Origin of the sequence: Streptacidiphilus jeojiensis, assembly GCF_042510965.1 — a bacterium.
GTDB classification, from domain to species: domain Bacteria; phylum Actinomycetota; class Actinomycetes; order Streptomycetales; family Streptomycetaceae; genus Streptacidiphilus; species Streptacidiphilus jeojiensis.
Window position 1 is genome coordinate 1 of the sequence record NZ_JBEUKS010000018.1, and the last position, 112584, is coordinate 112584.

The following is a 112584-nucleotide window of genomic DNA, read 5'->3' on the forward strand; positions in this document are numbered from 1 at the left end:
CGGGGCCGGGGCCGTCGGCGGGGTCAGCGGCGGCCAGGACGGGGCCGGCACCGTCCCCTCGGCGGGCGCCGGCGCGGCCGGCTCCGGCTCCGGGAGGAGGGCGGGCGCGGGCGCCGCGGCGGCCGGCTGGGCGACGGCCTGCGGCTGGAAGGCGGGCTGCGGCTCGCGCGGGGTCGCCGGCTCGCTCCAGGAGCCCTGCGGACCCGGCATCAGCAGCTCGTCCTCGTCGTCCTCGTCCGGCAGGTCCAGGAAGGTGTACGGGGGCGGCGCGACCTCGGAGCCGAGCGGCTGCGGCAACGCCTGGTTGCGTCCCAGGGAGGCGTCGCTGCCGAAGGGGTCGCGGGCGGACGGCTCGCCGATCGGGGCGGACGCCCCGTTCGGGGACTGCTCCGCGCCGTTCGTCGCGAGCGGTTGCTCGGTCGTCCCCCCGGTCGGGACGTGGCCGGTATCGCTCATGTCACTGGCTCCTTCCAGGGCCGCGTGGCGTCCTTGGCGGCGCGATCACGGACCGCAGCACCCATGTTTCCGGTCCTCGCTCCGCTGCGACGGACCGGCTGACACCGGTCTGCTCCCCAACAACAACGACTGAACCGGGGCAACCGGCACGATCGCCCCGGACGTACCGGCATTCTCCCCGTCCGTCCGCCCCGGGGACGAACGAGCGCGCACAGACGCCATGTGGCCTGCGCCACGTTCGAAACGTCCGGCACGTACGGTCCGTGAGAACCATGCGTCAGCCTACCGGCCACCGGTGACAGCGCGGTCGGCAGTATCGAACAGTGGGCATCCGACGCCTGCTCAGAAGGGTCGCGAAGACCGTCCGGCGGGCACTCAGGAACCTTTCAGCGACTGCCCCAGAGCACGAATCGGGGTTCGGCGGCGCCGAAGCCGTCGCCCTCCGCCAGCGGGGCGGCGTGCAGCAGTTCGCCCTCGACCGCGTAGTGGACCTCGGCGAAGGCCCGGCGGACCTCCTCGACCTGCTGGAGGGTCCTGGGCAGGGCGACCACGCGTTCGGGACGGCGGCCCAGGCAGGCGCGCAGCACCTCCGCCCCGCCGCGCACCAGCACGACGTCGGGCTCGGGCAGATCGGCCAGCACCGCCGGGGCGGTGCCGTGCACGGTCTGCAGTTCCACACCGTAGCGGCGGGCACTGACATCCAGTCGGGCGCAGGCGTCGCCGTCCTGGTCGACGGCGATGACGGCGGCTCCGGCCCGCCCGGCGTCCAGCGCGACCACGCCGGTGCCGGCGCCCACGTCCCAGAGCAGGTCGCCCGGGCGCGGGCCGAGCCGGGCCAGCACCAGCGCGCGGACTGCGGCCGGGAGCGCCCCCGGCGCCGCGGCCTCCTCCGGCGGGGTCTGCAGCGCCCAGCCCCGGACCGGGCCGGGGAAGTCCAGCGGGCGTCCGGCCATCCAGCCGGAGGGCGGCACCGGGCCCTGCGCGCTCCCGCCGACCACCAGCACCACGTTGGGGTCCCGCCACAGGTGGTCCGGGACCCGGTCGGAGGTGAGCACGGTGACGTTCTCGTCCGGGGTGCCCAGCGCCTCGCAGACCACGAAGGTCCGGTGCACGTCACGCAGCATCAGCGCCAGCTCGGAGGGGCCGGCGCCGGGCGAGGTCAGCACCGCCACCTTGGCGTGCGCCCGGCAGACGTTGGCGGCCCGGCGCAGGCCCCGGCCATGGGTGCTGACGACCTGTGCGTCGTCCCAGGGCATCCCGGCGCGGGCGAAGGCGGCGGCGACCGAGGAGACCGCGGGCAGGACCTCCAGCTCCAGTCCGTGCTCGGGACGGCGCAGGGTCCGCACCACGCCGAAGAACCCCGGGTCGCCCTCGGCCACCACCACGGCGGCGCCGCGGTGGTCGGCCACCCTGCGGGCGACCAGTTCGACGCTGCCCAGCGCCATCCGGTCCGCCGAGGCCGGGATTCTGAGGTTCTGCAGCTGGTAGGTGCCGCCGGCGACGAGTGTCGCGGCGTCCAGTGCGGCCTGCGCGGCCTGGGAGAGCGGTGAGCCGTCCCAGCCGATCACTGTGACCCGGTCAGCCATTGCGGCCGGTCCCCCTCGGATGCTTGCGTGCCCATGGTGTGCCGCGTGCAGCGTAGTCGGTCCGATCAGCGGTGCGGAGTCACCAGTTCGGATCGTCGTCCTGGCCGAGACCGTCCAGGTCCTCGGGCAGCAGGCTCCAGACGATCAGATCGCTGCGGGCCCGTCCGGCGCTCTCGCCGTCGCGCACGATCCAGGCGTTGCGGAGCACGCCCTCGCTGATGCAGCCGATCTTCTGGGCGACCTGCTGGGCGGCGGTGTTGCCGGCCGCGGTGCGCAGCTCCAGGCGCTCGAACTTCTGGTCCTCGAACAACCAGTGGGCGACACCGAGCAGCGCCTCCCCGGCGTAGCCCTCGCCGCGGGCCCAGGGGCCGGTGGCCACCGTCGCCTCGGTCGCCCGCAGCCGCCAGTCGGTGCGCCGCAGCCGGACCGAGCCGACCAGCCGCTGGGTGAGGAACTCGTGGACGCCCAGCACGATTCCGCGTCCCTGGGCGCGTTCGGCCGGGGCGCCGAGCGCGATCCAGTTCCTGGCGTCCTGCTCGGAGTAGGAGAGAGGAACGGTGGTCCAGGTGCGCACCAGTTCGTCGCTCATCAGGTCCGTCAGCGCGACCACGTCCTCCGGCTCGAAGGCTCGCAGCACCAGCCGATCGGTACTGATCGAGATCTCGGGAAAGGTGGACGTCATCTGCCGGGCTCCTGCCTGTTGCCCCTTCCTCTGCGGGGCTGATGGAACGATCATGCTCCAGAAAGGGGGCCGCCGTCACCCCTTCGGCCCCGGACAGCCGTATCGCCCCGACCCGGTGGAGGATTCACACCGGGTGGGGCGATGCGGGGGCGGTGCCGGATCAGGCGGTGGCGGCCAGCTGCGTGACCGGCTCGGCGACCGGCTTCTCCAGGCCTATGAAGCTCAGACTGCGGGTCACCTCCTCCACCTGCGTCTGGCGGTAGCCCAGCCGCTGGTAGAGCCGCAGATTGCCGAGGCTGCGGTGCCCGGTGAACAGCCGGTAGCCGCGCACCGGCTGGTCGCCGGCGGCGAGCAGCCGCTCCATGCCACCGATCAGCCGGGTGCCCAGACCGTGCCGCTGCATCCGGGGGTGCACGCAGAGCCGGCCTATCCGGCCCAGCCCGTCGCCGTCCACCCAGCCGCGGACGCTGCCGACGACCTCGTCACCCAGACGGGCGACCAGCACATGACGCTCCTTCAGCTCGGTCCGCAGGCTGTCCAGGGTCTGGGTCAGGGGCTCGATGGCCCAGTCCCCGTAGAGTTCGGCCTCGCTCTGGTAGCAGAGGTACTGGAGCTTGAGGATCCGCTCCGCGTCTTCCTCGGTGGCGATCGAGGTGGTCACGCTCATGCCCATGCGCGCATTCCTCCCTTTCTTGTGTACCCCGGTCGCGAGGATGAGGGGGGTGCGACCGGGTTGCCCTGACCGGAGGTGGGTCGGTCCCGACGGGAGCCGTCGGGACCGGGCGTACGTTTAGAGCCCACTACCCATACCGCCACCCCTCCCAATCATCGATTTCCCGGCGGGATCCGGCCGCCCCTCGGGATCCGGACGTCCGGCAGGATCCGGATGCCCGGCGGTGGACTGCCGGGTCAGCAGCCGGCGCAGGCAGGCCAGGCAGCGCGAGCGGGTCGGGCCGATGCTGCCGCGCGGCATCGCCAGCTCGTCGGCCAGCTCCCGGTAGCTCATCGGCGGCAGCTCCAGCAACGCTGCCAGCAGGTCGGGGCAGCGCGCCGGCAGCCGGGCGATCGCCGCCCGCAGTTCGCGGCCCTGCTCCGCGCCCAGGGCCAGCGCCTCGGGCGAGGCGGCGTCGGCCGCCGTGCGGGCCGCTGCGAGCAGCCCCGCCGCCTCCAGGTCCCTGGCCCGCCCGCGCGCCTCCTCCCGGGCCCGGCGGAACTCCTGGACCGTCAGCGCCCGCAGCCGCGAGCCCGGGTCGGAGCGGCGACGCTCGGCCGCGGCGCGCAGCCACACCTGCTGTTCCAGTTCCTCGGCGTCCAGCGCGTGCGCGGTGGCGAGGCTGCGCAGCAGGGCCAGGAAGGTGCCGCGCAGGGCGGGGTCGGCGGCGGTGGGCTGCATCGGCGCTCCCGGGGTCGGGCGGTGCGGGTTCCGGGCGATCGGCTTCCGGCGGATCGGGTCCCGGCGGATCGTCAGCGTCGACGCCGGAGCGCCGTCCTCCGGATCCGCGTCCCGGCGCGATCCACCCGCACGGGTGATCCGCCATTCGGCCGCACCGGCCTCACGGCCGCACTCCTCCGTAGTCAACCGATCGACAGAATGTAACCAAGCCCACGTCCCGGCGCGTTTCCCCCGGTAACCCGGAGCCGATAGCGTCATCACCATTCCGCGACGCCCGCCCTGGAGGACTGTGGTGTTCTACTGGCTGCTCAAATGGGTCCTGGTCGGTCCCCTGGTGCGGGTGCTCTACCGGCCGCGCATCAGCGGACTCGAGCACATCCCGACCCGGGGCCCGGCGATCATCGCGCCGAACCACCTGTCGTTCTGCGACTCGGTGTTCGTGCCGCTGCTCGCTCCGCAGCAGGTCCACTACGTGGCCAAGGCCGAGTACTTCACCGGGAGTGGGCTCAAGGGACGGCTGTCGGCCTGGTTCTTCACCGGGGTCGGGGCGGTGCCGGTGGACCGCAGCGGCGGGCGGGCCTCGATGGCGGCGATCGACACCGGGCTGCGCACCCTGCGCGAGGGCAAGCTGTTCGGGATCTACCCGGAGGGCACCCGCTCCCCCGACGGCCGGCTGCACCGCGGCCGCACCGGTATCGCCCGACTGGCGCTGGCCAGCGGGGTCCCGGTGATCCCGGTCGGCCTGGTCGGCACGGACCGGGTCCAGCCCAACGGCCGGACCGGCTGGCGCCTGGGCCCGCGCCCCGAGGTCCGCTTCGGGCCGCCGCTGGACTTCTCCCGCTACGAGGGCCTGGCCGACGACCGCTATGTGCTGCGCGCGGTGACGGACGAGATCGTGTCGGCGATCCTGGAACTGTCCGGCCAGGAGTACGTCGACATGTACGCCACCAAGGCCAAGGCGCTGGCGAGCCGGGCGGCGGCAGCTGCCGCCGAGCAACTCCCCGAAGCGGCCTGACGGAGCGGAGGGCGGCTGCCGTCCGCAGCCGCCCTCCGCTCCCCGGCCGGGATCAGTGCTCGACGCCGGCCCACTCCTGCTGGACCGCCAGGTCCGCCTTCACCTCGGCGAGCTGCACCGCCACCGCCGTCGGCGCGGTGCCGCCGCGTCCGTCGCGGGAGGCGATCGCGCCGTGGACCGTCAGCACCTCGCGCACCTCGGGCGTCAACGTCGGTGAGATCTCCGCGAACTGCTCGTCCGTCAGGTCCGAGAGCTCCAGGCCGCGCGGCTCGCAGAACTTCACGCAGGCGCCGGCCACCTCGTGCGCGACCCGGAACGGCGTGCCCTGCTTGACCAGCCACTCGGCGATGTCGGTGGCGAGCGAGAAGCCGGCCGGGGCCAGCTCCTCCAGCCGCTCGTCGTGGACGGTGAGGGTCGCCATCATCCCGGTGAAGGCCGGCAGCAGCACCTCCAGGGTGTCGCAGGAGTCGAAGACCGGCTCCTTGTCCTCCTGCAGGTCCCGGTTGTAGGCCAGCGGCAGCGCCTTGAGGGTCGCCAGCAGACCGGTCAGATTGCCGATCAGCCGGCCCGACTTGCCGCGCGCCAGCTCGGCGATGTCCGGGTTCTTCTTCTGCGGCATGATCGAGGAGCCGGTGGAGAAGGCGTCGTGCAGCGTGATGAAGCCGAACTCGCGGGTGTTCCAGATGATCACCTCCTCCGCGATCCGGGAGAGGTTGATGCCGATCATCGCGGTCACGAAGGCGAACTCGGCGACGTAGTCGCGCGAGGCCGTGCCGTCGATGGAGTTGGCGGCGCTGCCGCCCTCGAAGCCCAGCTCGGCCGCGACGAACTGCGGGTCCAGGCCCAGCGAGGACCCGGCCAGCGCCCCGGAGCCGTACGCGGACACGGCGGTGCGGGTGTCCCACTGCCGCAGCCGCTCCGCGTCCCGTCCCAACGCCTGGACGTGGGCCAGGACATGATGGGCGAACAGCACCGGCTGGGCGTGCTGCAGGTGGGTCCGGCCCGGCATGGCCGTGTCCGGGTGCGCCTCGGCCAGTCCGACCAGGGCCTGCTGCAGGTCCAGCAGCAGGCCGCCGATGATCCGGGCGTGGTCGCGCAGGTACATCCGGCCGAGGGTGGCGATCTGGTCGTTGCGGGAGCGTCCGGCACGCAGCTTCCCGCCCAGGTCCGGGCCGAGCCGCTCCAGCAGGCCCCGCTCCAGTGCGGTGTGCACGTCCTCGTCGGCGACCGTCCCGGTGAAGGCGCCCGACTCGACGTCGGCGAGCAGCGACTCCAACCCGTCCAGCATCCGCTGGAGTTCGTCCGCGCTGAGGTGTCCGGCCCGGTGCAGCACCTTGGCGTGGGCCCGGGACCCGGCGATGTCGTAGGGCGCGAGTCGCCAGTCGAAGTGCACCGAGGCGCTCAGCGCCGCCAGCGCCTCCGACGGGCCGTCGGCGAAGCGGGCTCCCCAGAGCCGTACGTTGTCGTTGTTGCTCACGGTCGTAGTCCCCTCAGCGCCATGCATTGCTTGGAATAATTATGCATACCGCCGTATGGAAATCAAACACACCGGGGACGGCCGGGGCGGCCTGTTCAGCCGATGTGCCAGACGGCACGGCAGGCCGCGGCGGAGAAACCGGGCCCGAGGCCGATCAGCACCCCGGAGGCGCCCTGGTCGGGCGGAGTCGCATAGAGCCGGTCGAGGACATCGAGGACGGCCACTCCACCGAGGTTGCCGCGTTCGTGCAGGCTGTCCCAGGAGTGGGCCAGCTGTTTCCGGTCGCAGCCCACGCCGTCCTCCAGATCGCTGAGGATGCGCGGCCCTCCCGTGTGCGCCACCCAGAAGTCGGGGGCGTCCCGCCCCGCCGAGCGCCGGTACCAGTCGAGCAGCGGAGGAACCAGCTCGCCCATGGACTTCAAGGCACCGGACGTGGAGTCGAAGTGCTGGCCGAGACCGTCGAGCCTGAGGCGTTGGCGTTCGGTCGTGTCGGGGAGGGTGAACTCCCAGGTGTCCTGCACCACCAGACCGGTGCCCAGCGGAGTGTCGCTGACCATGACGGCTCCGCCGGAGTCACCGAACAGCACCTTGTAGATCATGGCCTCGACGCTGTCGTCGGAGTGCTGGTAGACCGTGTTGAGCGCTTCGGCGATGACCACCAGCACCCTGCTCCCCGGATGGGCGTGCACCTGTTCCACCGCGCGGACCAGAGCCAGGGCGCCACCGGTGCAGCCGAGTTGGGTCATGGGTAGGCGCCGGACATCCGGGCGCAGCCCGAGGGCGTTCAACAGGTGCACGTCCAGGCCGGGGATGGCGATCCCGGTGCTGTGGCTGGTCACGACACAGTCCACCTGGCCCGGTTCGACACCCTGCTCGGCCAGCAGCGCGCGGGCGGCCTGCTCACCCAGCGCGCAGACGTCCGCGAAGGTGCGCCGGTTGCGCTCCTCGATCGGCTCGCTCTTCGCGACCTGTTCCAGCGGTCGGGCGAAGCGTCGGCTCCGAACGCCGGTACGGCCGACGATGCGCAGGATCCGCCGCAGGTCCGGATGGTCGGCGTGGTGGGTCCGGATGTCGGCCAGGATCTCGTCGAGCTCCACCTCGTACGGCGGGAAGACGACGACGGGTCTGCTCACATGGACAGGCATTTGCGGCCTCCGGTCGGGGCGTCGGCAGATCACAGGTAGTGCCCTGGCCCTCTGGCTCCTGATCGTACAAACCTTCCATTGGTAACAAGGCGGTGAGTCTCGGCCTTTCTGGCAGTCTCCGGCAGATCGCACTGTCCCGCATGGCTTGAACCGGGCCGGTGGGGGCCGCCGCCGCGGCCCCCACCCGCCGTTACGACGACTTGACGGTGCAGGGGGTGCCGTTCAGGGTGGCCGCGGCGGGCGGGTCGTCGGCCGTGCTCCAGCTCCCGTTGAAGCCGAAGGAGACCGATCCGCCCGCTGCGATCGTGGCGTTGTAGGACAGGTTGCTCACCGTGACGGCCGACCCGGACTGGGTGTAGCTGCCGTTCCAGAGCTGGGTGATCTTCTGCCCGTCGGGGAAGGTCCAGCCGACGGTCCAGCCGTTGACGGCGGCGGTGCCGTGGTTGACCAGGGTGACATTGGCGCCGAAGCCGCCGCTCCACTGGCTGCTGAGGCTGTAGTCCACCTCGCAGGCGCCCGCCACGGTGGTGGACGTGGGGGTGGGGGTCGGCGTCGGGGTGGGGGTCGGCGTGGGAGTAGGAGTCGGCGTGGGCGTGGGCGTCGGGGTGGGTGTGGGAGTAGGAGTCGGCGTGGAGGTGGAGGTCCCGCCGGCGATGTCGCCGTAGAGGATCCCCCGTCCGTTGCTGCTCAGGTACACCCGGCCGTAGGTCCGCATGTCACCGGTGATCGCCGCTCCGATCCAGCCCCACTGGTGCTGGTCGTCGTTGATCCGCACCCAGGTCGCTCCCGCGTCGTCGGACCGGAAGATCCCGCGGACGCCGCCGACCTGCGCGCTGCTGTAGAGCGCCGGGTAGCTCTGGCCCGGGGCCGCCTTGCCGAAGCCGATGCTGTCGGCCTGGTCCACGGCGGCGACCCGGGTGAAGCTCGCGCCGCCGTTGGTCGAGTGCCAGAGGCCGTAGGTCCCGCCGCTCTGGCCGCCGGCGAACCAGACGTCGCCCTTGACCCCCGGCAGGGCCTTGAAGCGGACGTTGCCCGCGCTCGGCAGCCCGGTCGCCGCCGTGGCGGTGAAGCTGGCCCCGGCGTCGGTGCTGACGTAGAAGGTCCCGCCCGAGTAGCCGTAGAAGGTCTTGGGGTCGGACCGGTCGGAGGCGACCGTGGCGCCGGCCGGAATGCCCGTCGAAGCGCTCCACGTGTTGCCGTACCCGGTCGAGTGGTAGACCCCGGTCCCGGCCGGGCTCCACACCGTGGCGCTGCCGTCCGCCGCCAGCGCCACGGTGCCGCCGCCGGTCACCCCGCTCGGCTCGGACGAGGCCGCGAACCAGTCCGCGCCGTCGTCGGTGGAGTAGCCGATGTGCTTCTCGGTGGAACCCGACGCGGTGTCACCGACCCGCACGATGATGCTCGGGCTGGTCTCGGCGTAGTCGATCCCGGTGGAACTGGTGAAGTTCGGCGAGGAGAAGGTCTTGGCGGGGACGGCGGTGACGTCCGTGTGCCGGAAGCCGCTGAGGTCGCCGAGGGCGCTGAGCAGCGGGGCCCCGGTCGGCGGGCTGATCAGCCCGTTGACGGCGGTCTCCTCCAGTCCCTGCACCACCGGCGCGATGGTGATCTTCTTCCCGGCGTCGAAGTCGGTCAGGTCGGAACTGCCGAACAGGGTGGCCCCGGTTCCGTAGAGCATCCGGTTGGAGTTGAACGGGTCGATCTCCAGGGACTCGGTCATCCAGCCGAGCTTGGGGGTCTCCTCCGGCGGCGAGGGATTGGCGTCCATGGTCAGCCAGGGCACCTTGGTCAGGTCGATGGTGTACTGGTCGACCCGGGTGGGATAGCCGTTGTAGGACCAGAACGGCTTCCAGGTCGCCCCGCTGTCGGTGCTGCGCCAGATCTGGGTGTCCGGCCACCAGGAGCTGTAGGCGGTCACCATCAGCGTGCCCGGGTGCTCCCGGTCCACGGTCAGACCGCTGTAGCCGAAGTAGTCGTTGCTGGTGTCGGTGGACGGCACCGGGCTGACGTTGGACCAGGTCCCGGTTCCGGTGGCGTACTTCCAGACGTCGCCGTGCGCGCCGTCGTAGGGGCCGCCGGTGTCGCTGTAGGTGATGAAGAGGTTTCCGCCGGACGCGTCGAGCACCGCCTTGTGCGGGATCATGCCGGTCGGCTGCCCGGTGACGGCCGTCCAGGTGGAGCCGCCGTCGTCGGAGCGGTAGATGCTGTGCGCCTTGTCGGCGACGCCCACGTACACCGTCTTGGTCACCCCGTTCACCGTGCCGCTGCCCTTGTCGAAGACCTCCCAGAGCACGCCCTCGGGGTCGTTCTGGTACCCGGTGGTGTCGGTGGGGTCGGGCGCGTAGGGGCCGGTGTCGGGGAAGGAGCTGACCTTGGCCCAGGTCACACCGTAGTCGGTGCTGCGCCACAGGCCGTTGCCGCTCTCGGCGCCGAAGTACAGCACCTTGTCGTTGTTGGGGTCGATGCTCAGCCGCTCGCCCATCCCCCGTCCCGGCATGTTGCCGCCGACCTTGAACGGCAGCACGGTGCGCTGCCAGGTGGCGCCCTGGTCGTCGGAGCGCAGGATGGCGCCGTCGTTGGGGTCCCAGCTGTTGGTGTAGCTGCCGGCGGCCAGGTAGACCCGGTTGGGGTCGGCCGCGTCGGTGGCCAGGCTGGCCACGCCGCTGAGGTTCCAGTCGCTCCAGCCGATCGAGTCCAGCAGCGGGATCCACGTGCCGGTCGCCGGGTCCTGCCGGTAGGCGCCGCCGACGTCGGTGCGGGCGTACACCAGCCCGGCGCGGCCCTCGTTGAAGATGATGCCGGGGACGAAGCCGCCCCCGCCGATCTGCACGTTGTTCCAGCTGTACGCCTGGCTGGTGGCCGCGGCGGTGACGGCTCCCGGCTGGACCGTGCGGTCCGGGGCCGAGCCCTGGGCCGGGAGCGCTCCCGGCAGCAGGCCGACCACGGCCAGGGCGGCTGCGGTGGTCAGCACGGTGAGCATGGATCTGGCCTTGGTGCGTGGGTGGCGCATCGGGCGGCTCCTCTGGGTGTGCCGGGGTGGCCCGCCCATGAAGGCAGCCGGCTGACGGTACGTCAATCCGACCTATGGGACATGCAAGCGCTTCGCCACACACCAGGGGCTGAGCCGATCCGCGGGCATGAAAGCTACATCCGGTCGGTGAGCCGGTCGCTGAGTCGGCCGGCGGGTCAGGCCGAGTCGCGCAGCACCAGCGTGGTCTCCATCACGACCTGCCCCTGGTCCTGCCCCGATCCCCGGGCCTGCCCGAGCAGTTCGGCCACCGCCCGGGCGCCCATCTCCTCCACCGGCTGCCGCACCGTGGTCAGCAGCGGCCGGATCCGGCAGGCCACCGCGTCGTCGTCGAACCCCACCAGGGCGACCTGCTCCGGCACCCGGATCCGCAGCCGCTGCAACGTCCGGAGCGCACCGGCGGCCATCAGGTCGGAGGCGGCGAAGACCGCGTCGAGCCCGGGGCGCAGCTCCAGCAGGCGGATCATGGCGTGCTCCCCCGAGGCGACGGTGAAGTCCCCGTAGGCCACGGTCTCCCGCACCGGCCCCTCGGCCTCGCGCACCGCGCGGAGGTAGCCGCGCAGCCGGTCCGCGCCGACCGACATGTCCGGCGGCCCGGCGATGGTGCCGACGGTGCGCCGCCCGGAGCGGAGCAGATGGTCCACCGCGCCGGCCGCGCCGCCGAGGTTGTCCGCGTCCACGTAGGGCAGGTCCCCCGGGGCCATCGGCCGGCCCAGCGACACCACCGGCACGCCGGCGGCCCTGATCAGCCGCGGCAGCGAGTCGTCACCGCGCGGCCCGACCAGCAGCACCCCGTCCACATGGCCGCCGCAGAGGTAGCGCAGCAGCGAGGGGCGCCGGGCCCGCCGGGACGCGGTCAGCACCACCAGTTCCTGCTCGCCGTGGAGCAGCGCGCGCTCGACCCCGACCAGCAGCCGTGAGTAGAAGACGTCCGACCAGTAGTGGATCATGTCCTCGAACACCACCACGGCGACCGCCCCGGTCGCCCGCGCCCCGACGCTCTGGGCCCGCTGGCGCACGTACCCCAGGTCCCGCACGGCCGTCTCCACCCGCGCCAGCGCGTCCTCGCTGACCGGCGCGGAGCGGTTGAGCACCCGGGAGGCCGTGGCCGTGGAAACCCCCGCCCTCCGTGCCACCTCGGCGAGGGTGGGTCGCGAGGCAGGTGGGGCGGTGGGAGGAGCAACCATCTCCGGTCCCTTCGACTGTCGGCCGCCTGTCAGGCACCCGTCACCGCGCAATACGGAGCGTCGGGCACCACCGACCCACTGTCAAGACTCCTGCACGGCAAGACCGTTGGCCGCACAACCGGTACGCGCGCGATTCTTGGTCAAGCGTCATTCATTGCGACAATGAAATTCCGCCGGCACAGGGGAGCAGGAATGTCTTTTCGCCGCCGTGAACTGACTGTCCGTGAATTCATCAGCGGGTGGCGAGCACCGGGTCGACCGAGAGCGCCCGTGACGGTCCGAGAAGGCGCCCATGGTTCTTCGGCGGCTCGACGACCCCGGGCTCGAACGGGATGATCATGAGGACGGCCCGCGACCCGAGGTGCGCCGGACACATGCTCACCATCCCCTCCCCCAGGACCTCGTGGCGCAGCGGACGCCGGTCCCCGTCGTTGGTCGTGTACTCCCGGTCCCGGTTCCGGTAGATGGGGCCGGTGTCCGGGTCCGCGAGGATCTCGGCCTCCAGGCGCTTCAGCTCCTGGGACTGCGGATGCTGCCGCACGGTCGCCCTGAGCTGTGCCAGCGCGTACGGGGCCCATGCCTTCTCCCAGTCCATGAGGATCCGCCGGGCCTGGGGGCTGAGCATCATCCAGCGCAGGATGTTCTCCGGCGGGCGCGGCGGATCGGGCTCGGCCGAGAACAGGCTCGGGAAATGCCTGTTCCACCTGAGCAGCCGCCAGGACGGGTCAGTGATGTAGGCCATGTGTTCGATGCCGTCCAAGGCCGCCTGCCAGTGCTGCCCCACCCGCACCGGAGCCTGCGGATCGAACGGCTGAAGGCCCCTCTCGACTCCGGCATACAGGTAGAGGCAGGTCCATTCGTGCTGGTCCAGGCCCAGGAGCGTAGCGACGTCGTCCAGCAGCACCGGTGACGGGCTGTCCATCTGACCCCGTTCCAGCCGACCGAACGTCCCGCTCGGCCAGGACCGACTGCTGGGCCACGTCCGTTGAATGAGCAGGTGGTCGACCTGGCTCTGGGACAGACCGGTCACCCGACGTCCCCGCCGCTCCTCCCGGGGCGGGAAGCCCCAGTCGGCCGGGTCGATCCTGCTGCGCGCGCCCTTCAAGAGCCGTCCGAGCTCACCGGCGTCCATATGTCGACAAACCCCCTCATAGCTCCGGGGTCCCTGGTAGTCCGGTCCAGTACCCAGCTTTTATATGCAGGTAATTACATGCAAAAACCAGCACTGGAAAGATACCCGAGAACCGGACAGACTCTCCGCCGGAACTGAACCAGCACCGACCAATTCCGGCTCGACCGAAGGGCAGGGCAGCCGATGAACCAGCGACACATCCGCCGCGGACCCCGTCGGCGGGCCGGAGGGTCGTGGCGCGGCGGTCCGGCGCCCGTACGGAGCGGGGCTGCTACCGCGCCGATCCCGTCAGGACTGGGCCAGGTCCAGTAGGCGGTCGGCGAGGGCGTTGCCGCCGGCCGGGTCGCGGGCGATGAGGAGGACGGTGTCGTCGCCGGCGATGGTGCCGACGATCTCGTGGATGCCGGACTGGTCGATGGCGGAGGCCAGGAACTGGGCGGCGCCGGGCGGGGTGCGGAGCACCACCAGGTTGCCGGAGGCGGTGGCGGAGACCATCAGCTCGGAGGCGAGCCGGGCCAGCCGGCCCTCGTTGCCGAACTCGCCGCCGGCCGCCTGCGGGGTGCGGTCGCCGCCCTCGGCCGGGACGGCGTAGACCAGGTTGCCGTACTGGTTGCGGATCTTGACGGCGCCCAGCTCGTCCAGGTCGCGGGAGAGCGTGGCCTGGGTGACCGCGAGGCCGTCGTCCGCGAGCAGCTTCGCCAACTGGCTCTGCGAGCGGATGGGCTGACGGGTCAGCAGGTCCACGATGCGCCGGTGCCGTGCGGTCCGCGTCTGCGGGAGCTGGGGCACCGGCCCCGGGCCGGCCTGGTCGGGCTGGACGTCTTCGGCCATGGGTCAGTCAGCCTCTCGTACGGAGCGCAGGATGCCGGGCAGCACCGCGAGGAAGGTGTCCGCGTCGCGCTCGGTGAGGATCAGCGGCGGGGCCAGCCGGACGGTGTCCGGGACCGCGGCGTTGACCAGGAACCCGGCCCGCTGGGCGGCGGCCTGGATCTGCGCCGCGACCGGCTGGGTGAGGACGATGCCGAGCAGCAGGCCCGCCCCCCGCACGTGGTCCACCAGCGGGTCGCCGATGGCCTCGATGCCGTTCCGCAGCCGCTCCCCCACCTTGGCGACCTGGTCCAGCAGGCCCTCGGCCTCGATGGTGTCCAGCACCGCGTTGGCCGCGGCACAGACCACCGGGTTGCCGGAGAAGGTGGAGCCGTGGTGGCCCGGGTGCAGCAGTTCCGCCGCGTCGCCGAAGGCCAGGGTGGCGCCGAGCGGCAGGCCGCCGCCGATGCCCTTGGCCAGGGTGACGACGTCGGGGTCGACGCCCTCGACGGCCTGGTGGGCGAGCCAGTGCCCGGTGCGTCCGATGCCGGTCTGGATCTCGTCCAGCACCAGCAGGGTGCCGGTGGCGCGGGTGATCTCGCGGGCGGCGAGCAGGTAGTCGGCGGGCGGGACGACGACCCCGTTCTCGCCCTGGATCGGCTCCAGCAGCACCAGGGCGGTGTCGGTGGTGACGGCCGCACGCAGCGCCTCGACGTCGCCGTAGGGGACGTGGCTGACGTCGCCCGGCAGCGGGCGGAACGGGTCCTGCTTGGCGGGCTGGGCGGTCAGCGACAGGGCACCCATGGTCCGGCCGTGGAAGCCGCCGTGGGCGGAGACCATGTGGGTGCGGCCGGTCAGCCGGCCGATCTTGAAGGCCGCCTCGTTGGCCTCGGCGCCGGAGTTGGAGAAGTAGACCCGTCCGGGCAGCGGGTGGTCGGCCAGCGCGACCAGCCGCTCGGCGAGCCGGACGGTGGGCTCGGCCAGGAAGAAGTTGGAGATGTGGCCGAGGGTGCCGATCTGCTCGGTGACCGCCGCGACGATCGCCGGATGGGCGGTGCCGAGCGCGTTGACGGCGATGCCGCCGAGGAAGTCGGTGTAGCGCTTGCCGTCGGCGTCCCACAGGTGCACGCCCTCGCCGCGGACCAGCGGGATGCGGGGGGTGCCGAAGTTGTTCATCAGCGTGTGCTGCCACCGCTGGGTGAGTTCCTGATTGGCGGTCATGCGAGCCCCCCGGTGATGACGGTGTCGGTCTCTGATGGGTCGTCGGGCACGACCATGGTGCCGATGCCCTCGTCGGTGAAGATCTCCAGCAGCAGGCTGTGCTGCACCCTGCCGTCCAGCACGCGGGCCGTGCCGACGCCCTCGCGGACGGCGCGCAGGCAGCCCTCCATCTTCGGCAGCATCCCGCTGGCCAGCGTCGGCAGCAGCTTCTCCAGCTCGCCGGCGCTGAGCTGGCTGATCACGTCGTCGCTGGCGGGCCAGTCGGCGTAGAGGCCCTCGACGTCGGTGAGCACCACCAGCATCTCGGCGTCCAGCGCGACCGCCATCGCGGCGGCGGCGGTGTCGGCGTTGATGTTGTAGACATGGCCGTCGGAACCGCGGGCGATCGAGGAGATCACCGGGATCCGGCCGTTGTCCAGCAGCGCGTTGACCGCGCCGGGCTCGACATGGGCGATGTCGCCGACCAGGCCGATGTCCACCTGGGCGCCGTCCACCTCGGCGTAGCGCTTGACCGCCGTCATGGTGTGGGCGTCCTCGCCGGTCATGCCGACGGCGAACGGGCCGTGGTCGTTGAGCAGTCCGACCAGGTCCCGCTGGACCTGTCCGGCCAGCACCATCCGGACCACGTCCATGGTCTCCGGGGTGGTCACCCGCAGGCCGGCGGTGAAGTGCGAGTCGATGCCCAACCGCTCCAGCTGGGCGCTGATCTGCGGGCCGCCGCCGTGGACGATGACCGGGCGCAGCCCGGCGTAGCGCAGGAAGACCACGTCCTGGGCGAAGGCCGCCTTGAGCGACTCGTCGACCATGGCGTTGCCGCCGAACTTGATGACCACGGTCTTGCCGTGGAAACGCTCCAGCCAGGGCAGCGCCTCGATCAGGGTGAGCGCCTTGGGCAGCGCGGTGTTGTTGCGGGCCTGTTCGCCCTTGGGTGCGATGTGCACGGCCGTCGGGCCCCTTCAGCTGGAGTAGGCGCTGTTCTCGTGGACGTAGTCGGCGGTGAGGTCGTTGGTCCACACGGTGGCCTCGGCCGGTCCCGCGTGCAGGTCGGCGGTGATCACGACCTGACGGTCCTTCATGCTGACCAGGTCGCGGTCCTCGCCGACGCCGCCCGACCTGCACACCCAGACGCCGTTGATGGCCACGTCCAGGGCGTCCGGGTCGAAGGCCGCGCTGGTGGTGCCGATCGCGGACAGCACCCGGCCCCAGTTGGGGTCCTCGCCGTGGACGGCGCACTTGAGCAGGTTGTTGCGGGCGATGGTGCGGGCCACGTCGACGGCCTCGGCCTCGGTGGCGGCGCCCACGACGTCGATCCGGATGTCCTTGCTGGCGCCCTCGGCGTCGCCGACCAGCTGCAGCGCCAGGTCGGCGCAGACGGTGCGGACCGCCTCCGCGAACGCGGCCTGATCCGGCGTCACCCCGCTTGCGCCGGAGGCCAGCAGCAGCACGGTGTCGTTGGTGGACATGCAGCCGTCGGAGTCGACCCGGTCGAAGGTGGTGCGGGTGGCCGAGCGCAGCGCGGTGTCCAGCCGCTGGGCGTCCACCACGGCGTCGGTGGTGAGCACCACCAGCATGGTGGCCAGGCCGGGGGCGAGCATGCCGGCGCCCTTGGCCATGCCGCCGACGGTCCAGCCGTCGGCGTGGGTGACCGCGGCGGTCTTGTGGACGGTGTCGGTGGTCTTGATGGCGACGGCGGCGGCCTCGCCACCGTCCGCGCTGAGCGCGGCGGCTGCGGTGTCCACGCCGGGGAGCAGCTTGTCCATCGGCAGCCGGACCCCGATCAGTCCGGTGGACGCGACGGCCACCTCGGCGGCGTTCAGGCCGAGCACTTCGGCGGTGCGCTCCGCGGTGGCGTGGGTGTCCTGGAAGCCGAGCGGACCGGTGCAGGCGTTGGCGCCACCGGAGTTGAGGATGACGGCGGAGACGGTGCCGCCCTTGACGACCTGCTCGGACCAGTGCACCGGGGCGGCCTTGACCCGGTTGGAGGTGAAGACCCCGGCGGCGGCGAGGGTGGGTCCGTCGTTGACGACCAGGGCCAGGTCCGGGGTGCCGGAGGCCTTGATCCCGGCGGTGATCCCGGCCGCGCGGAAGCCCTGCGCCGCGGTGACTCCGATGCCGGACGCCGCGGTGCCGGACGCTCCGGTGCTGCTGGTGGTGGGGCTGGTCACGGTGCGACTCCAGTCTGCGGAAGGCCGAGTTCCTCGGGCAGCCCGAGGGCGATGTTCATGCTCTGGACGGCGCCGCCGGCCGTCCCCTTGGCGAGGTTGTCGATGGCGCTGACCACGGTGATCCGTCCGACGCTCTCATCCAGGGCGACCTGCACCAGCGCGTGGTTGGAGCCGAGGACGGCGGAGGTGGCGGGCCACTGCCCCTCGGGCAGCAGGTGGACGAAGGGCTCGGCGGCGTACGCCGCGCTGTAGGCCTGGCGCAGCCGCTGCGGGGTGGTGCCGGGTCGGGCCTTGACGCTGCAGGTGGCGAGAATGCCGCGGGACATCGGCGCCAGGGTGGGGGTGAACGAGACGGCCACCCGCTCCCCGGCCACCGCCGAGAGGTTCTGCGTCATCTCCGGGGTGTGCCGGTGCACGCCGCCGACGCCGTACGGGCTCATGCTGCCCATCACCTCGCTGCCGAGCAGATGGGTCTTGGCTGCCTTGCCGGCGCCGGAGGTGCCGGAGGCGGCGACCACCACCGCCTCGGGCTCGGCCAGCCCGGCGGCGTAGGCCGGGATCAGGGCGAGGGTGACCGCGGTGGGGTAGCAGCCGGGGACGGCGATCCGCCGGCTGCCCTTCAACGCCTCCCGGGCGCCGGGCAGTTCGGGCAGACCGTAGGGCCAGGTGCCGGCGTGCGGGGAGCCGTAGAACTTCTCCCACTCGGCGGGGTCGTGCAGCCTGAAGTCGGCGCCGCAGTCGACGATCAGCACGTCCTCGCCCAACTGCGCGGCGACGGCCGCGGACTGACCGTGCGGCAGGCCGAGGAAGACCACGTCGTGGCCGGCCAGCGTCTCGGCGTCGGTGGGCTCCAGGACCCGGTCGGCCAGCGGCAGCAGGTGCGGCTGGAGCTCGCCGAGCCGGGTGCCGGCGTTGGAGCCGCCGGTGAGGGCGCCGATCTCGATCCGCGGGTGGTTCAGCAGCATGCGCAGCACCTCGCCCCCGGCGTAGCCGCTGGCGCCGGCCACCGCCGCCCGGAACATGCCGGGCCGGGACGTGGTGGGCGCACTGGTGGGCGTGACTGCCATGACTCCTCCTCCGCTTCGGGATAACTATACGAAGGAAGGCACATTCATGCAATCAGCTATGCAGTCAGCCCTGCGCCCGGCAGGCGCTCACCCCTGCGCTCAGCCGCCGGTCCGCGCGAGCGGGTCCTCCTCGCTGTACGGGCGCAGCCGCAGCGTCCTGGCGTCGTGCTCGCTGATCCGGCCCGCCTGTTCCAGCAGCTCCGGGATGCTGTCCTGGCCCAGATGCAGGAAGCGCCCGTGCAGCAGGTCCAGACGGCCCCGGGCCGCGTCGGCGACGGTCGAGACCAGCAGCGGGATGCTGCCCCAGTGCAGCATGTCCGCGAACATCGGCATGCCCGCCGTCATCTCGGTGGCCACCGCGCCCGGGCTGATGTCCAGCACGGTCACCCCGTGCGGGCGCAGCGGTCCGGCGACGTTGTCGCTCAGCCGCAGCAGCGCCGCCTTGGAGGTCGCGTACGCCGAGTAGCGCCACTCCGGGCGCAGCGCGAAGCCGGAGTTGAGGTTGACCACCCGGCCGCGCTGACGCTCCACCATGCCCGGCAGCACGGCCCGCATCATGTTGAAGGGCCCGCGCAGATTGGTCTCCACGACCGACCACCACTGCAGCGGGTCCGCCTCCCACAGCGGCACCTCGGCGCGGTCGATCTGTCCGGCGTTGTTGACCAGCAACCCGACCGGTCCCAGGTCACGCTCCACGCTGCGCACCGCCTCCCGGACCGCCCCGGGATGGGTGACGTCGGCGGCGACTGCGACGCATTTCACACCCTGCTTCACGCAGGCGCGCAGGGTCTCCGTGAGCGTCTCCCGATGGCGTCCGATCACGCCCAGGTGCATGCCTTCCTCGGCCAGGCCGAGTGCGATCTCCCGTCCGATCCCCCGGCCCGCGCCGGTGATCAGGGCGACCTCTCCTTCGAGCGTCCGCAGGGGCACCCTGGACTCCTCTCGTGGCGCCGGACTGCCATTGTTGATCACCGGGCGGCACCGGCGGCCTCGGACACGCGGGCCGTGACGGAGTAACGTCGGCTCGGTTGATCTGCAGGCTGACCACTCAGCGGGCACGAACGAATGGACTTGATGTGAGCGACATCGCGCGGGTAGGGGTCGTCGGCTGCGGGCTGATGGGGTCGGGGATCGCCGAGGTCTTCGCCCGGGCCGGACTGGACGTCAAGGTCTCCGAGGCGAGCGGCGAGGCGCTGGAGCTCGGCCGCACCCGGCTCACCGGCTCGTTCGACACCGCGGTCAAGCGCGGCAAGCTCACCGAGGAGGAGCGCGACGCGGCGCTGGCCCGGATCTCCTTCACCACCGAACTGGCCGACTTCGCCGACCGCGACCTGGTCATCGAGGCGGTGGCCGAGCGCGAGGACGTCAAGAGCGCGATCTTCCAGACCCTGGACCAGGTGGTGGAGCGGCGCGACGCCATCCTGGCGTCCAACACCTCCTCCATCCCGATCGTGAAGCTGGCCTCGGCCACCTCCCGCCCGGAGCAGGTGCTCGGCATACACTTCTTCAACCCCGCGCCGGTGCAGAAGCTGGTGGAGATCATCCCCACGCTCACCACCTCGGCCGAGACGGTGACCCGCGCCGAGGCCTTCACCCGCGAGGTGCTGGCCAAGGACCCGATCCGGGCCCGCGACCGGGCCGGCTTCGTGGTCAACGCCCTGCTGGTGCCCTACCTGCTCTCCGCCGTCCGGATGTTCGAGTCAGGAGTGGCCACCGCCGAGGACATCGACAAGGGCATGGAGGCCGGCTGCGCCCACCCGATGGGCCCGCTCCGGCTGTGCGACCTGATCGGCCTGGACACCATCGTCTCCATCGCCGAGTCGATGTACCACGAGTACAAGGAGCCCCTGTACGCCGCGCCGCCGCTGCTGCAGCGGATGGTCGACGCCGGCCTCCTCGGCCGCAAGTCCGGCCGGGGCTTCTACCAGTACTGACGTCGACCGACGGGGCTCGGCCGGGCTCGGCCGACCGGGCTCAGCCGACGGCGCCGGACCACTCGCCGGGGTGGTCCACCCAGCAGACCCGCTCCGGATCGTCCAGGTCGATGCCGGGGCGGTGCACCTCGACCAGGGCCTCGAACCGCTCCTGGCTGTCGCAGGGCCGGGTGACCACGGTGCCGTCGGCCCGGACGATGCGGACCTGCCGGTCCGGCTCGTCCGGGCTGTAGCCCAGTACGTAGACGGCGCAGGTCCCGGGGTCGGCGTCCTGGTCATCGCGGTCCTGGTCGTCGAGGCGGTCCAGGGCGAGGTCAAGATCGAGGTCGTCGCTCATGGGCTGAGCCTCCCCCGGGATCAACCAATCCGCATGTCGGGCTGCGGCCGTTCAGTCCTCCGGCCACTCGCCCGGGTGGCCGCCGGCCCAGTGCACCTGGGTCGGGTCGTTGAGGTCCACGTCGGGCCGGAACAGCTTCAACGCGGCCCTGAGGTCGTTCTGGGTGGAGCATGCCTCCCAGAGCGGATCGCCGCCGCCGATGCGCTGCATGCGTACGTGGCGGTGGCGGTCCCACGGGACCAACGGGCTTATCTCGACGGGGTGAACGCTGAGTATCGCCATGACTACACCCTGACTCCCCCCGGCCCCCGCCGCACCTCGGACGGACTCGAACGGATCCGGCTCAGCCCTGCGGCCACTGTCCCGGACTGCCCACCCAGTGCACCTGCGACTCGTCGCCGAGGTCGAGGTCGGGCCGGAACACGGTCAGCGCGGAGACGAGGTCGGCCCCGGTGGCGCAGGCCTCCCAGACCGGCGCCGAGCCCGGACGCTCGATGCGGACGTGGCGGTGCCGGTCGCCGGTCACCAGAGGACCGATCTCTACCGGATACGTGGCGTTTCTGGCCATACCGTCAGCCTCACCCCAAGCGGCGCGGGCCGCACGTCGGGGCGGCCGGGCGGATCAGACGCCCGACCACTCGCCGGGGTGGTCGGCCCAGTAGACCTGTGCCGGGTCGTCCAGGTCGGTGCCCGGACGCTCCAGCGCCACGAAGGCCGCGAACTGGTCCTGGTCCGCGCACAGGGAACGGACGGTGTCGCCGTCCGGGCGCACCACGTGGACGTAGCGGTCGCGGTCCTCGGGGACCAGGGCGCCCACGTAGACGGGCTTGTCGGACTCCGGGTGCTCGCTCATGGCCCCAGCGTCACCCGCGCTGCCGCCGGTCGCACGTCGGACGGGCTCCGCGAACGGGCTCAGGAGGCGGCCCGCGGGGCCCCGGCTACGACCCGACCGGCCAGACGCCCCGGTCGCCGTCCCACTGGACCCGCTCCTCGTCGTCCAGGTCCACGGACAGGCCGAGCTGGCCGAGGAACTCCTCGGCCTCGCGCCGGCTGCCGCAGGCCCGTACCGCGGGGATGCCGCCCGGGGTCGAGGCGCTGACCTGTCGGCTGCTCTGGCTGGCGTCGAGCATGCCGATGAATACCGTCGTCTCGCTCATGGCTCCACCCTCGCCCGACGGCGGGAACCGCGCACGGCGGACGGACTTGCCGGAGCGCCGTCCCAGGTCGGCACGGGTCTGGTAGAAGTAGACGCCATCGCCAGAAGGAGCCCGCACGATGACCCGGCCCGCCCCCGCCGTCGAAGCCATCCGCTCCCGGTACGCCGCCGGTGCCACCGACCGGTGGGAGTCGGCGGACATCGCCACGCTGCTGGCCGAGGTCGACCGGCTGCGGACGCAACTGTCCGGCGGCATCGTCGAGTACGCCGTGCAGGCCGTCATCGACGGGCAGCCCCGGGAGATGGTCGAGTACGGCACCGAGCGCGACGCGCTGGAGATCCGGCTCGAACAGCACCGCGACGAGCAACTCTCCGACTACCGGCTGGTGGTGCTGACCCGTCACATCGTCCGCACCGAGTGGATCGAGCAGCCGGACGCCGCGGACCTCTGACGGCCCCCTACCGACAGCCCCCTTCCGAGGGCCCGGAAAACCGTTCGCGGCCCGCGGCCGGACCTCCGTAGGCTGCTGTACGGCGGGAACGCCTGGTGGTCGTAGCTCAGTCAGCAGAGCACCGCGTTGTGGACGCGGGTGTCACGGGTTCGAGCCCCGTCGACCACCCTCGATGGTTCGTAGCTCAGCTCGGCCAGAGCAGCCGGCTCCAACCCGGTGTGTCGCAGGTTCGAATCCTGCCGAACCAGCCCAACTGACGTAGCACGAAAAAATCTGCGTTGTCTTCGCGCGTGGAACGTGTCTTACGCTGTCGCGGCGGCCTCCGGCCTGACAACATACGGCTCCAGGAGACCACTGTGGGAGGGAACTGACATGCCGTCCGTGACCATGCGCCGGAAGCGTCCGGTGACCGTCCGCACCCTCCTGTGGACCGGCCTCAACCAGGAGGAGATGACGGAGTTCTGCGGCGGCGCGTTCCGCGTCATCGCCGCGACGGGCCCCGGCAACCCCGGCCAGGACTCGAAGATCACCGCCGAGGTCTTCGACGAGCTCCACTCCACCTGGGTCGGCGTCTACACCGGGCACCATGTGGTCCGCGGCGTCCGCGGCGAGTTCTACCCGATCGACGAGACGGTCCTCAACGAGACTTACGAACCGGCCGACGCGGACCTCTGACCCGGGCCACTGGACCCGGGGCCGCCGCCGCCCCGCACCGGAACGCGTCAGCATACCCCTCCGGGTCCGCCGACAGGCCGCCCACCTCCCTGATGCCGGTTCCGCCGCCGGGACGCCCTAGGCTGAGGTCATGTCAGATCCTCAACTGATCCGCATCGGCGCGCGTTCCTCCCCGATGTCGCTGGCCCAGGTGGAGCGGGTCCGGGCCGAACTGGCCGCCGCGCACCCCGGGATCGCCACCGAGGTCGTCCCGTTCACGACCTCGGGAGACCGCTGGTCGGGCGCGCTGGTGGAGCTCGGCGGCAAGGGCGCCTTCACCCGGGAACTGGACCAGGCGCTGCTCGCCGGGACCATCGACCTGGCCGTGCACTGCGTCAAGGACGTGCCCGGGGACCGGCCGGTGCCGGCCGGGACGGTGTTCGCCGCATACCTGAAGCGTGACGACCTGCGGGACGCCCTGGTCCACCCGGGCGGGCTGTCCCTGGACCGGCTTCCGGCCGGCAGCCGGATCGGCACCTCCTCGGTCCGCCGGGTGGCCCAACTCGCGCAGCGCTGGCCCGAACTGGAGCCGGTGCCGATCCGCGGCAACGCCAACAGCCGACTGGCGAAGCTGGACGCCGGCGTCGTGGACGCGCTGCTGCTGGCCGTCTCCGGCCTGGAGCGGATCGGGGCGCAGGACCGGATCACCGAGATCCTCACGGTGGAGCAGATGATGCCGGCCGTGGGCTCGGGCACCCTCGCCCTGCAGTGCCGCAGCGAGGACGAGGCGGTGGTCGAGGCCGTCGGCGCGCTCAACGACGCCGAGACCTTCCGGCAGACCACCGCCGAGCGGATGCTGCTGCATGTGCTGCAGGGCCACTGCAACTCCCCCATCGCCGCGTTCGCGACCACCGAGCACGACGGCAGGCTGTCGCTGCGGGCCCGGGTCTTCAGCGCGGACGGGAAGACCACGCTGGACGCGCACGAGTGGGACCGCAACGCACTGGCGTTGGGGACGTCGGTGGCGGCGACGCTGCTGCGCCAGGGTGCGCACGAGGTCATCAACGCCATTCCGCACTGATCCGCGCCATTCCGCGCTGATGACCCCCGCTCGACTGCCGACAGAGCCGTCGAGCACGCCGTCAGGCCGGGTGGGACTGCCCGCCCTCGACGGTGAGCAGTTCCCCGCCGTCCGGTCCGTGCAGGTCCATCCGGGTCGGCGGGGTGCGGCCGTTGACGGCGTAGTGGTCCCGGATCCGGGCCAGCACGCCGGGCAGCGCCGTCTCGGTGTCCGAGGAGACCGGCCCGTGCTGCAGCCAGTGCAGGCACAGGGTCCAGTCGTCCGGGTCGTCGGGGGCGACGGTCCGCACCGGCTTGGCGGAGACGTCGATGGCGTCGAGGGCGGTGAGGATGGCGGCCATGTCGTCCGGGTGGATCCGGCCGGGGTCGTCCTCCACCAGTGCGTCGGTCATGACTCCCCCTTACCCCGCCCCTGCCGTCACATGCGTAACGAAGCAGCGTCGGCGGGGGCGTGGCTCAGTGGCCGAACAGGTGCACCCCACGGCTGCGGCGCTTGGTCAGCACCGGCATGGTCGCGGTGTCGTCCTCGCCCGGGTCGGTGGCGGTGCCGGCGTCGACGGTCTTCGCGGCGGCCCGGCGCTCGCGGCGGGCGGCACGCAGTTCGGCGTTGCGGCGGCGCTCGCGGCGGGCGCCGACCGAGACCATCATCAGGGCCAGGCAGAAGACCAGTGCCAGCGCGATCCCCGCGAGGAACGCGCCCAGTGTGTTGACGGTGGCCAGGTGGTGATCGAAGAGGGTGGCCGAGTACTGCGGCCCACCGTCGAGATTGTCGGCGATCAGCACCGTGGCGAAGGCGATGGTTCCGCCCACGAGCAGGAGTCCGAGCAGCAGCATGTCACACCTCGTTGATCCGGTTGGCGTTGCTCCGGTTGACGTCTGCTGCAGCGCGTACCCGGGATGCGGTCGCACTAACGCGCATCACACACCGTGCCCGTGACGTGGTGTGACCTGGTGTGGTATGACGCAGCGTCAGAGCAGGCCGTGCACGCGGGCGCTGAGGCGGGTGAGGCCCAGCATCGCGTCGATGCTGGGGGTGGCCAGCCCCAGCAGGCCGCCGATCTCGCGCACCGAGCCGACCAGGGCGTCGAGTTCGAGCCTGCGCCCGGCCTGGGCGTCCTGGAGCATGGAGGTCCTGGCCACGCCGAGCTTGCGGGTGACCTGGCTGCGGTCCTCGGGGCTCTGCTCGATCGGGCAGCCGATGCGGGCGCCGATCTCGGCCGCCTCCCGCATCGCGGCATGGCAGAAGGCCATCACCAGTTCGTCGTCGAGGATGAGGTCGCCGGTCGCGCCGGTGAGGGCGGAGACCGGGTTCATCGTCATATTGCCCCAGAGCTTGAACCAGACGTCCCGCTGGATGGCGGTGGACCCGGTCGCCTCCAGCCCCGCGCCGCGCAGCAGCGAGACGAGTTCACGTACCCGGGGCGAGTCCGTGTTGTCGGGCTCGCCGAGGATCAGCCCCTCGCCCTTGTGGTGGTGCACCAGGCCCGGTTCGGGGGTGCTGCAGCTGACGTGGACCACGCAGCCGACGACCCGGGAGGTCGGGACCGCGGCGGCGATCCGGCCGCCGGGGTCGACCGTGTCCAGGTGCCGGCCCTCGCAGGGGCCGCCGAAGCCGTCGAAGAACCACCAGGGCACGCCGTTGAGGGCGGCGACCACGGCGGTCTCCGGACCGACCAGGTGGGCGAGGCTGTCCAGTGTGGAGCGGACCGCGTGCGCCTTGACCGCGAGCACCACCACGTCCTGCACGCCCAGTTCGGCAGCGTCGTCGGTGGCCCGGACCGGCGCGGAGGCGACGGCGTCGTCCGGCCGCTCCGCCGACTCCAGCCGCCAGCCGTGCCAGCGCAGCGAGTCCAGGGTCGCGCCGCGCGCGACCGCCGAGGTCTCCACGCCCGCGAGGGCGAGCCTCGCCCCGATGAACCCGCCGACCGCCCCGGCCCCCACCACACAGATCCGCATGGGGTGACGCTACCCCGCAGGTGTCGGCCCCGGTCAACCCCGCCTCGGTCGGCCCGGCCCCGGTCGGCTCCCGCTCCGGTCAGCCCCGCACGTGCTGGAGCCAGGCCGGGCGGCCGGCGAGGCTCGCCGCGGTGCGCCTCGCCTCGCGCTCGGCCAACTCCTCGGGGGTGGCGAAGCAGTCCGGCAGCCACTCGGCGGAGCGGCCGGCCCTGGCGGCGAGGTGGCTGACATAGGCCGCACGCTGCAGCTCGGGGGTGTCCAGGCCCGGCTCCGGCTCCAGCCACTCGTCCGGGACCAGCTCGGTGACCTCGCGCAGCAGGTCGACGGTGACCAGCGGCGCCAGGGCCCGGTCCGCCCCGGCGACGTCGGGTGAGTATCCGCCGAGGGCGTGCTCGGACATCGGGTACTTCCGGCCGACCGCCTCCGCCGCACCGGACCAGCGGTGGTGGAAGATCAGCGCCGCGCCGTGGTCGATCAGCCACAACCGCTGGTGCCACACCATCAGGTTGGGGCTGTGCACGGTGCGGTCGACATTGCCCACCAGGGCGTCGAACCAGACGATCCGGCCGGCCTCGGCGGGCGAGACGTCCACGTCCCGGACCACCCCGGGGGCGAAGTCGCGGGCCCCGGGCAGGAAGTCCATGCCGAGGTTCAGTCCGGCGCTGGCCCGCAGCAGGTCCTGCACCTCCGGGTCCGGCTCGTGCGCCGCCACCTCGGGGTCGAACCTGACCAGCACCATCTCCGGGACCGGCAGACCCAGCCGCCGTCCCAGCTCGGCGGTGACGACCTCGGCCACCAGCGCCTTGCGGCCCTGTGCGGCGCCGGAGAACTTGACCACGTAGGTGCCCAGGTCGTCGGTCTCGACGACACCGGGCAGCGAACCCCCGGCGCGCAGCGGTTCGAGGTACCGCAGCGCGGTCACCTCGGTCAGTCCGCTGTTCGCCCGCACCCGCTCAGCCTCTCGTCCGCCCGGCAGTGGAACCGCCCAACCGCCGCCCAGTAGTAGCTCCACCATCCGCCACTGCGCCTCCCCCAGCAGGTCAACCATGCCGGTCGGCCGTCGATTCCGTCCGCTTCCGGGACCTGGCGGCACCGGCCCCGGCGCTGCCCTCGAGTGCGTCCAGCAGGTCGACCAGCGTGGCCAGCCCGCCGTCCTCCCAGACCTCGCCGGTGAAGACGGACTCGGCGACCTCGGCCGCGGTCCGCTCCATCTCGTCCAGCCGCTCCCGACCGGTGGGCGTCAGCGCCGCGTACGCCACCCGGGCGTCGCGCGGGTCGGGCTCGCGGACGACCAGGCCGATCCGCTCCAGCGGGATCAGGCCCCGGGTGACGCCGGACGCGGACAGGCCCAGCGCCTGGGCCAGGTCCACCCGGCGCATCCGGCCGCCCTCGGCCTGGCCGAGGCAGCGCAGCACGGCCAGGTCGGCGAAACTGACCCCGTGCAGCCCGGACAGCCGCGCGTCGAACCGCTTGACCAGCGCCGCCTGGGCCCGAACCAGCCGCAGCGACGTCTCCAGTGCCTCGTTCATGCCTCCACCGTAGCAGAAGCTTGAGCACTCAAGCATTGGCGCAGTACCGCGCCCGGCCCTGTCAGCGGGCAGGGACGGCTGCCGGACGGCCGCCCACCGCGAGCACCGCCGTCGCCCCCAGCCGGCAGCCTGCCGCCGCGGCTGCGGCCGGGTCGGCGCCGTCGAGCAGCGCTGCCAGCAGGCCGCCGGCGAAGGCGTCGCCGGCGCCGGTGGAGTCCAGTGGGACGGCCCCCGGAGCCGGTACCCGGCCGAGCAGCGCACCGTGCTCGGCGAGCAGCGCGCCGGCGGAGCCCAGCTTCAGGGCCACCAGGCAGTGGCAGCGCGCGCTGAGCACGCGGGCCGCGATCGACGGATCGGACTGCCCGGTCAGCGCCCGGGCCTCGTCCAGGTTGGGCAGCAGCAGGTCGACGCCGCCGAGCAGGGCCAGGAACCGGTCCGCACCGAACTCGCGCAGGAAGCCGCTGGACGCCGGGTCCACGCTGACGCCGATCCCCCGGGCGCGGGCCGCCGCCACCGCGACCGCGGCCAGCGCCCGGCCCTCGGCGCCGAACAGCAGGTAGCCGGAGAGGTGCAGCCGGCCGACCCCGTCCAGCAGCGCGTCCTGCCAGTCCGACGGGCCCAGCGCGCCGCTGGCGCCGCGGTCGGTCACGAAGGTCCGCTCCCCCGCGCCGTCCACCAGGTCGATGACGACCGCGGTCGGCCGGTCGCGGTCCACCCGCAGGCAGGTCTCCACACCGCCGCGGGCCAGCGCCTCGCGGTGCCAGTCGGCCGAGTCGGCGCCGACCCGGGACAGCAGCCGCGCCGGTACGCCCGCGTGGGCCGCCCAGGCCGCGGTGTTGGCGGCGGATCCGCCGGGGCGGACCGCGATCCGCGCCGAGGTGTCGGTGTCCGGGCTCAGCGGCTTGGCGTGCAGCGCCACCACATCGGTGACCAGGTCGCCCACCACCAGCAGGGCTTGAGCCGGCGTCAGCTGCGCGTTGGCCGCCTGACCGGTGGTCAACTGAGCGCCGCGTGGCTGCGGGCGATCTTCGCCGCCAGCGCGACATTGCCCCGCACCGCGGCGAGATTAGCCTCCAGGGAGGCCCCGTCGGTGTGCTTCACCAGGTAGCCGAGCAGGAACGGGGTGACCGCCTGGCCGGTGATCCCCTGGCGTTCGGCGGCGCGCAGCGCCTTGGCGAGGACCCGGTCGTGCAGTTCGGGGTCGAGCTGTTCCGCCTCGGGCACCGGGTTGCCGACCACCAGCGCGGTGAGGTCGGCGTTGAGCTGCCAGCGGGCCCGCATCAGCTCCGCCACCTGCTCCGGGGTGTCCAGCGTCCAGTCCACCGGCAGTCCGGAGCTGCGCAGGTAGAAGCCGGGGAACTCGGTGGTCCGGTAGCCGACGACGCCCACGTTCAGGGTCTCCAGGCGCTGCAGCGTCGCCGGGACGTCCAGGATGGACTTCACCCCCGCGCACACCACCGTGATCGGCACCCGGGCCAGCAGCCCCAGGTCGGCGGACTCGTCCTGCAGGGTCGTCCAGTCCCGGTGCACTCCGCCGAGGCCGCCGGTGGCGAACACCGCGATCCCGGCCGAATGGGCCAGGAAGGCCGTCCCGGACACCGTGGTCGCGCCGCTCGCCCCGAGCGCGACCGCGGGGGCCAGATCGCGGAAGCCCAGCTTGCGCAGGTCCGGGTCGTTGGCGACCCGCTCCAGCTCGTCCTTGCCGAGTCCGACCCTGGCCACCCCGTCCAGCACCGCGATGGTGGCCGGCACCGCCCCGCCCGCGCGGACGGCTGCCTCCAGCTCCCGGGCGACCTCCAGGTTCCGGGGGCGCGGCAGCCCGTGCGAGATGATCGTCGACTCCAGCGCCACCACCGGGCGGCCCCGCTCCACGGCTTTTCGGACCTCGTCGGACAGGCGTATCGGGGCGGGACTGGACGGCATGGGGCCTCCTGGCGCAAGAACGTTCCTGCCCCTGATCCTGTCGCCCGCCGCCACGGCTCAAACCGCCCGGCCCGAACCCGCTCGGTGCGAACCGGGGCGGTCGGAACCCGCAGCACAACGGCGGCCCGCCCCCGGAATCCGGGAACGGGCCGCCGTGCTGCCTGCGGCGCGTCAGCCGCGCGCGGTCGCGCCGGTGCGGCTCACGGCCTCGGCGACGGCCGCCTCGCGGGCCGCCGACGCCTCCTCGGCGGTGAGGGTGCGGTCGGCGGCGCGGAACCGCAGCGCGTACGCCAGCGACTTCTTGTCCGCGCCGATCTGCTCGCCGGTGTAGACGTCGAACAGCCGCAGCGACTCCAGCAGCGGTCCGGCGCCGGACCGCAGCGCGGCCTCCACCTCGGCGGCCGGCACGGTGGCGTCCACGACCAGGGCCACGTCCTGGGTGGCGACCGGGAAGCCGGAGATCCTCGGCCCCTCGACATGGCCGCCGCCGTCGGCCGTCAGCAGCTCGACGTCCAGCTCCATCGCGCAGGTGCGCTCCGGCAGGTGCAGCGCCTTGACGGTGCGCGGGTGCAGCTCGCCCGCGTGGCCGACCAGCCGGTCGCCCACGTAGAGGGCGGCGCAGCGGCCCGGGTGCCAGGGCGCGTGCCGATCCTGGCGGACCGTCAGCTCCACCCCGGCGGCGGCCGCCACGGTGCGGGCCGACTCGACCGCGTCGGCCCAGGTCGCCGCGCGACCCTTGCCCCACCAGCCGTCGGGCTCGCGGTTGCCCGCCAGGACGGTGGCGACCCGCCGCGGCTGGCGCGGCAGCGCGGCGTTGAGCTGCGCGATCTCCTCGTCGGTGGGACGGCGGTCGACCGGCAGCCGCGGCGCGTTGAACAGCGCCTCCGGGTCGGTGCCGTCCACCCGGAAGGCCAGGCCCTGCTCGAACAGCGCCACGTCCGTCGCGCCCCGGCCGACATTGCGGCGCAGCGCCGCCAGCAGGCCGGGCAGCAGCGTGGTGCGCAGCGACGGCTCCTCGTCGGAGATCGGGTTGGCCAGCTGCACCGTCGTCCGGCGCGGGTCGTCCGCGTCGAGCCCGAAGGCGTCGAGCACGGCCTCGCCGATGAACGGGTAGTTCAGCACCTCGACGTAGCCCGCCCCGGCCAGCGCCAGACCGGTGCGGCGGCGCAGCCGCTGGGACTCGGTCAGGCCGGTGCCCGCGGGCGGCGTCGGCAGCGTGGAGGGCAGCTCGGCGTAGCCCTCCAGCCGGATGACCTCCTCGGCGAGGTCGTTGGGGTCGGTCAGGTCCGGCCGCCAGCTCGGCGGGGTGACCACCAGCACGTCGCCGCCGACCACGGTGCAGCCGACCTCCTGGAGCCGGCGCACCACGGTCTCGCGGCCGTACTCCTGCCCGGCCACCCGGTCCGGGTGGTCCGCGGCGATGGTGATGCTGTGCACCGGGTGCGGGGCGGCGATGTCGGTGACCCCGGCCTCGGCGGTGCCGCCGGCGACCAGCACCAGCAGGTCCACGGCGCGCTGCGCGGCGGCCTTGCCGGCCTCCGGGTCCACCCCGCGCTCGAAGCGCTTGGCGGCCTCGGAGGGCAGCTTGTGCCGGCGCACGCTGCGCGCGATGGCGACCGGCGCGAAGTGCGCGGCCTCGATGACGACCTCGGTGGTGCCGTCGACCCGGCCGGTCTCCGGGTCCTCGACCGCGGTGGCGATCTCGGTGCCCGCGCCGCCCATGACCCCGGCCAGGCCGATCGGCCCGGAGTTGTCGCAGATCAGCAGGTCCTCGACGTCCAGGGTGCGCTCGACGCCGTCCAGGGTGCGCAGCTTCTCGCCCGCGCGGGCGCGGCGCACCGTGATCGCGCCGTCGATCCGGCTGCGGTCGTAGGCGTGCAGCGGCTGGCCTAGCTCCAGCATCACGTAGTTGGTGATGTCCACGGCCAGCGAGATCGGGCGCATCCCGGCCTTCTGGATCCGGCGCTGCATCCACAGCGGGGACAGCGCGGTCGGCTCGATGCCGATGACGCTGCGGGCCACGAAGCGGTCGCAGCCGGCCTGGTCCTCGACCTTGACCAGCGGGCCGTAGGCGTTGGCCGGCGGCACGTCCAGCAGCGCCGGGTCGCTCAGCGGCAGGCCGTAGGCGATGGCGGCCTCGCGGGCGACACCGCGCACCGACAGGCAGTAGCCGCGGTCGGCGGTGACGGCGATGTCCAGGACCTCGTCCACCAGCTCCAGCAGCTCGACGGCGTCGGTACCGGGCACGTACTCGGCCGGCAGCACGATGATGCCGTCGTGCTCGTCGCCCATGCCCAGCTCGCGGGCCGAGCAGATCATGCCCTCGGAGGTGTGGCCGTAGGTCTGCCGCGCCGAGATCGGGAACGGGCCGGGCAGCACCGCGCCGGGGAGCACCACGACGACCTTGTCGCCGACGGCGAAGTTGCGGGCGCCGCAGACGATGTTCTGCGGCTCGCCGGTGCCGTTGGCGTCACCGACGTCGACCTGGCAGTAGCGGATCGGCTTCTTGAAGCCGGTGAGCTCCTCGATGGCCAGGACCTTGCCGACCACCAGCGGGCCCTTGAGGTCGCCGCCGAGCTGCTCGACGGTCTCGACCTCAAGGCCGGCCCGGACCAGCCGGTCGGCCACGTCGCGGCCGGTCTCGCCTGCGGGCAGGTCGACGTACTCCCGCAGCCAGGAAAGCGGGACGCGCATCAGATCTCCATCCCGAACGGAAGGGTGAAGCGCACGTCACCCTCCACGATGTCTCGCATGTCTTCGACGTTGTGGCGGAACATCAGCAGTCGCTCGATGCCGAAGCCGAACGCGAAGCCGCTGTACTTGTTGGGGTCGATGCCGCAGGCGATCAGCACCCGCGGGTTGACCATCCCGCAGCCGCCCAGCTCGATCCAGCCCTCGGAGGAGCAGGTGCGGCAGGGGCGGTCCGGGTTGCCGACGGACTCGCCGCGGCAGTGGAAGCACACCATGTCCATCTCGGCGGACGGCTCGGTGAAGGGGAAGTAGTTCGGGCGCAGCCGGGTCTTCATGCCCTCGCCGAAGAGCGAGACCACCATGTGGTCCAGGGTGCCCTTGAGGTCGGCCATGGTCAGGCCCTCGTCCACGGCCAGCAGCTCGATCTGGCTGAAGACCGGGGTGTGGGTGGCGTCCAGCTCGTCGGAGCGGAACACCCGGCCCGGGCAGATCACGTAGATCGGCGGCTCGGAGGCGGCCAGCATGGAGCGGATCTGCACGCCGGAGGTGTGCGTCCGCAGCACCACCCCGTCGGTGGGCTGCCCGGTCGCGTCCTTGAGGAAGAAGGTGTCCTGGGTGGAGCGCGCAGGGTGGTCCGGGCCCATGTTGAGGGCGTCGAAGTTCAGCCACTCGGCCTCGACCTCGGGACCCTCGGCGATGGCGTAGCCCATGGAGGTGAAGATGTCGCCGAGCCGCTCGGACAGGGTCGTCAGCGGGTGCCGGGCGCCGCGCGGGGCGCGGTCGTACGGGAGGGTGACGTCCACGGCCTCCTCGGTGAGCACCCGGGCGTCCCGCTCGGCCTCCAGCACGGCGCGGCGCTCGGCGAGGGCCTTGTTGACGGCTCCGCGGGCCTGGCCGACCCGCTGGCCCGCCTCCTTCTTGGCCTGCGGCGGCAGCGCGCCGATCTCGCGGTTGGCCAGGGACAGCGGGGAGCGGTCACCGGTGTGGGCGACCTTGGCCTCCTGCAGCGCGGCGAGGTCGGCGGCGGCCTCGAACGCGGCCAGCGCCTCGTCCCGCAGACGCTCGATCTCTTCCGGCTTCAACGCCTCAACCTCGACCGGGTCGTAGGACTTGTTCGGTGCGGACATCCCTCTTCTTCCCATGCTCCTGCGTGGTTCAGCGCACGGCGCCAAAGGCCGAGTCTACTGAGGTTCTGGAGTCAGCAGCGCCCGCTTGCCCTCCGCGACGGGCCTGGGACGTACCGGTCAGGACGGGACGTACCGCTCAGGCCATGAAGTCGGGGATGCCCGCGGGCAGGATAAATCGGAACCTGGCGCCGCCCTCGGGCACCCGGTCCACCGCGATGCTGCCGCCGTGTGCCTCGACGATGCCCTTGACGATGTAGAGGCCGAGGCCGGTGCCGCCGCGCTTGCTGCCGCGCCAGAAGCGGGTGAAGACGCGCGGGATGGACTCCTCGGGGATGCCGGGGCCCTGGTCGCTCACCGTCACCGCCGTCCCTTCGCGCAGTTGGCCGGAGGCGAGGACCGCCTTGTCCGGCTCGACCTCGATGGTGACAGTTCCCTCACCGTGGCGCACCGCGTTTTCCAGCAGGTTGCCCAGCACCTGGTCGACCTTGTCGGCGTCCGCCCACAGCGGGGGCAGCGGCTCGTTGACCCGGATCACGAAGCGCTCCGGGGCGACCCCGGCGGCGATCTTCCCCTCCACGTGGCGGCGCAGCGCCTGCGGCAGGTCGACCTTCTGCCGGCGGATCTCCAGCCGTCCGGCGTCGATCCTGGAGATGTCGAGCAGTTCGGCGATCAGCCGGGTGACCCGGTTGGCGTCCGCGTCGACCGTCTCCAGCATCAGCTTCTTCTGGTCGTCGGTGAACCGCTCCCACTTCTGCAGCAGGGTCGCGGTGAAGCCCTTGACGCTGGTCAGCGGGGAGCGCAGCTCATGGGCGACGGTGGCGATCAGCTCGGCGTGGCTGCGCTCGGTGCGGCGCCTGGCCTCGGTGCCGCGCAGCGCGACCACCACCCGGCGCACCGGTCCGGTGCCCTCGCGCAGGTAGCGGGCCGAGACCAGCACCTCGCGGCCGCCGGGCAGCAGCAGATTGCGTTCCGGCTGGCCGGTGCGTATCCGCAGGCCGCCGTAGGGGTCCAGCAGCGGCCACCAGCGGCGGCCCTCCAGATCCTCTAAAGGCAGCGCCTCGGCCAGTGGCCGGCCCAGCGCCTGTTCCCGGCTGATCCCGCTGATCTGGGCGGCCGCGGAGTTGAAGCAGACGACCACCCCGTCGGCGTCCGCGACGACCAGCCCGTCCGGCAGGTCCTCCGGATCGAGGCCCGGCAGGACAGCGCGGGTTGACGCACGGAGCTGCCGCGTGTCGGTCATGGCCGCCCTCCCCTCCGGATGCCGCCGTGGTCACCCTAGCGAACCAGGCCCTGGGAGCGGCACCCGGCGGGGGCACGCTGTGCGCGCGCGGAGGCGTAGAGGCACACCGCGGCGGCGGTCGCGAGGTTGAGGCTCTCGGCGTGCCCGTGGATCGGGACCCGGACCACCTCGTCGGCCAGCGCCCGGGTGGGCTCGGGCAGGCCCCAGGCCTCGTTGCCGAAGACCCAGGCGGTCGGGCCGCCCAGGGTGCCGTCGTCCAGCTCCTGGTCCAGGTCGCGCTCGCCGGCGCCGTCCGCCGCCAGGATCCGCACCCCGGCCGCGCGCAGTCCGGCCACGGCCTGCTCCACCGGCACCCCCACGGCCACCGGCAGGTGGTAGAGGCTGCCGACCGAGGCCCGGACGGCCTTGGGGTTGTAGAGGTCGACCGAGGCGTCGGTGAGCACCACCGCGTCGGCCCCGGCGGCGTCGGCCGTGCGCAGCACCGTCCCGGCGTTCCCGGGGTCGCGGACGTGGGCCAGCACCGCGACCAGTCTGGGTCCTGCGGCCAGCACCTGCTCGAAGGAGGTGTCCACGAAGCGGCAGACGGCGGCGATCCCCTGCGGGGTGACGGTCTGGCAGACCGCCTCGATCACCTCGTCGGTGGCGGTCAGCACCGGCACCCGGGCGGCCCTGGCGTCGGCCAGCAGGTCGGCATGGCGCTCGGCGGCCTCGGCCGTGGTGTAGATCTCCACCACGGCGTGCTCGCCGCCCGGCAGCGTGCCGTACGCCACGGCCTCGCGGACCGCCTGCGGGCCCTCGGCGACGAAGCGGCGCTCCTTGCCGCGCTGGGCCCGGCGGGAGAGCCTGCGGGCGGCGGTGACCCTGGTCGAGCGCAGCGAGGTCAGCTCGGGGGCGGGGTGGGGCTGCTGGGGCATCGCTTGCTCTCACTTCGGCTAACGGGAACGGACCCGCAAGGGGTGATCCCCCTACGGGTCCGTTCTCGGATGGCGCTTGCTGCGACAGAGGCCGGCGGAGAGCCGGCTCAGGCAGTCGCTCAGGCGGCGACGCGGGGCGCGTTGACGTCGGCCGGGAGGGCCTTCTGCGCGACCTCGACCAGCGCGGCGAACGCGGTGGCGTCGTGCACGGCGAGCTCGGCGAGCATCTTGCGGTCGATCTCGACGCTGGCCAGCTTCAGGCCCTGGATCAGGCGGTTGTACGTCATGCCGTTCGCACGCGCCGCAGCGTTGATGCGCTGGATCCACAGCTGACGGAAGTCGCCCTTGCGCTTCTTCCGGTCGTTGTAGTTGTAGACGAAGGAGTGGGTGACCTGCTCCTTGGCCTTGCGGTACAGGCGCGAGCGCTGGCCGCGGTAACCGCTGGCGCGCTCGAGGATGACCCGGCGCTTCTTGTGGGCGTTTACTGCCCGCTTGACGCGTGCCACGTTGTTACTCCTTGGTGAGGACCGCGGTCTGTCTCACACGGTCCGGTTACGAATGGGTCGAGGGGATCGGCTGCGCGGGGCGCAGGATCACTTGCCGAGAAGCTTCTTGACCTTCTTGGCGTCAGCCGGGGAGACCTCGACCGTGCCGGCAAGGCGACGGGTCAGCGTGGACGCCTTGTGCTCGAGGTAGTGGCGACGGCCGGCGCGCTGGCGCAGCACCTTGCCGGAGCCAGTGATCTTGAAGCGCTTGCTGGCACCGGAGTGCGTCTTGTTCTTCGGCATGTCGCCGTACTCTCCTCGTCGGTCCGCTCCCGCCCGGCGCCGGGGCGCGAGCGGGAGCGCTGGTGTCTCTGGGCCCTCCGGCGGGTGCCGGTGGGCCGGGTGGACGCGGCAGCCTAGTTGGCTGCCACCTCCGAAGCGTCCGAGACCTCGTCGCCGTCGGGGGCGTCGACAGTCTCTTCGGCGGCCTCGGCCGCCACGGACTCCGCGGCCTCCTCCGGCGCCTGCTCGGCGGCGGGGGCCTCTTCGTCCTCGGCGGGACGGCCCTGGCGGTCGGCCTTGCGGGCGGCTGCCGCCTCGCGGGCCTCGGCCATGGCCTCGGTCTTCTTCTTGTGCGGGCCCAGAACCATGATCATGTTCCGGCCGTCCTGCTTCGGGTTGGACTCGATGAAGCCCAGCTCCTCGACATCCGACGCGAGACGCTGCAGCAGCCGGAAGCCGAGCTCGGGGCGGGACTGCTCGCGACCACGGAACATGATCGTGATCTTGACCTTGTCACCCTGCTTGAGGAACCGGACGACGTGACCCTTCTTGGTGTCGTAGTCGTGCGGGTCGATCTTCGGGCGGAGCTTCATCTCCTTGATGACCGTGTGCGCCTGGTTCTTGCGCGCCTCACGGGCCTTCAGGGCGGACTCGTACTTGAACTTGCCGTAGTCCATGAGCTTGCACACCGGCGGCCGGGCGGTCGCCGCGACCTCGACCAGGTCCAGGTCGTACTCCTGCGCAAGTTCCAGGGCCTTGGCCAGCGGCACGATGCCGACCTGCTCGCCACTGGGACCGACGAGTCGCACCTCGGGGACGCGAATCCGGTCGTTGATGCGGGGCTCGGTGCTGATGGATCCTCCTCGGTTGCACCTCGCGGCTGCCGACGGCAGTCGCGTGAACAGCGGACTTTTCACCGCCATACAGGACTTCATTCGTACCGCGGTGGGGATGCGCGGGGCGCAGCACCGCGGGCACGAAAAAAGCCCCGCATGACACACAGGCGGGGCTCCACGGAAACCGGCGCGCTGCCGCGGAGCACATGTCCGCGATACGCGCTGAGCGATGCCTCATCCTTGGCAGGACGGGCACCACCGGACCGGAACCCGACGACCCTGCGGTCGATGCGGGTGGGAGGAGACTCCACTTGTGGGCCGGGTACGGTGTCCTCGGGATTTCCCTCGGGCACGCCAGTACCTGGCCGGTCAGTGTCCAACCATAGCAGCGTTCCGCCGTAGCGCAGAATTCCCCGGCGCGGAGGCGTTTTGGGTGCGCCCCCCGGTGATCAGGCAGACTGCGGTGCAGACATCCGTGTTCGACCGGTGAGACGAGTACCCATGAGCAGCCAGCCGGAGAGCCCCGAGGCTCCCGAGAACCCCGACTTCGACGACCTGACCCGCGACATCGCGGACGTACCGGCGGTGGAGGTCATCACCACGGTGGCGGTGCACCTGATGAGCGCGGCGGCGGTCAACCTGGGGCTGGCCGAGGACGGCGAGAAGCACAAGGACCTGGACGAGGCCCGCAAACTGATCACCGCCCTGGCCGGGCTGGTCACCGCCGGCGCACCGGAGATCAGCAACTTCCACGCCGCACCGCTCCGCGACGGCCTGAAGTCGCTGCAGCTCGCCTTCCGCGAGGCCTCCCTGGTCCCGGACGAGCCGGGCACCGGCCCGGGCGAGAAGTTCACGGGACCGGTCTACGGATAGCCGGGCGGGGCTGCGGACAGAACGCGCAAAGCTTCGGGGTTGCTGGGCGTCAGCGGCTGTAGAGCGGGGGCTCGGGCTCAGCGGGCGACGGGGGGACGACCGCCAGGTCGAGCCCGCGGTCCAGCCGGATCCGGAGCAGGTCGTCGTCCGCGAGGGCGGCCGCCAGCCGCTGGACCACCGCGGTGAGCTCGGCGGAGTCCGTCGCCGGGTCCGGGATCAGCGCCAGCGTCGCGTCGGCCCGCTCGCTGGGCATCAGATGGGCCCGCAGCACGGCCGGGTGCGGGGCCAGCAGACCGCGCACCGCCTCGGCGACCTCCGGGTCGCGCAGCGGTTCGATCCTGGCGCGGCCCTCGGCGACGGCGCGCATCGCGGCCCCCGAGAGCTCGTAGAAGGCCGGCCCCGCCAGGTCGATGAGCAGCGCGTCGGCCTGCTCCGACCAGGCCGCCTGGACCGCCTGCCGGGCCGGGACCGGGGCCGGACGGGCGTCGGAGCGCCAGCGGGCCAGCGCCTCCAGCGAGGTGAACGCCGGCAGCCCCCTGCGCCCGTTCGGTGCCTGCACGGTGGGGACCGCCATGTCGCTGGACTTCTCGTGCTTCAGGCCGTCCGCACCGGTCTCGGCCTCGCCGAGGATCGCCACGATCGGCACCATCAGCCGGGCGTCGACCAGCGCCGCCAGCAGTTCCTGCTCGGTCCCGGGCGAGGCTCCGGCCGCGTGCCGGGCGAGGGCCGCCGCGAGACGGGGGTCGGCCGAACCGTCGTCGCCCGCGAAGCCGGGATCGGGGATGTTCTTACGCTGCACCCGGTGAGCCTAGTCGACCCGACCGGCCGCGCCGGACCGGGCCGGGGCCGCGTTGCCAGCCGATTCCACACTTTCTCCCAGGCCACGCGTAGCCGCAGTGCCTACCGTGCGGAACCATGTCGACGACAGGTCCGGGCGGGCCGCAGGAGCAGGAACAGGCGCACGAGCACGGGCAGGGACCGGGCCGGCGCGGTCGCGCGGGTCTGCTGCGGAGCCGCGCCGCCATCGGTGCCGCCGTGGTGCTGGTGGTCGCGGTGGCCACCACGACCACGATGCTGCACGGGCACGGGGCGGCCGCACAGAACAGCAGTCTGGTCTCGGCCGCCTCGTCGTCCTCGGATTCCGCCTCGGCCCCCGGCGCGACGACGGTAGTGTCGGCATCCGCTGCCGCGTCGGCAGCGGCGTCGGCGTCCGCATCGACGTCCGCGGAGGCCTCGGCTCAGCCCTCGGCGACCAGCTCGGAGGCGGCCATGGACCAGCTCGAGAAGGCGGCGTCCGCTGCCGAGGGCAAGGTGGCCGTGGCCGCCACGGACCTGACCACCGGGGCCGCGCTCGACTACGGGGACACCGACCACGGCTTCGTCACCGCCAGCATCGCCAAGATGGACATCCTGGCCACGCTGCTGCTGCAGGCGCAGGACGACGACCGGACGCTCACCTCGTCGCAGCGCTCACTCGCCACCCGGATGATCGAGAACAGCGACAACACCGCAGCCGACAGCCTCTACCAGGCCATCGGGGAGAGCAGCGGGCTGGACGCCGCCAACAAGCGGTTCGGCCTCACCGAGACCGAGGGCGGATCGGGGCTCTACTGGGGGCTGACCACCACCAGCGCCGCCGACCAACTTCGGCTGCTGCGGCAGGTGTTCACCAGTTCCTCGGTGCTGAGCTCCGCCTCGCGCAGCTATGAGCAGGGGCTGATGAGCCAGGTCGAGACCGACCAGCGCTGGGGCGTCAGCGCGGCGGCGACCAGCTCCGACTTCGCCCTGAAGAACGGCTGGCTGCCGCGCTCGGCCACCGGGCTGTGGGTGATCAACAGCGTCGGCCGGGTGTCCCGCAACGGCCATCTGCTGCTGATATCCGTGGTCTCGGACGGCAACCTCTCCGAGTCGGGTGGAATCTCGCTGGTGGAGTCGATGGCGAAGGCCGCGGCAGAGACCCTGGACCAGAGCTGAGCAGGGCTCATACTCTGCCGGGCCATCCCCCTACCGGCAGGTAGTGACGATGTGGCAGGCTTCCGGCATGGTGACACCTTCCGCTGACCGCACGCGCTACGACCGTGCCACGGCCCACCTCGACGCCCCGCTGGCGATCGTGGACCTCGAAGCCTTCGACGCCAACGCCGAGGACCTGGTCCGGCGCGCCGCGGGCAAGCCGATCCGGGTGGCCAGCAAGTCGGTGCGGGTCCGCGCCCTGCTGGAGCGGGTGCTGCGGATGGACGGCTTCCAGGGGATCATGAGCTTCACCCTGGCCGAGTCGATCTGGCTGGCCCGGGCCGGTTTCGACGACATCCTGCTCGCCTACCCCTCCGCGGACCGGGCCGGCTACGCCGAGTTGGCCGCCGACCCCAAGCTGGCCGGGGCGATCTCGGTGCTGCTGGACGACCCGGCCCAGCTGGACCTGATCGACGCCGCCCGCGGGGCCGGGACCGAGGAGATCCGGGTCTGCCTGGAGCTGGACACCGCACTGCACCTGCTCGGCGGCCGGATCCGGATCGGGGCTCGGCGCTCGCCGCTGCGCACCCCGGAGGCGCTGGCCGAGTTCGCCCGGCTGGTGCAGCAGCGCCGCGGCTTCCGGGTGGTCGGACTGATGGCCTACGAGGGTCACATCGCGGGGGTGGGCGACAGCATCGCCGGCCGTCCGTTCCGCTCGCGGGCGGTGCAGCTGATGCAGCGCACGGCCCGGGCCGAACTGGCCCAGCGCCGGGCCGCGGTGGTGCGCGCCGTACGCGAGGTCGCCGATCTGGAGTTCGTCAACGGCGGCGGCACCGGCAGCGTGGAGAGCACCGTCGCGGAGGACGCGGTGACCGAGGTCGCCGCCGGATCGGGCCTCTACGTCCCCCGGCTGTTCGACAACTACCGGTCGTTCCACGGGCGTCCGGCCGCGCTGTTCGCCCAGCCGGTGGTGCGCAGGCCCGGCTTGGGCGTGGTGACCGTGCTCGGCGGCGGCTACCCGGCCTCGGGTGCCGCAGGCGCCGACCGCTCCCCGGTCCCCTACCTGCCGCAGGGGCTGCGCTACGACTCCCAGGAGGGCGCCGGCGAGGTGCAGACCCCGCTGCTGGGATCGGTCGCCGACGACCTGCTGATCGGCGACAAGGTGTGGTTCCGGCACGCCAAGGCCGGCGAGCTGTTCGAGCGCTTCGCCGAGGTGCGGCTGATCGAGGGCGACCAGGTGGTGGAGACCGTGCCCACCTACCGCGGCGAGGGCCGGACCTTCCTCTGACGCCTTCGAACGCCGCTGTTCGCGGCTGTTCGCTGCTGCTCATGGCTGTGCCCCCGCCGACCGGTCGGCGGGGGCACAGCCACGCGGGGAGTCGCGTGTCAGGAGGCGCGTGTCAGGAGTTGCTGCCGGTGGTGCCGGAGGTCCCGCCGGAGGCACCGGAGACGGTGGCGTCCTTGATGCCGCTGACGATGGTGTCCATCACCGAGACGTCGGGGGCCTTGGCGGCGGTGTCGAAGCCCAGGTGCACGGCGACCAGGCTCTTGTTGTCGCTGGTCGGGAACACCACGGTCTCCACCGTGCCGTCGTTGCCGACCTTGGCGTCGACCTTCCAGCGAATCAGGTAGCCGGAGCGCCCGGCCACGGTGACCGCCTGGGACTCCAGCACGGTGTGACTGTTGAGGTCGTTGTACGCCTCCTTGGCGGCAGCGGCGATGTCGGCCTCAGCGGCAGCCTTGGCGCCGGCGCTGACCGAGGCCTTGAGGGTCTCGGTGTTGGCGCCGCCGAGGGAGCAGGTGGAGCTGGAGCCGGAGGTGGAACCCGCGCAGGTGTAGGAGCCGACGTACATGGAGGCGAAGCCGTCCGTGGTGGTACCGCCGGTCCAACCGCTGGGAATGGGCAGGGATATGCCGTCGACGATGTCGTAGGCGGTGGTGCTGCTGGTGCTGGTGCCGCCCGAGCCGCCGGTCGAACCGTCACCGCCGGTGGAGCCGCCCGTGGAGCCGCCGGGGAGGTTGCCGCTGCCTCCGGTCGAGCCAGAGCCGCCCGAGGAACCCCCCGAGCCGCCCTCACCGAACAGTCCGCCGTTGCCACCTCCGTTGCCCGGCGTGGACACGGCCGCCTTGGTCGTGCCGTTGTCGCTGCCGTCCATGATCAGGTAGGTGGTCAGGCTGCCGATGCCGAGCCCCAGCAGGGCCGCCACCGTCCCGGCCACCACCGTGGCCCGGCGCGGGCGCGAGCGCTGCTTCGGGACGTCGGTCTCGACGGACAGCGGTTCGTCCGTCTTGGTGCTGACGGTCCATTCGGTGCCGTTCCACCACCGCTGTCCGGGGTTGGTGGGATCGGCGGGCTTGGGGTCCGGGTACCAGCCGGCCGGGGTTGTCGTACTCACACGCGCAATCTAAGGCTTGTTGGATAAGCAAGCAGTCAATCGCCTCTGAGGATCAGCTGAGAATGACATGAGGCAGGAAGCGGGCGTACTCATCCGTGATCAGACCGGACGACTCGCGGATGCCCAGACCGGCCGGCTCGCCGTCCACCACCCAGGCGCCCAGCAGCGTCCGGTTGCCGTCGAAGTCGGGCAGCGGCGCGAACTCCTGCCAGCAGTACCGCTCCTCCGGATCCAGCGGCTCGGACGGCCCGCCGGCCTCGGTGATGACCACGCCGGCGCCCTCGCGGCCCAGCAGCGGTTTGGCGACATGAGCCTTCAGCAGCCGGGGTCCGTCCAGGTAGGCGGGCAGCAGGTTGGGGTGGTCCGGGTAGAGCTCCCAGAGAATCGCCAGCAGCGCCTTGTTGGACAGCAGCATCTTCCAGGCCGGCTCGATCCAGCTGGTGGCACCGCTGCCGCCGCCCTGGTCCAGGGTGTCCAGCACATGGCCGCCGAAGTCGTCGGAGACCAGCCACTCCCAGGGGTAGAGCTTGAAGACGGTGCGCATGAAGCGCAGGTCCAGGTCGACGAAACGCTGCGACAGCGCGTCCCAGCCGATGTCCTCGACCGAGATCGGCACCGTCTCCAGCCCGGCCTGGCGGGCGGTCTCCATCAGATAGACCGTGGTCATCTGGTCCTCGCCGAGCTCGTCCACCCGGGAGTGGGCGAAGTGCACCGGGCCCGGCGCGAGCAGGTGGGCCTGCCGCCGCCAGGCGTCGACCAGCCGTTCGTGCAGCGAGTTCCACTGGTCGGCGCCGGGGAACCGCTCCTCCATCCAGAACCACTGCGGGCTCGCGGCCTCGACCAGGCTGGTGGGGGTGTCGGCGTTGTACTCCAGCAGCTTGGCCGGGCCGCTGCCGTCGTAGCGCAGGTCGAAGCGGCCGTAGAGGCTGGGCTGCTCGGCGCGGCGGCGCCAGGAGGTGCGGATGGTGGCGGCGACCACCTGGTCGGTGATGCCGAGGTCGCGGAAGCGGTTGTGCTCGACGATGTGCTCGGCGGCGGCCAGGCACATGGTGTGCAACTCGGCGACGACCTGCTCCAGCGCCTCGACCTCGGCGAGGCTGAAACGGTAGTACCCGGACTCGTCCCAGTACGGCCGCAGGCCGCCGTCGGGGAAGCGGGTGAGCGGGTAGATCAGCCCCTGCTCCTCGACGATGCTCTGCCAGTTCGGGCGGGGGTCGATGCGGTGGCGTTCCATGAGGACGGCTCAGCTCCCGCTCGAACCGCTGCCGTGGCTGCCCAGGCCGCCGCGGGTGACGCCCTTGCCGGTGCTGCTCTTGCCGGTACCGGTCTTGTCGGTGGAGCCCTTGCTGCCGCTGCCGCTCGAACTGCCGTAGTAGCGGTGGTACCCGGCCAGCCCGGTGGAGGTGCCGCCCTTCTGGTACCACTGGTACCGGTCGGTGTCGGCGTAGCCGCCGCCGGGTGCGCTCTTGCAGAGCTTGTCCGCGACGGTCCGGTAGTTGGTGGTGTCCACGCAGCGCTTGTCCGCCTCGCTGTCGCAGGAGGTGAGCGCCAGCGCCAGGCTGCTCACCATCCCCAGCGCGACCGCCCCCGAGCGCATTCTGCGCGCAGTCGTGCCCGTCACGTACTCTGCCCCCCAGCTCTTACTCTGATCTTACCGAGGGGTCAGAGTACATGATCGTTCCAGCGGCTCTACTCCGGGGTCACGTAGGCGCCGCCGATGCCGCCATCGACCAGGAACTGGCTGGCCGTCATGAACGAGGAGTCGTCGCTGGCCAGGAAGGCCACCGCGGCGGCGATCTCCTCGGGGCGGGCGAAGCGGCCCAGCGGGATGTGGACCAGGCGGCGGGCGGCCCGCTCCGGGTCCTTGGCGAACAGCTCGCGCAGCAGCGGGGTGTCCACCGGGCCCGGGCACAGGGCGTTGACCCGGATCCCCTCCCGGGCGAACTGCACGCCCAGCTCGCGGGACATCGCCAGCACCCCGCCCTTGGACGCGGTGTAGGAGATCTGCGAGGTGGCCGCGCCCATCACGGCGACAAAGCTGGCGGTGTTGATGATGGAGCCCCGGCCCTGGCGCTGCATGTAGGGGAGGGCCGCCTTGCAGCAGAGGTAGACCGAGGTGAGGTTGACCTCCTGTACCCGGCGCCAGGCGTCGATGCCGGTGGTGAGGATGGAGTCGTCGTCGGGCGGGGAGATGCCGGCGTTGTTGAAGGCGACGTCGACGCTGCCGTAGCTGTCGAACGCGGCCTTGAACAGGGCCTCCACCTGGTCCGCGTCGGTGACGTCGACCCGTACGAACAGGCCGCCGACCTCCTCGGCCGCCGCCTTGCCCGCGGTCTCGTCGATGTCGCCGCAGACGACGTTGGCACCCTCGCTCGCCAGCCGGCGGGCGGTGGCCAGGCCGATGCCGCTGCCCGCGCCGGTGATCACGGCGGTGCGGCCGACCAGGCGGCGGCAGACGGACTCGGTCGCTTCGTTGCTCATGTGCGCTCTACTCCTCGGTGGCGAAGAAGACGTTCTTGGTCTCGGTGAAGTGGGCAAGGGCGTCCGGGCCCAGCTCGCGGCCCAGTCCTGACTCGTTGAAGCCGCCGAAGGGCGTCCAGTAACGGACCGAGCTGTGCGAGTTGACGGACAGGTTCCCGGCGTTGACGCCGCGGGCCAGCCGGACCGCCCGGCCCAGGTCGCGGGTCCACAGCGAGCCGGACAGGCCGTAGCGGGTGGCGTTGGCCAGCCGCAGCGCGTCGGCCTCGTCGGTGAAGGGCAGCACCACCGCGACCGGGCCGAAGATCTCCTCGGTGGCGGCGCGGCTGTCCGGGCTCTCGGGGGCGAGCAGGGTCGGCGGGCACCAGAAGCCGGGGCCGGTCGGCGCCTCGCCCTGGGCCAGGATCTTCTGGTCCGGCGTCAGGTAGGAGTGCACCCGGTCCCGCTGGACCGCCGAGATCAGCGGGCCCATCTCGGTGTCGGGGTCGGCCGGGTCGCCGACCCGGACCGCGGCCACCGCCGGGGCGACCCGGGCCAGGAACTCGTCGTAGACCTCGCGCTGCACCAGGATCCGGGTCCGGGCGCAGCAGTCCTGCCCGGAGTTGTCCAGGAAGGACATCGGCGCGGAGGCCGCGGCCCGGTCCAGGTCGGCGTCGGCGAAGACGATGTTGGGGCTCTTTCCGCCCAGTTCCAGGGTCACCCGCTTCAGCTGTCCCGCGCAGCGGGCCATGATCTCCTTGCCGACCGCGGTGGAGCCGGTGAAGACGATCTTGCGCACGCCGGGGTGGTCCACCAGCGCCTGTCCGGTGACCCGGCCGTGGCCCGGGAGCACCTGCAGCAGACCCTCGGGCAGACCGGCGGCCAGCGCCAGTTCGGCCAGCCTGAGCGCGGTGAGCGGGGTGGTCTCGGCGGGCTTCAGCAGCACCGCGTTGCCGGCCGCCAGCGCCGGGGCGAAGCCCCAGGCGGCGATGGGCATCGGGAAGTTCCACGGCGCGATGACGGCGACCACGCCCAGCGGCTCGTGGAAGGTGATGTCCAGTCCGCCGGCGACCGGGATCTGTCGCCCGGTCAGCCGTTCCACCCCACCCGCAGCGTATTCGAGCAGGTCGCGGACGTTGCCGGCCTCCCAGCGGGCATTGCCGAGGGTGTGTCCTGCCTCGCGCAGCTCCAGCTGCGCCAGCTCGTCCACCGCGCCGTCCACCGCGTCCGCGAAGCGGCGCAGCAGCCGGGCCCGGTCGCCCGGGGCGAGCGCGGCCCAGCGGCGCTGGGCGGCCGCGGCGCGCACCACGGCTGCGTCCACCTGCTCGGGCGTGGTCACCGGGACGGTGGCGAGCACCTCCTCGGTGGCGGGGTTGAGGACCGTGAGGTCGTCGGTCATGGGTGGAGTGCTCACATTCGCTCGAAGGAGCGGAACCGCTCCCAGTCGGTGACGGCGGAGTCGTAGGCGTTCTGTTCGACCTCGGCCATCCGCAGGTAGTGCTGGACCACGTCGCTGCCGAAGGCGGCCTCGGCGATCTTGCTGCCGGCCCACAGTCCGGCGGCCTCGCGCAGCGTCGCCGGAAGGTGCTCGTAGTCGGCCGAGTAGGCGTTGCCGGCGCAGGGCTCCGGCAGTTCCAGCTGCTGCTCGATGCCGTGCAGCCCGGCGGCGATCATTCCGGCGACGGCCAGGTAGGGGTTGACGTCCCCGCCGGGGGCCCGGTTCTCGAAGCGCAGCGAGGGGCCGTGGCCGACCACCCGCAGCGAGCAGGTGCGGTTGTCCCGGCCCCAGGCGACGGCGGTGGGGGCGAAGGAGCCGGGGCGGAACCGCTTGTAGGAGTTGATGTTGGGGGCGTAGAGCAGGGTGAGCTCGCGCATCGCGGCCAGCTGACCGGCCAGGAAGTGCCGCATCAGCGGCGACATGTCGCCGTCCTCCCCGGCGCAGACCGACTTGTTCCGGGCGTCGCGCAGCGAGAGGTGGATGTGGCAGCTGTTGCCCTCGCGCTCGTTGTACTTGGCCATGAAGGTCAGCGACATGCCCTGCTGGGCGGCGATCTCCTTGGCCCCGGTCTTGTAGACGCTGTGCTGGTCGCAGGTGGTGAGGGCGTCGTCGTAGCGGAAGGCGATCTCGTGCTGGCCCAGGTTGCACTCGCCCTTGGCGGACTCCACCACCATCCCGGCGGCGCCCATCTCGTTGCGGATCCGGGCCAGCAGCGGCTCGATCCTGGCGGTGGCCAGCAGCGAGTAGTCGGCGTTGTACTGGTTGGCCGGGGTCAGCTCGCGGTAGCCGCTCTTCCAGGCGTCCTCGAAGGTGTCCCGGAAGACGATGAACTCCAGCTCGGTCCCGGCCCAGGCGGTGAGGCCGTGCTCGGCGAGCCGGTCCAGCTGGCGCCGCAGGATCTGCCGCGGCGAGGCGGGCACGGGCGTGCCGTCGTGCCAGGCCAGGTCGGCGGTGACCAGGGCGGTGCCGGGCTGCCAGGGGGTGCGGCGCAGCGTGGCCAGGTCCGGGACCAGGGCGAAGTCGCCGTAACCGGTGTCCCAGGAGGCCATCGGGTAGCCGTCGACGGTGTTGAGCTCGACGTCGACGGCGAGCAGGTAGGCGCAGCCCTCGGCCCCGTGGGCGAGGGTGTCGTCGAGGAAGAAGCCGGCCGCGAAGCGCTTGCCCTGCAGTCTGCCCTGCATGTCGGTGAAGGCCACGGCTACGGTGTGGATCTCCCCGGCGGCGACCAGTCGGCGTAGTTCCTGGACGCTGAGCGGTGGTTGACGGTCTGTCACGGACGGGCCTCCGACTGCTTTCGCTTGCTTTCCGAATGGACCGGCGGTCGAGCAAGCCAAAGGTATAGCCTTGTACCAATGAAAGGGAAGGGGGCTCGATGAGCGGGACTGCGGCGGGTACCCGTCCGACCGGCGCCGATCCGCTGGCCGCGGCGCTGCGGCCGGTTCGGTCGGGGAACACCTTCGAGGAAACGGTTCAGCGGGTGCTCCAGCTGATCCGGCTCGGGCTGGTGCCCGAGGGCGAGCGGCTGCCCCCCGAGCGGGAGCTGGCCGAACGGCTCCAGGTCAGCCGGGTGACACTGCGTGACGCCCTGAAGGTGCTCCAGGACGCCGGGCTGCTGGAGATCAGGCGCGGCCGCTACGGCGGCGCCTTCGTCCTGCCCGCGCGGCAGGACACCCCCTCGGGCGACGGCGCCGAACTGCGCCGCCGGGCCGAGCTGCTGGGCGACCGGCTGGAGGACACCCTGCTCTTCCGCGAGGTTCTGGAGGTCGGCGCGGCCGAGCTCTGCGCCGCCCGGGAGACCGCCGGCGAGGAGGAGCAGCGGCTGCGGGAGTGCCTGGCCGCCACCGCCTCGGCCGGGCTCGCCGACTACCGCAGGCAGGACACCCGGCTGCACCTGGCCATCGCCGAGCTCAGCGGTTCGGTCTCGGTCGCGGCCCAGTACGCGGCGGTCCGCTCGACCGTCAACGAACTGCTCGACTGCATCCCGCTGCTGCCGCCCAACCTGGAGCACAGCGAACGTCAGCACACCGAACTGGTGGCCGCGATCCTGGGCGGGGAGCGCGAGCGCGCCCGCGCGGTGATGCGCCAGCACCTGGCCGGGACGGCCGCGCTGCTGCGCGGCTTCCTGGCCTGACCGACCACAGGAGAGGCTGGATCCTTGAACCGTCCACTCATCGGCGTGACGACCTATCTCGTCCCGGCGGGCTGGGGAGTGTGGACCGAGACACAGGCCGCGCTGCTGCCGGTCCAGTACACCGACCAGGTCCAGCGGGCCGGGGGCGTCGCCGCGATGCTGCCGCCCGGCGACCCGTCAACCGCCGCCGACACGGTGTCACATCTCGGCGGACTGATCGTCAGCGGCGGCCCGGACGTCGACCCGGCCCGGTACGGAGCGCCACGCGACCCGCGCACCGACCCGGCACCGACCGAGCGCGACGCCTGGGAGCTGGCCCTGATCGCCGCCGCCCTGGAGCAGCGGCTGCCGCTGCTGGGCATCTGCCGGGGCATGCAGCTGCTCAACGTCGCCTGCGGCGGCGACCTGGTCCAGCACCTGCCCGACCTGGTCGGACACGAGGGCCACTCCCCCACCCCCGGCGCCTACGCGGTCCACCCGGTGGTCCCGGTCCCGGGGACCCGGCTGGCGGCGCTGCTCGGCGACCGGCCGATGAACGTGCCCACCTACCACCACCAGGCGGCGCACCGCCTGGGCGCGGGGCTGACCGCGAGCGCCCACCACCCCGACGGGACGGTGGAGGCGGTGGAGCACGCGGACGGATTCGCACTGGCCGTGCAGTGGCATCCGGAACAGGGCGAGGACCTGCGGTTGTTCCAGGCGCTGGTCCGGGCGGCGGCCGGCGGGGCGGCGATCGGCGGGGCGGCAGGCACGGGAGGCACGGGAGGCGCAGCTGGCTCGGAAGGCGCGGCCCACGAGGCGGTGATCACGGAAGGGTCTGGTGTGTACACGGCTCCTGTTCCAGGATGATCCCATGCCTGACGACTCCGCACCCCGTACCGCGTTCCACGACCTGGGGGCGTTCCTCGCCCTGCCCAGGATCAACTCCCTCGTCCTCTCCCCCGGCGGCGACCGGCTGATCGCCTCCGTCGCCGAACTGGCCGCCGACGGCGCCCGCTACGTCACCGCGCTGTGGGAGATCGACCCGGCCGGGCAGCGCCCCGCCCGCCGGCTCACCCGCTCCGCCAAGGGCGAGTCCGCGCCCGCCTTCCGTCCGGACGGCACCCTGCTCTTCCTCTCCGCCCGACCCGACACCGATCCGGCCAAGGACGCCCCGGCCGAGGAGGAGGCCGCGCTCTGGGCGCTGCCCGCCGACGGCGGCGAGGCGTACCGGGTGCTCGGCCGCCCGGGCGGTGTGGACGGCGTGGTGACGGCGCGTCACTCCGACCGGACCGCCGTCCTCGGCTCGCTGCTCCCCGGCGCCGAGGACGCCGAGGCGGACGCCAGGCTGCGCAAGGCCAGGAAGGAGGCCAAGGTCGGCGCGATCCTGCACGAGGAGGCCCTGGTCCGGTTCTGGGACCACGACCTCGGCCCCGCGCTCCCGCACGTCTTCACCCTGCCCGAGGCGTCCGCCAGCGCGGTCGCGGTGGACTGCGGCCGGGTCGGCCGGAGCGACGCGGCGCCCACGCTGTCGCCGGACGGCGCCCTGCTCGCCCACGTCGTGGAGATCACCGACGACACCGACCGGATCCGCGGCGCCGTCGCGGTCGTGGACGCGGCCACCGGCAAGCGGCTGCGGCTGATATCGGCGGACGACGCCCAGTTCTCCGCCCCGGTCTTCGCCGCCGACAGCCGCACCCTGATCTGCGAGCGGGGCACCCTGTCGGACTTCGAGGAGAGCTACGACCTGACCTTGTGGTCGCTCGACGCCACCGACGAGCAGGACCGGGGCCGCGACCTGCTGCCGGACCTCGACCTCTGGCCCGGCCCCGGCATCCCCTCCCCCACCGGCGACGCGGTCTTCTTCAGCGCCGACCAGCTCGGCCACTCCCCGGTCTTCCGGCTGGACACTGCCGACGGCACGGTCACCCGGCTCACCGCCACCGGCAGCTACACCGACCTGTCCGTCTCGCCGGACGGCGGCACTGTGTACGCGCTGCGCGCCGCGATCGACGCACCGCCCACCCCGGTGCGGCTGGACAGCTCCGGCGCCGACCAGCAGCCGGCCGAACTGCCCTCCCCGGCACCGGTCGGCGCGCTCCCCGGCACCCTCACCGAGGTCACCACCACGGCCGAGGACGGCACGGCGCTGCGCTCCTGGCTGGTGCTGCCCGAGGGCGCGAGCGCCGAGGCGCCGGCGCCGCTGCTGCTCTGGGTGCACGGCGGTCCGCAGGGCAGTTGGAACGCCTGGACCTGGCGCTGGAACCCCTGGGTCGCCGCGGCCGCCGGCTACGCCGTACTGCTGCCCGACCCGGCCCTGTCCACCGGCTACGGGCTGGAGATGCACCGGCGCGGCTGGCAGGACTGGGGCGGCAACCCGTACCGGGACGTCATCGCGCTGACCGACGCCGCGCTGGAGCGCCCCGACCTGGACGCCTCACGCACCGCGATGATGGGCGGCTCCTTCGGCGGCTACATGGCCAACTGGATCGCCACCAGCACCGACCGCTTCAAGGCGATCGTCACCCACGCGAGCCTGTGGAACCTGCACTCCTTCGCCGGCACCACCGACGCCCCGCACTACTGGCGGCGCGGCTTCGGCGACGTGCTCAGGACCACCGAGCGCTATGAGCGGTCGTCACCCCACCTGCGGGCGGCGGAGATCAGCACCCCGATGCTGGTGATCCACGGCGACCGCGACTACCGGGTGCCGATCGGCGAGGCCCTGGGCCTGTGGACCGACCTGGTGCGCTTCGGCGTCCCGGCGAAGTTCCTCTACTACCCGGACGAGGGCCACTGGATCCTCAAGCCCAACAACGCCAAGGTCTGGTACGCCACCGTGCTGGCCTTCCTGGCCCACCACGTGCTCGGCGAGGAGTGGCGCCGCCCCGACCTGCTGTGACGCGGCCCTTCCCGACCACGGCGGCGGGACTCAGCAGGCGTAGGTCACCCCGGTGAGGCTCTCCGACACGGCCCACAGCCGCTCCTGCGCGGAGCGGTCGTGGGCCGGCGCGGCGGCGGCCTTGAGCACCGGCAGGCCGCGCATCTCGAACGGGCCGTCAGGACCGTAGTAGTGGGCGCCCATGGCGAGCGGGTCGGTGGCGGCGCGCAGGGTGGGCAGCGCGCCGCCCTCGACCGACTGGGCGACCAGGCCCTCCACCAGCGTGTTCAGCGGCCGCAGCGGGGCCCGGGTGTGCCGGGTCAGCTCGGTCGCCGTGAATCCGGGATGGGCCGCCAGCGCGATGGTCCTGGCGTCGGAAGCGGCCAGCCGGCGCTGCAGTGCGTACATGAACATCAGATTGGCCAGCTTGGACCGGGCATAGGCGGCCCCCCGCCGGTAGTGGCGCTCGGACTGCAGGTCGCCGAAGTCGAGCCCGTGGCGCGCCTGCTTGTGCGTGATGCTGCTGAGGACGACCACCCGCGAACCCTCGGTGTCCCGCAGCAGGTCCAGCAGCAGCCCGGTGAGCGCGAAGTGGCCCAGGTGGTTGGTGCCGAACTGCAGCTCGAAGCCGTCGGCGGTGCGCTGGTACGGCGGATACATCACCCCGGCGTTGTCGATCAGCAGATCGAGGTGGTCGAAGCGTTGGTGCGCCTCCGCCGCAGCCGCCCGGACCGAGTCCAGCGAGGCCAGATCCAGCGCCAGCAGCTCGGTACGGCCGCCGATCGCCGCCGCCGCTGCCTCGGCCTTGCGCGGGTTCCGGCAGGCCAGCACGACGGTGGCGCCGCGCTCCGCGAGCACGGTGGCGGTCTGCAGGCCCAGGCCGGTGTTGGCCCCGGTGACCAGGGCGATCCGCCCGGTCTGGTCGGGGACGTCGGCGGTGGTCCAGGCCATGCGGCGCTCCAGATGCGTTGGGTCGTGTGCTCTGCGTGTGCTTCGCAGGGGGAGCCTGCTGCGCCCCCGACGCGCTGTCAAGAATCGTCGGAACCGGCCGCTGTCGTACCCGTGCGGCATGATGCAACGCATGACCGCACCCTCGTCCGCCACCCCGCCGGCCCGGCTGATGCTGCTCGACACCGCCAGCCTGTACTTCCGTGCCTTCTTCGGCGTGCCCGACTCGGTCCGCTCCCCCGACGGGCAGCCGGTCAACGCCGTCCGGGGCCTGCTGGAATTCATCACCCGACTGGTCCACGACCACGCCCCCGACCAGCTGGTCGCCTGCTGGGACGCTGACTGGCGCCCGCAGTGGCGGGTGGACCTGATCCCCACCTACAAGACCCACCGCCTGGCGGCCGAGCCCGAGGTCGAGGGCCAGGAGGAGGTCCCGGACACCCTCTCCCCCCAGGTCCCGGTGATCGCCGCGGTCCTGGACGCCCTCGGCATCGCCCGCATCGGCGTCGCCGGATACGAGGCCGACGACGTCATCGGCACCCTGGCGACCCGTCACCCCGGCCCGGTCGACGTGGTCACCGGCGACCGGGACCTGTTCCAGCTGGTGGACGACGCGCGCGGGGCACGGGTGCTCTACCCGATCAAGGGCGTGGGGACGCTGCAGCTCACCACTGACGCGCTGCTGGTCGAGAAGTACGGCGTGAACGGCTCCCAGTACGTCGACTTCGCCGTCCTACGCGGCGACCCCAGCGACGGCCTGCCGGGCGTGGTCGGCATCGGCGAGAAGACCGCCACCAAACTCATCGCCCAGTACGGCGACCTCGCCGGCATCCAGGCAGCAGCCGCCGACCCCGACAGCAAACTCACCCCCGCCCAACGCAAACGCCTCATCGAAGGCACCGACTACCTCGCCGTAGCCCCCAAAGTCGTCACCGTCGCCACCGACGTCCCCCTCCCAGCTTTCGACCCCACGCTCCGCGCCGAACCCCTCGACCCCGTCACCCTCGACGAACTCTCCGAACGCTGGGGCCTCGGCACACCGATCAAGCGCCTCCTCGACACCCTCGCCGAGGCCGGGACCCGATGAACTTCCGGGAAAGAAGGTGCAGGTCAAGGTACCTGCGCTAGCGGTGCACGATGTCGGCGCGTGATGCTTGAGCCACCTGTTGCATTCGATTCGACCAGCTACGCATTGCGAGGACCGAGCACCTGAGGCCCTGACCTGCGAAAATGTGACCCCATGCGGCCTGGCCAGCAAGATCACTCTCAGTGATTCTCAGCAATTCTCGTCCTCATGTGTTCTGAATCCGTACCCCGCACGCAACCCTTGGCCGCGAGGCTCGCTCCGCTGGGAAGCCAGCGTGGCCGACGCAACCGGGGCCTGGATGCCCCCTCGCATCCCCACGACTCTCGCACTGCGGATCGCGACGGACGAATGCATCGACCGCTCTGCGCCGAGCTGACCTACCTCCAATTCTCGCTACGGATCGTGATCAAAGCCGGGCAATCAAGCACCTCGCGAACCAGCCATCGACGCCTGAACGGCCTTCGCCGGGTGCTGTGGCTACTCACCGACGCGAGGGATCTTCCGCATGAGCTTCTGCGGGTTAGCCAGGAGCACGGCCAGCTGAAGCAGCGCGATGTTGGCAAGACCCCGGGGGAGCCTGCCGGTGTGGGAGAATAGCGTCGCCTTCTCCTCGGCATCGAGCTTCAGGTACGAGTGAGCACTATTCCGGTCGATCCGCAAGTACCGGCTGGTCGCGGTGTCCCAGCTGCGGTCAATGGTGCCGCCCTTCTTCATGGGAATGCCGACCAGGCCGTTAGGTCCGAGGTGTCGGCTCGGCACGAACTCGTCCTTCACACGCCCGAGCGCGTCGACGCCGAGCTGGCACGCCGGCAGCAGAACGGCAGCCACGTCAGCGGGCACAGCCAGGCCAAGGTCACCGAGAACCTTCTGGGCCTGGCTCGGCTTGAGTGCCTCATCGAACGAGCTGATCCCCATGCCCTCCAAAGTGTCCAGCGCGTCGTAGGCCGCCCGTAGTTGCGCCGTCTCGTGCTGCTCGGTCAGGAGCATGACCTCCCCAACGTCCCGGAACAGTCGTTCCACGCTCGCCAGGTACTGCCAGTGCCGGGCAGGGTCGTAGGAGCCCATGCTCTGCGGCTGCGGGAAGCGACTCGGGTCGGTCACGACGGCCAGAAGCTTGTTCACCGCTTCCATCCACCAGCTGACGAACGACCGGAACTGCCCGGCCGTCGCGGTCGGCTGCTGCCGCCCCATCCGCTGCCGCGGGCCGATCATCCGGTCGTCGCCGTACGACAGCGCATCGACGAGCTGGTTGCTCGGCCACTCCGCCCCAGCGCAGGGCGCACCGAACAGCCACACACCCACGGCATGGTCGCGCGCCGCGGTTGCCCCGAACAGGTACGGCGAGGCGACGGCCAGCGCGGGAGAGAGAAACGGCTGAAGCCCGTGGATCACGCTGGTAGCCAGGCCGCCCCCCGGACGCTTGGTCGGATCGGCCGAGGCCACCTGCGGATAGATGAGCGCGTGGTGGAGCAGCCGGACCAGCGTGTAGCGCTGGCTCAGCTCGCTGGCCATGTCAACCACCATGAACTCCGATTCCGGGAGCGCTGGCAGAGCTCGCTCGGTGAAGAAGCCATGAAGGCGATCCGGGAGATTCAGCAGACTCGAACTCTGGAAGGTCAGCTGGAACTCGGCGACCCTGGATGGAAGTGCATCGTCAGCGCGCAGCTTGGCCAGGAAGGGGGCGAAGTCCTGCGGGTTGAGACCGGCTCCCCGATCGGGCAGCGTCCTCAGCTGCCGGAATCCAGCCTCGGTGTGCGGGATGCTGCGTGTGACGAGGAGGTGCGGCAGCGCCTGGCTGTAGGACTCCCTGGTCCGGATCTTCAGCAGGCTCCCATCACGTCGGTGCTGGAGTTCTGCCGAGTCGAGCATGTCACTGAAACCGGCTGCAAGTGGCGGCGGCACATCAATGACGATCCATCCGGGCGTGGCGGGACGAGAGGTCATGACGACCATGATGTCCGCCCAAATCGCCGCTTGCGCATCCTTTTCCCAATGCATCTGGGGTGCGAAGCGATCAGTCACACCTGGCGTGAGGTCCGTCGGGTCGGGAATATCCGCTCCTCGGTCACCTACTTCGCGCGGCGTCTCAGCCGCGAGACTCGGCACCTTACGGACCGCAGCAACCAGCTGAACACCCTGCTGGACGGCCTGGCCTCAGACCCTTCACCCTGCCCACTGCGCCGCCGACACCAGCACCGCCGAGTGCTATCGGTGCCGGAGAATGAGCGGCGTGGAACTCAACGGGATGGACCTCACGTCATTGCCCCCGCTCGTCTTCGCGTTCCGAGAGGGCGCATCCGACGGCTTCGCGAAGGTGGCCAACCTGGAGACACTCATCCGGCCGGAGGGCGGGCTGTGGACGTCGCCGCGCTCCCCTACCGGTTCGGCCTGGACAGACTTCCTAGAGGCCCCGGACGAGGTCGGGCTTCCCTCGGTGCACGCAGGCAAATACACCGGGTTCGTCGCCGTCGAGGTGCCAGCCGACGCACGCATCTACATGGTCGACACGATGGAGGACCTGGACCGTCTGGTCGCGACTTACCCTCTCAAACCCGGTACGCGGATGCACGGGACTGCGCCCGACTGGGAGACCATGGCCAACGACGGCTGGGACGCGGTCTACGTCTCCGAGGCTGGCATCGCGGCCAACGGCCAGAGAATCCCGGGCATCGGCCGCCCCTCGCTCGCCCAGTGGGATTGCGCCAGCGTCCTCTGGCTGAACGAGACCTTCCGGCTGGTCGAACTTTGACGGTCGCCGCCTGACCGCCGGACTTCACCGAGCACAGTGCATCCTCGACGGCGCCGACTACCTCGCATTCGCCACCATGATGGCCCTCGTCGCCACCGAAGCCACCTCGCGTCCGCCGTCCTCGGTGCCTTCAGGAATGGACGGCGATACAGGGCATCTACCTTCCTTACTCCGGGCCCCGCCTAGCACCCCGACTCACCTACGCCTGTGCTGTCGTCGCCCTCTGGCTCCTGTCCCCCCTTGTCCACAGTGCCTGCCTTCCCTTCCGGCCGCTCTGCGTCGCACCTGCGGTCGCCCCGACCTGACCAGCGCGCCAGGCCAGACTCCGCCAGGGCCTGAACCAGCCCGGCTGCGAGCACCCCGATGAACTCGGGTGCCGCCGACACGACCAACTGCCCAGTGCCTGCGCCCATCGTCGATCTCTCCTTGGCCTATATCCAGAAGCACGGCCCTTGTGGCCGCGGCTGAAGCGAGAATCGTTCGGGGAGGCGGCGCCCCCAACTGCCTTGGGGACGACCGGGGTCAGACTGGGGGACGCCGGGCCGCCGAACTGTGCAAACGCGCAGTCACGTATTGGGACGTTCAGGGACAATGGGCAACGGGGACGGGGACAGGTCTGATGGCGCCGGCAGCTAGAGACAGTGGGGCGGCCGAGAGACTGGGCCAGTTCCTACGGGAGCAGAGCCGGGCAGCTGGCCTTAGCGCCCGGGAGATCGAGCGCCTGTTCCTCGCCCACGGTGACCGGCAACAGGCGCAGATCACGAGTGGCAAGGACAGATGTGATGACCCCTTGAGTGGCATGAGCTACTCCAAGTCACACCTCGACCGGCTCTACAAGGGCACCGCTCCCCCGCCATCGCGTCGCTTCGTCAAGATCTTCCTTGAGATCACCAGCCGTGCCGCTGCCCTTCACCCGGAGCATCACCAGGAGCTCTCCCGCAAAGCTGAGGCCTTGCTCGCCGACGCTTATCGCGAGCGCCGCCCCCGCTCCGCCGCCAGCTCGCAAGCTCCAGTTGTGAGTCCAACCGATTCGACCGTGACTGTCTTGCGGGCGCAGCTTGACCTCGAACGCGCCCTCCGCACCGAGGACCGACTCCGCTGGGCGTTGAGCGACGCCGAGTTGATGATGACTACCCTGCTACAGATCATCAGTGCCTTGCGGGAGATCATCACTGACCTGGACAACCGTCAAGGGCGGACGCTCTTTCCGGCCCATGCAACCGCAGAGGATCAGTACCTGCAGGCATATTCCTACCGGCAGACCACCGAATCTCAGCTCGACCGCGTCAATGACCGCCGGCGCTACCTGGAAGCGCTCTGGGAACAAGCCCGGGCCGACGTTCTCCGCTTCTCGAAGCACCCCGACGTCACTGCACCCTCCGCGCTCCCCCCAGGGCCCGCGTTGCCGCCGCAGCAGTCGCTCCCCGCTAACCTCCTTGCCCAACCAGCGCTTACCGACATCGCAGCGGCCCTCGGTCGGGCCGAGCAGATCATCGCAGCGGACGAGCACGCCATCCACAACCTTGAGCTACCTGCCGCACCGAATGTGCCGCTGCGTCCCGAGGACGAACTCGCCATTCTCCTCTCGGCCACTCGCCTCAGTGACGCCAACAGCCGTGCCATGGCTCTCACCACGCTACTCAAGACCTGGCCTTGTCATCCTGGTGCTCGCGGTGCGCTCGTCCATTTGGCTGGCGACTCGGATGCGAAGATCCGCACGACGGTGGCCCAGGGCCTGATCCGTGACGAGTCCGGCAATGGCACCGTCCGCGATGCTCTCATCCGGCTGGCGCACGACACCGACAGCGCCGTCCAGGCAACCGCTGTCCAAGGGCTGGCATCAGCCTGGCCAAGAGACATCGTGGCCCGCGACGCACTCATCACGCTGTTGTCTCAACACCACTCGGACGGGACCAGGCGATGTTCGATTGAGGCTCTGGCAGAGGGATGGCCTGAAGACTTGATTGCCCGGGATGCCCTGTCTGCCTTGACTCGCGACACGGAATTCCGCGTCCGTGAGACCGTGGTGAAATCACTATCTGCGACCTGGCCGACTGACCGCGTAGCGCGAGATGCACTTGTCGGCCTGATCCACGACCGGGATCTGAGTGTCCGTGAGCTGGTTCCGGAAGCGATAGCGGCCGGTCGCCAGGGAGACCCCATCGTCGCTGACGCCCTCCGCACCCTCCTGTCCGACCCGAACCCGACAGTCCGGTGGGCCGTTGAGCGAGCATTAGCGCTGTGGGATGAGTCCGACGCGGGGCCGATGGCCGCCTCCATCCGCGCGCATGTTGCTAGCCCGGCCGCCCTGTCGGGGCAGGGCTTCCTAGCCGCTGCACGTGTCCCCAGAGAGTTCGACCCAGGCACTTCCCTGCCGCTACTCGGAACCCTGCGTCGCGGTATCGCCCTCGACGCAGGTATCACCCTCCTGATCGGGCCCAACGGCTACGGAAAGACAATCATGCTCAACGCTCTTTGGCTTCGAACCAATGCCAGTCACACAGAAGCCCTTCCGGGGATGTCCCCCCTCAGCTCGGAGGTCGCGGTCAAGCTTGAACTGCTCCGAACCAACCGCGTCCCAGAGCAGGTCGTCTACGAGGACGCTCACTACCGCAGAAGGCGGGCGGGCGCGCTGCGCGGCCAAACGGAAGGCTCGCCGAACTGTCTCTTCCTGATCGACACACCCTTCTCGCACTATTCCCCGGCTGAGACACACAGCTGGTTCGAGGAAATGCAGGAACTTACTGAAGAGGGATGTCAGTTCGTAGTGACGGCTACCGAGATCACGCAACCACTGCCCCCTGCCGTCCGAAGCATCCGGATCGCGGCAGGAACTGACCTGGCCTGATGCATACTTGCGCCCGTCGGCCCGACTGCAATTGACGCCCACCACAACACGTCCCAGAGTAACAATTGTGGGCAGCATTGAGGTTGACAATCGATCAATAACCCGCGACCGGGAGGCTGCAGATTACCAACCCCGCGTGCAGATCGTGACGGGAGACAGGGACCTGTTCCAACTGGTGGACGACGCCCGGGGCGTGCAGGTGCTGTACCCGATCAAGGGCGTGGGGACCCTGCAGATCACCGACGATGCGCTGCTCATGGAGAAGTACGGCGTGAACGGGTCCCAGTGCGGCGACCTCGCCGGCATCCAAGCCGCAGCCGTCGACCCAGTCGCCCTCCAAGAACTCTCCGAACGCTGGCGCCTCGGTACTCCTGTGAAGCGCCTACTCGACGCCCTCACCCAGAACGGCAAGAACGCCTGAGACCGCTCCGACGCGGCGACCAGGCTCACGCGTCCTAGGTGCTGAGCAATGACCGTGCCAGCATTCGGAGCTCCTCGTCCGCGTGGCCCTGGCCGGAGACAGGGGTGTCGGTCAGCAGGCGACGCGGGGAGAACGCGAAGCCTCGCAGAGTCGGACGGAGATCCTCCGGGAGCACCCCGGTGGCAGCGAGCGCCTTGAGGGCGCGGAGGCCGACGGGGGAAGCTCCGACGAGTTCGGAGAGAACGGGGACGGCCCGGTTTGGGGTGCCCGTGATCCAGTAGTGTGCCTCGGCGGCGGCCATCCTCGTCCAGTCACCGCCTTCGAGCATGGGCTCGATCAGCGGCAGCAAAGGAGTGGCGGCGGCGCCCAACGGCTCCAGGGCTCCGAGGTACCAGTGGACCGGGCCCACGCCCGAGAGCAGCCCCTCGAAGGTGCTCAACGCCAGATGGGTTTCGCCTGTCAGCTGGTAGTGAGCCACGGCCGCTGTGGAACGCAGCGAGAGGTCAGCGCTCTGTGTCGCCTCGCGCAGCAAATCGATGGTCTCGGGCGTGGCGGAACCGTTTGTCCCAAGCAGCCTGGCGGCGACGATGGCCGCGCGCCTCGTCCGAAGGCAGTCGACCAGTTCCGGCTGGGCCTGGCGAGCTGCGGCCCCGAAGTGGGCCAGAGACTGGACCAGAGCAATACCGTCGTTCCCGGTCGCACCTGCTGCGAGTTCGCGGCGGATCGCCGGTATCAACAGTTCACCGTCCTCGGGGAAGTGTCGGGCAGCGGCCCCGAGCAGCCGTGCCGTGGGACGGCACAGCACCAGCCGCGGTGCGCGGGCGTCGCGGGAGCACACCAGCGCCAGGAGTGCTGACGCAGTGGTCTCCTCGTCCTCGTCGTTCGCGAATCGGTGGAGTGTGTCGCGGATCCCGGCCCCAGGCTCGGGAACGAGCTCGATCCAGTGTCCGATGGCGCGCAGACGGCCGGCGATGGCACGGGCTTCCCGCTGCTGGGGCAGAGCCGTCTGGAGCAGGTCGAGCACGTCGGGTTCCTGGTCGCGCCAGGTTTCGACGATCTCTTCGGCGAGCCAGGAGCCACGTGTGCCGAGGTCGCCCGCGGAGATCCACCGAGCGGCCACCGTGAGGCCGGCGTGTGGGTCCTCTCGGAGCAGGCGCGTGAGCCTGTCGTCCAGCGTCCGAAGTCCAGACCAAGGGAGGTCGTCGTCCCCGGGATCGGGCTCGGCGCCGTCCTGGGCCATCACCTCCACCAACGCAGGAGAGTACGGCGGCTGCGACCGCTCTGCTGCGAGCACGGCGGCTGCCAGCCTGACCTCGGGAAGCAGGTCGGCCAGGCCGTCCGGCCCACGGCCCAACTGCTCCAGGCAGACCACGGCATCCGCGCGAACGGCCGGAACGTGATCGTCGACGTACAGCGCAGCAACCTGCTCCGCGATGACGGCTCGCTGCTCCTCCGAGAGCAAGTCCCCCACGGCGGCGACCACCCGTAGCACGGCTCGACGAACACCCCTCTCCGGGGCGCCGAGACAGACCAGCAGCTCGGGGAGCACCCGGCACAGCTCCGCACAGACGGCACCGACCGAGCTGTCGGGCCAGCGCGGCCCGTCGACGTGCTTCGGCTCATGGTCGGCGAGGACGGCGAGCAGCATCAGCAGCTCGGCGCGCCTGCCGGAGACGTGGATGGCAGCGTGCGCGAGGAAGGGGACGGCTGGCGCTGAGGCCTCATAGACCGTGCCCTGGTGCCAGATGTTCCCGTGGAGCTCGTAGATCGCCTCGTCGATGATCTCCTCGTCTCCCTGGTAGAGCGCTCTGACCAGCGCAGGCAAATCCTCCGCGGAGCCGTAGGCGTGGTTCAGGGCCTGCCACTGGACCTCATCGAGCTCTGCCGGCGGTCTCACGGTCTGCACTCCTCAGCTGCTTGGGTGCGCCGACTTTATCGGCTGTCGTAGGGTCCGTTTCCATGACGATGCTGATGACGTACGCGGGCGCCGGTGAGCCGGAGGAACTGGTCACTCGCACAGGCGGTACGCCCTTGGCACCGGCGGGAACGCCATGGCCCACCTGTGCGATGTGTGAGGGGTCGATGCAGTTCCTGGCTCAGATCGTCCTGGACGACCTGGGTCACCCAACAAGCCTGGTCGGCCCCCGAACCGCCCGAACCATGGCGATCTTCATGTGCCAGAACGACCCCGGCATGTGCGACGAGTGGAGCCCAACTCTGGGCGGCAATCGGGCTTTGTTGTTCCCGGTCGCCGATCTGCACCCAATGACCCCTCCCCACGAGCACGACGAGGGCACGCTGCGCCTCGGCGCTGTCAATGCCGTGACGTTGGTGTCGATACCCGGATCCGACTATGGCAGCGCACGCGAGAGTTGGGGCAGCCGGAGCACGAACGGGCTGCGGGACGTCCTGGGACAGCTCGGCGGCCAAGCCGACTGGCTGCAGGACGACGAGACACCCGAATGCCCGCGCTGCACCCAGCCCATGGAGCTGATCGCCCAGCTCGAAGAGGGACCGGAGCACAGCACGTCGATGAACTTCGGCGGTGGCGGTACCGCGTTCGCATTCGCTTGCGAGCCCTGTACAGAGGCCGCCTTCCTATGGCAATGCTGACCTGCGCGACGTCCGGCGTGGATGGCGGGGACGCAGACGCGATGCGGGCACAGCTGGAGGACAAGTCGGCGTGGCCGTGTCCCAAGCTCCCCTCACCGGCGACCAGCGGATCGTCGTGCACTACAACAGCGGTGAGGAGTACACGACCGCCGACTTCTTCCTTCACCCACCCCGACTTGGCGAGGAACCTGGTCCTGGCGAGTGGCGAGCGCTGACCAGGGTCGGATCGGGCCGGGGCTGTTTCGGCCCGAACTCGTCGCGATCCTTGACGCCCCGGAGGGTGCGGCCGGGGTGCACGCGCGCCTACTTCCCCGTCCCTCCAAGAAGTGGTTCCCCGAAGTGGAACAGGACCTCGCCGACAGCATCGCTCCCTTCTCCTCCGCCGTAGCCACCATCGTCGGCCCCTACCTGCTTTGATACCGATTCGCCATCGAGGGCACCGAGGCCCTACCAGTCGCGGACGGATTCGCAGCCCCCGGTCAAGCCCTTGCCTGCCCAGGCCAGGTCGGCTCCTGACTCGACTTCAGCCTCGGTGATGATGGCGCCGAGCGCATCGTAGAGCTCCTCGCGCTCAACGGTCTCGATGAATCCGGCGCGCTCGTCGAGCTCGTTGAAGGCTTCGCCGAACTGCTCCCCGAGCTCGACAAGCCTCGGCGTCAGTACGTCTGCCGCATCACCGGACGCCAGCACGGCGAGCACCGCGCGCCGCGTCGCTTTGTACTGCGCCGACGCCTTCTTGTAGATCGCGGCGCTGATCTGCTCACGGCCATCCCAGTCCCGGAGCGGATTGTTCAGGTTCTCGGCGAGCCACCCGGGCTTCCGAGGCTTGGCGATCCTGAGATGGACACCCTGGGGCTCCTCGGGCCGCCACAGCCTCCTCATCGCCGTCGCGTACTCCGCGGGGACACTGACCAGGTCCAACCACTCCAGTGCCGGAACAAGCCGCGGCAAGAGGCAGTCCGCCCCGACCATCCCGAAAACGTCGGAGAGCCTGAAGTGCTTCAGCGAAGTCAACTCATTGAGGCTCGATGCCGATGACAAGGTCACCGGTCCGATGAGGGTAAGGCCGGTCAGCGTCGGATACCGCTCGACGAGCCGCGCACAGTCCAGCGATTCCACAGCCCGAACCGTCAGCCGACGCGTCTCCTCGTGAGGACCTGCCTGCCCGGCGAGAGGCTCGTTCAATCCGCTGCCGGTGATGCTTTTCGCCCATGGGTCAGACCACTTCGACTCGTCGCCCCGCCGTCGGCGCCGCTCCAGGGCTAGGTCGAGCCCCATGGCCCACCCGAACGCGTAGCTGTTCGACGGCTGGTCGTGCAGCAGCGGCAGTGTCCCGATGACCTTACAGCTCCGAGGGAGCACCCATTCATAGTGGCAATGCGCCAGCTCCCCCGTGAAAGACCCGCGTGTGCGCGAAATCGGCCCGACGTCGCCGAGCTCCGCCACGGACATCGGCTCAGGGCCGGACCAGTCGAGGTGCAGGACCCCCACGAGCTGGTGGTCCGGGTCCAGACCAGTGATCTGCGCCGCTGTCCACTCGCCGAGATGCTCGGAGAACGCCGCGACGACATCGCCCGGAGCGATGGGTCTGGGGGGTGTTGCTTTGAGAGCAGCCATGCCCCGCAGACTATGGGGCACGACCCACAGCCACTTCCACCCCGACGAACGCGTGTGCTGCGCTGCAACGGCAGTATCCCGCGCTCCTCCCTCACCGCCGGTGGACGATTTCTGGAATTCGCCGATCTGTTGCGACTGATGACCGCGACAGCGGTCATCAGTCCAAAGTGCTGACGAGTGTTCAGACTTTGACGACAGCCACACCAGGACCGCAGAGCATCAGCAGATCTTCAGGGTCTGACGTCAGGACAGTGACCGGAGCAGGAGACGCGAGCGCAGTTGCGGCCACCAGAGCATCCAGGGCGTACTTGTGCCCGTGCAGTCCAACTGCCGAGAGGATCCTGCTCGCATGACGTGCGATCATTTCCGAGGGTGGGACGACGTTCACCCGCGAGACGGCGTAGTCGAACTGGGCCTGGTTGACACGAGGGTCACGCGCCTCAACGAGCGTTACAGAACTCATGACCACGCGGATGTCCTCAGCTTCAGCAGCCGAAAGCCACTCAGTCAGTTCAGGGCTACGACGTACAAGCTTGGACAGCCCCTCACAGTCCAGGACAAGGGTCCCGCTCACGCAGCATCCGCAGCGCCGGCGGCTTCGCCACGCAGAACGGCCCGTTTCGCCTCAATCGCTGCGCGATCGACCGGGCCGTGCTCTGCTTCGGCGGCCTCGATCAGCTCGCGCAGCCGGTCCCGCTCCAGTTGCCGCTGGATGAGGGCCTCGACGTACGCGGACATGCCGCGCTTGCCGATGCGCTCCTTGAGCGCCGCGATAGTGCCCTCGTGGAGCGAGACGGAGACGGGACGGGTTGGCCCCTCGCCGGGAACAGCATGCGTAGCCATGGCTGGATCATAACAAATCGATTGTTATTTGACGAGCGATGGGGGTGGGGCCGGCGCTCACTGAGAGTCGCCGGTGCGCGTGCTGGGCGGCCAATGAGCGGGCACCCAGTCGCCATCAGGGTCGGTGGTCTGCCCCACCTCGATCAGATGGCCGTCAGGGTCGCGGATGTAGCAGCGGATCTCGTACTCGTGCTGTTTCGGCGGCGTCAGGAACTGGGCACCCCGGGCGCTCCACTCCGTGTACAAGGCGTGGATGTCCTTGACCCGGATATTGAGGAAACTGCTGACCCGGTCGGGATCGCGCGGCGTTTCCAGGGTGACCGACGGCTTGTCGTCGGTCGGGCCGCCACCGACATTGATGATGATCCAGCTGTTGGCCAGAGCGACATAGGTCAGCCCTCCGGGGCCGGAGTAGGCCAGCCGGCCGCCGAGTACTCCGGTGTAGAAGCGTCGCGAGCGCTCGACATCGTTCGAGACGATGAAGTGGGCCAGCACGATTCCTTCTGGCGGTGGTGGGAGTTCGGCCATCTGGTACCTCCACGCGTCGGTCGGGATTCAGCGTCGGTCTAGCGTGCCCCTCGGAGCAGTCGATGATTCGCGGCATCACCCTCCTGGCAGCATCGCGTGCGGTCGCCGCAAGCCCTGACGCCTGGGGCATTCGGGCGAGGCGCAGGTGTGGGTGGAAGCGCCGACGGGGACATCCAACCGGCAGGCACACAGGTGCCTGCGAGTAGAGCCAGGTCTTGCATACAGCAGAGGCGGTCATCCTGTGCGTTCCGACATCGTCCCCGGTGGAACCTTCCCTGACTACGCGCTGCCCGACCACACCGGCACCGTCCGCTCGCTGAGCGAACTCCAGGGTCAGGACCCCTTGATCCTGACGCTCGCGCGTGGCAACTACTGCCCGAAAGAGCACCGGCAGCATCTGGAGCTGGCCGAGAACTACGCGAAGATCGCAGTGGCGTACACGCAGGTGGTCACGATCGCCACCGACGACCACCACACGTTGCAGGAGTTCCGCGCCTCAGTGGGGGCCCAGTGGCCCTTCCTGTCCGACCCTGAGCGGAGCGTCCAGCAGGACCTGGAGATCCAGGAGTACACCGATCCCGAGCACGACCCGATGATCCCGCACACGCTCGTGCTCAAGCCGGGACTGGTCATCCACAGCGTCTACAACGGTTACTGGTTCTGGGGACGCCCGTCGTTCCAGGACCTGTGGCACGACCTGCGGACTGCTACTGCCGAGATCCGTCCGGACTGGGATCCGAGCAGCCCGGGTCTGCGCGAGGCCTGGGACGCCGGAGACTACTCGAAGTTTCATGGTTGGGACCGGCGGTCCCCCAGCGCCGCAGCGGCCGGGGCAGAAGCGGACGGACGGGCCGTGTAGGTCGCTCGGTCGAAGTCTGCGTGGTGCCCGTGACCGTTGAGGTCCCAGACCCAGAGGCCCACGAATGCTCCGGTGAAGCCGCGGGAACGGATCCGGTCGTCGTCGAACTCCTCGGCGTGCTCGTCGGACAGTACCGTCGCGTCGAGCGCCGGGCCGTAGGAGTGCCAGCCCATGGCCGTGCCGAGGCGGAACTGCAGCGACGGTCCGGCGAGGTCCAGTCCGAGGCTGAAGCGGTCGCCTGCTCCGAGTGCCGTCCGAGGGAGGGTTTCCACCGTTGTGCGGCCCCGATCACAGGTGGCCAGGCGGACCTGGGTGCTGCCGTCGTCGTCCGCGGTGACGTACAGGAAGTACCAGTTGCGGGTGTTGTAGTACGCGGTGATGCCGGCCAGGTGCTGGAAGCCCTGCGGTTGGAACTCCATGACGGCCTCGAAGGAGCAGTGCGCGTCCGTGACCCTGCGGGCGACCAGGCTCGGGCCGACCAGGCTCATCGGTGAGCGCCCGCCGTGCACCCGCAGGTGGGAGGGGCGCGCCGTCAGCGAGAGCCAGTCGGACGCGGCGGGGCGGCGCAGCGTCGACCAGTTCGGGCCGAGTTCGCGCTGGTCGAAGTCGTCCTCGTCCGGTGCGAGCCGGTCCACTGGGGTGGTGGTCCACGGTGTGGGGGTCAGGTCCGCTGCGGGTATCTGCAGTTGGGGCAGCCCGGTTCCGGTCCGTGGCCATCCGTCGGCGGTCCAGCTCACCGGCGCGAGGGCGGTCTCCCTGCCCAGGATGCAGGGGCCGTGCGTGGTGACGGGTCGGGCGGCGAGGTAGCCGAGGTACCACTGTCCCGAGCCCGTCTGCATGAGACTGCCGTGTCCTGCCTTCTGCAGCGGCAGTTCAGGGTGGTCGCGTGCGGTGAGCAGCGGGCCGTGGGGGTCGCGTTCGTAGGGTCCGGCCAGTGAACGGGAGCGGGCCACGGTGACCTGGTGCTGGTAGCCGGTTCCGCCGTCCGCGGTGAGCAGGTAGTACCAGGGGCCGCGGCGGTAGAGGTTGGGGCCCTCGATCCAGCCGGTCCCCGACCCCAGGTCGATCCGTACGGGTTCGCCGACCAGCCGGCGGGCGGTGCGGTCGTAGCGGGTGGCCTCCAGTCCGGCCGAGCCGCCGTGTCCGGGCCGCCAGTCGTGGACCATGTTGACCAGCCAGCTGTCGGCCCCGTCGTGGAACAGGGACGCGTCGAACCCGCGGGCGTGCAGCAGGACCGGGTTGGACCAGGGCCCTTGGATCGAGGCTGCGGTGACCAGGTAGTTGGGGCAGTCGGTGAAGCCGCCCGCGTAGGTGGACACGTTGGAGTACACGAGGTGGAACAGGCCGTCGGCGTGGCTCAGGTTCGGGGCCCACACGCCGCCCGAGTCCGGGCAGCCGGTCAGGTCCAACAGTGTCCGGCTGTCGAGCGCGCCGCCCAGCGGCTGCCAGTGCATCAGGTCGCGGGACGTGTGCAGGCGTACGCCGGGGTACCACTCGAACGTCGAGGTCGCCAGGTAGAAGTCCGCGCCGACGCGCAGCAGCGAGGGGTCCGGGTGCGATCCCGGCAGGATCGGATTGTGGATCACCGGGGTGGTGGGACTCATCGGAGCTGGTCCTCTTCATGGCGGGTTCGCGGCGGTTCGGGGCAGTCGCCGGCGGGTTGATGGCGGGGTTCGCGGCGGGTTGATGGCGGGTTCAGGGCGAGCAGGGGTCGCCCGGGGGCCCGGGCACAGTCGGCGACTGTAATGTCGAACATATTCGCGATCAACCGGCTGGACATTCTGCCGTGGACCAGGCCGAATCCGCCGACCTTGACGCAGCGTCCGGTCCGACACCATATTGTTCGTCACCCCGCCCCTCCCGCAGTCGGGGAGCCCAGCGAAGGTTGTGAGCGCTAACACGGATCGCCGCATCCCGGGGCCCGGGGTCAGGGGCCGGTATCCGGAATCCGGAAAGGACCCTCCTCCTCGATGCACCGCCGCCTCCTGCCACTGGCCGCCGCCGTGGCTGCGACCGTGACCATGACCAGTGCCCTGTCCCTGCCGGCCGCGGCGCAGGCCGCCTCGGGCAACATCACCGCCGCGGTCCTCGCCGATCAGGACATCGTCCTGAACGGGGACGCCGTGGTGAACGTCCCCTCCGGGACCCACACCTACACCGGCGTCATCTCCGGCCAGGGATCCCTGCGCGTGTCCGGAACCGGCACCCTCGTCCTGACCAAGGACAGCACCTTCACCCTCCCCACCGCCGAGCGCCACCAGACCGTCGCCGTCCTGGGCGGCAACCACCCCTACACCCAGGTCAGCAACCCGGACACGCCCGCCGTCACCGTCGATCCGGGCGCCACCCTGCAGTACGGCACCGGCGGCACCACCGGCCTGATCGGCGCCTTCCCCTACAACTCCCCCGGCTACCAGCAGAACCAGGACAACATCCGGGTCGACGGCACCCTGCGGCTGTCCCTGACCCGCGCGTTCAATCTGGGCACCATCAGCGGCAGCGGCCTGGTCACCCAGCCACGCTCGATGTGGGGCACGCTGCAGATCTGCGGCACCAACCCCTTCAGCGGCGTCATCGACAACGGCACCGGCACCACCTTCGCCGGCACCACCTGCCCCGCGGCCCTCCCCGACGCCCGCAAGGTCCTCAACCAGGGCTCCTGGATCATCGACACCCCCCTGGGCCACACCGTCGTCGAGCGCCAGGACTTCTACAACCGCCAGTACGGCAGCGACATCAACGTGCACTCCCGCCCCGGCAGCACAGTCGTCCTCACCGGCTCCTACAGCTGGGCCGACAGCGGCCCCGACACCGACCCGCAGTTGAGCGACCCGACCCTGAACTGGCAGCCGGTCGCGCACAACCCCAACGTACGCGGCACCAACATCGAGGGCGCCACTGTCCGCTGGGGCGACGGCACCACCCACCAGATCTTCATGCCCGGCACCGCGCAGACCGTGTACATCAACCTCCACGCCGCGTCCGGACGCCGTTCCCAACTGACCTTCGACTACGACGGACCGGTCACCCTCGGCGCCCCCATCGGCGGCGGCAAGTACCACGACACCCTGGCCGCCCCGGGCCAGGGCGACATCGTCCTGGCCGACACCCCCGGCAACGACGTCACCTACACCGCCGTCCAGGACTACGACGGCTCCACCACCATCGAACCCCACGCCACCCTGCGCCTGGGCAGCGGCACCGCGGGCCAGGACAGCGGCCTGTACAACCGGAGCTCCCAGGACACAGTGATCGACAACGGCACGCTCGTGCTGCAGAACCACAGCACCGCACCGGCGCTGCCGGCGATCACCGGTACCGGTTCGCTGACCCAGGACGGCCAGGCCACCACCACGCTCAGCCACGCCGTCTCCTACACCGGCCCCACCACCGTCGCCAAGGGCACCCTCGCCCTGAACGGCACCACCCTGATCCACAGCAGCGGCGTCAGCCTCACCACCGCCGCGGCCACCCTGGACCTGCGCGAGGCGGCGGCAGCATCCCTCCGCTCCCTGACGGCAGCCCGAGGATCCAGGATCCAGATCAAGGTCGGCGGCACCCTCACCGTCGGCGGAACACCAGTTCCGCTGACGGGCAGTCAGACAGCGATCGGCCGAACCGCCTTCGCGATCGCCCGTTCCACCGGGGCCGTCACCCTCACCGCGCTCGGGACCACCGCCACGACTCCCTCCGCTGCGCCGTCCCCGAGCAGTCAGGCGCTCGCATCGACGACCACCGCCGCCGGTCGATCGCACGCCGCCCAGGGAACCATCAACGGTGACGCCGCCTCCAGCAGTTCCTTCAGCGCCGCCTGGCCGCTGACCGTCCTCGGCGCCGCCGGCCTGTGCGTGTTCGCACTCGCCGTCGTGCTCACCACCCGCCGTGGCCGTCGGCGTCCTGGCCGGCACACACGCTGAGACGCACTCGGGCGCCCCGTCACAGCGGTGCGGCGACAGCGGGGCGGAGACCCGCAACGCGCGGTCTCCACCCCTGGTCGGAGTCGCGGTTTCGACCGTGGTCGGATGACTGGGAGATCACCGCGTCGGATGCTTCCGGCATGACTTCTCCGCGAACGTTCCATGGGGACCCGGTGGCCATCAGAGTCGAAGGGCTGACAAAGAGTTACGGCCGTAGAACAGCAGTTGACGACCTGTCGTTCACGGTCGGGTCCGGAAGGGTGACGGGGTTCTTCGGCCCGAACGGGGCCGGGAAGACCACCGCGCTCAAGGCGGTCGTCGGCCTGTCCAGGCCCACCGCGGGCCGGGCGTTCGTCCGGGGGACACCGGCCACGACGATCCGGCCCGACGCCCGCGTGCTCGGTGTGCACATCGAGGCCTGCGGGGCCCATCCCGGCCGGAGCGGCCGGGCGCACCTGCGGTCGCTGGCCGCGCTGGCCGGACTGCCCCGCCGCCGGGTCGGCGAGGTCCTGGAGCTGGTCGGCTTGGAGGGGGCGGCCGGACGCAGGGTCGGGAAGTACTCGATGGGCATGCGCCAGCGGCTGGGGCTGGCCGCGGCGTTGCTCGGCGATCCGGAGATCCTGGTGCTGGACGAGCCGGTGAACGGCCTGGACCCGCAGGGGATTCGCTGGTTGCGGAAACTGCTGCGGGATCGGGCCGCACGCGGGGGCACGGTCCTGTTGTCCAGTCACATGCTGGGGGAGGCGGCGCAGACCGTCGACGATGTGATCGTGATCGACCGGGGCCGGCTGGTCCACGAAGGCCCGATCCGGGAGCTCGAACGGTCCGGGGAGAGCGGGGTCGTGGTGCGCACCGCCGAAGCGGAGCGCCTGTCGGGCCTGGTGGCCGCAGCCGGTGGCCGCATCAGGCCCGAGGACGGCGGCGGGCTGCTGGTGGAGGGGCTTGACGTCGCGGAGGTGGCACGGCTGGCCCAGCGCGAGGGCGTTCTGCTGGAGGAGATCCTCCAGCGGACCGCTTCGCTGGAGGACGTGTTCTTCGGTCTCACCGGAGGGGCGGACCGATGAGCCATCTGCTGCGAGGCGAACTGATCAAGACCGTGACCACCCGGACCGTGCTGGGCTTCGCGGTGGGCGGGGTCGCGTTCGCGGTCCTCAACGTCCTGGTGATCGCGGTGTGGTCGGGCAGGCTGGACAAGATTCCCGAGAAGGAGGAGGCTCTGTCGGCGTTGCCGGTCCTGCTGCTGCTCTGGGGGCTGGTCGGTACGGCCGGGGAGTACCGGCACCGGACGGCGGCACCGGCGGCACTGGTGGGCCGTCGTGACCGCGGGGTCGTGCTGTCGGCGAGAATTGCCGCTTACGCGCTGACCGGGCTCCTGCTCGGTACGCTGACGACCATGGTGTCGCTCGGGCTCGGACTGCCGCTCCTGGGTCACCAGCCCGGTCCCGACCTCACCTCGGGCGACGTCGGAGCCGTCGTGGCGGGCGACCTGGTGGCGTTCGTCCTGTCCGCGATCCTGGGCGCCGCCCTCGGTGCTCTGATCCGAAGCCCCGTCCTGGGAGTCGTCGTCCTGCTGATCGTGAACTTCGCGGTGGTCCCGGCGCTGTCGGACGTCTGGGAGTCGGGGATCAACCTCACGCCGTTCGGCGCGGCCGGAATCCTCAGCCGAATGACCCACGACACCACCCTGTCGGTGGCCTCCGCCGGATGGGTACTGGCCGCATGGACGCTCGCGATCACACTGCTCGCGGTCGTCGTCGAGCGACGGCGCGATCTGGCGTGAACCGGCTCCCCCGCAGGGCCCGGACGGCGTACGACCTGCTGGTCGCGCGCCGCTCGGCGCTGTTCGACCTCACGCTGGCGGTGATCACGACCGGGGTGGAGGTGGGGCTGCTCTTCAACGACGACACCCCGGTCCGCGTGGTCCCGGTCGTGCTGACCGTGCTTGCCGGCACCACGCTGCTCGCCCGCCGCCGTGCACCGTTCGCGGTGCTCGTAGCGGCCTGTACGAGTGCCGCAGTGCTCGTGGCGCTGGGCTACTCCCCCGGCGGGGCGCCCGTCGTGGTCGCCCTCGCCTCACTCGCCGACCTGCGCGACCGTCGGGTCTCGGCGGCGACGCTCGTGCCGACAGCGCTGTTCCTGCTGTGGGCGAGCATCTCCTCGCTGCCCATCCCGATCGCTGCCTGGGCGCTCGGCTCGTACCTGCAGACCCGGCGGCGCTACACCCTGGCGTTAGAGGACCGAGCAGCCACCCTGGAGCGCGAGCGCGAACAGCTCGACCTGATCGCGGCGCAGCGGGAACGCACGGCCATCGCCCGCGAGCTCCACGACATCGTCGCCCACTCGGTCACCGTCATGCTGATCGGCGTGCGCGGCGCCCGGGACATCCTGCCGACCGCACCCGAGGTCGCGGCCGAGACACTGGAGCAGGTCGAGGTCAGCGCGGAGCAGAGCCTCGCCGAGCTCCGCCGGATCCTCGGCCTGCTGCGCACCTCGGACAGCGGCGCGCAGCGACGGCCGCAGCCGTCACTCGACCAGCTCGCCGGGCTGGTGGCCGGATACCGGACGGCGGGGATGCCGGTGCGGCTGCAACTCACCGGCGAGGCCCGACCGTTGGCCGGCGGCCTCGAACTGTCTGCCTACCGGATCGTTGAGGAGGCGCTGACCAACGTGCTCAAACACACCGAACCGACCCGGGTCACGGTGACGCTCGACTACGGCCGGACACAGCTGGACGTCACGGTCGAGGACGACGGCGGCGGCCACGACCGGCACCCGTCGTCCGGCGGGCACGGCATCCTGGGGATGCGCGAGCGGGCCGCGGTGGCAGGCGGCAGCCTGGAGGCCCACCCCACCGCCGGCGGATTCCTGGTGATCGCCCGGCTCCCGGTCGGAGACGCCGCATGACCATCCGCCTGCTGATCGTCGACGACCAGGACCTGATCCGCACCGGCTTCCGGCTGTTCCTGCAGACCCAGGACGACCTCGAAGTCGTCGGCGAGGCCGCCGACGGCCACGAGGCTCTCACCCGGGCCGCCTCGCTGCGCCCCGACGTGGTCCTGATGGACATCCGGATGCCGCGCATGGACGGTATCGAGGCCACCTCCCGGCTGGCGGCCTCCGAGTCCTCACCCCGGGTACTGGTCCTGACGACCTATGACCTGGACCAGTACGTCTTCGGCGCGCTACGGGCGGGCGCGTCGGGCTTCCTGCTCAAGGACGCCCCGCGCGAGCGTCTGCTGGAGGCGATCCGGGTGGTGCACGCGGGCGAGGCGCTGCTGTCGCCGTCGATCACCCGCAGGCTGATCGAGGACTACGCCGCCCGCACCGAGCCGCTCCGGCCCCCGACCGAACTGCTGGCCGGTCTCACCCCCAGGGAGCGGGAGATCCTGCTGCTGGTGGCTCGCGGCCTGTCGAACCCGGAGATCGCCGCGCACCTGGTGGTGACCGAGGCGACGGTGAAGAGCCACGTCGGCAGCGTGTTCGCCAAGCTCCACCTGCGCGACCGGGTCCAGGCGGTGGTGTTCGCCTACGAGAACGGCATCGTCCTGCCGGGGATCCCGGGCTGAGCCGAGGACCTGACGGTCGGTCGGTGGACGCCCCGTTCCCCGGGACGGGTGCGGGGCGCCCACGGCTCACATATACGTCAACGCCCCTGGAGGGACTTGACGTTGTCGCCGAAGGTCCAGCCCAGCGAGCCGTCCCAGTTGAGCGACCAGGTCATCAGCCCCTTCAGAGCGCCGCCGAAGGCGTTCCACGACTGGCTGACCAGACTCGGCGTCATATAGCCGCCACCCGCGCCGGGTTGGGCCGGCAGGCCGGGAACCTGCTTGTCGTACGGCACCTTGACGGTGGTGCCCTGGACCACCAGGCCGTTGTTCAGGCAGGTGGTCTGTGCGGTGAAGCCCTGGACCGTACCGGCCTGGTACGAGTCGCCGGAGCAGCCGTACATGCTGCCGTTGTAGTACTGCATGTTCAGCCACCACAGGCGGCCGTTGTCGGCGTACTTCTTCACGATCGGCAGGTAGGCGCCCCAGATCGACCCGTAGGTGATGCTTCCGCCGGTGACGTACGCGGTCTCGGGGGCCATCGTCAGCCCGAAGCCCGCGGGCATCTGGGCCAGTACGCCGTCGATGATGCGCTCCAGGTTGGCCTGGGACGTGGAGAGGGTGTTGATGTTGCCGCTGCCGGTCAGGCCGGTCTCGATGTCGATGTCGATCCCGTCGAAGTTGTACGCCTTGAGGATCGGGACGACGGTCGCCACGAACCGGTCGGCGACGGCGCTGGAGCTGAGGTCGATGCCGGCCGCGGCACCGCCGATGGACATCAGGATCGTCTCCCCGGCCGCCTTGGCCTGGCACATCTCGGCGGGGGTGGCGACCTTGACGTTGGTGTCCATGCCGTCCTGCCACTCGACGGTGCCGTCGGAGAGGATCACCGGGAAGGCGGCGTTGATGACGTTGTAGCCGTGCGCGGCGATCCGGCTGTCGGTGATGGGGATCCAGCCCAGGCCGGGGTGGACTCCGTTGAGGGCGCCGTCCCAGTTCTCCCAGTAGCCCTGCAGCACCTTGCCCGACGGCCTGGGCTTGGTGGCGCAGGTCGAGCCCGGCGGGGTGGTGGTCGGCGGCGCGGTGGTCGGGGGCGCTGTGGTCGGTGGAGCAGTGGTCGGCGGCGCCGTCGTGGGCGGGGCCGTGGTCGGCGGGGCCGTGGTGGGCGGAGCGGTGGTGGGCGGCGCCGTGGTCGGCGGCGGGGTGCTGCCGCCGGGGCCGGTGAGCGACACGTCGTCGGCGTAGTAGGCGGGCTGCGCGTACCAGCCGTGCAGGTAGACGGTCACCGAGGTGGTGCTCGCCCCGGTGGTGAAGGCGACGCTGAGCTGGCTGTACGACGCGCTGCTCGGCGTCCAGGTGGACGGGTCACTGGCGGCGCCGGTGCCGGTGGCACCCAGGTAGACGTAGCTGCCCTGGACGTAGGCGCTCAGCGTGTACTGGGAGTTGGGCTGCACGCTGACGGTCTGCGTGCACTGGGCGTCGTCCTGGCCGGTCGGTGTGGCCTTGAGCGCGGAAGCGCCGGAGTGGACCGGACTGCTGACCGCCGCCGCACCGGAGCCGCTGGAGCAGGTCCAGCCGGACAGTCCGCTCTCGAAGCCGGGGTTGGCCACCAGGTTGGTGGTGGCGGCCCCGGCCGAGCCGGAGCCCAGGGCGACGATGCCGGTACCGATGACCACGGCGGCGCTCACCGCGGCGAGGGTGCGCGTCAGGACGGTTGGCCGGTGCTGAGCGCGCCCGGCCCGGTCGCCTCCGAGGCGGCCGGGATCCGGACAGGGGTGACCATCGCCCGAAAGGCGTGGGGTACGCGACCTCCGACGGAACATGCTGTGCTCCCTTCCCGCCGGGCGCCATGGACATGACTGGCACGTGGGGGTGCTGCGCCCGGCAATGGGTGAGGTGGGGACATGTGGGGCTGCCGGACGGAGCGTAGAAGGGGCGGGGAAGCCCGTCAATAGGTCTGGACCAATGGCAGGGAGCGGGTCTCCCTGACCGGGGTGACGCCTGCTCAGCTGCCGCTGCGGTAGCTGCCGTTGCGGAACTCCTCGACCAGCGACGGACGCGACGGGGACCAGCCCAGCTCGGTGCGGGCCCTGGTGGCGACGGAGGCCTGGTCGAGCAGCAGGACTTCGGCGAAGTAGTCGCCCAGGCGCGCCCGCGCCTCCTCGTCGGAGCCGGGGACCGCCCCCGCGGCGCCGACGGCGACGGCGGCCGCCTCGGTCAGTTCGGCCACCGTCTGGGTGCGGCCGTCGGCGATCACGTAGTAGCCGCGCGCCGAGTCGTCCTCCAGAACCCGCCGGAAGACCTCCGCCAGGTCGGCCACGTGCACGGTGGACCAGCGCTGCCGCCCGGTGCCGACCATGACCAGCCTGCCGGCCTCGTCCCGCGGCGAGCCCAGCAGCAGCCCGGGGATCCCTCCGCCGCCGTCACCGTAGGCGACGCTGGAGACGATGACGGCGGTGCGCACGTCCTTCGCCTCGAGCGCCCGTCGCTCGATCGGCTCCTTCCAGGCCACCAGCGCGGGCGCGTCGAAGGCGGACTCCTCGCTGATCGAGGGGTTGTCGCCGTACACCCACAGACCGCTGATCTGCAGGTAGGGCTTGCCGGTCCCGGCGTAGGCGTCGATCACCGCGTCGACCACGGCGGAGTCCAGGCCGGCACTGGTGGCATCGCCGGGGCTGGCAGTGTGGACGGCGCCGTCCGCCTCGCCGAGCAGACGCGCCAGCGCCTGCCGGTCGTAGAGGTCGACCACGGCCGGGGTGGCGCCGCGCGCGGCGACCGCGTCCGCCTGGGCGGCGTCGCGGACGAGTGCGGTCACCCGGTGGCCGTGGTCGAGCAGTTCGGCAAGGACGTGTGATCCGACGAACCCGGTTGCTCCAGTGAGTGCGATGTTCATGGCCCGCTGGCCTCCTGTCTGGTAACGAGGTTCCAACTTGTGCCTTCGACATCGACCCTAGGCCTGCTTCACTTGAACCGTCAAGTCAAACTCCCAGGCATCATCGCCCCGCGCCCCACGTCTACCCACAGCACCAGGGCTTCCATTTACTTGAATATTCATGTGACCATGTTTTAGTCTCGACCCCTGCATTGGAAGGACTGGTACTCCCGGACCATGACCACCCTCAAAGACCCGCCCCAGGCGGCCGACGACCACGCCGACCTGTGGCTCACCCCCGGTGAGCTGGCCTCCTGGCTCTCTGTGGTCCGACTGATCACCCGGCTGCCCTGGGCGATCGACGCCCAGTTGCAGCGCGACGCCGACCTGAGCATGACCGAGTACATGGCCATGGCGATGCTCGCCGAGGCGCCGGACCGGACCCTGCGGATGAGCCGGCTGGCCGAGATGACCAGCGTGTCCCTGTCGCGCCTGTCCCACCTGGTCAAACGTCTGGAGTCGCGCGGCTACGCACGCCGCGATCCGGACCCGGTCGACGGGCGCTTCACCAACGCCGGCCTGCTGCCGGCCGGGATGCGCAAGCTGGAGGAGGCGGCGCCGGGCCATGTGGCGCTGGTGCGCCACCTGATGGTCGACAACCTGTCCGCCGAGCGGTTGCGCCGGCTCGGCCAGGACGCCGAGCGGATCGTGCAACGGATCGACTCACCGGCGCGCTGAGCCCCAGGAGGGACCCGGCGCGCACGGCGAGTCGGTCGTCGGTCGCCCTGGGACCGCGTCAGACCTTGGTCAGGCGGTGCTTGCCGTCGCCGAGCCGGTCGTCGAGGCGCTCGCCCTCGATGTCGGGGTCGGGAACGTAGCGGGAGAACCAACGCGGGTGGTACCAGGCCTTGGCGCCCAGCACGGCCATCACGGCGGGGACCAGGGTCAGCCGGACCACGAAGGCGTCCACCAGGACTCCGACGGCGAAGCTGAAACCGATCTCCTTGATGGTCGGTTCCGGCGAGAAGATGAACGAGACGAAGATCGACGCCATGATCAGTGCGGCCGCGCTGACGACCCGGGCGGACTGTCCGGTGCCCAGCACCACCGCCCTGCGGGCGTCACCGGTCCTGGTGAACTGCTCCTTGATGCGGGAGACGACGAAGACCTCGTAGTCGCTGGACAGCCCGAACATGATCGCCAGCAGGATGACCGGCAGGAAGCTCAAGGTCTGGGTGGGTTCGATGCCCAGCAGGCTCTTGCCCCACCCCCACTGGAAGACGGCGACCTGGGCGCCGAACGCGGCGCCGGCCGACAGCAGGAAGCCGATGACGGACTTGATCGGCACGATGACGGTCCGGAACGCGAAGGTGAGCAGCACCAGCGCCAGGGCCACCACGGTGAGCAGGAAGACCGGCAGGGCGTCGGCGAGTTTGCCGGAGACGTCGATGTTGGTGGCGGTGACCCCGCCGACCAGGAGGTGGGCGCCGGTGCCGGACTCCAGGGCGGTGCGCTGGTCCCGGATGTGGTGGACCAGGTCGGTGGTGGCGGGGTCGTTGGGGCCGGTGGTCGGGATCACGTTGATCAGCGCGATGCCGTTGGTGGCGACGGCGACCGAGGACGAGGCGACGCCGGGGACCTCGCTGATCGCGTCGCTGATCCGCTGGGCCTGGCCGGCGGTGGTCACGTCGTCGGCCACGACGGTCAACGCACCGTTGTAGCCCGGGCCGAAGTGAGCGGTGGTCAGGTCGTAGGCGCGGCGGGAGGTGTCGCTGGTGGACAGGGCGTTGCTGCCGGGGACGCCGAGGTCCATGCTCGCCACCGGGACGGTCAGGACGCCCAGCGCGATGACGCCGACGACCAGCACCGGGATGCGGCGGCGTACCACCCAGCGGGCCCAGCGGGTGCCGGTCAGCTTCTCGGGCTCGGTGGCGGCGGTGCGGCTCGCGGGTTCGGCGCGTCGCAGCAGTGGCAGTCGGCTGAAGCGGGCCCCGCGCCTGCCGAGGACCCCGAAGGCGGCCGGGACCAGGGTCAGCGCCACCAGCAGGGCCAGGGCGACGGTGGCTGCGGCGGCCAGGCCCATCGTGGTCAGGAAGGGGATCCCGACCACCGAGAGGCCGCACAGGGCGATGACGACGCTGAGGGCGGCGAAGACCACGGAGCTTCCGGCGGTGCCGGCCGCGCGACCGGCTGCGTCCTCGGGTTCGTGGCCCTCCAGCAGGTAGGTGCGGTAGCGGGCCAGGATGAACACGGCGTAGTCGATGCCGCAGGACAGGCCGAGCATGGTGGCGACCGAGGTCGCCGAGGAGGCGATGTCGGTGACCGAGGCCAGCGCGGTGATGCCCATCATCGTGGTGATCAGGCCGAAGAAGGCGGTGATGATCGGCAGGCCGGCCGCGACCAGCGAGCCGAAGGTCAGGCACAGGATGACCAGCGCGACGGCGATGCCTATGGCCTCGGAGTCGGCGCCGGCTGCGGCCTTGGGGTAGACCGCGCCGCCGAACTCCACCTGGACCCCGGCGTCGCGGGCGGCCGAGACGGCCGGCTCCAGCTGGTCCACCGTGCTGGTCCTGACCTCTGCGGACTGCACGTCGTAGGTGACGCTGCCCAGCGCGACCCGCTTGTCCGGCGAGACCGCCTTGGCCTGGAAGGGGTTGGTGGCGCTGGTGACCTGGCTGACCCCGCCCAGTGCCGTGACGGCCCGGTCGATGGCGGCCCGGTTGGCGGGGCTGGTGATGTCCCCGTCCTTGACGGCGAACACCACCTGGGTGGAGGCCCCGGAGGCGGCGGGCAGCCGGTCCTTCAGCAGGGTCAGCGCCTGCTGCGCCTCGGTGCCGGGGATGGTCAGGGCGTCGTTGGTCTTGCCGCCGCTCGCGCCGGCGATCACGACCGCGGCGACGACCACCGCCACCCAGGCGGCCAGCGTCTTCCAGCGGTTGCGGAAGCACCATCGGGCGAGACGGTACAGGTACGTGGACAAGGCAGGAGCTCCTCGTTCGTCCGGGAAGGGGGCGCAGCGGTCGCGTCCCCCACCACCGCCTTATTTGCCACCATAGGCAAAAGTATCTCAGGTGGCAAATATGCCGTTCCTGCTAGAGTGCTGCCATGGCTGAAGCGGCGACATCCCTGCGTGAACGGTCCAAGGCCAAGCGCCGGACGGCCATCCAGCACGCCGCGATCCGACTCTTCACCGAGCGCGGCTACGAGGGCGCCACCATCGCCGACATCGCCGAGGCGGCCGAGGTCGCGCCACGCACCGTGCGGATGTACTTCCCCAACAAGATCGACATCGCCACGTCGGCCGCCGACGACATCACCGTGCGGCTGGCCGCGACCTTCACGGACCACCCGGAGCTGTCGTTCAGCGAGGTCATCGACCACTGGATGCTCGGCGAGGCCGAGACCACGGATCCGGAGCTGGCACGGCTGGTGGCCGCCATGTACGACGCCAATCCGGCGCTGCAGGCCGTCTCCACCACCCATATGACCGACGTCGGACGCCTCAGCGGACCCGCCCTGGTGGCGGAGCTCGGCCTCGCCCCCGGGGACCCGCTCACCGCCGTCGCCAACGCCGCCGTGAGCGCCGCCGTCGGCGACTACGTGATGATCGCCCTCAAGAACGGCGTACCGCAGGAGGCACACCGGCAGTTCATGCGCTACCTGCGCGCCATCATCGGCGCCGCCCGCGACTGCTGACCGGCCACCGCCTCACAACCTCACCGCCTCACAACCTCACCGCCTCGCACCGCTCCCCGACCAGGACTTGTCGGTCCGTCAGGGGCGACAGGGACGCACGGGAGCAGGGCGGCGGAGGGGTTCCGGTCCGTCGCACTCCTTGACATGTACTGAGGCGTGCCTTAAACCGTGAGAGAGCGCTCTCCCGCTCAGGCTCGTCAACCGCGCCCGGTTCCACCGGCTGGGCCCGTCCACACCCGTGCCCACCGGTCGAACCGGCCTGCCGTCGACCAACTACCCAACCCAGTACCACAGTTGTAGCACCACCCTGCCTCGGCGAGCCCCTGGGCGTCCCGGTCCCACCCATGACCGATTCGATCCACAGAGGAAGGTACGGACAAGGCATGAGGCTTCTCCCCCACCCGTTGCCGCCGTTGCGCGGCAGAAGGCGAGCGCCCCGCCGCAGGCCCGCGTTCCGCGCGCTGCTGACCGTGGTGGCCCTGCTGGCCCTGTCGCTCGCCGGTGCGCACACCGCGGCCTACGCCGCCACCAGCGCCCCCTTCGGCGGCACCGCGGCCGCCGTGCCGGGCACGGTCCAGGCGGCCAACTACGACACCGGCGGCCAGGGGGTCGCCTACAACGTCAGCTCCACCAACGGCAGCGCCAACAGCTACCGCACCGACGGCGTCGACCTGGAGGCCACCGCCGACACCCTGGACACCACCCCGGCCGGCGGCGCCGACGACATGGGCTGGACCACGGCCGGACAGTGGTTCAAGTACACCGTCAACGTGGCCACCGCCGGGACGTACAGCGTCGCCTTCCGGGTCTCCTCGCCGTACGGGATCACCGACGCGCTGCACGTCGCCAACGCCGCCGGCACCAACCTCAGCGGCGCCGTCGCGGTCCCCAACACCGGCGGCTACGAGACCTGGACCACGGTCACCGCCAGCGTCAGCCTGACGGCGGGTCAGCAGACCCTCACCGTCGACCAGGACTCCAACGGCTGGAACTTCCACTACCTGGCCTTCACCCTCGCCTCCAGCGGCGGTGGCGGCACCGGCGGCGACCAGCCGTTCGGCGGGACGCCCGCACCTGTGCCGGGCACCGTGCAGGCGGCCAACTACGACACCGGCGGCCAGGGGGTCGGCTACAGCGTCAGCGTCGCCAACGGCACCGCCAACAGCTACCGCACCGACGGCGTCGACCTCGAAGCCAGCGCGGACACCCAGGACACCAGCGCCGCCGGGGGCGGCTACAACCTCGGCTGGACCACGTCCGGACAGTGGTTCAAGTACACCGTCCAGGTGGCCACCGCCGGGATCTACACGGTGAGCCTGCGGGTGGCCGCGCCCAGCGCCAACGCCGACGCGCTGCACATCGCCAACGCCGCCGGCACCAACCTCACCGGCGCCGTCGCCGTGCCCAGCACCGGCGGCTACCAGACCTGGGCCACCGTCACCGCCAGCGTCAGCCTGACGGCGGGTCAGCAGACCCTCACCGTGGTCCAGGACTCCAGCGGCTGGAACCTGCACTACCTGGCCTTCACCCAGGGGTCGAGCGGCGGGGGCGGCGGCACCGGTCCGACCGAGTACTGCGGCACCCAGGACCTCGCGCTGGACCAGCCGACCACGGCCTCCTCCACGCAGGACGCCACCGACTACCCGGCGCCCGACGCCACCGACGGCGACCCCGGCACCCGCTGGTCCAGTGCGGCCAGCGACCCGCAGTGGCTGGAGGTCGACCTCGGGGCCCCGCAGCAGATCTGCAGCGTGAACCTGCTCTGGGAGGACGCGTACGCCTCGGCCTTCCAGGTCCAGGTGTCCAACGACAACTCCACCTGGACCCCGGTCTACTCCACCACCACCGGCACCGGCGGCAACCAGTCGATAGCCGTCTCGGCCACCGACCGCTACCTCCGGGTGTACGGCACGGCGCGGGCGACCCAGTTCGGCTACTCCATCTTCGAGCTCGACGTCTACGGCCTGACCACGGTGGCCCCGGTCACCGGCGGCAATGGCAACGGCGGCAACGGGACCTGCTCCTGGGTCGGCTCCACCGCGCCGGTCGCCCAGCGGGTCCAGCAAGTGCTCAACACCATGGACCAGTCCGAGGAGCTCAGCCTGGTCGCCGGCGACGGCACCTCGTCCTACATCGGCCACATCCCCGGCATCCCCAACCTCTGCATCGCACCCACCAACATGCAGGACGGACCCAACGGGGTCGGTGACGGGACCGGCGGCGTGACGGCCTTCCCGGACGGCGAGAACGCCGCCGCGACCTGGGACCCGACGCTGATCCAGCAGGAGGGTTCGGCGATCGGCAACGAGTTCGCCGGCAAGGGCGTGAACGTCTCGCTCGGCCCGACCACCAACCTGGTGCGCGACCCGCGCTGGGGCCGGACCTACGAGACCTACGGCGAGGACCCGTACCTGGCCGGCCGGATCACCTCGGCCGAGGTCCAGGGTCTGCAGAGCCAGGGCGTGATGGCCATGGTCAAGCACACCGCGGCCTACGACCAGGAGCAGTACCCCAACGGCAACAGCAATGAGACGGTCAGTCAGAAAGCCCTGGAGGAGCTCTACCTGGCACCGTTCGAGTCCTCCATCGAGAAGTCCGCGCCGGCCGCGATGATGTGCTCCTACGCCGTCGTCAACGGCGCCGCCTCCTGCCAGAACGCCGACATCCAGCAGAAGGGGCTGGACGGGGAGGCCAACTTCGGCGGCTACATCACCTCGGACTGGGGCGCCGACTACTCCAGCGTCCCGTCGACCGAGGCCGGCATGGACGTGGCGATGCCGTTCTCCGACGCCGCAGCGCTCTCCGCGGCGCTCACCGCGGGCACGTTGAGCCAGGCGACGCTCAACGCCAACGTCGCCCGGATCCTCACCCAGATGTTCGCCTTCGGGATGTTCGACAACCCCCAGACCGGCTCGCTCTCCGCCACCGTCACCTCGGCGGCGCACCAGCAGACCGCGCTGCAGCTCAGTGAGGAGGGCAGCGTCCTGCTGAAGAACAACGGCCTGCTGCCGCTCAACCCGAACGGCAGCGAGTCGATCGCGGTGATCGGCACCGACGGCGGCGCCGGAGTGGAGCTCGCCGGCGGCGGCAGCGGTACGGTCACCAGTTCCAACACCATCTGGCCGATCACCGGCATCCAGAACGCGGTCGGACCGAACGTCAAGGTCACCTACACCCAGGGCAACGACAACGGCACCACCGACATCCCGCAGGCCGTCGCCGCGGCCCAGGCCGCGACCGACGCGATCATCTACGTCAACGCCCCGGAGGGCGAGGAGAGCGACCTGACCACGCTCGACCTCTCCAGCACCGACGAGACGATGATCGCGGACGTGGCGGCGGCGAACCCGCACACCATCGTGGTGGTCAACAGCGGTTCGCCGGTGGTCATGCCCTGGCTCAACTCGGTCGCCGGGGTGTTCGAGAACTGGTACGGCGGACAGGAGACCGGCGCCGCGATGGCCGCGCTGATCTTCGGCACCGCCAACCCGTCGGGCAAGCTGCCGGTCACCTTCCCCGGCAGCGTCAGCCAGGTCCCGGCGCAGACCACCGCGCAGTGGCCGGGCACCTCGGCCGGCGTCAGCTTCAGCGAGGGCGTCGACATCGGCTACCGCTGGTACCAGTCCCAGAACATCACCCCCGCCTTCCCGTTCGGGTTCGGGCTGTCCTACACCACCTTCTCCTTCGCCAACCTCAACGTCGGCGCCTTCAACGCCAACGGCACGGCGACCGCCACCGCGACCGTCACCAACACCGGGTCGGTGGCCGGCACGGACGTGGCCCAGCTGTACGTCGGCGACCCCGCCGCCAGCCAGGACCCGCCGGAGCAGCTCAGCGGCTTCCAGCGAGTCACCCTCAACCCCGGCCAGAGCACCACCGTCACCTTCCCGCTGACCGTCCACGACCTGGCCTCCTGGTCGGCGGCGAACAACCGCTGGGAGGCCCAGGCGGGCACGTACTCGATCAAGGTCGGGGACGCGTCCAACAACCTGCCGCTGACCGGCTCGACCACGCTGGCCCAGACCCTGACCGGCCAGGTCGCGGCCGGCGCCTCGGCCTCGGGGGTCTCCCTGGCCAACACCGCGGTCAGCGCCAACGTCACCCCGAACTCGGGCGTGGCGGGCGCGGAGACGGTCGGGGTGGTCAACCCGTTCGGCTACAGCAGCCCTAAGGGTGCGGCGGTCTCCTTCCCCGTCCAGGCCGTGGACTCCAACGCGTCGGCGGCCCTCACCTTCACCGCGACCGGGCTGCCGCCCGGCATCACCATCGCGTCCAACGGCACCGTCTCCGGCTCCAGCAGCACGCTGGGGACCTACACGGTGACCGTGACCGCGACCGACCAGGCCCAGGTCTCCGGCTCGGCCACCTTCGTGTGGTCGGTGGTCCAGTGACCTGAGCGGTCGTGACGCCCGGTCATGGGTGGGGGTTCCGTGACCGGGCGTCAGGCACCGGTTTCAGCCGGTGAACCAGGGGTTGCCGCCGCCCAGGGACCATACCGAGACCTTGGTGACGCCCAGTGAGGTCAGTACCGCCAGCTTGGCGTTGAGCGCGGTGCTGTCCACGTAGTCGTACAGGGTGCCGCCGGAGACCCAGCGGATCTCGCCGGAGGACGGGTCGCGGCGCGCGGCGATGGTCGAGGCGTTGCTGGAGAAGCCCGGGCTCTTCTTCATGGCGCTGAACTGGATGTTGCCGGTGACGTTGTTGAGGTCGCACGGGTCGGGCGCGCTGATGCCGTACGAGGGCAGGCCGATGACCAGCCGGGACGGGTCCGGGACCTTGCTCTGGGCGTACTGGGTGACCTGCTTGAGCCAGGCGTACGGGGTGATCGGCAGGCAGCGGGAGCCGTCCGGGGTGTCGAACTCCTCGTCGTAGGCCATGATCTCCAGTTCGTCGACGCCCTCGGCGCTGACCGCGGCGTAGTCGTAGAAGGAGGCGTCCTCGGTCATGGCCGGGGCGTCGACCAGCAGCTTCTTGCCGTTGGCGTGCAGCGCGGTGGCGAGCTGGCCGAGGAAGGTCTTGTAGTTGCCGAAGTCGGCGGTGCTCCAGGACCAGTAGTCCTCCAGGTCGACGTCGACGCCGCTGAGGCCGGCGCTGGAGACCAGCGAGCTGAGCTGGGAGACGGCGGCGCTGCGGTTGGCGCTGCTGCTGACCAGGGCGTGGACGTCGGCCGTGGTCATCCCCGAGATGGTGGGGTACTGGTAGGCGGAGTGCGCCTTGAGGTCGGCGACGTTCGCGGCGCTGTAGCCGTTGCAGCTGCCGCTGGTGGCGCTCTCCAGGGTGACCTTGCCCTTGCCGGTGACCGACCAGTACTCGGGCTTGAGCGCCCCGTTCTTCACCCGGTTGTCGGCGTACTCGGAGGCGGCGGTGCACTCGCTGTCGCCGGTCGAGCCGCCGTAGAGCCAGGTCTCCAGCTCGACGCCGGAGGTGGCGGACTTCTGCTGGAGGGCGGCGCCGGCCTGGGCCTTGAGACCGGTTCCGGTGCCGGTCCCGGCGTTGGCGACGGTGAAGCCGGCGCTGACGGCGGCCACCGCGCAGACTGCCGTGGCGGACATGACAAGAGTGCGACGAAGCATGATCCGTTCCCTTCGTGGGGCGTGCGGGATCACCGCGCCGACCCGGCGGGGCCGGCGCGGTGGGATTCAGTGGGGGTGCTGCTGACTACTCCTTGTCGGTCCAGTACGGGTCCACCACGAGGGTGTCCGCACCGGGCACCGTCGTGGCCGCCGACCAGGAACCGCCGAGCACGCGGCCGTTGTCGGGCCGTGCGGCCAGGGAGAGCTGGGTGGAGATCCGGTAGCGGTCGCCCCGGTAGACGGAGTGGGTGAACTCCACCACCCGGCCGTCCGCGTCCCTGGTCTCCCGCTCGAAGAGCAGCGCCGGGGCGTGCAGCGGGACGCCCAGCATCTCCGCCTCGGTCTCGTCGACCACCGTGGGTTCGATGATCTGCGAGGCGTCGCTGAGCAGGATGCCGAACCGGCGCCCGAGGAGCTGGTAGAAGGAGTGCTCCTCCAGGTCGAGCGCGGTCAGCCCGGGGACCAGGGACTGCGGGACGTAGAGCGTCTCCACCGACATGGGGACGGCGTCCACGCTCCGCAGCCGGATGATCCGCAGAATCGGCTCGCCCGGGGACACCCGCAGCCGCCGACCGATCCTGGGCCCGGCCGTGGTGCTGCGGAAGTCCACCGTGCGACTGGTCCAGTCGCCGTCCACGCCGCCGACCCCGAGGGCCTGGCCGGCGGTCTGGGCGAGGTGCTGGGCGACCTTGGCCTTGGCGACGAACACACCGCGGCCGTGCTCGCGGACCAGCAGCCCGTCCCGCACCAGGTCGTCGACGACCGAGCGCAGGGTCGGACGGGACACCGCCAACTCCTCGCAGAGCTGCCGTTCGCCCGGGATCATCGCGCCGACCCGGGTCGTCTCGACGAGGTCGAGCAGGTGTTCACGGATGCGTTCCCGCTTCTGCCCACGGCTCTCATTGCTGACCATTCGCTTACCAGTCCTCCGGACATCACCCTTGACGATGACCAAAATGATGGCTCAGGATGTGCCAACTGGTCAATAAGTGGTCAGTATTTACCTCGGAGGTCCCCGTGCCCGGATCCCAGCACAGACGAGGATTCCACACCGCCCGCGCCCGACGGCGCAGTTGTGCCGTGGCGCTGGCGGCGGCCACCGCCCTGGTCGCCTCCGCCTGCAGCACCGGCGGCGGCACCTCCGGTCCCGACACCGGCGCCGGCGACACCTCGCCGGTCACCATCACCTTCTGGCACGGCTTCAGCTCCCCGCACGAGATCGCGTCGGTCGGCGCGGTGCTGGCGCTGTTCCACAAGAAGTACCCGTACATCACCGTCAAGGCGGTGCCCGCGGAGACCGACGACAAGGTCAACCAGGCGATCCGCGGCGGCACCGCACCGGACGTGGACGCCTCCTTCAACGCGGCCAACGTCGGCGGCTGGTGCTCGTCCGGCGCCTTCCTGGACCTCACCGCCGACATCCAGGCCGACCACGTGGACCTGGGGCAGATCCCGAAGGCGGTCCAGTCCTACACCGCCTTCGGCGGCAAGCGCTGCACCATGCCCTGGCTGGCCGACACCTTCGGCCTGTACTACAACAAGAAGCTGTTCGCGGCGGCCGGCATAACCGCCCCGCCGAAGACCATGTCCGAGCTGGCGGCGGACGCCAGGAAGCTCACCGTCCTCAATCCGGACGGCTCCATCAAGGTCGCCGGGTTCATGCCCTACCTGGGCGCCTACGAGATGCTCACCGAGCACCTGGTCACCAGCTGGGGCGGCAGCTGGCTGAAGGCCGACGGCAGCTCGAACGTCGGCACCGACCCGGCCTTCGCCGCGGCCATGACCTGGCAGAAGGGCCTGGTCGACTGGTTCGGCGCGGCCAAGCTGGCGAAGTTCAAGGCCGGCATGCCGGACGAGTTCTCGGCCCAGAACTCCTTCGAGACCGGCAACCTCGCCATGATGGTGGACGGCGAGTGGCGCACCGCCTTCATCAAGAACGACAAGTCGACCGTCGACTACGGCACCGCCCCGATGCCGGTGGCCGACACCATGCCCCAGCTCTACGGGTCCGGCTACGTCGGCGGCAACGTCATCGGCATCCCGCGCGGCTCCAAGCACCCCGACGCCGCCTGGAAGCTGGTCAAGTTCCTCACCACCGACACCGAAGCGGTGACCACGCTGGCCGACGCCATCGGCAACGTCCCCACCACCCTCCCGGCGCTGGACTCGCCCTCGCTGACGCTGGCCCAGGACCCGAAGTTCGCCACCTTCCTGGACGTCTTCAAGAACCCGCACACCTCCACCACCCCGGCCAGCGCCGACGGCGGGGCCTACCTCACCAACTACGGCCTGTTCGCCAACAAGTGGCAGTCCGGCCAGATCCCGGACCTGCAGGCCGGACTGAAGGCCGTGGACCGGCAGAACGACGCCGCGCTGAAACTCGGACAGTGAGACGGCGGCCCCCGTGAGCACCCTCACCGCGACCGGCACCCGCAGCGCGGGCGCCCCGGACGCCGCGCCCGCCCCCGCCCTGCGTGCCAGGCACCGGCGCAACCGGCTCCGCGTCCTGCTCTTCCTCGCCCCCGGACTGGTCGGCTTCGCCGTCTTCCTGGTCTACCCCCTGGTCATGACGGTCTGGCTGTCCTTCACCAACTCCAACATGATCTCCCCGGCCCAGTTCGTCGGCCTGCGCAACTACCGCTTCATGCTCGACTCCGACCCGCAGATCTGGCAGGCCGTCAGGAACACCGGCTGGCTGGTCGTCATCATGGTCCCGGCACAGGTCCTGTTCGCCCTGGGCGTGGCCATGGTCACCGCGCGGCTCAAGGCCGGAGCCGGCGTCTTCCGCACCCTGTTCTACCTGCCGGCGCTGGCCCCGCCGGTGGCCGCCACGGTCGCCTTCGTCTGCATGTTCAACCCGTCCTCCGGGCCGGTGAACCAACTGCTGGGGCTGGTCGGCATCCACGGGCCGCTCTGGTTCGACTCGCCGTCATGGTCCAAGCCGGCGCTGACGCTGCTCGCGCTCTGGGGCAGCGGCACGGTGATGGTCATCTTCCTGGCGGCCCTGCTGGACGTCCCGGCCGAGCAGTACGAGGCGGCCGAACTGGACGGGGCCAACCCCTGGCAGCGGTTCCGCTACGTCACCCTGCCGGCCATCTCCCCGGTGGTGCTGTTCGCCACCGTCACCGGCGTCATCGCCGGACTCCAGTACTTCACCCAGGCGATGGTCGCCGCGCAGGTCGCCAACGGCAACATCCAGGCGGCGCCCGGCTACCCCGACGGCTCCACGATGACCTTCCCCGAGGAGCTCTACACCTCCGGCTTCAACCAGTTCCACGCCGGCTACGCCTGCGCCCTGGCCGTGGTGCTGTTCCTGGTCTCGATGGCCTTCACCCTGGTGCTGCTGCGCCGGGCGTCCGGATTCAACCCCCAGGAGACCCAGGAGACGCCGCTATGACCAGCTACGCACCGGCCTCCGCCCGGGCGGCGCGCAGCGCCTCGCCGCACCGGGCCGCCCGCAGCCGGGCCCGCCGCCGCAGGGCCCTGGTCTGGGTCGCCGACCACGCCGTCGCGGTCGGCCTGGCCTGCGCCTTCGTCGGCCCGATCGTGTTCGTCATGCTGACCTCGGTGATGACCGACCAGCAGTCGCTCAGCTCCGACCTGTGGCCCCGGCACTGGCAGTGGTCCAACTACACCACGGTGTTCCGCACCGCCCCGTTCGGCACCTGGCTGCTCAACACGGTGGTCTACGCGGTCGCCGCCACCGGGGCGATGCTGCTCTCCAGCATCCCGATCGCCTACGCGCTGGCCCGCTTCCGGTTCCGCGGCCGCAACGCCGCCTTCCTGGCCGTCATCACCATGATGATGCTGCCGCCGCAGGTCCTGGTCATCCCGATGTACCTGATGTGGGCCCGGCTGCACCTGACCGGCACCATCTGGCCGCTGGTGATCCCCTCGCTCTTCGGCGACGCCTTCTCGGTCTTCCTGCTGCGGCAGTTCCTGCTGACCATCCCCGAGGACTACCTGAACGCGGCCCGGGTCGACGGGTGCAGCGAACTGCGGGTGCTCACCCGGGTGGTACTGCCGATGATGCGCCCCGCCGTGGTCGCGGTCGGGCTGTTCGCCTTCTTCAACGCCTGGAACGACTACTACGGGCCGCTGATCTACACCGGCGAGACGCCGGCCCACTGGACCCTGGCGCTGGGCCTGGCGAGCTTCAAGACCTCGCACGCGGTCCAGTGGAACCTGACCATGGCCGCCACCCTGATCGCGATGGCACCCGTGATCATCGTCTTCTTCTTCGCCCAGAAAGCCTTCATCGAGGGCGTCACCCTGACAGGAGTCAAAGGTTGAAGATCACCGTTATCGGCGGCGGATCCACCTACACACCCGAACTCGTGGACGGATTCGCCCGGTTGGGCTTCCCGGTGGAGGAGATCGCGCTGGTCGACCCGGACCCCGACCGGCTCGCGGTGATCGCCCCGCTGGCCCGCCGCATCCTGGCCCGGCAGGGCCACCCCGCCCTGGTCAGCGCCGGCGCGGACCCGGACGCGGGCATCGACGGCGCCGCCGCCGTGCTGTTCCAGCTGCGGATCGGCGGCCAGGACGCCCGGCACGTCGACGAGACGCTGCCGCACGCCTGCGGCTGCATCGGCCAGGAGACCACCGGGGCCGGCGGACTGGCCAAGGCGCTGCGCACCGTCCCGGTCGTGCTGGACCTCGCCGAGCGGGTCGCCGCGCGGGCGCCTCAGGCCTGGATCATCGACTTCGCCAACCCGGTCGGCATCGTCACCCGGGCCCTGCTGGACGCCGGGCACCGGGCCGTGGGGCTGTGCAACGTCGCCATCGGCTTCCAGCGCACCTTCGCCGACTGGCTCGGTGTCGACCACGACCGGATCACCCTGGACCACGTCGGCCTCAATCACCTGACCTGGGAGCGCGCCGTCCTGCTGGACGGCGTGGACGTGCTGCCGCGACTGCTCGACGAACACGGCCCGGCCCTCGCCGCGCGGCTGCACATGCCCCTGGACGTGGTCCGCAGACTGGGCGTGATCCCCTCCTACTACCTGCGCTACTACTACGCCCACGACGAGGTCCTGGCCGAGCAACTGGTCACGCCCTCGCGCGCGGAGGAGGTCGCCGCGATGGAGCGCGACCTGCTGAAGCTCTACGCCGACCCCGCGCTGGACGAGAAGCCGGCCCTGCTGGACCAGCGCGGCGGCGCCTACTACTCCGAGGCGGCCGTGCAGCTGGTGCACGCACTCACCGCGGACACCGGGGAGGTGCGGGTCGCCAATGTCCGCAACAACGGCACGCTGCCGTTCCTGTCCGACGACGCGGTCATCGAGGTCCCGGCCAAGGTCGGCGTGCACGGTGCCGCGGCGCTGCCGGTGGCCCCGGTGGAGCCGCTGTTCGCCGGGCTGATCGCGCATGTGACGGCCTATGAGGAACTGGCGCTGGAGGCGGCCCTGCACGGTGGCGTCGAACGCGTCTCCAACGCCCTGCTGGCCCACCCCCTGATCGGCCAGATCGACACCGCCGAGCAGCTCGCCCGCAAGCTCGTCGCCGCCAACCGGCAGCACCTGCGGTGGGCCTGATGGAGCATCAGCATCCCAACGGCCTGCTGCTGGCGGTGGACGGCGGCAACAGCAAGACCGACGTCGCCGTGGTCGACACCTCCGGCCGGGTCCTCGGCAGTGCCAGGGGGCTGGGGTTCCGGCCGCAGGTACACGGCGTCGAGGCGGCGATGGCGGTGCTGGCGGGGGTCCGCTCCAAGGCCCTGGCCGACGCCGGACTGGAGGACCGGGTCGTCGCCGACGGCATCGCGGCCTTCCTGGCCGGGGCGGACCTGCCGCACGAGGTCGAGGCGCTGCACCGGGCCGTCGCCGCCCGCGGCTGGGCGGTCGACCAGGTGGTCGACAACGACACCTTCGCCGTACTGCGCGCCGGAGCCGGCCGGCCCTGGGGGGTCGCCGTGGTCTGCGGCACCGGGATCAACTGCGTCGGCGTCGCCCCGGACGGGCGCAGAACCGGGTTCCCGGCGCTGGGACCGATCTCCGGCGACTGGGGCGGCGGCGCGGACCTGGGCGCCGCCGCGCTCTGGCACGCCGTCAGGGACGAGGACGGACGCGGCCCACACACCCTGCTGCGCACCGCGGTCACCGGCCACTTCGGCACCACCACGGTCGCCGAGGTCACCGCTGACCTGCACAGCGGCGCGCTCCCGGAGATCCGGCTGAGCGAACTCTGCCCCGCCGTGTTCGCCGCCTGCGACCAGGACGACCCGACCGCCCGGGCCCTGGTGGAACGCCTCGCCGACGAGATCGCCGGCATGGCCGTCACGGTGCTGCGGCGCCTCGGCCTGGACCGCGGCCCGGACCACCACCCGGAGGTGGTCCTCGGCGGCAGCGTGCTGGCCGCACGGCACCGCCTGCTGCTCGGCCGGATCGAGCGGCGACTCGCCGCAGCGGTGCCCGGCGCCCGGCCCCTGGTCAGCACCGCCGCACCGCTGCTGGGCTCCGCCCTGGCCGCGCAGGACCTGGTGGCAGGGCCGGAGCGAGCCGAGGCCGAAGGTCGGCTGCGCGCGTCCTTCGGCCCGGCGGGACCGGGCGGAGGAGGGCCCCCGGCGGCGGATTGAACTCCGGTGCCGCCGCGGCCGAGACTGGGGCATGGGCCCGCGCCGGATCTCCCTCATCGCGATCGCGCTGCTGCTCTGTTCCGGCTGCGCGGCGCAGCCCCGCTCCACCGCTCCGTCCCCCACCGCGACAGCGACGGCGACGGCGACCGGGGTCGATCCGGTCGAGGAGTGCGCGGGTTCGGTCGGCTACTGGGTGCGCTACCTGCTCACGCCCGGCAGCGACATGGGTCTGGACTACCAGGAGATGGGCCTCTCCAGCGGCGAGAACAACATCGTCCAGTCCCTGATCCCGGCGGCCCGCAGCACCGCGCAACGCCAGGGGCTGCCCGCCGCCCAGGCCTATGCGCTGGCGCAGGCCCGCCCGCGCTGCCGCTCCTACCTGGTCGCCCTGGCGGCCTCTCCCGGCTCCGCCCCCGGCTGGCCGAAGTAGCCGGGCCGGGAGGCCGTTCGTGGTGCGGGGAGCCGGGCGGTGCGGCAGGGTGGACGGGCAGACGCCGCAGCAGTTCCCGTCCAGAACGGAGTGCGCCATGACCGACCACACCTACCGGGTCACCGAGATCGTCGGGACCTCCTCCGAGAGCGTCGACGCCGCCGTGCGCAACGCGGTCGGCCGGGCCTCGCAGACCCTGCGCGGCCTGGACTGGTTCGAGGTGACCCAGGTGCGCGGCAGCATCGTCGACGGAGCCGTCAGCCAGTTCCAGGTCGGTCTCAAGGTCGGCTTCCGGCTGGAGGACCCGGACGGCTCCGAGTCCTGACCGCGGACGGATCGAGCAGATCGAGGGGAGCGGACGGTATCCATGGCGACCTGGGACGATGTGCGGCGGATCGCGCTGGCGCTGCCGGGGACGAGCGAGGTGGTCTCGCAGGGGAACGCCCAGTGGCGGGTCAAGGACCGGAACTTCGTCTGGGACCGTCCGCTGCGGCGGACGGACGTCGAGGCGCTGGGCGAAAGGGCGCCGCAGGGCCCGATCGTCGCCGCGCGGGTGCCGGACCTCGGCGTCCGGCAGGCGCTGATCAGCGGGGATCCGAAGGTCTACTTCACCATCCCGCACTTCGACGGCTTCCCGGCGGTCCTGGTGCTGCTGGACCGGATCGGGGCGGCCGAGCTGCGCGAGCTGATCGTCGAGGCCTGGCTGGACCGGGCGCCGAAGCGGCTGGCCGCGGAGTACCGCGACCAGCCGCCGGAGTGACGCCGGGTTGACGCCGCAGTGACGCCGGGTCAGACGGACTTCTGGTAGGAGCGGAAGGTCCGCAGCGACAGCCAGACCGCGAAGGCCGCCAGCAGCAGCGTCCAGCCGCCGTGGCTGAGCACCGACCACCAGTGCGGGTGCGCCGACATCGCGGCACGGCCGGTCTCCAGGGCCCAGTTGACCGGGTTGAACCTGGCCACCACCTGCATCCAGTGCGGCATCAGCGCCGGGGGCATGAAGGCCGAGGAGAGGAAGGTCAGCGGCAGCAGCAGGAAGGTGTTGATGCCGATGATCGACTCACGCTGGCGCACCAGCATGCCCAGGGCGTTGGAGAAGGCGCCGAAGATCGTGCCCAGCGCCGAGGAGACCAGGACCAGGATCAGCAGGCCGAGCACCCCGCCGGGGTAGTCGGCGCCGCCGATCCAGCCGAGCAGGATGATGATCAGCGACTGGATCGCGGTGGTGACCGACTGCGCCACCACATTGGCGTTCATCAGCGCGCTGCGGTGGACCGGGGTGATCAGGAAGCGGTTCAGGGTGCCCCGCTCGATCTCCTCCAGGGTGCCCATCCCGGCCCACATGTTGGCCGAGACCGCGCTCATCACGATCACCCCGGGGACCAGGTAGTCGAGGTAGCTGCCGCTGCCGAAGCCGGGCAGTTCGACCACCTTGCGGAACAGCGCCCCGAACAGGAACAGCCAGATCACCGGCTGGATCAGGGTGATGACCAGGTAGGCGGGCTGCCGGGCGAAGGCCATGAACTGGCGCTGCGTCATGTACCAGGTCTGCGCGGCTCCTTCGACCAGCCGGGAGCCGCCGGTCGCGGCGCGGGCGCCGGCCGGGGCCGGGGCGGGCAGGGTGGTGCTGCTCATCGCGAGCCTCCTTCGGCGTCGGCGAAGCTGCGTCCGGCGTAGCGGAGGTAGACGTCGTCCAGGGACGGGCGCGCCACGGTGACCGCGGCCACCGGACTGCCCGCCTGGTCGAGCGCGGCCAGCACCGCGGGCACGGCCGCGGCGCCGTCGTCGGCACGGGCGCTGACCCGCCGTCCGTCCACGGTGATCTCGCGGATGCCGGGCACCCGGCCGAGCGCCTCGTAGACGGCGAGTGCGTCGTCGGCCGGGGCCGCCACCAGTTCGGCGTGGACGGCGTCGCCGTGGAGTTCGCCCTTGAGGTCGTCGGGGGTGCCCTCGGTGACGATCCGGCCGCGGTCCACGATGGCCAGCCGGGCCGCCAGCCGGTCGGCCTCCTCCAGGTAGTGGGTGGTGAGCAGGATGGTCAGGCCGTCGTCCCCGGCCAGGCGGCCGATCTCCTCCCACATGGCGGTGCGCGCCTCGGGGTCGAGCCCGGTGGTGGGCTCGTCCAGGAACAGCACCTCGGGGCGGTGGACCAAGCCCAGGGCCACGTCCAGGCGCCGCTGCATACCGCCGGAGTAGGTCTTGACCTGGCGTTTTGCGGCGTCGGTCAGGTCGAAACGGTCCAGCAGCTCGTCGGCGCGGCGGCCCAGCTCGGCACCGCGCATCCCGTAGAGGCGACCCTGCAGCAGCAGGTTCTCCCGGCCGGTGGCGACCGGGTCGGCCCCGGAGCGCTGGGCGACCACGCCGATGGCCCGGCGCACCAGCGCGGGGTCGGCGGCGACGTCCCGGCCGGCCACTCTGGCGCTGCCGCTGTCGGCGGCCGCGAGGGTGGTGAGGATCTTGACGGTGGTGGACTTGCCGGCGCCGTTCGGGCCGAGCAGGCCGAAGACGATGCCGGGCTCGACGCCGATGCTGAGTCCGTCCAGGGCCCGGACCGGTTCGGAGCCGCCCTTCACCTGGTAGGTCTTGACGAGGTCGACGGCCTCGATGGCGAGCGGTCGCGCCGCTGCCGGACCGGCGCCGGGGTGCGGGACGGTTGCCGCCGTCCGCACCGCGCCGCCGTTGGGGCTGGTCATGGTGGTGGTCCCTTCGGTCGTTTGATCGTTCGGGTACCGATCCACGACGGGGACGCGGGCTACGATGGGGAATGTGTGTTCCTCGTAGCGTCCGAGTCCTGTTCGCAGGCCGGTACCGAGGTTCCCGGCCCCGTCCGGTGTTGCCGCACCGGTCGGGGCCCTTCTGTGCCTGTTGCTGTCTGTTGCTGCCTGTTGCTGGTGTCACTCCCGGGTGTGCTCGGCCTCCAGCTCCAGCCACTCCTGCGGGGCCTCGCCGGTGGCGTGGTACTGGCGCCAGCCGTCCATCCCCTCCAGCGAGCCGTCGGCCATCTCCTTGAGCAGCTGCCTGGTCCACTCGTTCTCGGCGACCCGCATGGCCAGGCTGTACTCGGACTCGACCAGGAAGATCCTGGGCACGCCCGAGGCCCGCACCGCCGCCAACTCCTCGCGCTGGTCCGCGATCCTGGCGTCCTGCTCGGCCACCCGCCGCTGCAACAGCTCCATCGCCTGGTCCGGCGCGAAGACGCCGATCAGCGACAGCGCCGACTCGAAGCGCGGGTACTCCTTGACCGGGTCGGTGACCAGTTCGGCCAGCCAGTCCAGCAGCTCGGCGCTGCCGGCCTCGGTGATCCGGTACAGGGTGCGCTCGGGCCTGCGGCCGTCGCGCTCGGTGCCGGACGCCTCGATGAAGCCGTGCCGTTCCAGGCTCTGCACCACGGTGTAGAGCGAGCCGTAGTTGATCTTGATGCTGTGCTCCTTGCCGCGGGAGCGCAGCACCTGCGCGATCTCGTACGGATGGCGCGGCTGCTCGCGGACGGTCGCCAGGACGGCCAGGGCCAGCGGGTTGGTCATCTTCCGCTTCGCCATGGCGTTCTCCCGACCGTCCGCCGCCAGCCCTGCTCGTTCACGACTACTCGTGACCGAGTATACGTAGCGAGGTATTGCTTTCGTCAACACGTTATATCGCGATAGCGGACAGCACAAGGCCCGCCCCGGAGATCCTCCGGAGCGGGCCTCGACACCACGGTCGGCTCAGGTCGCGCCGAGTGCCTCCAGCAGCGCCGCGGAGGAGGCGATCGCTCCGAAGACCCCGCCCTGCATGGTCACCATCCGCAGCGCGGCCTCGTGGTTGGCCGGGTCGGTCGCGCCGGTGCAGTCGGTCAGCAGCAGGCACTCGTAGCCGCGGTCGTTGGCGTCGCGCATGGTGGTGTGCACGCAGACGTCGGTGGTGATGCCGGTGAGGATCAGATGGGTGATCCCCCGGGTGCGCAGCAGCAGGTCCAGGTCGGTGGCGTAGAAGGAGCCCTTGCCGGGCTTGTCGACGATCAGCTCCCCCGGCAGCGGCGCGGCCTCGGGCACGATCTCCCACCCCGGCTCGCCGCGCACCAGGATCCTGCCGCAGGGGCCGCTGTCGCCGATCCCGGCGCCGATCCGGCGGGACCGCCACAGCTTGTTCGGCGGGCAGTCGGCGAGGTCGGCCCGGTGGCCCTCGCGGGTGTGCACGACGGTGAAGCCCTCGGCCCGGGCCGCCGCCAGCACCTTGGCGGTGGGGGCGAGCGGGGCGCGGGTGAGCGACAGGTCGTAGCCCATGGCGTCGACGTAGCCGCCGGGGCCGCAGAAGTCGGTCTGCCAGTCGATGCACAGCAGCGCGGTGGTGGCGGGGCGCAGCACCCCGTCGTACGGCCACGGGTAGGGCTCGGCGGCGACCGTGCCGAAGCTGCGCGTACTGGTGCCACTGGTGGTGGTGCTCGTGGTGGTGGTGCTGGTGCTGGTCATCCGGGGTGCACCTCTCGGGTAGGTCCTGCCGGCTTCAGTCGAGCCTCGCCATCCGGGCGATGGCCCGCAGCGCCCGTTCCTCGGCGACCTCCTTGGACTTGGCCAGGTGCGCCCGGAAGACCCGCTCCGCGGTGGAGGGGTCGTCGGCCGCGACCGCACGCAGGATGTCCAGGTGCTCGCTGATGGTCTGTTCGATCCGGTCGTCGCTCAGGAAGTCATGGATCCGGATCACCCGGATCCGGGCGTTGACCGAGCGCAGCAGGTCCACCATGACCTCGTTGCCGGCCGCGGCGGCCAGCCGGACGTGGAAGTCCTCGTCGACGGCGACGAAGCCGGCGTCCGCCGGTGGCTGCTCGCCGCGCAGGTTCTCCCAGTGCTCGCGCAGCTCGCCGAGCGCGGCCCGGTCGTGCCGGCGGCCGGCTTCGGTGGGGGCCCAGATCGCGCCGATCTCCAGGGCCCGGCGGGCCTCGTAGAGGCAGGTGATGTCCTCGGGGTCGGGGATCGCCGGGCGGTAGCCGCCGTCCTGGTGCCGGCTGACCAGTCCCTCGCCGTGCAGCCGGATCAGCGCGTGCCGCACCGGGGTGCGGGAGACCCCGACCATGGCGGCCAGGCGCTCCTCGCCGAGTCTGCGGGTGAGCGGGAAGCCGCCGGCGAGCAGCCGGTCGCGCAACTGCCGGTAGGCGGCTTCGCTGGGCGTCTCGGGTTCGCTGACGGCAAGGTCCATTCGGCCATCCTCCGGAGTTGCTGTGTCGCGTTCGTTCCCCCGCTGTTACGGGGGCATCGCCGGGCCCCCTCGCACCCGCGGCCCGCTCTAGGCTGACCGGCATGCCGTCCCGACGCATCCTCCTCGTCCATGGTGCCGCCACCACCGCCGGGGTCTGGTCCACTGTCAGGAAACTGCTGGAGAACGGCAGTCCGGCCTTCGAGGTGCAGGCCCCGACCCGGGCCTGCAGCGGGGATCTGCGGACCGAGGTGGACGCCCTCGCCGACGCCGCCGCCGGCGCGGTGGTGGTGGGTGTCAGCGGGGGCGCGACCCTGGGCCTGGCCCTGCTGGCCGCCGGGGTGCCGGTGGCGGGGGCGCTGCTGCACGAGCCCGCGGTGGGCTCGCTGGTCCCCGGCCTGCTGGCCCGGGTCGCCGAGGAGTACGCGGCGCACGGGGTGGCCGGGTTCGGCTCGGCGCTGTACGGGCCGGCCTGGGACGTGTCGATGGCGCCGGCCGATCCGGACTCGGTCCGCCGCGACTTCGCCATGTTCCGGGCCTTCGAACCACCCGCCGCTCCGCTGCGGTTGTCCGCCCTGGTGACCACCACGGTCGGCGAGCTGTCCCCGCCGCCGCGCCACCGGGCCGCCCAGGCGCTGCGGTCCGCGGCCGGGATCCCGTTCCGGGTGCTGCCCGGCTGCGGCCATGCGGTGCACCTGGAACGGCCCGACGAACTGGCCGCCGCGGTCCGGGAACTGACGGGGTGACGGCCGGCGGCGGACCGCCGGCCGTCACCCCCTCCCCCTGGCCGCACCCTCACACCGCGGGCTCCGGCTCGACCGCCGCGGGCTCGGGTCCGGCCGTCATGGATCCCTCCTCGGCGAGCAGCGCCTCGTCGGGCCCCGGTTCCCTCGGCGGCACCTTGCGGAAGTGGAACAGCAGACACACCACCGCGGCGAACAGGTACCCCAGGGCGACCTGGCCGTCGACGTTCCAGCCGACCTTCGCCCCGTGGATCAGCCCGACGAAGGACAGCACGGCTCCCGCCGCGCAGTAGATCGCGGCCTTGTCGAACTCCCGGTCGATCAGGAACACCACGATGGCGCCCAGGATCAGCCCGGCCAGCACCGCGCCGTCCCCGAGCAGCATCAGGCCCTTGTAGATGACCCCCGAGTTGACCAGCGCGCTCTCCGGGACCGAGCCGGGCGTGGTGACGGTCGGCGGGACCAGCACCCCGTGGGCCGAGAAGTCGACGCTCTGGTAGCCGACCGCCGACAGCACGTCGGCCATCTGCCCCTGCGCCCAGGAGGCGACATTGGGGATGATCGCGATCATCACCGCCGCCGCGTGCGCCCTGGGCACCGCCTGGAACGCCTGGGCGCCGATCAGCAGGCCGATGTAGAGCAGGATCGGCACGATCGCCGGCAGCGGCAGCACCGCGCCCAGCAGCCCGAACATCCCGGTGAAGCAGAGCACCGCGATCACGATGCCGCTGGCCATCGAGTAGCTGGTACGGCCGCCGGCCGCCTTCCAGCCCGGGTGGCCGATGTAGACGGCCGGCGGGAAGGGCGAGCCCAGCGCCGCGCCGACGATGGCGCCGGTGCCGTCGGCGAGCAGCACCGAGCGGAGGTTGTAGTTGTCCCCGGCGACCGAGGCGCTCTCCACGTTGGTCATGCCCTCGGTGAAGTTGTAGATGCCCAGCGGGATGGCCGTGGACAGCAGCGGCCCGATGTGGCTGATGCCGGTGAACAGCAGGTGGAACTGGAAGGTCGGCAGGCCGACGGCGATGTCCTTGGCCGCCAGCGACACGTCGGCGGTGTGCATGAAGCCGCCGGCCCAGCCGATCGCGGTGCCCACCAGCAGCGCGGCGAGTCCGACCGGCATGTTGCCGGGCAGCCGCAGATTGGTGAAGAACCCGATCAGGATGATCATCAGCACCGGCAGTGCGATCCAGGCCTGCTCCCACATCTGCCCGGCCGGGCGCATGGAGATGAAGGCGACCGAGATGCCCGCCAGCGTGCCGAGCAGCGCGGCCCGCGGCGTCCAGCGGCGGATGTAGGGACCGACGAACGCCCCGATGACGACGATCACGCCGATCACGAACGCCCAGGCCAGCCCGGCCTCCCAGGCCCGGATCGGGTCCTTGGTGGCGAGGTAGGTGGGCAGCATGATCACGAAGGTGACGATGAACATGTGCGGAACCGAGGGGCCGTAGGGCATCGCCGCCACGTCGGTGCGGTTCTCCCGGCGGGCCAGCCGGCGCGCCAGGTAGGTGTAGTAGACGTTGCCGATCAGCAGTTCCACGCCCAGGGCCGGCAGGATGGTGTGGTAGACGCTGTGGCTGGGGATGTTGACGACGCCGATGACCAGGCCGGTCAGGACCAGCACATTGACCAGGACGTTGAAGCCCAGTCCGAAGAAGGCGTTGGTGTCGCCGGGCACCCACCAGCGCAGGGCCGGCGGTGGATCGGCTGCCGACGCGGACGCCGGGGCAGGGGTCAGTGTGGACATGGCAGACTCCGTGGGGTGAGAGGTGCCGTGCAGGACGTGAGGTGACGGACGGTCAGCGGGCGGCTGCGGCCGGGCTGATGGCGACCGGACTGATCGCGGCGCCGCCGCCGAGCGGGGCCAGGGCGGCCAGGTAGTCCGCGGAGGAGGCGGTCCAGCCGAAGATGCCGCCCTGGGCGGAGATCATGGCCAGCCCCGCCTGCTGGAACTCGGGGAAGTAGGAGCCGACGCAGTCCGAGAGGACCAGGCAGTCGAAGCCCCGGTCGTTGGCCTCGCGCACCGTGGTGTGCACGCAGACCTCGGTGGTCACCCCGGTGACCACGAGCTGGGTGATGCCCGCGGCGGCCAGGACCTCGCCGAAGTCGGTGCCGTAGAAGGCGCCCTTCCCCGGTTTGTCGATCACCGGCTCCCCGTCCACCGGGGCGAGTTCGTCGATGATGTCGTGGCCGTACTCGCCGCGCACCAGGATGCGGCCGTTGGGGCCGGGGTCGCCGATGCGCCGGGTCGGCGCACCACGGTTGAGCTTGCTCGGCGGGCAGTCGGACAGGTCGGGCAGGTGCCCCTCCCTGGTGTGCAGCACCGGGAGCCCGAGGGCCCGGGTCGCGGCGAGCACCGCCCGCAGCGGGTCGATGGTGCGCCGCAGCATGCCGACGTCATTGCCCAGGGACTCGCCGAAGCCCCCCGGTTCGAGGAAGTCGCGCTGCATGTCGATCAGGACCAGGGCCATCGCGGCAGGATCGAGCGGGAACGGCCCCGGCAGTGCGGACACCGGCAGCGCCGGTGCGGAATGTGCAGGCATCTGAGCCCTCCTGACGGAGAATCACGAGCCGTGCTGTTGCGAAGACTGTCGGGGCATCGGTTTTCCGGGCGGAGTCCAGGGCGTGAAGAACTGGTTACCGCCGAATCCAGGCCTGGATACAGCCCTGGATTCGGCGGTAACGGCGTCGGGGGCTCAGCCCACCGAGGAGTAGGCGATGATCCCGCGCCGGATGCCGTCCACCGCCTTGCGCGCGGTGGCGCGCACCGTGCCGCCCTCCGGGGCGGCGTTGGCGATCTGGCCCAGCACGTCGATCAGCTGGCGGGTCCAGCGGACGAAGTCGCCGGCCGGCATGTCCGCCTCGCGCAGCACCGCGTCCAGCGGATGGCCCGAGGCCCAGCGGAACGCCGTCCAGGCGAAGCCCAGGTCGGGTTCGCGCTGGCCCACGTTGTCCTCGGCGGCGAGCTTGTGCTGCTCCTCCAGGGCGTCCAGGTGGCCCCAGAGCCGCACCATCTCGCCCAGTGCCTCGCGGGCCCCGCCGTCCGGGAGCTTGGGGGCGCTGCCCTCGTCGTCGCCGCGCCGCGACTCGTACACCAGCGCCGAGGCGCAGGCCGCCAGTTCGGCCGGGGTCAGCCCCTCCCAGACCTCCTCGCGCAGGCACTCCGAGGCCAGCAGGTCCAGCTCGCCGTAGAGCCGGGCCAGCCGCCGGCCGTCCTCGGTGACCGTGTCGCCGCGCAGGTAGCCGAGGTCGGTCAGCAGCGCGCAGACCCGGTCGAAGGTGCGGGCGATGGTGTGGGTGCGGGACTGCATCCGGCGTTCCAGCTGCATGGTGTCGCGCTTGAGCCGCTCGTAGCGCTCGGCCCAGCGGGCGTGGTCCTCGCGCTCGTCGCAGCCGTGGCAGGGGTGCTGCCGCAGCGCGGTCCGCAGCCGGGCGATCTCCGGGTCGTCCGCGGCGGCGGCCCGGCCCCTGCGGACCCGGGCCGGCTCGATGTGGCCGGCCTTGGTGCGCAGTGCCGAGGCCAGGTCGCGCCGGGACTGCGGGCTGCGCGGGTTGAAGCTGCGCGGGATCCTGACCCGCTCGATGGCCTCCACCGGCACCGGAAAGTCGATCATCGCCAGCCGCTTGACCTGGCGCTCGGCGGTGAGCACCACCGGGCGCGGGCCCTCGCTGTGCTCGTGCCGGTGCCCGTGCCTGCTGCTGACCGGCGGGATGCCGGGGTCCAGCACCAGGGCCAGCCCGGCGAAGCGGCCGGTGGGGACGTGGATCACGTCGCCCGGCTTCAGCTTCTCCAGCGAGTCGGCGGCGCTGGCCCGGCGCTGGTTGGCGCCCTCGCGGGCCAGCGCGTTCTCCCGGTCCTTGAGCGCGCGGCGCAGCCCGGAGTACTCCTCGAAGTCCCCCAGGTGGCAGTTGACCGCTTCGCGGTAGCCCTCCAGTCCCTCCTCGTTGCGCTGCACCTGGCGGGCGATGCCGACCACCGAGCGGTCCGCCTGGAACTGCGCGAAGGAGGTCTCCAGCAGCTCGCGGGACTTGTGCCGGCCGAACTGGGAGACCAGGTTGACCGCCATGTTGTAGGACGGCTTGAAGGAGGAGCGCAGCGGATAGGTGCGGGTCCCGGCCAGACCGGCCAGCGCGGCGGGGTCCAGGTTGGGCTGCCACAGCACCACCGCGTGGCCCTCGATGTCGATGCCGCGCCGCCCGGCGCGCCCGGTGAGCTGGGTGTACTCACCGGGGGTGACGTCGGCGTGGGTCTCGCCGTTCCACTTGACCAGCTTCTCCATCACCACCGAGCGGGCCGGCATGTTGATGCCCAGCGCCAGCGTCTCGGTCGCGAAGACGGCCTTCACCAGGCCGCGCAGGAACAGCTCCTCGACGACCTCCTTGAAGGTCGGCAGCATGCCGGCGTGGTGCGCGGCGACCCCGCGCTCCAGCGCGTCCACCCACTCGTAGTAGCCGAGGACGTGCAGGTCCTCGCTGGGGATGCTGGCGGTCCTGGCCTCGACCAGGGCCCGCACCTCGGCCCGCTCGGCGTCGTTGTTCAGCCGCAGCCCGGAGTGCAGGCACTGCTGCACCGCGGCCTCGCAGCCGGCCCGGCTGAAGATGAAGGTGATCGCGGGCAGCAGGCCCTCGGAGTCCAGCCGGTCGATGACCTCGACCCGGCTGGGCGTCCAGGCCCGGCCCGGACGGCCGTTGGACATGCTGCGGCCCCGGCCGCGCTTGTCGAAGCGGTCCTTGCCGCCGTAGCGGCGGTCCTGCTCGGCCCGGGCCAGCCGGACCAGCTCCGGGTTGACGTCGGCCTCGCCGCCCCGGTTGCCGCCGCCGTCGCGCTTGCGGCCCGAGGCGCGCTCCTCGGCGACCCGGGTGGTGAACAGGTCGTACATCCGGTTGCCGGCCAGCACGTGCTGCCACAGCGGGACCGGGCGGTGCTCGGAGACGATGACCTTGGTGCCGCCGCGGACGGTGTCCAGCCAGTCGCCGAACTCCTCGGCGTTGGAGACCGTCGCCGACAGCGAGACCAGGGTGACCGACTCGGGGAGGTGGATGATCACCTCCTCCCAGACCGCGCCGCGGAAGCGGTCGGCCAGGTAGTGCACCTCATCCATGACCACGTAGCCGAGGCCGTTCAGGGTCTGCGAGCCGGCGTAGAGCATGTTGCGCAGCACCTCGGTGGTCATCACCACCACCGGGGCCTCGCTGTTGACCGTGTTGTCGCCGGTGAGCAGGCCGACCTTGTCCGGGCCGTAGCGCTTGACCAGGTCCGCGTACTTCTGGTTGGACAGCGCCTTGATCGGCGTGGTGTAGAAGCACTTGCGGCCCTCGGCCAGCGCCAGGTGCACCGCGAACTCGCCGACGATGGTCTTCCCGGACCCGGTCGGGGCCGCGACCAGCACCCCGGAGCCGGCCTCCAGCGCCTCGCAGGCCTCGATCTGGAAGCCGTCCAGCGGGAAGTCGTACAGGGCGCGGAACGCGAACAGGGCGGTGGCCTGCTCCTTGGCCAGGCGCCGGGAGGCGGCGTAGCGCTCGGAGGGGCTGAGCTCGTCCGAGGGGCCGAACTCGTCCACTGCGTGGTCATCAGGAGCGGCGGAGGTCATCGCGGCACCTTCCTCCCGGGTCGGGCGCACGGGAGCGCGATGGGCGGTGCCTGCGTCTGCGGCGCCTGAGCGTTGGTCTGTCGAACCGTGGTCATCGATCTGCATCTCCCCCAGAGGCTACCCGGAGGAACTGACACTTGACCCAGCCATTTATTCGAGCCGGATCAGGCCTGCCGGATCAGGTGATGTCGTCCATCCGCTCGCCCCGCGCGGCCGGCACGGAGGCCTCTTCCTCGTCCGGGTGGTAGACCATCGGCTCGGCGTGCGCGAACTCCTCGGCGGAGACCGTTTCGGCGCGGACGTCCGAGGGGGTCAGGTCCAGGGAGGAGGCCACGTTGTCGTCCAGCAGGCTGTCCGGGTCCTCGACCGCCTTGCGGCGCGCCCTGGCCCGGTCGTGCAGCGTGGTGACGGCGAGCGCGAGGACGAACAGCACGCAGATCGGGACGCCCAGCACCATCATGGTCAGCGGGTCACCGGTCGGCGTGGCCACGGCGGAGAACACGAAGATGCCGAAGACGATGCCGCGCCACCAGCTGCGCAGCTTGGCCGCGCTGAGGATGCCGGCGAAGTTCAGGCCGACCAGCAGCAGCGGGATCTCGAAGGAGAGCCCGAAGACCAGGATCATCCGGATCAGGAAGGTGAGGAACGCTTCGCCCTGGATCATCTGCGACATGCCGCCGGGCACCAGGCTGAGCAGGATCTTCATGGCCTTGGGGAAGACCCACCAGGCGATCCAGGCGCCGGCCAGGAACAGCGGCACGGCGGTCGCGACGAAGCTGAGCCCGTACTTGCGTTCCTTCTTGTACAGGCCGGGGGCGATGAAGGCCCACAGCTGGTAGGACCACACCGGGCTGGAGAGGATCACGCCGAGCATCAGCGAGATGTCGAAGCTGAGCGACAGACCCGCCAGCGGGCCGTCGGCCACCAGCACCCCGTTGGGGCAGCCCTTGGTCGGCTGCCCGACGCCGTGCAGCGTATTGATGTTGCAGATGCCGTGGGTCAGCTGGCTGTAGACCCAGTTGTGCACGACGAATCCCAGCACGACACCCACGAACAGCGCCAGCAGCGCGATCGCGAGGCGGTTGCGCAGCTCACGGAGGTGGTCCGTGAGCGGCATCCGGCCTTCGTCGTCCCTCGGCCGCTTCTGGCGTCCGCCGGTGCGGCGTGTAATCCCCTGGGTGTCGCTCACCGTGCGGCTTCAGTCCCTGCGAGATGGGTGGATGGAGAGGGGTGCGGCCGAGCTCAGGCCTTGGAGGCGGGGGTGGGCTCCGGCGCGGGCACGGTGTCGGCGACCGGACGGGCGGTCGCGGCCTCGCCCGGGGCGGCCTGGATGGTCTTGGGCACGACGACCGACTCGGCCGTGGTGGCCTTGGCCGCCTCGGCGGTCTTGTCGTCCGACTTCATGGCACCCACCTCGGACTTGAGGATGCGCAGCGACTTGCCAAGGGCGCGGGCGGAGTCGGGCAGCCGCTTGGCTCCGAAGAGCAGCAGCACGACGACCGCCAGGATGATGATTTCAAGTCCGCGGTTCTCGAGCATGGGAATCCCTCTTCGTCGTGGTCTCTGCGCCGATAATACGCAGTGGACCTGTGGGGAGGTCCAGAGCCGGAGCATAAGTTGAGGTCTGGCGACCTCGTGCTTATCCTACGCGGCGCGGTCGATCACAGTATGAACGGAAGCGTACGGATCGGGAACTACGCGTGCGGCACCAGGTCCCCGGCCCGGCGGGCGACCGGCTCGGCGGCCCGCTCCAGACTGGCCGCCGCACCCGCGATCCTGCGCGCCCCCGCGTCCAGCTCGCGCGCCAGCAGCTGCACCTGCCGGTGCACCAGCAGCGCGCACCAGCCCAGGACCAGGAGTCCTGCGGTGCACAGGCCGACGGCGGCGACGATCATCCAGGGCATGCTCTGCATCCTAGGGCCTGGGGCGGGGCCGACGGTGCGGTCGGCCGGTCAGCGGACCACGTGGAGTCGCAGGGCCGGCACTCCGGCCCCGGTCAGCGCCTCGACGATGCGCTCACCGGCCCGTTTGCGCACCGGCGCCTCGCAGCTCGGACAGGTGAAGGAGTAGTAGGTGCGCTCGCTGGTGCGGCCCAGCGAGAGCCGGAAGGCGTCCGGGCCCAGCTCGACCGTGCTGCGGCACTCCGGGCAGTAGGCCCGGAACCGGCTGACCGCCGCGGTCACCCCGCTGCTCCGGTGTCGGCGTAGCGCGCCAGGGCGTCGGCGGCGGTGGAGCGGGCCCGTTCGGCCAGGTCCGGCGGCTCGGTGATCCTGCCGTCCGCGCCCAGCCGCAGCGCCAACCGCAGCAGGCCGGTGGGGTCCGGGGTGCGCAGGGTGATCCGCAGGCCGCCGTCGGGGAGTTCCATCGCGTTTTCGTATGTGTAGTACTCGGTGACCCAGCGGCCGCCCGGGCCCACCTCCAGGACCACCTGCGGATCGTCCTCGGCCGGACGGACCAGCCCCTCGGACAGGTCGCGCAGCTCCAGCGGCGGCGGGTCGGAGGGCACGTCCAGGACCTTGATGTCGGCGATCCGGTCCAGCCGGAACATCCGCCGGTCCTCGGACAGCCGGCACCAGCCCTCCAGATAGGTGTGGCCCTCGGTGACCAGGCGGATCGGGTCGACCTCGCGCTCGGTCATCTCACCGCGGCCCGAGGAGTAGTAGCGCAGCCACAGCCGGCGACGCTCGGTGATGGCCCGGTCGGCGTCGGCGAAGACGCTGCCCTCGGCCTCGAAGGTCACCCCGACCCGGGCGCTGCCCTCGGCCGCGTCCCCCGCCGCGGCCTCCAGCTTGGCCACCGCGCGGGTCAGCGCGGCCCGGTCGCGCTCGCGCAGCCCGGGCAGGCCGGCCACCGCGCGGGCCGCCACCAGCAGTGAGATGGCCTCGTCCGAGGACAGCCGCAGCGGCTGGGCGACGTCGTCGGCGTTGTGCCACCAGATCCGCTCGCCGTCGGTGTCGATGTCCAGCAGGTCGCCGCCGCGGAAGCTGGTCCCGCACATCGGCAGCACATTGAGGTCGCCGACGAGCTCACGCTCGGTGATGCCGAAGGCCCGGGCCACCTCGCCGACCCGGGCGCCGGGGCGCTCGCGGAGGTAGGTGACCAGGGACAGCATCCGACGGGTCTGGTCGATGGCGTTGCTCACTGCGCGGACCCTCCAGTGGTGGCGACGGCGACTGCGGCTTCGATGCCCGCGGCGCCGGTGGAGCCGGCCACCGCGCGCAGGCGGGCGATGACGTCGGAGCGCAGTTCGGCCGGGCCGACCACGACCACGTCCGCGCCGAACTCGGTGAGGTCGGCGGCCAGGCCGTGCCCGAACGGGATCTCCAGCTCGTCCCAGTCGGCGTCGACCGGTTCCGCGTTCAGGGCCTTGGTGCGCAGCGGGAAGGCCGCGCCGCGGCGCAGCCGGATCCGGGCGGTGGCGGTCGCCCCCTCCCCCGCGAACCTGGCGACGTGCTGGCGGACGTCGACGTGGTCGGGGACCTCGGCCCGGAAGGCGTCATGACGGGCCTTGACCCGCCCGGTGATCCGGCTCAGCCGGAACACCCGGACGTCCTTGCGGTCCCGGTCCCAGCCGGCCAGGTACCAGTGGCCGTGCCAGCACTCCAGCGCCCAGGGCTCGACGCTGCGCTGCTCGGGCTGGGCCGCCCCGGACTTGCGGTAGGCGAAGGAGACCGGACGGCGGTCCCGGGCCGCGGCCAGCAGCGGTTCGAAGGCGGCCTCCCGAGCCGGGATCCGCGGCTCCAGCGCCGAATGCGCCTCTGCGCCGTCGCTCTCGGCCAGCGCGCCCCCGGCGCGCAGCTTGTGCAGCGCGCCGCTGGCCGCCCCCGCCAGCCGGGCCTGGGTCCAGACCCCGGCGGCCAGGCTCAGCGCGGCCGCCTCCTCCGCGTCCAGGGCGATCTCCGGCAGCCGGTTGCGGTCGCGCCGGGCGAGATATCCCAGCTCACCGTCGAGGGCGTTCTCGTCCACGTCGATGACCAGGCCCAGCTCGCGCAGGTCGTCCTTGTCCCGCTCGAACATCCGGTTGAAGGAGTCCTCGCTGGCGCTGTCCGCGGCCTCCCGGTACGCCTCGATGGAGTCCCGCAGCTCGCGCTTGCTCAGCGGCCGTTTGGTGTTCATCAGGCACAGCGCGAGGTTCATCAGACGCTCGGACTTGGCGATGGGCATCGCACACCCTTCCCTGGGCTCGGACATCAGATATGCCCGGCGCACACGACCGTACCGGTACCGGGCCCGACCACAAAAGCGCGGCCCCGCCCCACCCCGACTGTGGTAGAGCGGGGCCGCGCCGAGGGGCTCAGACGCCCAGCCGGTCCACGACGAAGATCAGGGTCTCGCCCGGCTTGATCGCGGGGGTCGGGCTCTGGTTGCCGTAGGCAAGGTGCGCCGGAATGACCAGCTCGCGCCGGCCGCCGACCTTCATGCCCACGACGCCCTGGTCCCAGCCCTTGATGACCCGGCCGCCGCCCAGCGGGAACTTGAACGCGGAGCCGCGGTTCCAGCTGGCGTCGAACTCCTCACCGGTGCTGAAGGACACGCCCACGTAGTGGACGCTGACGTTGTGGCCGGGCTTGGCCTCCTCGCCGTCGCCCACCCAGATGTCCCTGATCTGCAGCTCGGCCGGCGGCTCGCCGCCCGGGAAGTCGATCTCCGGCTTCTCGATGCTCAAGGTTGCTTCTCCTCGTTGCGGTCCGGGGGTCGTCCCCCCGGCTCAGGATGTACGTTACGCGGCGGCGCGCTACGCGGCGGCCAGGATGTCCACGACGAACACCATGTCGGCGTTGGCGGCGATTCCGCTGTTGGCCGGCGGGGAGGCTCCGTAGGCCAGCGTGGACGGGATGGACAGCAGCACCCGGCTGCCGACCGTCTGGCCCACCAGACCCTGGTCCCAGCCGCTGATGACCTGCTGCTGGCCGATGATCGTCGCCATGGCGCCGCTGTCCTTCCAGGACGAGTCGAACACCTTGCCGTCCGCCAGCGTCGCGCCGGTGTACTGGACGATGATGGTCTGACCGCTCAGCACCTTGGCGCCGGTGCCCTTGATCAGCACCCCGGTCTCCAGCTTGGACGGCTTCTTGGCCGCGTCCGGGATGGTGAAGGTCGCGGCCTTGCCCGCGGTCGCGTCCACCGTCGGCATCCCGGCCGGGGAGGCCACCTGGGTGCCGGTCACGTCGTCCTTGGCGCCGACCACCTGGTTGATGTCGATCACGAACACCAGGGTGTCCTTGGCAGAGACCCCGGTCGGCTCGGAGGAGGACATCTGCGCGGAGGCCGCACCGGGCGGGGCCACCACCACGACACGACTGCCGACCTTGTGGCCCACCACGGCCTTGTCCAGCGCCGGGATCATCGTGTCGGTGGGCTTGCGCACCGCCGGAGCGCCGGTCTTGGAGTAGGCCGTGTTCAGGGTCTTGCCGGTGGTCCAGTCCTCGACCGTGAAGTTGAAGATGGCGAAGTTGCTGGTGCTCACCGTGGCACCGGTGCCCTGGGTGACCGTGTGCACCACGAACTTGTCGGTCGGCTTGCCGCTCGGCAGCTTCAGCGTGATGTCCTTGCCGAAGGTCCCGCCGACCGTCGGCAGCCCGGCGGTCGTGTCCACCACTGCCGGCACCGGGACCGCCGAAGCGGAGGCGGAGGCCGCAGCGGAGGCCGTGGCCTTGGGCGTCGTCGCGTCCGCGGACTTCGACTTGGAGCCGCTGCTGCACGCAGTCAGCAGCAACGCGGGCACCAGGAGCAGCGCGGCGGCTGTGGCGGTTCGGCGCACGATCGTCCTTAGGGGTGGTGGGGGGAATGGAGCAGCGGTCCGTCCGCGCCACTCTACGACCTCTCCTTACCCGCACCACAACTACCAGGCCCCCGTGCCGTCACAATACGGACACGGGGGCCATGACAAACGAGCTGACGAGCGAGCCGACGAACGGGCCTCACATACCGGCGATCAGCTTCTCCACCCGTTCGTCCACGGAGCGGAACGGGTCCTTGCACAGGACCGTGCGCTGCGCCTGGTCGTTGAGCTTGAGGTGGACCCAGTCGACGGTGAAGTCGCGGCGCTGCTCCTGGGCCCGGCGGATGAAGTCACCGCGCAGCCGGGCCCGAGTGGTCTGCGGGGGGACGGACTTGGCCTCGAAGATCTTCAGGTCGTCGGTGACCCGCTCGGCCTGGCCCCGGTTCTGCAGCAGGTAGTAGAGGCCCCGGCGGCGGTGGATGTCGTGGTACGCCAGGTCGATCTGGGCCACCCGCGGGTGCGACATGCTGATGCCGTTCTTGGCCCGGTAGCGCTCGATCAGCTGGTACTTCATCACCCAGTCGATCTCCCGGTCCACCTTGGAGTAGTCCTCGGCCCGGATCGCCTCCAGGGTGCGGCCCCACAGGTCCAGCACCCTGGCCACGGTGCCGGTGCGGATGCCCTTGGCGTCGGCGAAGGCGCTGGCCTTGGAGAAGTACTCCTCCTGGATGTCCAGCGCGCTGGCCTCCCGGCCGTTCGCCAGCCGGACCTGCCGGGAGCCGGTGAGGTCGTGGCTGACCTCGCGGATCGCCCGGATCGGGTTCTCCAGGGTGAGGTCCCGCAGCACCGTGCCGGCCTCGATCATCTTCAGCACCAGGTCGGTCGCGCCCACCTTCAGCAGGGTGGTGGTCTCCGACATGTTGGAGTCGCCGACGATCACGTGCAGCCGGCGGTAGCGCTCGGCGTCGGCGTGCGGCTCGTCCCTGGTGTTGATGATCGGACGGGACCGGGTGGTCGCCGAGCTCACGCCCTCCCAGATGTGCTCGGCCCGCTGGCTGACGCAGTAGACCGCGCCGCGCGGGGTCTGCAGCACCTTGCCGGCGCCGCAGATCAGCTGCCGGGTCACCAGGAACGGGATCAGGATGTCGGCCAGCCGGGAGAACTCGCCGTGCCGGCCGACCAGGTAGTTCTCATGGCAGCCGTAGGAGTTCCCGGCCGAGTCGGTGTTGTTCTTGAAGAGGTAGACGTCGCCGGCGATGCCCTCCTCGTGCAGCCGCCGCTCGGCGTCCACCAGCAGGCCCTCGAGGATCCGCTCCCCCGCCTTGTCGTGGGTCACCAGCTCGGCGACGTCGTCGCACTCCGGCGTGGCGTACTCCGGGTGCGAGCCGACGTCCAGGTACAGCCGGGCCCCGTTGCGCAGGAAGACGTTGCTGCTGCGGCCCCACGACACCACGCGGCGGAACAGGTAGCGGGCCACCTCGTCCGGGGACAGCCTGCGCTGGCCACGGAAGGTGCAGGTCACCCCGTACTCGTTCTCCAGTCCGAAGATTCTGCGGTCCATGGTGTCTCCCCTTTGCCGGGCCGTACCTCACTCAGAATGTGCACGCTCGGACACAGTCCGAAACCGAAAGGAGCCGGAGGGCACGCGGTCGCCCTGCCCTCCGGCGCGAACGAGACGGGATCAGTCCTCGGCCGGGGTCTCCGGCGTCTCCTCGGGCGGTGTCTCGACAGCGGCCTCCGCCGGCGGCTCCGCCGGGGCGTCGTCCTCGTCGCCGACGGCGGTCTCGTCGCCCGCCAGCAGGCGGCCCAGCTGGCCGCCGACCAGGCGCTTGAACTTGCGCTGCTGCCAGCGGCTGCGGTCCAGGACCGCGACCTCCAGCTGATCCTGGGTCAGCGTGCGGGCCTGGCCGCCGTTCGGGTCCCTGGCCAGGCTCTCGACCGCGAGCTTCAGCGCCTCGGGCAGGGTCAGCCCCTCGGAGTGGCGCTGCTGCAGGTAGGTGCTGATGGACTCGGAGTTTCCGCCGACCGCGACGGTGTGCTGCTCGTCGACGACCGAGCCGTCCGGGGTGAGCCGGTAGATCTGGTCGTCGTGCGGGCTCTTGCCGACCTCGGCGACGATCAGCTCCACCTCGTACGGCTTCTCGCCGGTGGAGGAGAAGATGGTGCCCAGGGTCTGCGCGTAGACGTTGGCCAGGCCGCGGGCGTTGACGTCGGCCCGGTCGTAGGAGTACCCGCGGAGGTCGGCGTAGCGGACGCCGCCGATCCGCAGGTTCTCGAACTCGTTGTAGCGGCCGACCGCGGCGAAGGCGATGCGGTCGTAGATCTCGGAGACCTTGTGCAGCGCCCGGGAGGTGTTCTCCGCCACGAAGACGATGCCGTCGGCGTAGGTGAGCACGACCACGCTGCGGCCGCGGGCGATGCCCTTGCGGGCGTACTCGGCGCGGTCGGCCATGGCCTGCTGGGGTGAGACGTAGAACGGCGTCGACACCGGCTGTCGCCCCTATCTGGAGTCGATGTGAGTGGTGTAGGGAGATAGAGGAGGACTAGAGCAGCCCGGCCTGCGGGCCGTTGGGGTACTCCAGCCGGTGGTCCAGGATGCTCCGCGCCAGCGCGCCCACCTCGTCGTCGGGGAGGCGGCGGAAGCCGTCCTCGGTGATGACGCCGACGATCGGGAAGATGCCCCGGGTCAGGTCGGGGCCGCCGGTAGCGGAGTCGTCGTCGGCGGCGTCGTAGAGCGCCTGGACGACCGCGGTGGTGGCCTGTTCGGCCGTCAGGTCGGCGCGGTAGAGCTTCTTCAGCGAGCCCTTGGCGAACAGCGAGCCCGAGCCGGTCGCGGCGAAGCCGACCTCCTCGGAGCGGCCGCCGGTGACGTCGTAGCTGAAGATCCGGCCCCGGCCGAGGTCCAGGTCGTAGCCGGCGAAGAGAGGCACCACGGCCAGGCCCTGCATGGCCATCCCGAGGTTGCCGCGGATCATGGTGGTGAGGCGGTTGGCCTTGCCCTCCAGGGAGAGCTGGGTGCCCTCGATCTTCTCGTAATGCTCCAGTTCCAGCTGGAACAGGCGCACCATCTCCACGGCGAGGCCGGCCGTGCCGGCGATGCCGACGGCGGAGTACTCG

Annotated in this window: 108 protein-coding genes, 2 tRNA genes and 1 pseudogene (1 of these 111 only partly in view); 37 read left to right on the forward strand and 74 right to left on the reverse strand. The window is 71.3% G+C overall.

From position 1 onward, the window contains the following. The 5 genes and pseudogenes from ABUW04_RS35285 to ABUW04_RS35305 all read right to left on the reverse strand — a co-directional run. A pseudogene (locus ABUW04_RS35285) lies at nt 1-456 on the reverse strand (hypothetical protein); the annotation flags it as partial. A 386-nt stretch (nt 457-842) separates the two neighbouring features. Beyond that, a complete protein-coding gene (gene cbiE / locus ABUW04_RS35290; RefSeq protein ID WP_380568490.1) occupies nt 843-2042 on the reverse strand; it encodes a precorrin-6y C5,15-methyltransferase (decarboxylating) subunit CbiE in 1200 nt (399 codons plus the stop codon). Between the two features lie 79 nt (nt 2043-2121). Beyond that, the gene (locus ABUW04_RS35295) at nt 2122-2724 is read right to left on the reverse strand and encodes a GNAT family N-acetyltransferase (RefSeq protein ID WP_380568491.1); all 603 of its coding nucleotides are present in this window, start codon (nt 2722-2724) and stop codon (nt 2122-2124) included. A gap of 160 nt (nt 2725-2884) precedes the next feature. After that, nucleotides 2885-3397 carry a GNAT family N-acetyltransferase gene (locus tag ABUW04_RS35300; protein WP_030248672.1) on the reverse strand — a complete coding sequence of 171 codons (513 nt, stop codon included), beginning with the start codon at nt 3395-3397 and terminating at the stop codon, nt 2885-2887. A 117-nt stretch (nt 3398-3514) separates the two neighbouring features. Next, nucleotides 3515-4303: an RNA polymerase sigma factor gene (locus ABUW04_RS35305; RefSeq protein ID WP_380568492.1), complete on the reverse strand. Its 789-nt coding sequence runs from the start codon at nt 4301-4303 to the stop codon at nt 3515-3517. A 106-nt stretch (nt 4304-4409) separates the two neighbouring features. Here ABUW04_RS35305 and ABUW04_RS35310 point away from each other — a divergent pair, with 106 nt between their 5' ends. Then, a complete protein-coding gene (locus ABUW04_RS35310; protein ID WP_380568493.1) occupies nt 4410-5132 on the forward strand; it encodes a lysophospholipid acyltransferase family protein in 723 nt (240 codons plus the stop codon). 52 nt (nt 5133-5184) lie between these two features. Here the strand turns inward: ABUW04_RS35310 and argH are convergent, their stop codons facing one another. From argH to ABUW04_RS35365, 11 genes are all read right to left on the reverse strand, one after another. Further along, the gene (gene argH / locus ABUW04_RS35315; protein ID WP_380568494.1) at nt 5185-6609 is read right to left on the reverse strand and encodes an argininosuccinate lyase; all 1425 of its coding nucleotides are present in this window, start codon (nt 6607-6609) and stop codon (nt 5185-5187) included. A 95-nt stretch (nt 6610-6704) separates the two neighbouring features. Then, on the reverse strand, nt 6705-7742 hold the full coding sequence (locus ABUW04_RS35320) for a type III polyketide synthase (protein ID WP_380523758.1): 1038 nt from the start codon (nt 7740-7742) through the stop codon (nt 6705-6707). 202 nt (nt 7743-7944) lie between these two features. Then, complete coding sequence (locus ABUW04_RS35325; protein WP_380568495.1) at nt 7945-10761, reverse strand: cellulose binding domain-containing protein; 2817 nt, start codon at nt 10759-10761, stop codon at nt 7945-7947. 176 nt (nt 10762-10937) lie between these two features. Continuing rightward, nucleotides 10938-11915, reverse strand: coding sequence for a LacI family DNA-binding transcriptional regulator (locus ABUW04_RS35330; RefSeq protein WP_232242787.1), 978 nt, complete (start codon nt 11913-11915; stop codon nt 10938-10940). A 283-nt stretch (nt 11916-12198) separates the two neighbouring features. Continuing rightward, nucleotides 12199-12888: an MmyB family transcriptional regulator gene (locus ABUW04_RS35335; protein ID WP_380568496.1), complete on the reverse strand. Its 690-nt coding sequence runs from the start codon at nt 12886-12888 to the stop codon at nt 12199-12201. Between the two features lie 498 nt (nt 12889-13386). Next, entirely contained in the window at nt 13387-13929 is a 543-nt protein-coding gene (locus ABUW04_RS35340; RefSeq protein WP_380568497.1) for an arginine repressor, read from the reverse strand. A gap of 3 nt (nt 13930-13932) precedes the next feature. Continuing rightward, nucleotides 13933-15126 (reverse strand): acetylornithine transaminase, encoded by a 1194-nt coding sequence (locus ABUW04_RS35345; RefSeq protein ID WP_380568498.1) that lies wholly within the window; start codon nt 15124-15126, stop codon nt 13933-13935. Beyond that, on the reverse strand, nt 15123-16067 hold the full coding sequence (argB, locus tag ABUW04_RS35350; protein ID WP_380568499.1) for an acetylglutamate kinase: 945 nt from the start codon (nt 16065-16067) through the stop codon (nt 15123-15125). Before argB ends, ABUW04_RS35345 begins: the two co-directional genes overlap by 4 nt. Before the next feature lie 15 nt (nt 16068-16082). Continuing rightward, nucleotides 16083-17237: a bifunctional glutamate N-acetyltransferase/amino-acid acetyltransferase ArgJ gene (argJ, locus tag ABUW04_RS35355; protein WP_380568607.1), complete on the reverse strand. Its 1155-nt coding sequence runs from the start codon at nt 17235-17237 to the stop codon at nt 16083-16085. A 50-nt stretch (nt 17238-17287) separates the two neighbouring features. After that, entirely contained in the window at nt 17288-18358 is a 1071-nt protein-coding gene (gene argC / locus ABUW04_RS35360; protein ID WP_380568500.1) for an N-acetyl-gamma-glutamyl-phosphate reductase, read from the reverse strand. Between the two features lie 99 nt (nt 18359-18457). Then, on the reverse strand, nt 18458-19288 hold the full coding sequence (locus ABUW04_RS35365; protein WP_051726530.1) for an SDR family NAD(P)-dependent oxidoreductase: 831 nt from the start codon (nt 19286-19288) through the stop codon (nt 18458-18460). 146 nt (nt 19289-19434) lie between these two features. On the opposite strand from ABUW04_RS35365, the gene ABUW04_RS35370 reads away from it, so the two are divergent. Then, a complete protein-coding gene (locus ABUW04_RS35370; protein WP_030265327.1) occupies nt 19435-20292 on the forward strand; it encodes a 3-hydroxybutyryl-CoA dehydrogenase in 858 nt (285 codons plus the stop codon). A 40-nt stretch (nt 20293-20332) separates the two neighbouring features. Here ABUW04_RS35370 and ABUW04_RS35375 read toward each other — a convergent pair whose 3' ends face one another. The 5 genes from ABUW04_RS35375 to ABUW04_RS35395 all read right to left on the reverse strand — a co-directional run bounded on the left by ABUW04_RS35375 (nt 20333) and on the right by ABUW04_RS35395 (nt 21786). Next, entirely contained in the window at nt 20333-20629 is a 297-nt protein-coding gene (locus ABUW04_RS35375; protein ID WP_030265324.1) for a hypothetical protein, read from the reverse strand. Nucleotides 20630-20680: 51 nt separating this feature from the next. Continuing rightward, complete coding sequence (locus tag ABUW04_RS35380) at nt 20681-20911, reverse strand: hypothetical protein (protein WP_030265321.1); 231 nt, start codon at nt 20909-20911, stop codon at nt 20681-20683. Nucleotides 20912-20972: 61 nt separating this feature from the next. After that, entirely contained in the window at nt 20973-21197 is a 225-nt protein-coding gene (locus ABUW04_RS35385) for a hypothetical protein (protein ID WP_030265318.1), read from the reverse strand. Nucleotides 21198-21251: 54 nt separating this feature from the next. Next, nucleotides 21252-21482, reverse strand: coding sequence for a hypothetical protein (locus tag ABUW04_RS35390; protein WP_030265315.1), 231 nt, complete (start codon nt 21480-21482; stop codon nt 21252-21254). Between the two features lie 85 nt (nt 21483-21567). Next, the gene (locus tag ABUW04_RS35395; protein ID WP_157624124.1) at nt 21568-21786 is read right to left on the reverse strand and encodes a hypothetical protein; all 219 of its coding nucleotides are present in this window, start codon (nt 21784-21786) and stop codon (nt 21568-21570) included. A 118-nt stretch (nt 21787-21904) separates the two neighbouring features. Between ABUW04_RS35395 and ABUW04_RS35400 the strand changes: the two genes are divergently transcribed. The 5 genes from ABUW04_RS35400 to hemC all read left to right on the forward strand — a co-directional run bounded on the left by ABUW04_RS35400 (nt 21905) and on the right by hemC (nt 23972). Continuing rightward, nucleotides 21905-22237, forward strand: coding sequence for a hypothetical protein (locus ABUW04_RS35400; protein ID WP_380568501.1), 333 nt, complete (start codon nt 21905-21907; stop codon nt 22235-22237). A 95-nt stretch (nt 22238-22332) separates the two neighbouring features. Next, nucleotides 22333-22405, forward strand: a tRNA-His gene (locus ABUW04_RS35405). A gap of 5 nt (nt 22406-22410) precedes the next feature. Then, nucleotides 22411-22485, forward strand: a tRNA-Trp gene (locus ABUW04_RS35410). Nucleotides 22486-22609: 124 nt separating this feature from the next. Beyond that, on the forward strand, nt 22610-22912 hold the full coding sequence (locus tag ABUW04_RS35415; protein WP_030265307.1) for a hypothetical protein: 303 nt from the start codon (nt 22610-22612) through the stop codon (nt 22910-22912). Nucleotides 22913-23042: 130 nt separating this feature from the next. Next, entirely contained in the window at nt 23043-23972 is a 930-nt protein-coding gene (gene hemC / locus ABUW04_RS35420; protein WP_380568502.1) for a hydroxymethylbilane synthase, read from the forward strand. Nucleotides 23973-24033: 61 nt separating this feature from the next. Here hemC and ABUW04_RS35425 read toward each other — a convergent pair whose 3' ends face one another. The 14 genes from ABUW04_RS35425 to infC all read right to left on the reverse strand — a co-directional run bounded on the left by ABUW04_RS35425 (nt 24034) and on the right by infC (nt 37041). Continuing rightward, the gene (locus ABUW04_RS35425; RefSeq protein WP_380568503.1) at nt 24034-24363 is read right to left on the reverse strand and encodes a hypothetical protein; all 330 of its coding nucleotides are present in this window, start codon (nt 24361-24363) and stop codon (nt 24034-24036) included. A gap of 64 nt (nt 24364-24427) precedes the next feature. Further along, a complete protein-coding gene (locus tag ABUW04_RS35430) occupies nt 24428-24805 on the reverse strand; it encodes a hypothetical protein (RefSeq protein WP_063757702.1) in 378 nt (125 codons plus the stop codon). Between the two features lie 135 nt (nt 24806-24940). After that, entirely contained in the window at nt 24941-25927 is a 987-nt protein-coding gene (locus ABUW04_RS35435) for a 2-dehydropantoate 2-reductase (protein ID WP_380568505.1), read from the reverse strand. Between the two features lie 79 nt (nt 25928-26006). Further along, the gene (locus ABUW04_RS35440; protein WP_380568506.1) at nt 26007-26876 is read right to left on the reverse strand and encodes a HipA family kinase; all 870 of its coding nucleotides are present in this window, start codon (nt 26874-26876) and stop codon (nt 26007-26009) included. A 91-nt stretch (nt 26877-26967) separates the two neighbouring features. After that, nucleotides 26968-27456: a MarR family winged helix-turn-helix transcriptional regulator gene (locus tag ABUW04_RS35445; protein ID WP_380568507.1), complete on the reverse strand. Its 489-nt coding sequence runs from the start codon at nt 27454-27456 to the stop codon at nt 26968-26970. 61 nt (nt 27457-27517) lie between these two features. Then, the gene (locus ABUW04_RS35450; protein ID WP_380568508.1) at nt 27518-28456 is read right to left on the reverse strand and encodes a carbohydrate kinase family protein; all 939 of its coding nucleotides are present in this window, start codon (nt 28454-28456) and stop codon (nt 27518-27520) included. After that, nucleotides 28453-29379, reverse strand: coding sequence for a pseudouridine-5'-phosphate glycosidase (locus ABUW04_RS35455; RefSeq protein ID WP_380568509.1), 927 nt, complete (start codon nt 29377-29379; stop codon nt 28453-28455). Before ABUW04_RS35455 ends, ABUW04_RS35450 begins: the two co-directional genes overlap by 4 nt. A 171-nt stretch (nt 29380-29550) precedes the next feature. Continuing rightward, a complete protein-coding gene (gene pheT, locus ABUW04_RS35460; protein ID WP_030265276.1) occupies nt 29551-32073 on the reverse strand; it encodes a phenylalanine--tRNA ligase subunit beta in 2523 nt (840 codons plus the stop codon). After that, a complete protein-coding gene (gene pheS, locus ABUW04_RS35465) occupies nt 32073-33197 on the reverse strand; it encodes a phenylalanine--tRNA ligase subunit alpha (protein WP_030265271.1) in 1125 nt (374 codons plus the stop codon). The genes pheT and pheS overlap by 1 nt, the downstream gene beginning before the upstream one ends. Before the next feature lie 136 nt (nt 33198-33333). Further along, nucleotides 33334-34437 (reverse strand): sensor histidine kinase, encoded by a 1104-nt coding sequence (locus ABUW04_RS35470; RefSeq protein ID WP_380568510.1) that lies wholly within the window; start codon nt 34435-34437, stop codon nt 33334-33336. A 35-nt stretch (nt 34438-34472) separates the two neighbouring features. Then, the gene (locus ABUW04_RS35475; RefSeq protein WP_380568511.1) at nt 34473-35351 is read right to left on the reverse strand and encodes a TrmH family RNA methyltransferase; all 879 of its coding nucleotides are present in this window, start codon (nt 35349-35351) and stop codon (nt 34473-34475) included. A gap of 119 nt (nt 35352-35470) precedes the next feature. Then, complete coding sequence (rplT, locus tag ABUW04_RS35480) at nt 35471-35857, reverse strand: 50S ribosomal protein L20 (RefSeq protein WP_030265265.1); 387 nt, start codon at nt 35855-35857, stop codon at nt 35471-35473. An 87-nt stretch (nt 35858-35944) separates the two neighbouring features. Next, nucleotides 35945-36139, reverse strand: coding sequence for a 50S ribosomal protein L35 (rpmI, locus tag ABUW04_RS35485; protein WP_030265264.1), 195 nt, complete (start codon nt 36137-36139; stop codon nt 35945-35947). 113 nt (nt 36140-36252) lie between these two features. Further along, the gene (infC, locus tag ABUW04_RS35490; RefSeq protein ID WP_380568513.1) at nt 36253-37041 is read right to left on the reverse strand and encodes a translation initiation factor IF-3; all 789 of its coding nucleotides are present in this window, start codon (nt 37039-37041) and stop codon (nt 36253-36255) included. Nucleotides 37042-37455: 414 nt separating this feature from the next. Between infC and ABUW04_RS35495 the strand changes: the two genes are divergently transcribed. Then, nucleotides 37456-37827, forward strand: coding sequence for a DUF1844 domain-containing protein (locus ABUW04_RS35495; protein ID WP_030265259.1), 372 nt, complete (start codon nt 37456-37458; stop codon nt 37825-37827). A gap of 49 nt (nt 37828-37876) precedes the next feature. Here the strand turns inward: ABUW04_RS35495 and ABUW04_RS35500 are convergent, their stop codons facing one another. Then, a complete protein-coding gene (locus tag ABUW04_RS35500) occupies nt 37877-38626 on the reverse strand; it encodes an SseB family protein (protein WP_380568514.1) in 750 nt (249 codons plus the stop codon). A 116-nt stretch (nt 38627-38742) separates the two neighbouring features. On the opposite strand from ABUW04_RS35500, the gene ABUW04_RS35505 reads away from it, so the two are divergent. After that, complete coding sequence (locus ABUW04_RS35505; RefSeq protein ID WP_380568515.1) at nt 38743-39801, forward strand: serine hydrolase; 1059 nt, start codon at nt 38743-38745, stop codon at nt 39799-39801. A gap of 67 nt (nt 39802-39868) precedes the next feature. Next, a complete protein-coding gene (locus ABUW04_RS35510; RefSeq protein ID WP_380568516.1) occupies nt 39869-41068 on the forward strand; it encodes an amino acid deaminase/aldolase in 1200 nt (399 codons plus the stop codon). 112 nt (nt 41069-41180) lie between these two features. Here ABUW04_RS35510 and ABUW04_RS35515 read toward each other — a convergent pair whose 3' ends face one another. From ABUW04_RS35515 to ABUW04_RS35540, 6 genes are all read right to left on the reverse strand, one after another. Next, a complete protein-coding gene (locus ABUW04_RS35515) occupies nt 41181-42176 on the reverse strand; it encodes a DUF2510 domain-containing protein (protein ID WP_037598127.1) in 996 nt (331 codons plus the stop codon). A gap of 52 nt (nt 42177-42228) precedes the next feature. Further along, a complete protein-coding gene (locus tag ABUW04_RS35520) occupies nt 42229-43410 on the reverse strand; it encodes a glutathionylspermidine synthase family protein (RefSeq protein ID WP_380568517.1) in 1182 nt (393 codons plus the stop codon). Nucleotides 43411-43419: 9 nt separating this feature from the next. Further along, complete coding sequence (locus ABUW04_RS35525) at nt 43420-43797, reverse strand: hypothetical protein (protein ID WP_380568518.1); 378 nt, start codon at nt 43795-43797, stop codon at nt 43420-43422. 68 nt (nt 43798-43865) lie between these two features. Further along, entirely contained in the window at nt 43866-44657 is a 792-nt protein-coding gene (locus ABUW04_RS35530) for a 3-oxoacyl-ACP reductase (protein WP_030265245.1), read from the reverse strand. A gap of 7 nt (nt 44658-44664) precedes the next feature. After that, nucleotides 44665-46032, reverse strand: coding sequence for an aldehyde dehydrogenase family protein (locus ABUW04_RS35535; protein ID WP_380568519.1), 1368 nt, complete (start codon nt 46030-46032; stop codon nt 44665-44667). 11 nt (nt 46033-46043) lie between these two features. After that, nucleotides 46044-47405, reverse strand: a complete 1362-nt coding sequence (locus ABUW04_RS35540; RefSeq protein ID WP_380568520.1) for a glutamine synthetase family protein — start codon at nt 47403-47405, stop codon at nt 46044-46046. Between the two features lie 98 nt (nt 47406-47503). On the opposite strand from ABUW04_RS35540, the gene ABUW04_RS35545 reads away from it, so the two are divergent. From ABUW04_RS35545 to ABUW04_RS35555, 3 genes are read left to right on the forward strand one after another with little or no spacing between them, the layout of a single operon-like run. Beyond that, nucleotides 47504-48262 carry a FadR/GntR family transcriptional regulator gene (locus ABUW04_RS35545; RefSeq protein ID WP_380568521.1) on the forward strand — a complete coding sequence of 253 codons (759 nt, stop codon included), beginning with the start codon at nt 47504-47506 and terminating at the stop codon, nt 48260-48262. Between the two features lie 24 nt (nt 48263-48286). Continuing rightward, nucleotides 48287-49111, forward strand: a complete 825-nt coding sequence (locus tag ABUW04_RS35550) for a gamma-glutamyl-gamma-aminobutyrate hydrolase family protein (RefSeq protein WP_380568522.1) — start codon at nt 48287-48289, stop codon at nt 49109-49111. Between the two features lie 4 nt (nt 49112-49115). After that, nucleotides 49116-51143: an alpha/beta fold hydrolase gene (locus ABUW04_RS35555; protein WP_380568523.1), complete on the forward strand. Its 2028-nt coding sequence runs from the start codon at nt 49116-49118 to the stop codon at nt 51141-51143. 30 nt (nt 51144-51173) lie between these two features. On the opposite strand, the gene ABUW04_RS35560 is transcribed toward ABUW04_RS35555, so the two are convergent. Further along, nucleotides 51174-52073: an oxidoreductase gene (locus ABUW04_RS35560; RefSeq protein WP_380568524.1), complete on the reverse strand. Its 900-nt coding sequence runs from the start codon at nt 52071-52073 to the stop codon at nt 51174-51176. Between the two features lie 130 nt (nt 52074-52203). On the opposite strand from ABUW04_RS35560, the gene ABUW04_RS35565 reads away from it, so the two are divergent. Further along, nucleotides 52204-53157 (forward strand): 5'-3' exonuclease, encoded by a 954-nt coding sequence (locus ABUW04_RS35565; protein WP_380568525.1) that lies wholly within the window; start codon nt 52204-52206, stop codon nt 53155-53157. 477 nt (nt 53158-53634) lie between these two features. Here the strand turns inward: ABUW04_RS35565 and ABUW04_RS35570 are convergent, their stop codons facing one another. After that, on the reverse strand, nt 53635-55179 hold the full coding sequence (locus tag ABUW04_RS35570; RefSeq protein WP_380568526.1) for a hypothetical protein: 1545 nt from the start codon (nt 55177-55179) through the stop codon (nt 53635-53637). A 208-nt stretch (nt 55180-55387) separates the two neighbouring features. Here ABUW04_RS35570 and ABUW04_RS35575 point away from each other — a divergent pair, with 208 nt between their 5' ends. The 3 genes from ABUW04_RS35575 (at nt 55388) to ABUW04_RS35585 (ending at nt 59175) form a co-directional block, all read left to right on the forward strand. Next, complete coding sequence (locus ABUW04_RS35575; RefSeq protein WP_380568527.1) at nt 55388-55906, forward strand: hypothetical protein; 519 nt, start codon at nt 55388-55390, stop codon at nt 55904-55906. 799 nt (nt 55907-56705) lie between these two features. Then, nucleotides 56706-58754, forward strand: coding sequence for a HEAT repeat domain-containing protein (locus ABUW04_RS35580; RefSeq protein WP_380568528.1), 2049 nt, complete (start codon nt 56706-56708; stop codon nt 58752-58754). Nucleotides 58755-58821: 67 nt separating this feature from the next. Further along, entirely contained in the window at nt 58822-59175 is a 354-nt protein-coding gene (locus ABUW04_RS35585) for a hypothetical protein (protein ID WP_380568529.1), read from the forward strand. 34 nt (nt 59176-59209) lie between these two features. Here the strand turns inward: ABUW04_RS35585 and ABUW04_RS35590 are convergent, their stop codons facing one another. Beyond that, nucleotides 59210-61072: a hypothetical protein gene (locus ABUW04_RS35590; RefSeq protein ID WP_380568530.1), complete on the reverse strand. Its 1863-nt coding sequence runs from the start codon at nt 61070-61072 to the stop codon at nt 59210-59212. A gap of 62 nt (nt 61073-61134) precedes the next feature. On the opposite strand from ABUW04_RS35590, the gene ABUW04_RS35595 reads away from it, so the two are divergent. Together ABUW04_RS35595 and ABUW04_RS35600 are read left to right on the forward strand one after the other, a co-directional pair. Continuing rightward, nucleotides 61135-61788 carry a hypothetical protein gene (locus tag ABUW04_RS35595; RefSeq protein WP_380568531.1) on the forward strand — a complete coding sequence of 218 codons (654 nt, stop codon included), beginning with the start codon at nt 61135-61137 and terminating at the stop codon, nt 61786-61788. A 201-nt stretch (nt 61789-61989) separates the two neighbouring features. Further along, entirely contained in the window at nt 61990-62205 is a 216-nt protein-coding gene (locus ABUW04_RS35600; RefSeq protein ID WP_380568532.1) for a hypothetical protein, read from the forward strand. A 30-nt stretch (nt 62206-62235) separates the two neighbouring features. Here ABUW04_RS35600 and ABUW04_RS35605 read toward each other — a convergent pair whose 3' ends face one another. The 4 genes from ABUW04_RS35605 to ABUW04_RS35620 form a co-directional block, all read right to left on the reverse strand. After that, nucleotides 62236-63405, reverse strand: coding sequence for a hypothetical protein (locus ABUW04_RS35605; protein ID WP_380568533.1), 1170 nt, complete (start codon nt 63403-63405; stop codon nt 62236-62238). Nucleotides 63406-63586: 181 nt separating this feature from the next. Then, complete coding sequence (locus ABUW04_RS35610) at nt 63587-63979, reverse strand: type II toxin-antitoxin system VapC family toxin (RefSeq protein ID WP_380568534.1); 393 nt, start codon at nt 63977-63979, stop codon at nt 63587-63589. Next, complete coding sequence (locus ABUW04_RS35615; RefSeq protein WP_380568536.1) at nt 63976-64248, reverse strand: hypothetical protein; 273 nt, start codon at nt 64246-64248, stop codon at nt 63976-63978. Before ABUW04_RS35615 ends, ABUW04_RS35610 begins: the two co-directional genes overlap by 4 nt. Nucleotides 64249-64305: 57 nt before the next feature. Further along, the gene (locus tag ABUW04_RS35620) at nt 64306-64776 is read right to left on the reverse strand and encodes a VOC family protein (RefSeq protein ID WP_380568537.1); all 471 of its coding nucleotides are present in this window, start codon (nt 64774-64776) and stop codon (nt 64306-64308) included. A gap of 241 nt (nt 64777-65017) precedes the next feature. On the opposite strand from ABUW04_RS35620, the gene ABUW04_RS35625 reads away from it, so the two are divergent. Next, a complete protein-coding gene (locus tag ABUW04_RS35625) occupies nt 65018-65635 on the forward strand; it encodes a peroxiredoxin family protein (protein ID WP_380568539.1) in 618 nt (205 codons plus the stop codon). Here the strand turns inward: ABUW04_RS35625 and ABUW04_RS35630 are convergent. Continuing rightward, the gene (locus ABUW04_RS35630) at nt 65566-67239 is read right to left on the reverse strand and encodes a glycoside hydrolase family 43 protein (protein ID WP_380568540.1); all 1674 of its coding nucleotides are present in this window, start codon (nt 67237-67239) and stop codon (nt 65566-65568) included. The two genes, ABUW04_RS35625 and ABUW04_RS35630, sit on opposite strands and share 70 nt — an antisense overlap. Before the next feature lie 366 nt (nt 67240-67605). Here ABUW04_RS35630 and ABUW04_RS35635 point away from each other — a divergent pair, with 366 nt between their 5' ends. The 5 genes from ABUW04_RS35635 (at nt 67606) to ABUW04_RS35655 (ending at nt 73118) form a co-directional block, all read left to right on the forward strand. Then, the gene (locus tag ABUW04_RS35635; protein ID WP_380568541.1) at nt 67606-69552 is read left to right on the forward strand and encodes an autotransporter; all 1947 of its coding nucleotides are present in this window, start codon (nt 67606-67608) and stop codon (nt 69550-69552) included. A 140-nt stretch (nt 69553-69692) separates the two neighbouring features. Then, nucleotides 69693-70616: an ATP-binding cassette domain-containing protein gene (locus ABUW04_RS35640; RefSeq protein WP_380568542.1), complete on the forward strand. Its 924-nt coding sequence runs from the start codon at nt 69693-69695 to the stop codon at nt 70614-70616. Beyond that, nucleotides 70613-71332: an ABC transporter permease gene (locus ABUW04_RS35645; RefSeq protein ID WP_380568543.1), complete on the forward strand. Its 720-nt coding sequence runs from the start codon at nt 70613-70615 to the stop codon at nt 71330-71332. Before ABUW04_RS35640 ends, ABUW04_RS35645 begins: the two co-directional genes overlap by 4 nt. Further along, complete coding sequence (locus ABUW04_RS35650; protein WP_380568544.1) at nt 71329-72456, forward strand: sensor histidine kinase; 1128 nt, start codon at nt 71329-71331, stop codon at nt 72454-72456. Before ABUW04_RS35645 ends, ABUW04_RS35650 begins: the two co-directional genes overlap by 4 nt. Continuing rightward, nucleotides 72453-73118 carry a response regulator gene (locus ABUW04_RS35655; RefSeq protein ID WP_380568545.1) on the forward strand — a complete coding sequence of 222 codons (666 nt, stop codon included), beginning with the start codon at nt 72453-72455 and terminating at the stop codon, nt 73116-73118. The genes ABUW04_RS35650 and ABUW04_RS35655 overlap by 4 nt, the downstream gene beginning before the upstream one ends. A gap of 77 nt (nt 73119-73195) precedes the next feature. Here the strand turns inward: ABUW04_RS35655 and ABUW04_RS35660 are convergent, their stop codons facing one another. Further along, nucleotides 73196-74920: a carbohydrate binding domain-containing protein gene (locus tag ABUW04_RS35660; RefSeq protein ID WP_449341765.1), complete on the reverse strand. Its 1725-nt coding sequence runs from the start codon at nt 74918-74920 to the stop codon at nt 73196-73198. A gap of 182 nt (nt 74921-75102) precedes the next feature. Next, nucleotides 75103-75990: an NAD-dependent epimerase/dehydratase family protein gene (locus ABUW04_RS35665; protein WP_380568547.1), complete on the reverse strand. Its 888-nt coding sequence runs from the start codon at nt 75988-75990 to the stop codon at nt 75103-75105. 216 nt (nt 75991-76206) lie between these two features. Here ABUW04_RS35665 and ABUW04_RS35670 point away from each other — a divergent pair, with 216 nt between their 5' ends. After that, nucleotides 76207-76707: a MarR family winged helix-turn-helix transcriptional regulator gene (locus tag ABUW04_RS35670; protein WP_380568548.1), complete on the forward strand. Its 501-nt coding sequence runs from the start codon at nt 76207-76209 to the stop codon at nt 76705-76707. Nucleotides 76708-76765: 58 nt separating this feature from the next. On the opposite strand, the gene ABUW04_RS35675 is transcribed toward ABUW04_RS35670, so the two are convergent. Beyond that, a complete protein-coding gene (locus tag ABUW04_RS35675) occupies nt 76766-78949 on the reverse strand; it encodes an MMPL family transporter (RefSeq protein ID WP_380568549.1) in 2184 nt (727 codons plus the stop codon). A gap of 125 nt (nt 78950-79074) precedes the next feature. Between ABUW04_RS35675 and ABUW04_RS35680 the strand changes: the two genes are divergently transcribed. Together ABUW04_RS35680 and ABUW04_RS35685 are read left to right on the forward strand one after the other, a co-directional pair. Next, complete coding sequence (locus ABUW04_RS35680; protein WP_380568550.1) at nt 79075-79665, forward strand: TetR/AcrR family transcriptional regulator; 591 nt, start codon at nt 79075-79077, stop codon at nt 79663-79665. A gap of 383 nt (nt 79666-80048) precedes the next feature. Beyond that, entirely contained in the window at nt 80049-84056 is a 4008-nt protein-coding gene (locus ABUW04_RS35685) for a glycoside hydrolase family 3 C-terminal domain-containing protein (RefSeq protein WP_380568551.1), read from the forward strand. Nucleotides 84057-84119: 63 nt separating this feature from the next. Here ABUW04_RS35685 and ABUW04_RS35690 read toward each other — a convergent pair whose 3' ends face one another. Together ABUW04_RS35690 and ABUW04_RS35695 are read right to left on the reverse strand one after the other, a co-directional pair. After that, the gene (locus ABUW04_RS35690; protein WP_380568552.1) at nt 84120-85217 is read right to left on the reverse strand and encodes a glycosyl hydrolase family 18 protein; all 1098 of its coding nucleotides are present in this window, start codon (nt 85215-85217) and stop codon (nt 84120-84122) included. A gap of 106 nt (nt 85218-85323) precedes the next feature. Beyond that, nucleotides 85324-86151 carry a GntR family transcriptional regulator gene (locus tag ABUW04_RS35695; protein WP_030260975.1) on the reverse strand — a complete coding sequence of 276 codons (828 nt, stop codon included), beginning with the start codon at nt 86149-86151 and terminating at the stop codon, nt 85324-85326. 104 nt (nt 86152-86255) lie between these two features. Between ABUW04_RS35695 and ABUW04_RS35700 the strand changes: the two genes are divergently transcribed. The 8 genes from ABUW04_RS35700 (at nt 86256) to ABUW04_RS35735 (ending at nt 93005) form a co-directional block, all read left to right on the forward strand. Continuing rightward, entirely contained in the window at nt 86256-87629 is a 1374-nt protein-coding gene (locus ABUW04_RS35700; protein ID WP_380568553.1) for an ABC transporter substrate-binding protein, read from the forward strand. Between the two features lie 13 nt (nt 87630-87642). After that, nucleotides 87643-88635, forward strand: coding sequence for a carbohydrate ABC transporter permease (locus tag ABUW04_RS35705; RefSeq protein WP_380568555.1), 993 nt, complete (start codon nt 87643-87645; stop codon nt 88633-88635). Next, nucleotides 88632-89531, forward strand: coding sequence for a carbohydrate ABC transporter permease (locus ABUW04_RS35710; protein WP_380568557.1), 900 nt, complete (start codon nt 88632-88634; stop codon nt 89529-89531). Before ABUW04_RS35705 ends, ABUW04_RS35710 begins: the two co-directional genes overlap by 4 nt. Next, the gene (locus ABUW04_RS35715) at nt 89528-90775 is read left to right on the forward strand and encodes a 6-phospho-beta-glucosidase (RefSeq protein ID WP_380568558.1); all 1248 of its coding nucleotides are present in this window, start codon (nt 89528-89530) and stop codon (nt 90773-90775) included. Before ABUW04_RS35710 ends, ABUW04_RS35715 begins: the two co-directional genes overlap by 4 nt. Then, nucleotides 90775-91815: an N-acetylglucosamine kinase gene (locus tag ABUW04_RS35720; protein ID WP_380568559.1), complete on the forward strand. Its 1041-nt coding sequence runs from the start codon at nt 90775-90777 to the stop codon at nt 91813-91815. Before ABUW04_RS35715 ends, ABUW04_RS35720 begins: the two co-directional genes overlap by 1 nt. Nucleotides 91816-91846: 31 nt before the next feature. Further along, nucleotides 91847-92245 carry a hypothetical protein gene (locus tag ABUW04_RS35725; protein WP_380568560.1) on the forward strand — a complete coding sequence of 133 codons (399 nt, stop codon included), beginning with the start codon at nt 91847-91849 and terminating at the stop codon, nt 92243-92245. Between the two features lie 97 nt (nt 92246-92342). Next, nucleotides 92343-92570: a dodecin gene (locus ABUW04_RS35730; protein WP_380568561.1), complete on the forward strand. Its 228-nt coding sequence runs from the start codon at nt 92343-92345 to the stop codon at nt 92568-92570. 42 nt (nt 92571-92612) lie between these two features. Continuing rightward, entirely contained in the window at nt 92613-93005 is a 393-nt protein-coding gene (locus ABUW04_RS35735; RefSeq protein WP_380568562.1) for an MmcQ/YjbR family DNA-binding protein, read from the forward strand. A 29-nt stretch (nt 93006-93034) separates the two neighbouring features. Here the strand turns inward: ABUW04_RS35735 and ABUW04_RS35740 are convergent, their stop codons facing one another. The 5 genes from ABUW04_RS35740 to ABUW04_RS35760 all read right to left on the reverse strand — a co-directional run bounded on the left by ABUW04_RS35740 (nt 93035) and on the right by ABUW04_RS35760 (nt 97414). After that, nucleotides 93035-93781, reverse strand: coding sequence for an ABC transporter permease (locus ABUW04_RS35740; protein ID WP_030260952.1), 747 nt, complete (start codon nt 93779-93781; stop codon nt 93035-93037). Between the two features lie 92 nt (nt 93782-93873). Then, complete coding sequence (locus ABUW04_RS35745; protein WP_380568563.1) at nt 93874-94935, reverse strand: ATP-binding cassette domain-containing protein; 1062 nt, start codon at nt 94933-94935, stop codon at nt 93874-93876. Between the two features lie 201 nt (nt 94936-95136). Beyond that, nucleotides 95137-95781 (reverse strand): PadR family transcriptional regulator, encoded by a 645-nt coding sequence (locus tag ABUW04_RS35750; protein WP_380568564.1) that lies wholly within the window; start codon nt 95779-95781, stop codon nt 95137-95139. Between the two features lie 165 nt (nt 95782-95946). Beyond that, nucleotides 95947-96690, reverse strand: coding sequence for a biuret amidohydrolase (gene biuH / locus ABUW04_RS35755; RefSeq protein WP_380568565.1), 744 nt, complete (start codon nt 96688-96690; stop codon nt 95947-95949). 34 nt (nt 96691-96724) lie between these two features. Beyond that, entirely contained in the window at nt 96725-97414 is a 690-nt protein-coding gene (locus ABUW04_RS35760) for a GntR family transcriptional regulator (protein ID WP_380568566.1), read from the reverse strand. Nucleotides 97415-97515: 101 nt separating this feature from the next. Between ABUW04_RS35760 and ABUW04_RS35765 the strand changes: the two genes are divergently transcribed. Then, complete coding sequence (locus ABUW04_RS35765) at nt 97516-98157, forward strand: alpha/beta fold hydrolase (RefSeq protein WP_380568567.1); 642 nt, start codon at nt 97516-97518, stop codon at nt 98155-98157. A gap of 49 nt (nt 98158-98206) precedes the next feature. Here ABUW04_RS35765 and ABUW04_RS35770 read toward each other — a convergent pair whose 3' ends face one another. The 14 genes from ABUW04_RS35770 to prcB all read right to left on the reverse strand — a co-directional run. Further along, nucleotides 98207-99901, reverse strand: a complete 1695-nt coding sequence (locus tag ABUW04_RS35770; RefSeq protein WP_380568568.1) for a regulator — start codon at nt 99899-99901, stop codon at nt 98207-98209. A gap of 52 nt (nt 99902-99953) precedes the next feature. Next, entirely contained in the window at nt 99954-100697 is a 744-nt protein-coding gene (locus ABUW04_RS35775; RefSeq protein ID WP_380568569.1) for a cysteine hydrolase family protein, read from the reverse strand. A 153-nt stretch (nt 100698-100850) separates the two neighbouring features. After that, nucleotides 100851-103745 carry a DEAD/DEAH box helicase gene (locus ABUW04_RS35780; RefSeq protein ID WP_051726146.1) on the reverse strand — a complete coding sequence of 965 codons (2895 nt, stop codon included), beginning with the start codon at nt 103743-103745 and terminating at the stop codon, nt 100851-100853. A gap of 178 nt (nt 103746-103923) precedes the next feature. Further along, nucleotides 103924-104862 (reverse strand): twin-arginine translocase subunit TatC, encoded by a 939-nt coding sequence (tatC, locus tag ABUW04_RS35785; protein ID WP_051726145.1) that lies wholly within the window; start codon nt 104860-104862, stop codon nt 103924-103926. A gap of 125 nt (nt 104863-104987) precedes the next feature. Further along, nucleotides 104988-105284, reverse strand: a complete 297-nt coding sequence (gene tatA, locus ABUW04_RS35790; protein ID WP_030260926.1) for a Sec-independent protein translocase subunit TatA — start codon at nt 105282-105284, stop codon at nt 104988-104990. 155 nt (nt 105285-105439) lie between these two features. Beyond that, nucleotides 105440-105649 (reverse strand): hypothetical protein, encoded by a 210-nt coding sequence (locus tag ABUW04_RS35795; RefSeq protein ID WP_380568570.1) that lies wholly within the window; start codon nt 105647-105649, stop codon nt 105440-105442. Nucleotides 105650-105697: 48 nt separating this feature from the next. Beyond that, a complete protein-coding gene (locus tag ABUW04_RS35800) occupies nt 105698-105928 on the reverse strand; it encodes a hypothetical protein (protein ID WP_030260921.1) in 231 nt (76 codons plus the stop codon). Next, the gene (locus tag ABUW04_RS35805) at nt 105925-106857 is read right to left on the reverse strand and encodes a helix-turn-helix transcriptional regulator (RefSeq protein WP_380568608.1); all 933 of its coding nucleotides are present in this window, start codon (nt 106855-106857) and stop codon (nt 105925-105927) included. Before ABUW04_RS35805 ends, ABUW04_RS35800 begins: the two co-directional genes overlap by 4 nt. Nucleotides 106858-106883: 26 nt before the next feature. Beyond that, nucleotides 106884-107909: a helix-turn-helix transcriptional regulator gene (locus tag ABUW04_RS35810; RefSeq protein WP_051726144.1), complete on the reverse strand. Its 1026-nt coding sequence runs from the start codon at nt 107907-107909 to the stop codon at nt 106884-106886. Nucleotides 107910-108039: 130 nt separating this feature from the next. Continuing rightward, entirely contained in the window at nt 108040-108411 is a 372-nt protein-coding gene (locus tag ABUW04_RS35815; RefSeq protein ID WP_380568571.1) for an FKBP-type peptidyl-prolyl cis-trans isomerase, read from the reverse strand. 69 nt (nt 108412-108480) lie between these two features. Beyond that, complete coding sequence (locus ABUW04_RS35820; RefSeq protein ID WP_030260913.1) at nt 108481-109506, reverse strand: FKBP-type peptidyl-prolyl cis-trans isomerase; 1026 nt, start codon at nt 109504-109506, stop codon at nt 108481-108483. A 160-nt stretch (nt 109507-109666) separates the two neighbouring features. Next, nucleotides 109667-111028 carry a Pup--protein ligase gene (gene pafA, locus ABUW04_RS35825; RefSeq protein ID WP_030260910.1) on the reverse strand — a complete coding sequence of 454 codons (1362 nt, stop codon included), beginning with the start codon at nt 111026-111028 and terminating at the stop codon, nt 109667-109669. 120 nt (nt 111029-111148) lie between these two features. Next, complete coding sequence (prcA, locus tag ABUW04_RS35830; RefSeq protein WP_380568573.1) at nt 111149-111955, reverse strand: proteasome subunit alpha; 807 nt, start codon at nt 111953-111955, stop codon at nt 111149-111151. A 55-nt stretch (nt 111956-112010) separates the two neighbouring features. After that, nucleotides 112011-112584, reverse strand: the 3' portion of a protein-coding gene (gene prcB, locus ABUW04_RS35835; protein ID WP_380568574.1) for a proteasome subunit beta. 272 nt of this gene lie beyond the right edge of the window; the window shows 574 of its 846 coding nt (coding positions 273-846); the start codon falls outside the window, past its right edge — the gene reads right to left on this strand; its stop codon occupies nt 112011-112013.

Bases quoted from the DNA above. Each gene is read 5' to 3' on its own strand.
- cbiE (WP_380568490.1), bottom strand. From the start codon at position 2,042: ATGGCTGACCGGGTCACAGTGATCGGCTGGGACGGCTCACCGCTCTCC.
- ABUW04_RS35295 (WP_380568491.1), bottom strand. From the start codon at position 2,724: ATGACGTCCACCTTTCCCGAGATCTCGATCAGTACCGATCGGCTGGTG.
- ABUW04_RS35300 (WP_030248672.1), bottom strand. From the start codon at position 3,397: ATGGGCATGAGCGTGACCACCTCGATCGCCACCGAGGAAGACGCGGAG.
- ABUW04_RS35325 (WP_380568495.1), bottom strand. From the start codon at position 10,761: ATGCGCCACCCACGCACCAAGGCCAGATCCATGCTCACCGTGCTGACC.
- ABUW04_RS35335 (WP_380568496.1), bottom strand. From the start codon at position 12,888: ATGGACAGCCCGTCACCGGTGCTGCTGGACGACGTCGCTACGCTCCTG.
- ABUW04_RS35340 (WP_380568497.1), bottom strand. From the start codon at position 13,929: ATGGCCGAAGACGTCCAGCCCGACCAGGCCGGCCCGGGGCCGGTGCCC.
- ABUW04_RS35345 (WP_380568498.1), bottom strand. From the start codon at position 15,126: ATGACCGCCAATCAGGAACTCACCCAGCGGTGGCAGCACACGCTGATG.
- argC (WP_380568500.1), bottom strand. From the start codon at position 18,358: ATGGCAGTCACGCCCACCAGTGCGCCCACCACGTCCCGGCCCGGCATG.
- ABUW04_RS35375 (WP_030265324.1), bottom strand. From the start codon at position 20,629: ATGAGCGACGACCTCGATCTTGACCTCGCCCTGGACCGCCTCGACGAC.
- ABUW04_RS35380 (WP_030265321.1), bottom strand. From the start codon at position 20,911: ATGGCGATACTCAGCGTTCACCCCGTCGAGATAAGCCCGTTGGTCCCG.
- ABUW04_RS35385 (WP_030265318.1), bottom strand. From the start codon at position 21,197: ATGGCCAGAAACGCCACGTATCCGGTAGAGATCGGTCCTCTGGTGACC.
- ABUW04_RS35390 (WP_030265315.1), bottom strand. From the start codon at position 21,482: ATGAGCGAGCACCCGGAGTCCGACAAGCCCGTCTACGTGGGCGCCCTG.
- ABUW04_RS35395 (WP_157624124.1), bottom strand. From the start codon at position 21,786: ATGAGCGAGACGACGGTATTCATCGGCATGCTCGACGCCAGCCAGAGC.
- ABUW04_RS35400 (WP_380568501.1), top strand. From the start codon at position 21,905: ATGACCCGGCCCGCCCCCGCCGTCGAAGCCATCCGCTCCCGGTACGCC.
- ABUW04_RS35415 (WP_030265307.1), top strand. From the start codon at position 22,610: ATGCCGTCCGTGACCATGCGCCGGAAGCGTCCGGTGACCGTCCGCACC.
- hemC (WP_380568502.1), top strand. From the start codon at position 23,043: ATGTCAGATCCTCAACTGATCCGCATCGGCGCGCGTTCCTCCCCGATG.
- ABUW04_RS35425 (WP_380568503.1), bottom strand. From the start codon at position 24,363: ATGACCGACGCACTGGTGGAGGACGACCCCGGCCGGATCCACCCGGAC.
- ABUW04_RS35430 (WP_063757702.1), bottom strand. From the start codon at position 24,805: ATGCTGCTGCTCGGACTCCTGCTCGTGGGCGGAACCATCGCCTTCGCC.
- ABUW04_RS35435 (WP_380568505.1), bottom strand. From the start codon at position 25,927: ATGCGGATCTGTGTGGTGGGGGCCGGGGCGGTCGGCGGGTTCATCGGG.
- ABUW04_RS35445 (WP_380568507.1), bottom strand. From the start codon at position 27,456: ATGAACGAGGCACTGGAGACGTCGCTGCGGCTGGTTCGGGCCCAGGCG.
- ABUW04_RS35455 (WP_380568509.1), bottom strand. From the start codon at position 29,379: ATGCCGTCCAGTCCCGCCCCGATACGCCTGTCCGACGAGGTCCGAAAA.
- pheT (WP_030265276.1), bottom strand. From the start codon at position 32,073: ATGCGCGTCCCGCTTTCCTGGCTGCGGGAGTACGTCGACCTGCCCGCA.
- pheS (WP_030265271.1), bottom strand. From the start codon at position 33,197: ATGTCCGCACCGAACAAGTCCTACGACCCGGTCGAGGTTGAGGCGTTG.
- ABUW04_RS35470 (WP_380568510.1), bottom strand. From the start codon at position 34,437: ATGACCGACACGCGGCAGCTCCGTGCGTCAACCCGCGCTGTCCTGCCG.
- ABUW04_RS35475 (WP_380568511.1), bottom strand. From the start codon at position 35,351: ATGCCCCAGCAGCCCCACCCCGCCCCCGAGCTGACCTCGCTGCGCTCG.
- rpmI (WP_030265264.1), bottom strand. From the start codon at position 36,139: ATGCCGAAGAACAAGACGCACTCCGGTGCCAGCAAGCGCTTCAAGATC.
- infC (WP_380568513.1), bottom strand. From the start codon at position 37,041: ATGGCGGTGAAAAGTCCGCTGTTCACGCGACTGCCGTCGGCAGCCGCG.
- ABUW04_RS35495 (WP_030265259.1), top strand. From the start codon at position 37,456: ATGAGCAGCCAGCCGGAGAGCCCCGAGGCTCCCGAGAACCCCGACTTC.
- ABUW04_RS35505 (WP_380568515.1), top strand. From the start codon at position 38,743: ATGTCGACGACAGGTCCGGGCGGGCCGCAGGAGCAGGAACAGGCGCAC.
- ABUW04_RS35510 (WP_380568516.1), top strand. From the start codon at position 39,869: ATGGTGACACCTTCCGCTGACCGCACGCGCTACGACCGTGCCACGGCC.
- ABUW04_RS35520 (WP_380568517.1), bottom strand. From the start codon at position 43,410: ATGGAACGCCACCGCATCGACCCCCGCCCGAACTGGCAGAGCATCGTC.
- ABUW04_RS35530 (WP_030265245.1), bottom strand. From the start codon at position 44,657: ATGAGCAACGAAGCGACCGAGTCCGTCTGCCGCCGCCTGGTCGGCCGC.
- ABUW04_RS35535 (WP_380568519.1), bottom strand. From the start codon at position 46,032: ATGACCGACGACCTCACGGTCCTCAACCCCGCCACCGAGGAGGTGCTC.
- ABUW04_RS35545 (WP_380568521.1), top strand. From the start codon at position 47,504: ATGAGCGGGACTGCGGCGGGTACCCGTCCGACCGGCGCCGATCCGCTG.
- ABUW04_RS35555 (WP_380568523.1), top strand. From the start codon at position 49,116: ATGCCTGACGACTCCGCACCCCGTACCGCGTTCCACGACCTGGGGGCG.
- ABUW04_RS35560 (WP_380568524.1), bottom strand. From the start codon at position 52,073: ATGGCCTGGACCACCGCCGACGTCCCCGACCAGACCGGGCGGATCGCC.
- ABUW04_RS35565 (WP_380568525.1), top strand. From the start codon at position 52,204: ATGACCGCACCCTCGTCCGCCACCCCGCCGGCCCGGCTGATGCTGCTC.
- ABUW04_RS35580 (WP_380568528.1), top strand. From the start codon at position 56,706: ATGAGCTACTCCAAGTCACACCTCGACCGGCTCTACAAGGGCACCGCT.
- ABUW04_RS35595 (WP_380568531.1), top strand. From the start codon at position 61,135: ATGACGATGCTGATGACGTACGCGGGCGCCGGTGAGCCGGAGGAACTG.
- ABUW04_RS35605 (WP_380568533.1), bottom strand. From the start codon at position 63,405: ATGGCTGCTCTCAAAGCAACACCCCCCAGACCCATCGCTCCGGGCGAT.
- ABUW04_RS35615 (WP_380568536.1), bottom strand. From the start codon at position 64,248: ATGGCTACGCATGCTGTTCCCGGCGAGGGGCCAACCCGTCCCGTCTCC.
- ABUW04_RS35620 (WP_380568537.1), bottom strand. From the start codon at position 64,776: ATGGCCGAACTCCCACCACCGCCAGAAGGAATCGTGCTGGCCCACTTC.
- ABUW04_RS35630 (WP_380568540.1), bottom strand. From the start codon at position 67,239: ATGAGTCCCACCACCCCGGTGATCCACAATCCGATCCTGCCGGGATCG.
- ABUW04_RS35635 (WP_380568541.1), top strand. From the start codon at position 67,606: ATGCACCGCCGCCTCCTGCCACTGGCCGCCGCCGTGGCTGCGACCGTG.
- ABUW04_RS35640 (WP_380568542.1), top strand. From the start codon at position 69,693: ATGACTTCTCCGCGAACGTTCCATGGGGACCCGGTGGCCATCAGAGTC.
- ABUW04_RS35645 (WP_380568543.1), top strand. From the start codon at position 70,613: ATGAGCCATCTGCTGCGAGGCGAACTGATCAAGACCGTGACCACCCGG.
- ABUW04_RS35655 (WP_380568545.1), top strand. From the start codon at position 72,453: ATGACCATCCGCCTGCTGATCGTCGACGACCAGGACCTGATCCGCACC.
- ABUW04_RS35660 (WP_449341765.1), bottom strand. From the start codon at position 74,920: ATGTTCCGTCGGAGGTCGCGTACCCCACGCCTTTCGGGCGATGGTCAC.
- ABUW04_RS35665 (WP_380568547.1), bottom strand. From the start codon at position 75,990: ATGAACATCGCACTCACTGGAGCAACCGGGTTCGTCGGATCACACGTC.
- ABUW04_RS35670 (WP_380568548.1), top strand. From the start codon at position 76,207: ATGACCACCCTCAAAGACCCGCCCCAGGCGGCCGACGACCACGCCGAC.
- ABUW04_RS35680 (WP_380568550.1), top strand. From the start codon at position 79,075: ATGGCTGAAGCGGCGACATCCCTGCGTGAACGGTCCAAGGCCAAGCGC.
- ABUW04_RS35685 (WP_380568551.1), top strand. From the start codon at position 80,049: ATGAGGCTTCTCCCCCACCCGTTGCCGCCGTTGCGCGGCAGAAGGCGA.
- ABUW04_RS35690 (WP_380568552.1), bottom strand. From the start codon at position 85,217: ATGTCCGCCACGGCAGTCTGCGCGGTGGCCGCCGTCAGCGCCGGCTTC.
- ABUW04_RS35695 (WP_030260975.1), bottom strand. From the start codon at position 86,151: ATGGTCAGCAATGAGAGCCGTGGGCAGAAGCGGGAACGCATCCGTGAA.
- ABUW04_RS35710 (WP_380568557.1), top strand. From the start codon at position 88,632: ATGACCAGCTACGCACCGGCCTCCGCCCGGGCGGCGCGCAGCGCCTCG.
- ABUW04_RS35720 (WP_380568559.1), top strand. From the start codon at position 90,775: ATGGAGCATCAGCATCCCAACGGCCTGCTGCTGGCGGTGGACGGCGGC.
- ABUW04_RS35725 (WP_380568560.1), top strand. From the start codon at position 91,847: ATGGGCCCGCGCCGGATCTCCCTCATCGCGATCGCGCTGCTGCTCTGT.
- ABUW04_RS35730 (WP_380568561.1), top strand. From the start codon at position 92,343: ATGACCGACCACACCTACCGGGTCACCGAGATCGTCGGGACCTCCTCC.
- ABUW04_RS35735 (WP_380568562.1), top strand. From the start codon at position 92,613: ATGGCGACCTGGGACGATGTGCGGCGGATCGCGCTGGCGCTGCCGGGG.
- ABUW04_RS35740 (WP_030260952.1), bottom strand. From the start codon at position 93,781: ATGACGCAGCGCCAGTTCATGGCCTTCGCCCGGCAGCCCGCCTACCTG.
- ABUW04_RS35745 (WP_380568563.1), bottom strand. From the start codon at position 94,935: ATGACCAGCCCCAACGGCGGCGCGGTGCGGACGGCGGCAACCGTCCCG.
- ABUW04_RS35750 (WP_380568564.1), bottom strand. From the start codon at position 95,781: ATGGCGAAGCGGAAGATGACCAACCCGCTGGCCCTGGCCGTCCTGGCG.
- biuH (WP_380568565.1), bottom strand. From the start codon at position 96,690: ATGACCAGCACCAGCACCACCACCACGAGCACCACCACCAGTGGCACC.
- ABUW04_RS35760 (WP_380568566.1), bottom strand. From the start codon at position 97,414: ATGGACCTTGCCGTCAGCGAACCCGAGACGCCCAGCGAAGCCGCCTAC.
- ABUW04_RS35765 (WP_380568567.1), top strand. From the start codon at position 97,516: ATGCCGTCCCGACGCATCCTCCTCGTCCATGGTGCCGCCACCACCGCC.
- ABUW04_RS35770 (WP_380568568.1), bottom strand. From the start codon at position 99,901: ATGTCCACACTGACCCCTGCCCCGGCGTCCGCGTCGGCAGCCGATCCA.
- ABUW04_RS35775 (WP_380568569.1), bottom strand. From the start codon at position 100,697: ATGCCTGCACATTCCGCACCGGCGCTGCCGGTGTCCGCACTGCCGGGG.
- ABUW04_RS35780 (WP_051726146.1), bottom strand. From the start codon at position 103,745: ATGACCTCCGCCGCTCCTGATGACCACGCAGTGGACGAGTTCGGCCCC.
- tatC (WP_051726145.1), bottom strand. From the start codon at position 104,862: ATGCCGCTCACGGACCACCTCCGTGAGCTGCGCAACCGCCTCGCGATC.
- tatA (WP_030260926.1), bottom strand. From the start codon at position 105,284: ATGCTCGAGAACCGCGGACTTGAAATCATCATCCTGGCGGTCGTCGTG.
- ABUW04_RS35795 (WP_380568570.1), bottom strand. From the start codon at position 105,649: ATGCCCTGGATGATCGTCGCCGCCGTCGGCCTGTGCACCGCAGGACTC.
- ABUW04_RS35805 (WP_380568608.1), bottom strand. From the start codon at position 106,857: ATGCTGTCCCTGGTCACCTACCTCCGCGAGCGCCCCGGCGCCCGGGTC.
- ABUW04_RS35810 (WP_051726144.1), bottom strand. From the start codon at position 107,909: ATGCCCATCGCCAAGTCCGAGCGTCTGATGAACCTCGCGCTGTGCCTG.
- pafA (WP_030260910.1), bottom strand. From the start codon at position 111,028: ATGGACCGCAGAATCTTCGGACTGGAGAACGAGTACGGGGTGACCTGC.